Origin of the sequence: Treponema denticola (assembly GCF_024400535.1) — a bacterium.
Taxonomy (GTDB): Bacteria; Spirochaetota; Spirochaetia; order Treponematales; family Treponemataceae; genus Treponema_B; species Treponema_B denticola_C.
This window is the reverse complement of sequence record NZ_CP038800.1, coordinates 2,768,229-2,883,571: the sequence shown is the minus strand read 5'-3', so window position 1 is coordinate 2,883,571 and position 115,343 is coordinate 2,768,229. Positions and strand designations below refer to the sequence as shown.

Below are 115,343 nucleotides of genomic sequence, written 5' to 3'. Positions count from 1 at the left end.
ATGCTTGTAGATACGGGCGGCTTTAAACTTACAAGGAGCGGCGATAAATTTGAAGATACAATAGATGAACTTGTTATGGAAAAAACTATTTCCACTTTAAAAAAAGCCGACAGGATTTTGCTTCTTCTCGATGCAGGTCTTGCAACTGCGGAAGACGAAGAGTTTATTCAATTTTTACGGCCATATTTTAATAAGCTGGTTGTTGCCGTAAATAAGACTGAGGGCGGAAGACTCATGGCAGAGGCTTGCAACTATTACTCTTACGGCTTTAAATCCTTGACCTGCATAAGTGCCGAACACGGCGATAATATTTCGGATCTGGCTGAAGAGTTGACAGCCGGTCTTGATTTTAGCAATGTAGAAGAACTTGAAGAAGATGATACAATAAGAATTACGATTGTCGGTAAACCCAATACGGGGAAGTCAACATTGGCAAATTATCTTACAGGTTCTTCCGCTTCGATAATTTCAAATGTTGCAGGAACTACCCGCGATATTGTTGAGGGCGAATTTTCTTATAAAAATAAAAAATTTCTTATTCAGGATACTGCGGGAATAAGGCGCAAGGCAAAGGTCAACGAAGATATAGAATATTATTCCGTAGTGCGTGCAATTAAAAGCATGGACAATGCCGATATAGTTTTTCATCTGATAGATGTTCAAGAAGGCTTAACAGAACAGGATAAAAAAATTATAGTGCAGGCAACTAACCGCGGCCTCGGCGTTATCTTTGTTTTAAATAAATGGGATTTGATGGAGCAAACAAAAAAAGCTTTTAAGGATGAAGAAGAGCGCATAAAAGTTATGTTCGGCAAAATGGATTATGCTCCCGTACTTGCTATTTCGGCAAATGAGGGGACGGGAATCAAAGAGCTTTTAAACACAGCCGTCAAAATGTTTGAGCAGCTAAATAAAAAAATAGAAACCTCGGCTCTAAACATTGCCTTAAAAGATTGGCTTCAAGCTGCTCCTCCTCCGCAAGGCCGTCAAACAGCCTTTACCTTTAGGTACATTGTGCAGACAGGTTCTCGTCCGCCGGAATTTTTGTTATTTTCAAACAGGCCCGATTATGTAACCGAGTCTTATATGAGGTATATTCAAAATAAAATCAGAAGCGATTTAGGTTTTGAAATGATTCCCATCTTACTTAAAGTTAAGGGAAGCCGAAAACGCTGGGAAGAAAGGCTTTAGGAATGAGAGGTTTTTCGATAGGTGAAGTTGAAAAAATTACGGGGATAAAATCTCATACTTTAAGATATTGGGAAGAGAATGTCCCCATCTTGCAGCCTAAAAAAGATTTGGGCGGAAGGCGTATTTACAGCTCCCATGATTTGGGAATCATCTATCGGCTGGATTATTTAATAAATAAAAAAAAGTACACGGTTGAAGGAGCTGCTGCCGAAATAATAAATCAAAGTGCAGCCCAAGGCTCCCTTACGGCTAAAATATCCGAGCTTAGGGATCAGCTTTTAGATATTTACGGAATTATACGGGAAGAAAAAAATGACTGAACAAAATAAACCATTTTACGAAAAATTTGTAAAAAAGAATGAGGCAAAAATTCATCATCAAAAAAAGAAAGAAATTGATGAAGACTTGAATAAAGAAAAGAGGTCTGAAAAGAAAAACAATAGGGAAGAGTTTCCGGTAAAGATTGTAAAGACAAAAAATACCGGCAAAAATATTTTTAAAGAAAATGATGAAGATACAAAAGCTCTTTTAAATTCCTTTGATTTAATAATAAAAGATGCTCTAAAACTTTCTTCAAAACAAACTGCTTCGGTTCCAAAGGATATCCGCATCTTATTCCATGAGCTTACAAATGAAAGAGGCTCGCGAAAAGTAAATTACCTAAACAATCCCGTAAAATTAACGGCCTATATTTACCACTATATGTGGTGGAACTTGGTGCGTATTTCAAAATTGATAGGCAATCTTGATTTTGATTTAAAGGACGGAGACATAATTGCAGATTTCGGCTGCGGGCCCATGACCCTTATGTGTGCTTTTTGGATTGCCAAGCCTGAACTGCGTTCAAAAAAACTTCATTGGTATTGTGCCGATATTTCGGGGAAGGCTTTGGCGGCAGGAGAAGCTTTGGTTAATTCTCTTTTTGCCTTTACAAATCAAAAGGCCGGAATAAAGCAAGCATCTAATTGGAAGCTTACAAAGTTAAACGGCAGTTTCGGCCTTCCTTTAAAAGAAAAAGTAAACCTTTTTGTAAGTGCAAATATGTTTAACGAAATATTTTGGGATTCTTCAATTAAGATTGAAGGTGAAGCTGAAAGAGCTGCAAGAACCATTAGGCATTATATTCAAGAGAACGGAGCAGCCTTGATAATTGAGCCAGGCATTCCCCTTGCCGGCGAATTCGTTTCGGCCTTGCGAAAAAACTTTATCGAAAAAAAATATAAAATAATTTCTCCCTGCCCACATGCAGGAATTTGCCCTATCCCCGGAAAAAAAATGCCTGAACAAAAAAATATAAAATATCCTATAGCTTCGGATAAGTGGTGTCATTTTTCTTTTTATGCAGATGATGCTCCTCCAAAACTTGTTGAGCTTTCTGAAGCCGCAAGACTCGAAAAGACCAGAGCAAGCCTTTCTTTTATATATTGCAGAGAAGAAGAAAAGCCGGCTGAATTTGAAAATGAAAAAAAAGACTTCCTTGCACGCATAAGCTCCGAAATAATAAAGCTTGGCGATGGAAAGATCGGCCGTTATGCCTGTTCCGAGAAAGGCTTTTTACTCTTAACCGAAAAAAAAGGTTCAAGGTCAAAGCTTAAAGAATATGTAGACGGCTCTCTTATAAAAATTGAAAACGAAAAAATAAATCGATTCTTCCATGACAGAAAAACCGGTGCCTTGATTATAAGGGTATCTGCCGATTGATTCTTATATAGATTTGATTTTAAGATAAAAGGAGGGCTTATGAAGCGGAGGATGAACAATATTTTTTGTAGTGACGGAAGAGCCTTTCTGCTTGCTTTAGATCATGCAGCAATGATGCCGTCTCCGGATTTACATGATGCCGGCTGTGTGATATGTGAAGCAGTATCCGGAGGGGCTGATGGAGGTATCTCTTCATTACTAAAGCATATGGAGAGGCTGGATCTATTGTATTCGGCAGAAGATGTTGTAAGAGTTGGAGCTGATTCTATGCTATGTATGAGTTATCCGGGCTCTACGGATAATGAGCATAGCCTTAAATATCTTGCAAAACTTTGTGCAGATGGAGAAAAATTCGGAAGGATGATTCAATACAGTTCAATGCATCCGGATTCTCCCATTCTTATTAGTCCTCAAATGCTGCATAGAAGTGAGATTGTGTTAACGGGAGGAGCAATCAGTCCCGATGAAAAAAATTTTTATACTGCAAACAGATTATTATCTACAGGTATAATTAATTGTAAACCTTTGATTGCTAAAAAATTCCATTTTGAGGAAGCTCAAAAAGCTTTTGAAGCGTCTATTGTTCCGGGTACATTTCGTGTTATCATTAAAGATTAAAAATTTTATTTTTTATGAATATGTATCTGTGTTTTCGCCAAAAACAAAGAGGAAATAATGAGAATTAAGGATAAGTTACAAGCTATTACCAATGGAGAAAGCTGTGTTGCTGTCGGTTTTTTTGATGGACTTCATATTGGACACAGAGCCCTTATTGATAGACTCTGTAAATGCGGAAATCTAAGGCCTGTATTAATTAGCTTGTCCAATAATTCCAGACCTGTTATTTATACTGAAGAAGAAAAGTCCTATTTATTGCAAAAAAGCAAACTGGATACTATGTTCTCTCTATCTGAAGATACAATCAAAAATATGACGGCAGAGTCTTTTGCTCATGATGTGTTAAATAAGATGCTGAATACAAAAAACCTTGTAGCCGGAGAAAAAGCTTTGTTTGGGCTTGATCAGGTAGATGTAAATCATTTTCGTTCAATTGGAGAAAAATATGGGTTTACTGTGGAAACTGTTCCAATGGAATGTATCGACGGCATTGAAGTTGGTTCCAATACTATCAAACAAGCAATTCAAGCCGGTGATTTTTCTAAGTTATTCTCAATGCTTGGTGCACCTTATCTTATAAGCGGTACTGTAGTTCATGGAAAGGGTACCGGACATAAATTCGGTATACCTACGGCAAATCTTTCTGTTGCACCAAATAAACTTTTCCCGCCTCACGGGGTCTACGGCTCAATAAGCCGCTTTCAAGCTGAGAATCACTTTGGACTAACAAATATAGGTTTACGGCCATCCGATGATGATATTCCAATTCCAACTATTGAAACATTTTTATTGAATTTTGACCGCAATATATATGGACAAAAAATTTTTCTTGAATTATTGGTTTATATTAGAGGTATCCGGAAATTTAAAGGTGGTCTTGCAGAACTAAGACAGCAGATCGATAAAGACATTAAACAGATTAATAGTTATATTAAAGAACATCTCAAATAAATCCTCTTTTTGATTATGATAACCGGTTTGTATGCATATTGTCTATCATAAGGTCTTTTGCTATACTCTTCACTATGGCAAGACAGACTTACGGGACGACACCTTGGGGTGCATGGTTTTTGGAGATGCTAAGGGCCTATGATGATTCAGGCCGATTGTCCAGAGGAAAAACTTATGCAAACACAGGGAAGGTAAATTCTCTTGCGGTAAACGGGCAAACGGCGGGAGCAAAGGTAAAGGGGAACTATTCTCCTTGGTACCATGTGTATTTTAAATTCCCGCCCCTTTCAAAAACAAATGAAACCGCAATCCGCTCAATCTTAGAAAAACATCCGATTGAACTCGCGGGCCTTAGAGCGGGAATTATGAGCCCGGCCCTCATCGAAGCCTTAAAGAAAAAAAAGGTAAGGCTCATTCCTGCCCGCTGGAATTTAATCGAAAGGGACTGCACCTGCCCCGATTCGGGAGACCCTTGCAAGCACATGGCGGCCGTTCTTTTTTTACTTGCCAAAGAAATAGATCATGACCCGCGCCTCTTGTTTAAGCTTGCGGGCTTTGACATTGATTCTATAAATGTACCGGAAACCGAAGTCTTCGAAAAAGGCGGAACACAAAAACTTGGGCTCCTCCAAGAGCAACCCGTTCCGTTGAGTCTCCGTAAAAATGAAACCTTAAATGAGGCAGCAAACTTATCTTCAGGCTCATCAGTCAATGAGGCCGTTCATAATTCTTGTGAATTACAGAGCCCTTTAAAGTTTTCCCTTGGAGAATCCTATCTTCCGCTGATAACAAATATTCTTCCTCCTGAACCTAATTTTACATCAAGCGATTTTATAATCAAGCTGACGGAATTTTATCATAAGGCGGTTTTAAATTACGGACTCAACTTTTACAGTCAAGAAAAGCAAAACGAAAAACAAGAAGAAAAATCGGTAAACCCTTTTTTGTTTGCGAGGGTAAAAATAAATATCGACAATATCCGAAAACAAAAAAGAGCTTTCCCCCTTGAGCCTAAAAGCCCTCTAACGGTAAACATAAAATTAAACGAAACCCGCGAAATAAATCAAACCCTTTTACAAGCTCAAAATTTTTATAAAACAAGAAACAGCTTAAACGAGATGAGCCCCTCGGTTAAAATTCTTTTTTCTCTCTTTGCCCTTGCAGGAAAACTGATTCAAAGCTCTGCATTTATACCCGCCGTATTTACCGAAAACAAAAAGCTTTTTATCTTTTGGAAAAGTCTTTCGGCTTCTTCCGAAATAAAGGCCGACATTCTTAAATTTGCAGCTTCCCTCACAAAGGACTTTTTTCTTCCTGTTGAAAAATGGGGAAGGCTCTATTGTGCAGAACTTTTGCTTACAGCTCTTTTAACCGAATATGCGGCATCTTTAAAATTTTTTCCTAATAAATCCTATACTAAGGACAAAGAAATAGATAAGCTCTTTTTTTCAAATGAAGAAATCGATATAAGCGTTCCCGGCAAGCGGAATTTGGATACGGTAATTTATTCTTGGCTTTCGGTTTTAAATTACAGTAATTGCGGATATGAATACCGTTTAACTTTGGAGGCCTTAAAGGACGACGAATTCTTTTTGCTCTCCGCCCTTGTCCGCAAGGCTAAAGAAAAGCAAATAGAGGCAGGCGATGACTCCTTCGCTCTTGAAGCAGAGGCACCCTTTGCCGAATTAAATATTGCGGCAAAGAGGAGTAAAAACCCTGACGATATTTTGCGTTTTCCTGCAACCCTTTCAGCTTATTTACCTGTTCTTTCGATTCTTGCAATTAAAAAAAATGTGATGCTTTCGCGGGAAGAAACGGGACTTTTTTTACAAAAGTCGGCAAAGCTTTTACAGCGTTTCGGCATCGATATAGTTTTACCTAAAAGCCTAAAAAACGTTTTGACTCCCAAACCTGTCATAAGCGTAAAATCCGTAAAGGGAGCAGGAAACGTAGTTTCATTTTTAAACCTTGATGATGTTCTTTCTTATGACCGAGCCCTAATGTTGGGAGATACCCTAATAGATATAGAAGAATTTAAAAAGCTCTTTTTAAATAAATCGGGCTTGGTAAAATTTAACGATCAATTTCTTTTACTTGATCCCGAAGAAGTTGCCAAGATGTTAAAGGCCCTTGAAAAACCGGCAGATACAAAGGAGGTTTTACAAGCGGTTCTTTCGGGAAACGCAGTCTGTTCCAAACCCGCCTCAGAAATTATCAAGGGTATTTTCAGGCAAGAAGAGGTTCCCGTTCCTCAAAATCTAAATGCGGAATTAAGGCCTTATCAAGAACAGGGCTACCGCTGGCTTTATGCAAACATCAAAAGCGGCTTCGGCTGTCTTTTGGCCGACGACATGGGCTTGGGAAAAACCGTACAGATTATAAGTTTAATGCTTAGCTTTAAAAATTCAAAAGAAGCTGAAATGCCTTTTTTGGTTATAGCCTCTGCAAGCCTTCTTTCAAACTGGGAACATGAAATAGCAAAATTCGCTCCTTCTCTTAAAACCGCCGTTTATCATGGGGCAGGGCGTAAGTTCAATATCGAAGCCGATGTAATAATAAGCACATATCAAACTATGCAAAAAGATATAGAAAAATTAAAGGACAAAAAGGTTTTTTGCATTATTTTAGATGAAGCTCAGGCTATAAAAAATTCCGGAACAAAAAAGGCTCATGCCGTAAAGGCAATTCAGGCGAGGGGCAGAATTGCTCTTACAGGCACCCCGGTTGAAAACAACCTTGAAGACATGCGTTCCATATTCGACTTTTTTCTTCCCGGTTATTTAGGTACGGCCGACGAGTTTAGAAAAAAATGGCGTATTCCGATTGAACTTCATAATTCGGAAACCGAAGCGGATGATTTAAAAAAAATTACTTCACCTTTTTTGCTCCGCCGTCTAAAGACCGATCCCAAGGTTATCTCTGATTTGCCGGATAAGATAATTACAAATCAATATTGCAATCTGACACCTGAGCAGTTGGCAATTTATGAAAACCTTGTAGAAACGGAATTGCACAAGGTTATGGGAGCCGAAACTAAGATTGAGAGGCAGGTCTATGTTCTAAAACTTTTAACGGCCTTAAAACAGGTATGCAATCATCCGAGAGCCTATGATAAAGAAACTCCCGTCGAAATGAAATACTCAGGCAAGGCCGCTGTCCTCATCGAGCTTTTAAACGAAATAATTTCTTCGGGAGAAAAGGCAATTATTTTCAGCCAATATGTAGGCACCCTCGACATTTTAAAAAATATTATTCAAAAAGAATTGGGAACCGAACCTCTTTTACTCCACGGTCAAATGCCTGCCTCAAAAAGAAAAAAGGCTGTAGAGGTTTTTCAAACGGATCCTGCTTACCGCATCTTTTTAATTTCGCTTAAGGCGGGAGGTACCGGCCTTAACTTGACGGCAGCTAACAGGGTAATTCACTTTGACCTTTGGTATAATCCCGCAGTTGAAGATCAGGCCACAGACAGGGCTTTTAGAATAGGACAGACAAAAAACGTCTTCGTGCACCGCCTTATCTGCTCCGGTACCTTTGAAGAAAAAATTGACGAGATGATTCAAAAAAAGCGGGAAATAAGCGGCATGAGCATTTCTTCAGGTGAAACATGGATTTCAAAATTGAGCAATGAAGAGTTAGCCGGTCTTTTTAGGAAATAGCTAAGAACTGTAATAAGGCATGAGATTAATAATTGGATTCTGTATTTTGAAATAAGATATAACCGGCTGGATTAATTACAGAAATTAAATATATTTAATTTTTTTGTTTTACTTTTGCAATATATTATTTAAAAAAAATATTTATTTTAGCCTTCTCTTACTAGAAAAAAAAATGTAAATTAGTATAATTCCTGGTACATATCTTAACTGTATATTTTATAAGTATTCTATATTATAAATTGTAATCAAAAAAATAAAAACTTTAAGGAACTTTTTTATGTCAAATTTAAGAACCGGTCGAAAGATGACCCGTTTTTCAATTTTGAAAAAGATTGTTATTTTTTTCGGCACATTAATTTTAGTAGCTGGTTTTAGTATGGGAGCTGCGGCTCTTTATATTTCAAGGAGCGCTTTAAGTGGGAATATCGAAAAAGCTCTTATCATGAAGGCCGTAGATGCGGCTGAAATTATGGATTGGAGAGTTACATCCTTTGTTCAATTCCTAGAAGGCTTAGCCCGGATGCCTGTTTTGCGTGATGATTCTCTTTCTTATGTAGAAAAAACACAGAGCCTCCAGAAAGAAGCCGAGCTTCATCCCCACATTGAATTTTTTGGGGTCTGTGATTTAAACGGAATCCGCTATTCATCAAATGGAAAGTATGTGAATGTAAAGGAGAAAGATTGGTACAATATTGCAAAGAATGGAGTTCCGTTTGTAGCAGAACCTGCCATAAGCGATGAGACTCGTAATATGCAGATAATGGTTGCTGTACCTATTTTTGATAATAGTAAAAATGTTATCGGGGTTTTAAGTGTAGGAACAAATGCCTTTATTGTGTCGGATTTTATCGATGATATTGTTATTGGAAAAACAGGCGGATGCTATATTTTGGGCCGAAACGGGACTATAGTTGCACACAAGGATACCAATCTTGTGCTTTCTAAAACTAACCGAGCAAAGACCGTAACTAAGAATGAACATCTTAAAGAGATTGCCGATTTTGAGAGACAAGCTATAAATTCAAAGAAGCCTACAGTCGGGCGTTTTGTTTATGAAGATAAAAAATTGATAGCTTCATTTGCCCCTATGAAGACAACAGGTTGGACACTGATGATAAATGCTCCGATTAGAGAATTAATGGAAAGTATAGATACTTTAAAAACTGCAATGAGGTTTTTGGGAATTGTAACCCTTGTCATATCCATAGTAGCTGCCTCGATAATTGCCCTAGCTATTGTAAAACCTATTAAGGCTGTTGTTGAAGCTCTAAAAAATATTGCAGAAGGCGATGGGGATTTAACGGTTCAGCTTCCTGTGAAGGGAAATGATGAAATATCAGATTTATCCATATATTTTAATAATACTATAAATAAAATAGGAAATTCGGTGAAAGCTGTTGGAATGAGTACAAATACAATGCAGGAAACAGGAAACGATCTTGCTGCAAATATGACAGAAACAGCGACTGCGATACATCAGATAACTACAAATATTACCGGAGTAAAACATCAAGCTCTTAATCAGGCTGCCAGTGTAACCGAAACGGCAGCAACGATAGATCAAATTATAAAAACAATTCAGCAATTAAATAATGTTATAGAATCTCAGTCTGAAAGTGTGTCAAGGTCTTCTTCTGCGATAGAGCAAATGGTTATCAATATAAGCTCTATAACTCAAACTCTTAAAAAAACGGACGATGTTATTAAAAATCTTGCAGAAGCGACGGCTGATGGAAAAGATTCTTTGAGTGAGTCAAATACTACAACTCAAAGAATAGCTGAAGAATCAGGAGGCTTAATGGAAGCTTCAAGCATCATTCAGCATATAGCAAGTCAGACAAACCTGCTTGCAATGAATGCCGCAATCGAAGCTGCTCATGCAGGGGAAGCAGGCAAAGGTTTTGCTGTAGTGGCCGATGAAATTAGAAAACTGGCTGAAGAATCGAGTGCTCAAGGCAAAACAATCACATCAACACTTAAAATTTTGAGTAAAGAAATAGAAGCTTTATCTCTATCTTCAAAAATTGCGGAAGATAAGTTCGATATTATTTTTGGGCTGTCAGCTCAAGTAAAGCAAATGAGTAATAGTTTAATAACAGCGATGAGCGATCAGGAAACCGGCAGCAAGGAAGTACTTACCGCAATAAAAGATATTAATACGGTTACCGCTCAAGTTAATGACGGGTCTATGGAAATGCTCGAAGGCGGTAAAAATGTTGCCGCTGAAATGAGAAAGTTAGATGACCTAACCCGCATGATAACGGATAGTATGAATGAAATGGCTGCCGGAGCTTCTCAGATAAATGAGGCGACACAAGAGGTAAATGAAATCAGTCAAAAAAACAGTCAAAATATTAAAAGCCTTGTAGAGGAGGTAAGCAAATTTAAAGTTTAGATTTTGCAGCCTTTTAATAAATAGGCCTTCTGTAAAATTAGAAAAATGCCGGGCAGTTTTTATAAACTTACCCGGCTTCGCTTTATCCGGTATTACTGATTATTTGACAAACATTTTAATAAACCAAATAGTTGCCGGCTGATATATTATATCTACAAGGAAGGCTCCGACTATAGGAACAATCATCATAGCTTTTCGAGACATGCCGTATTTTTCGTTTATGGCTGTCATATTGACGATTGCAGAAGGGGTGGCACCAAGACCGTGTCCGCAAAGTCCTGAACACATAACGGCAGCATCATAATTGGAACCTAATGATCTAAAGACCACAAAGTAGGCTATAATAACCATAAATATAACTTGTGCGGTCAATATAAGTAAAACGCCTCCTATAAGACCTGAAAGTTCCCAAAGCCGTAAAGTCATAAGGGCAAGAGATAGGTAAAGGTTTAGCATAACCGTTCCGATTTTATCTACAAGGCCGAAGTTAAAGTTATAGAATTTTACCTTTTCGTTTATGTTTCTGACAATTACAGCAACAAACATTGCTCCGACATAGGATGGAAAACCTAAGTTTATGAGTTTTCCTATTTTTCCCGATATAAATGAACCTACAGCCATACAGATTAAAATTACAGTAACATTTTTGATTATATCAAGATCGGAAAGCTTTTCATTTGAGGCTGCATTAACTTCATTTACAGATGTGTCGAAATTTTCCGATTTGTCAGGTGTAAGTTTATTCTTTTCGATAAGACGGCGGCCTAAAGGACCTCCTATAATAACTGCACATATAAGACCGAATGTTGCCGTTGCAGCTCCAACCAAGGGGGCTATACTATAGCCCATTTCTGCAAAAGTTCCGCCGTAAGAAAGAGCGGCTCCATGCCCGCCTATCATCGAAATGGCACTTGCAAGCAATGCATAAGGCGCCTCCAAACCTATTAATTTCGATATTCCTATTCCCAAGGCATTTTGCAGGATTGAAATAACTCCGCAGATAAGCCAATACACTACCAATAGAATACCGCCTTTTTTAGGAGGGTAAAACTTGCCCCTAATCCCACTGTCGTAAAAAATGCCAGCATAAAGGTAGATTGAAAAAGGTTTTCAAACTGAAAACCGAATACTCCCGTATAATGGCCTATCCATGTAACAAACATAAATAAAAAGCCTCCTACGACCGGAGCAGGAATACAATACTTGTTTAGTATATTTACCTTTTTTTTGATAAAATACCCGATAAGTAAAAGAATTCCGGCAAGGGCAAGAGTCATAGTGGCATCCATGTTAATCTTCATTAACCCATTTACAAATTCAAACTTCATAAAGCTGCTCCTTTTAAATTTTTCTATCAGCTTGGATCTTACATAGAAAAATTTAGATATGTTATGATACTATAAGTCTAGCACATAATCCCGATTTGTCAATAGTTTTGATATTTAAATCAGCGGCAAGGATAATCTGTAAAATTTATAATATACCGGCCCGTTCTGCCATCCGGTTGATTTGATTACAACAGTACTGCTTTCAGCCGTTCAGAACTTTTTCGATAAAGCGTTGCAAAACGGGAATATGGCTTTGTTCAACATCTTTATTCGCATACAAAACTGTAACATTTCTATTTTTTAATTCGGCCTTGATTTTATCCGTAAAATCTTTTGTGCATGGATTTTGCACCAACTCTTTTGCGTACAGCTCCGAAAAAGTTTTGTAATCGATTTCGCCGCGGTGATAAGCTTGCCGCAGACTCGACGAAGGTGTAATTTCCTTTGCCCATTCACTGATGCAGGCCTTTTCTTTCGAAATTCCGCGCGGCCACAACCTGTCCGCCAAAATCCTAAACCCGTCGTCTTTTTCCGGCAGATCGTACACCCGTTTCCACATCAATTTTCCCATAATTCTCCCTTTATTGATACTTATTATACGGCTGTTCTTTCATAGCTGCAAGGGCTCCATCCCTAGATATCCCGATCCAAAAATGCTATAAGGGGCCTCTAAAAACATCAGTTTTTAGAGGGTTTCCTTAAATTTAATTTGCGATGTTTTTCATAAGTCATTGATACATAAGGACTTATGAAAAACTCGTCGGGCACCTCTATTCCGAAGGATGCGAAGCAAATCCAACAAGGTTTTTAGAGATGCCCTATACTCAAATCATTATGAAAAACTATCCTTTTACGGCAATCTTGGGGCAAGATGAAATGAAAGAAGCCTTGATTCTTAATTAAACGTTTTTTATCTTTTATGTTAATATTTTTAAGAGGCATAGAGGTAAAATAAATAAAATTTGTTTACCTCTATTGACAAATATTGAATAAAGATTTATTATTAAATTATAATTCAGTATTGGTAGAATAGAAAGGAGAACGTTTCGAGCGTGCGGGCGGTATGCAGGTATTAAAAGAAGAAGTCAAGGATAGAATTCTGACGGCTGCGGAAAAAATATTTTATGAACAAGATTATAGAAGCGCAAAGCTGACGAATATTGCAGAACAGGCTGATATTCCTGTTGCGCTTATTTACACCTACTTCAAAAACAAAGAAGGATTATTTGATGAAGTAGTTGCAGGTGTGTTGGATAACATCATTAAGATGATGGAAGATGAGGAAAAGATGGAAGCCGGGAGTCCCTATGAAAGATTTAATCGGGGCGGAGCGTCTCAACTTCCCAAACTGTTAAAGAGTAGAATAAAACTCATCATCTTGATCGACAAGAGTTCAGGAACGAAACATGAGAATGCAAAAGATATGTGGGTTAAACGATTGGAACAGCATATAAAAGACGGTTTAAAGAGATATTCAAAAACCAAGCACGATCCCATGCTTGCCCATATTTTGGCAAATAATTATGTGGAAAATCTAATGGAAATTGCACGGCACTATAAAAATGAAAAATGGGCAGAAGATATGCTCTTTGTTCTTAATAAGTGCTATTTTAATGGAGTTGAATCATTGTAGACTGTAATTACAGTAGTGAAGAGAATTTATTTTAGGAGCGCTCAACCGCTCCTCATTTTATCTGTCAATATTGAATAAATATTCAATATTATTCAGTTTTAAAGATAAACGAATATACATGCGCATTATAGATGTAGAGAGGAGTAGATATGACTGAAAAGGAATTGAGAAAACAGGTAACGGGTAAAACCTTTTTCTCCAATGTGCTGCTTGCGCTTAAAATAGTGTTTGACTTACTACCGCAGGTTTTATTGGTACTGGTGATAAGCAGCTTATTTTCGGGCAAAGCGGAAAGGGAATATTTTAAAATGATTGCCGTAGGCATTTTCATCTCGTTTATGCTGAAGGCGTGTTGTAATTATCTTGCCGTAAAGACAGCTCATGACAGGGCTTTTAGTACATTGACGGAATTACGGCTTGCCATAATTGAACACCTCAAAAAATTGAATTTAGGCTTTTTTAAAAAGCATACTACCGGCGAGCTTACAAGCATTGTTGAACACGATGTAGAACAGATTGAAATATATCTGGCGCACGGTCTTCCGGAAATTATGGCGGCAACACTTCTTCCTGTTCTGGTTTTTATTGCAATGCTTTTTATAGATTACCGGCTCGCATTAATAATGATTGCAGGGGTACCGCTCATGTTCCTTGTACAACAATTATCTGCAAAGACTATGCAAAAAAGATTTCAAATATATTTTGAACGAGAAATGCAGATGAGGGAAGACATGATGGAATATGTAAAAAACATTGCCGTCATAAAGGCCTTTGCAAAAGAAGAGTGTTTTAGCGGCAGGGCTTTGGATTCTGCACGCTCTTATGTGCAAGATGTAAAAAAGAGTATGGGTGCTGTTACGGGCCCAATGGTGCTTATAGATATTTTTATGGAAGCCGGAGCGGTATCGGTTATGATGTTAGGAAGTATACTGCTCTTACATAACAATATTTCTACCGCTCAGTTTATATTGTCCGTTATCTTATCTTCGGTATTTGTGTCGGCAATAAGTAAAACCGCAACGCTCCATCACTTTTCCATCGTGTTTACTGAAAAGCTCAAAAGCATAGCGGTGATTCTCTGTGCTCCTCTTGCAAAAGAAAAGATCAGCGAAAAACTGAAAACGGGAGATATAGAATGTAAGAACGTACATTTTAAGTATGAAAAAGACGGCTTTGCGTTAAAAGATATTACTGTACAGTGTAAAGAAAACAGTTTAAATGCACTTGTCGGGCCGAGCGGTTGCGGTAAAAGCACGCTTGCGAATCTTATCATGGGTTTTTGGGATGTTGATTCAGGCGTACTCACAATTTCGGGCAAAGATATTTCACGCTATGATACGGACAGCATTTCTGCTCTTATCGGAAGTGTTCAGCAGGAAGTAATTCTTTTTAATATGAGCATCTTTGAAAATATCGCGATCGGTAAGGCGGGCGCTTCCGAAGCGGAAGTGATAGAAGCCGCTCAAAAAGCACGATGTCATGATTTTATTTCCGCCCTGCCTCATGGCTATAACACAAAGGTAGGAGAGATGGGCGTAAAACTTTCGGGAGGAGAAAAACAAAGAATATCCATTGCCCGGATGATTCTTAAAAATGCCCCAATTCTTATTTTAGATGAAGCGATGGCTGCCGTAGACAGCGAAAATGAAAAACTTATAAACGCGGCGATCGAAGAATTAAGAAAAAACAAAACGGTTATCACGATTGCGCATCACCTGAACACCGTACAAAACGCGGACAAAATAATCGTTATGGATAAAGGCCGCATACTGGACTTTGGCACACATGAAGAATTGATTTTGCGATGCACCTTTTATAAAGAAATGGTCGAAGCCCAAAACAAAGTAGACAATTGGCGAGTGGGGTAATTTGTAATGGGTAATTAGGCCGGTATCAATTAGCAATTAAATAAGAACAGAAATGTTCGAAAGCGCGAGAATTCGACAGTTCCTAAATTTGATAATTTACTCACTGCCGAATTGAGGAGAAATTATGGCGAATAAACAAGTAGGAGCGGCGTATGCATTATGCAAACTACAAGCATAGGATAATCGGCTTGTAAAAATGTAATTCCACCACTTTGCTGATGATGCCGGTTTCCAAAGGCTGGCGAAGCCTTTGGCAGACGGAAAAGATAGGAGGGGTTTGGGGAGGAAAGAAAACCTGTTCTGTCGGGTTGTCTTTCCTCCCCAAAGGAGAATATATGTATAAAGAATTATTTGCATTTTTGAGTAAGCGGGGAAAAATCGATGTATGTATTTCTTCTCTGTTTTTTACCTTGTACGGATTGAGCTCCGTGGGAATGTTACTTACGGTGTTTTCGATTTTATTTAAGATTGCTGCCGGGACTGATGTGCAGGGACTCTATGCGGCTTTTGCAACACTGATAGGCTTGGTCATTTTTAAGGGGCTTTGCAATATGATTGCCGACTTAAAAAAGCACGGAGCCGGCTTTGATGTGGTGCAGCAAATACGGGAGCGGATGATTGTAAAGCTGAAGCTGTTTAGTTTGGGCTTTTATACGAATGAACGGCTGGGAGAATTAAATACAATTCTTCATAAAGATGTGGACAATATGTCCATGGTGGTCGGTCATATGTGGCCGCGGATGTTCGGCGATTTTCTCATTGCTCTTGCGGTATTTATAGGTCTTTGCTTTATCAACCTTAAAGCAGCCCTTGTTATGGCCGCGTCGATTCCGCTTTCGCTTGCCTATCTTTTTTACACAATTAAGGGAGCACAAAAAACGGAGCATAACAATAATTCCGCACTTGCCGATATGGTGAGTTTATTTGTCGAATATGTACGCGGTATTCCGGTGCTCAAAAGTTTTTCGCATAATAAAAGTCTGGATAATGAACTTTTTGAAAAGACAAAAAAATTCGGAGAAACAAGTAAGGCTGCGTCCCGTTTTAAGGCAAGACAGCTTTCGGTTTTTGCGTTTTTAATCGATGCAGGGTATTTTGTTCTTTTTATTTATTCTGGTCTTGCCGCATTACGCGGAAGCATCGATGTGCTCAGCTTTATGATTATCGCAGTCATTTCAAAAGAATTTTATAAACCTTTTGCAGCTATGGAAACGCACTATATGTATTATGTGTCTGCCGTAGACAGCTATCACCGCTTGGGAAAAATTCTTCATGCCGAAGTAATAGCCGATAAAACAGACGGAGTTACTCCTGCACAAAACGATATTGTTTTTAAAGATGTGAAGTTTTCTTATGAAGAAGATGAATTCAAAATGAATGGAGTAAGTTTTTCCGTTCCGGAAAAAACGATGACCGCGCTTGTAGGAGAATCGGGAAGCGGTAAGACGACGGTTACGAATTTGCTGTTGCGCTTTTACGATGTACAAGGCGGAAGTATTACACTCGGCAGTACCGATATTCGGGATATTCCCTACGATGAACTTTTAGATCGCATCAGTATTGTTATGCAAAATGTTCAGTTATTTGATAACACCATCGAAGAAAATATCCGAGTAGGTAAAAAAGGAGCAACAAAAGAAGAAATCATCGATGCCGCAAAAAAGGCAAGGATACATGATTTTATTATGAGCTTGCCGAAAGGCTATGAAACGGATATAGGCGAAAACGGAGGTCTCTTATCCGGCGGACAAAGACAGCGGATTTCCATTGCACGCGCCTTTTTAAAAGACGCTCCGATTTTAATCCTCGATGAGATGACCAGCAATGTCGATCCCGTAAATGAGTCTTTAATACAGGATGCCATTACAGAACTTGCAAAAAACAGAACGGTCATAGTGATCGCTCATCATTTAAGGACTATTCAAAAGGCAGATCAAATCCTTGTGTTTCAAAAAGGCTGTCTTATCGAAAAAGGAAAACACGATGAACTTTTGGAAAAGGACGCTTACTATGCGCGGCTTTGGAAAGCACAATACGGGAGCGGAATGTGATCTCGCTAAAAAATATTTCGTATAAAACAAGGTCGGGGCTTCTCATTCTCGACAATATAAACCTCGAAATAAAAAAAGGAGAATTTGTTGTCATTACCGGAAAAAGCGGAAGCGGGAAGAGCACACTCGGCTCTGTTATCAACGGCCTTATCTCGCATTACTATGACGGAGTATTAACGGGCGAAGCTTATCTAAACGGAAAAGATATACGCACTATGGAGCTTTCACAAATAGGCTGCATGGTAGGCTGTGTATTCCAAGACCCGCGAAGTCAGTTTTTTATGACCGATCCTTTTAGTGAAGCGGCATTCGGCTGCAGCAATATGCTTTTGAACAGGGAAGAAATACTGAAAAGGGTAGGCAACAGTTTGAAGCTGCTTGGAATAAATCATCTAAAAGAGAAGAGTATCTTTAAACTTTCAAGCGGTGAAAACCAAAAACTGGCTATCGCGTCATGTTATGCGATGTCGCCTGACATTTTTTTGTTCGATGAGCCTACAGCTAATCTGGATATTCATTCCATCTTTGATTTGGAAAACATATTACGGAGCTTAAAAGAAGAAGGAAAAACCATTATCGTTTTGGAGCATCGATTATTTTATCTTCCAGCCTTATGCAGCCGTATGCTCATTATGGATAAGGGAAGAATTACGGGCGAATACTCAAAAGACGAATTTTTTGAGCTGCAAAAAAACAATAAAAATATTCGACCCATATATTTGGAAAATCTCGATACGGTTCATTCTAAAAGTATTATCGATAAAACCACCCCATTGTTTGAAATAAAAAATATTTCATATTCACATTCAAAACAGGAAAAAACCGATGTGCTTAAAGACATATCAATAAGAGCTTATGAAAAAGAAGTTGTCGGCATTATCGGTGAAAATGGAGCGGGTAAAACAACTCTTGCTAAATTGTGTACAGGCTTATTAAAAGAAAAAAGCGGAAGCGTTTTGATTAAAGGAGAAAAGCGGAGCTATAAGAAAAGAGCGGGGAGTATGTATTTTGTCATGCAGGACTCCGACTTTCAACTTTTCGGTAATACCGTAGCGGATGAATTGGATATAGGAAAAAAAGGCGGCGGTTTGAACGGCACGGAAAAAGAAACCGTTTTATCGGATTTTGAAATTCTTGATTTAAAAGAACGGCATCCGCTTGCCCTCTCAAGAGGTCAAAAGCAAAGGCTTACCATTGCAGCGGCTTTTTGCAATAAATGTAAGATACTTTTTTTGGATGAACCGACAAGCGGTTTGGATAAACATTCTATGGATTTGGTTTCTAAAAGTATTCTCACTGAGGCAAAGGCAGGTAGGCTTATATTTGTAATATCGCATGATTATGAATTTTTACTGTCTGTCTGCAACAGAATTATTTATTTAAAAAGCGGAATGGTTCACGCTGATTTCAATTTAAATAATGATACCAAGAAAATGCTCTGGGAGCTTTTAAGTAAAAAGGAGGAAATGTGAAGTGAATACAAAAAGAAAAGCGGACCCGAGAACGGTACTCGGCATTGTATTTATTTTTATCTCGTTCGGTCTTGCCGTCAATAAGCCTCTCCCCTCACATGTTTTACTTATTATTTGTAATTTCTATTTATGGGATGTACGCGCTTATCGTGAATCCGTTTTATATAGCGGAATGTATAGTATCATTGCCGTGTCGATGTTTTATATTCATTATATTCTGAATTCGACAATTGCTCTCATGATTGTATCTTTAAGTTATTTTATTCAAAAATTCGTTATTGCGGTTATGATGATTATATTCTTAAAAAAGAAAACTTCCATGCCCTCTATTATATCGGCTATGCAGACGATGAAATTTCCAAACATAATAGCAATTCCCTTAATTGTTGTATTTAGGTATCTCCCGTCCTTAAAAGAAGATTACGGCTGTTTAAAAGACAGTTTAAAAATAAGAGGAATTTCTATTTCGGGCTTACGGTTTTTAATGCATCCCATTCGTTCTTTGGAACTTATAATTGTTCCGATTTTATTTAGAAGTCTTCGCATAGCTGAGGAACTTTCCACATCGGTTTTGCTGAGAGGAATTGAAAATTATAAAAACAGAACAAATATCTATCCGCTCAAATTTACGAAAACGGATTTTGTATACGGATTATGTACGGCTATTGCTGTGGGTGCGGTATCGTGCTTACAGTTTAGTAATATTTTTTAAGGAGAATGTCATGGAAACAAAGACAAACAAATTGAATACGCGGGATTTTATTTTTATCGGAATCTTCGCTGCGGTTGCACTATTAATTTTCTTTATTACGGGAGCACTCGCTGCATTAACGCTTTTCGGCACGATAGCCAATATCCCGATTACGCTGTTTTTTGTATCGATAGCATTTATGCTGGCGGCATCAAAGGTAAGAAAAACGGGCGTCTTTTTTATTATGGGGATAATTATCGTTTTACCGGGATTTATGGCGGCAAACGGAATAGGCGTCGGCCTTTCAATTATCGGCTGGTTCATTGCGGAGACTCTTGCGTCAACGATGAAGTACAAAGATAAAAAAGCAATCATACTGCCCTATGTGCTTGGCTCCACGTTGCAGACAGCCTTGTTCACCCTGCCTATGTATCTTTCGCATGGAGAATACTTTGTGCAAAGAAAGGAGATTTTACATTTAACGGATGAAGCTTTACAACAGTATTTGCACGTTGTAGGCTCATGGCAGATGTACGGTTCTATGATTGCATTGACGGTTATAACAAGTTTCGCGGGAGCGTGGCTTTCTATGCGGATATTAAAAAAGCATTTTGAAAAAGCGGGGATGGTATAGGGAAAATTGGCAATGGGTAATTATAAATTGAACTTATGAATCCTTTGCGTTTAAATTCTATAATATATAGACCCTTGAATAATAAACGAATTTAATATAGAATAAAAAAGCCATCATTATTAATTGGCAAAGCATTTTAAATTTTATATAAATTTTTTGGAGGCATTATGGCAAAAGTCGCTATAAAAGGAGCAAGCTACATCTTAGTTCATGCTCCCGATCTTCTTTTTCACAACGGTTCAACTCAAACAGGCACAAGGCTTGCAAACCCTGAGGATGAATATTTAAAGGCAATCCCCTCTCACTTACGCAGCTTTGAGGAGGCAGTAAACTATCCGCCTAACCAAGTCTATATCGGAAACATGACTCCAGAAGACTTGGAAAAACTCCCCGAACCTTGGTACAAGGACGCAAAAAAGGCCGAAAAAAAGGGTAAATTCGGCGAAATTATGACTCAGGCCGAGTTCTATATTTTAATGAAACATGCCGACGTTTTTGAGCTCATTTATTTCTCAAAGGAATTCACAGCCCAAGCTGCAAAACTCATCGAAAACCACCCGATGATGAAAACCCAAGACATTAAGCTTGGAGAAGGCCATGACATGGCAGAAATCCAAAAAATGGTTGATGCCCACACAGCAGAAGGTCTTTACGAACAGGGAAAACTCATCGGTTGTGTAAAGCAGGCTCACGATACGGACGAAAACTTAAGTGCCCACACCATGCTTGAAAACCTAGCCACAAAGGCTTCCGGTATTCTTTCCGCATGGCACATGGGAAAACTTGAAGGCATCGATATGAAAGATGTCGAATACATCATCGAATGTTCTGAAGAAGCCGCTGGCGATATTAACCAGAGAGGCGGCGGAAACATTGCAAAGGCAGTCGGAGAAAAATCGGGCTGTGTAAATGCAACCGGCTCAGACGTTCGAGGCTTCTGTGCAGCTCCCGTTCACGCAATTATCCATGGAGCAGCCCTTGTAGCAGCCGGTATCTTTAAAAACGTAATGGTCGTTTCGGGAGGCTCGGTACCCAAGCTCGGTATGAACGGAAAAGACCATGTAAAAAAAGACCTTCCCCTCTTTGAAGATATGATCGGAGGCTTTGCCGTTATGCTCAGTGCAGACGACGGAGTCAACCCCGTTATCAATACCGAAGTTGTAGGAAAGCACGTAATTTCTTCCGGCTCCGCCCCTCAGGCCGTTATGAGCGTATTGGTTTACGATCCTCTTAATGCCGCCGGTCTAAAGATGACCGACATCGAAAAATACTCGGCAGAGCTTCAAAACCACGAAATCACCGCTCCTGCAGGTGCCGGTAACGTACCCGAAGCAAACGTAAAGATGATTGCCGCTTTAAGCGTTATGAAAGGCCAGCTTGAAAAAACTCAAATTGCCGAATTCGTAAAAAAACACGGAGTTGTCGGCTTTGCTCCCACTCAGGGACATATCCCTTCAGGTGTTCCCTTTATCGGACATGCACGCCGCGATATGATGGCAGGAAAACTCAAAAATACAATGATAATCGGAAAGGGAAGTTTATTCCTCGGCCGTCTTACAAACCTCTTCGACGGCTTAAGCTTCTTAATTGAAGCCAATGACGGAAAAGGCTCCGCATCTGCCGGACAGGACACAGCCGGAATAAAGAAGATTGTTGCCGAAGCAATGAGAAACGTAGCCGAAAATATTCTCAAATCCCAAAACTAAGGAGATAAGAATATGGCAGATAAAAAACAAATTGCTGATTTATTTTTAGGACTTGCCGAAGGGCTTGAGGGCGGTTCCTTTGCCGGCCGATTCCCCGTCGGTTTAACCATTCCGGGAAGCGAGCACGGCGAAGCGGAACTTGTTTATGCCGCAGAGCTTGCCGCAAAAAGAAATCCCGATCTGGATGTAATCCTCATCGGAGGACCGGAAGCAAAAGGCTTAAAACATTTCCCCGCAGCAACTCTCGAAGATGCTCATAAAGAAATGGAACGCCTTTTTAAAGAAGGAACAATTAAGGCTTGTGTAACCATGCACTATAACTTCCCCTTGGGCGTAAGCACCGTAGGAAAGGTTGTAACCCCTGGAAAGGGCCGCGAGATGATTCTTGCCACCACTACGGGAACAACCGATGCAAACCGCTACAAGGCCATGCTTTTAAATGCTATCGGCGGTATTGCCGTTGCTAAGGCTTCCGGAATAGCCGAACCCACCGTAGGTCTTTTAAACATTGACGGTATCGCCGTTATTGAAAAGGCTCTAAACAAAATGAAGGAAAAGGGCTACAAGGTAAACTACACCGAATCTAACCGTGCAGACGGAGGTGTCCGCATGAGAGGAAACGACCTTTTGCAGGGAACTCCCGATGTAATGGTTTGCGATACCCTTACAGGAAACTTGCTGATTAAGCTCTTTTCTTCCTTTGTAACGGGCGGGAGCTATGAAGGCTCAGGATTCGGTTACGGACCCTGTATTGGTTCGGGCTATGATGATGTTGTCGGAATTATTTCGAGGGCATCGGGAGCTCCGGCCATAGCCAATGCCTTAAAATTCGTCGCCGACTGTGCAAAGAACAATGTTCACGGTATCTATGCAGAAGAACTTAAGGCCGCTAAAAAGGCGGGCTTGGATGAGCTTTTAGAAGATATGCCCGGAGCGAAGCCCGTTGCAGCAGCCGCTGCCGAAGAAGTAAAGGCTCCGCCTAAGAAAACCGTTGATGCCGGTATTCCCGGAATTGACGTTATCGAAATCGAAGATGCCTGCAAGGCTCTTTGGAAGGAAGGCATCTATGCCGAAACGGGAATGGGTTGTACCGGCCCGGTCATTATGGTAAGCGAAGAAGACTTACCCAAGGCAAGGGATGTACTCCACAAGGCCGACTATATTTAAAAATATCCGTTTTTAGAGATTCTCTTTAAACCGGTTAAAAACAAAAAAGGCGGGAGCTTTTAAAGCTTCCCGCCTTTCCTTTTAGATATGCTTTGAAACAAAGTTTACAAGGCTCTTTTTATCCATATAGCCTGTGTGCCTATCCACCTCTTTTCCGTCTTTTAAAACGATGAGGGTAGGAATTGACATAAACTTAAATTTTACTGCCAATTCACGTGCATTATCCACGTTAGACTGTGCAATCACAGCCTTATCGCCGAGTTCCGCCTCGGCAGCCTGCAGCTCAGGACTGAGCTGTACGCATCACGGTCACCACGGTGCCCAAAAGTCAATTAAAACGGGCTTGGCGGTTTTTACGGTTTCATCAAAATTAGCATTTGTAATATCCAATACTGCCATAATCATCTCCTTATAATCTTAGATTAGAAAAAATCTTTTTTCCCGATTAGTTACAATATACAATATTCTAAAATATAGGGCAAGACGGAAATTCGATTTATTTTAAGATATAAAATATTTATGTAAATATAAATGTCTCCTGTAAAAACTCCGTTTAATTTATTCTTTCGGTAGTTTCTCCGTCAAAAAAATGCAAAGCATCTAAATCAAATGTAAAGTTATGAATTTCATCCACAGCATATTTAAAATATCCTGGTTCGCTCATAATACAGTCGGTACCGTCGTCCAACTTTGTATATAAAAGCTGTTCTTTTCCGAGTACTTCAATTACATCTATTTTTGCATGGAAGGAATTTTTTTCATTTTCTCCTGCAATGAACCGTTCGGAGCGTATACCAAGGTATACTTTTTTGCCCTCATAAGCAGCAAGAACTTTTGCGTCAGCTTCTTTCGGGAATACTTCGATGACACCCGAAGCGGTTATAAAACGCCCATGTTCAATTTTGCCTTCAAAAATATTCATTGTGGGAGAGCCGATAAATTCGGCGGTAAAAATATTGGCAGGCTTATTGTAAAATTCTTCGGGTTTGCCCACTTGCTGAATCTTTCCTTTATTTAATAACACTATTTTTGTAGCCATTGTCATGGCTTCTGTTTGGTCATGCGTTACATAAATTGAGGTAGTGCCAAGTTGTTTATGCAGCCGAACCAATTCAACTCGCATGTGTTCGCGCAGCTTTGCGTCAAGATTTGAAAGCGGTTCATCCATTAAAAAAACGCCCGGACGTCTTACCATAGCGCGTCCTAAAGCTACCCGCTGCCTTTGTCCGCCTGAAATATCCGATGGCTTTGCATAAAGATTGTCGCTTATTTGTAAAATCTTTGCTGCCTCTAAAACCCGCTCATGGATAATTTCTTTTCTTTCTTTTTTCATTTTTAATGAAAAAGCCATATTATCATACACCGTCATGTGCGGATACAAGGCATAAGACTGAAAAACCATTGCAATATCCCTATCTTTCGGAGCAACTTTATTTACAATTTTTTCTCCGAAAATAAGTTCACCCTCCGTTATCGAATTCAGCCCCGCTATCATTCTCAATAATGTAGATTTTCCGCAGCCTGAAGGACCTAAAATCACACAGAATTCTTTATCATCAATTTCCAAATTGATATGTCTAATCGTAAAATTTTCTCTTCCTTCATATTTTTTGCCGATATCCTTTAAACTAACTTTCATACTATCTCCCCTTCATGTAATGTATAATTAATTATCATGTTTCTATCCTTTTACCGAACCGGAACTTAGCCCTGAAACCAGTTGATTTTGCAAACTGATAAACAAGATTATGATCGGTATTGCCGTTAATAAGCCGCCCGCCGCAAATGCCGGTGCGTTCATAGTTCTTGCGTCGTTTATAAGTGTAAATAAGCCTACGGTAAGCGTATAATCTTTTGAATTAGTAAGTAAAACTTTCGGTAACATGTAATCCATAAAAGGCCCGATAAACGACCAAAGTGCAATAATGGCAAGCATCGGACGCGCAATCGGCATAATGATCAGCCGATAAACCCCCATATTTGAGCATCCGTCTATTTTTGCAGCGTCGTCAAGCTCCCGCGAAATTGAATCTATATAGCCTTTTAGTATAAATGTGTTTCCTACGATTCCTCCTCCCGAATAAATTAAAACAAGCATTGCCTTTTTGGAAAAAAACGGAATTGCCGTAGAAATAATCGAATGGAGGGTATAAAACGCGGTAAGTCCCGCAAAAACCGGTATAATTTGGATAAGCATAATTCCCATAAGAATAGTTTTTTTGCCCGTAAATTTATACCGTGAATACGCATAACCGGTAAATGACACGATTAAAAGTGTCAGTAAGGCGGTTGCAATAGCTACAATAAGCGTATTTTTTACCCACATAAAAAAATAGGTCTCGGTAAAAAGATATTCAAAGTGCTTAAGCGAAAAACTGAACACCGATTGAAGTGAAATATTTTTCCCTTGATTTCCGTTAAACGCCGATACAACAATAATAGCCAGAGGCAAAATAATAAATAAAGCCCAGATGATCATAATCAGATAGGAAAGGGTAAGAAAAATTCTACCTCCGGTATTGAGAGGCTGCTTATCCGACAAATAAAGTTCATTTTGTTTTTTCATCTTTATTCTCCTTGTCTTAATCTTCTTTAAAAGCTTTTGTTCTTCTAAAATTCAAAAATGCAAATACCATAAGAACCAGCGAAATTCCTATCGTAATTGCAGCCCCTATCGCTTGATATTGATTTTCGATAGTTAATTTATAAATATAAGAAATCAATATATCCGAACTTCCTGCCAAATTTCCATATTTTGTCGGGTTAAAAGGCCCGCCCAAATTAAAAAGATATATAATTGAAAAGTTATTAAAATTAAAGGTATACTGCATTATTAAAAGCGGAGCGGTTTGATAAAGCACTAAAGGCACGGTAATTTTCATAGTACGCTGAAAGCCGGTTGCACCGTCTATTTCGGCAGCTTCATATAAATCTTTTGGAATGCCCTGCAAAACGCCCGTAGAAAGTAAAAAGATATATGCGGAACCGAGCCAGCTCTGTAAAAGAATAAGTGCTGTGCGGGTAAGATGCGGGTTATTTTTAATATCAATCGAAAGCCCAAACAGTTTTTCAAGCAATTCTGAAATAGGACCGCCGCGCGAAGCCATTATCGAAAAAAACATAATCGTTATAAACGCAGGCACCGCCCACGGTAAAATATAAATTGTTCTAAAAACTGATTTTCCTTTTATCCTTTCTTGATTGACAATAAGACTTAAAACAAAGCCTATAACAATCGAAAGCGTGGAGGCTCCCACCGTCCAAATAAGAGTCCATCCCAAAATAAGATAAAATGCTTTACCTGCAACGCCGTGTCCCGTTATCAGCGTTTTATAGTTTTGCAAACCTATCCATGAAAATTTATTTTGATGTACCGGATCCATATTTGTAAACGAAATAAAAACCGTCGTCAAAATCGGAACTATTACGATAAATACAATAACAATTAAAGCCGGAGCTGACACCAAATAAGGAAAGCCCTCCCGTTCAATGCTCCGTTTGCTTTCAAACCAAGTTTTCCGTCTTATGCCTTTTAAGGCATTTACTTCAACCTTCCGAACATCTTTAAAAGAAACAATATACAGCAAGACCGAAAAAAGAATTAAAATTAGAGCTATAATGCCTTCAATCATAAAAATAATTGATTTATCTATTTTTGTTCCGCCTTCGGCAAGTCCGATAAGCCCTGAAATTCCGGAACCTTGATAATTTGTATAGCCTAAAATATAGGGGAATGCAATGAGATAAATAAAAATTGAAAATAAAAAGAAAATACCGGCTTTTACATATTGTTTATTTAATAACTGTCCGAGACCGGGTAAAAAACAAGTAAAAACGGAAATTAAAGGAAACCGTTCCAATTCGATAGGCGTTTTTCTTCTTACATCGGCAATATCCGATTCTAAAACATTCAGTTTTGTTTTTATATCCATTTTAAGCCGATATGTAATATTTTTAATTTCTTCTTGTAAACTCACTTTGGGGTCGGTAAAAGATGCAGCAAGAACATCTTCTTTATATGCAGCTCTTTTAATTTTACATTCGGTTTTATAGGCTTTTTTTGAAATGGATTTGGATGTATATTTTTCCGATAGCGTTTTCAGCTCAGTTTTTAATTTTTCTTTACGCTCTGCAACGGTCAGCTCAATTGTTTTTTGAATAATTGTTCTTTCATCTTCATCAATGTCTGCTAGTTTTTCTTTTACTGTTTGGAGTTTCTTTTGAAGCAATGCTTTATGGGCAAGGATATCCGGTATATATCGTATTTCAAGTTCTGCAATTTTTGCTTCCAAAAAAGCGTCATAAGAAAGTTCCGCAAAATCTTTATAAAATTCTTTTTTTCGCTCCGCTTTAAAAAGCCGTAGATTTAAATAATCGGTTGCAGCATCTTCTCTATGAGAAGCCGAATATTGTTTTGTTTTCCGTCTTAATGTTTTTAAAAACTCTTTCCGTTTTACCTTAAAATCTTCAAGTTTAATATTGTATTCGTGTGAAGACTTTGCAGCTTTAAGTTCTTTGCGTTTTGCAGAATCGGCTTCCGCCAATTCTAACAGATATAGGTTTTTCCTAGGGTGAATATTACCTATACCGTCCGACAAAGTTTTTGAATAAGTCATTTTCACCTCCGGTTTTAAAGCTGCCGGACAATACTATGTCGGCAGCTTTTAGGATATTAGGAAACCTCTAAAATCTGACAGAAATTTTAGAGCTTACCATTACATTTTAAAGTTTGCCATCATTGCATCGAAAGAAGCCTTTAATTCTTTATATGCTTCCTCGGCATTTTTAGGATTAACACTGTTCCATGAAAGAACGGCATTTCTCCATGTATCCCAAACCTTTCCCCATTCCTTAAATAAAGGACGGGCAGGGGAAATTTTATAAGATTCTATTACTGCTCTAATAACAGCCTTTTCCGTATCTGGAAGATTTGAAGCGGCATATGTTTCGGCAGGAACATTTTCCAAAATCTTACCGGTCGCTTTAAAAAAGTCTACGGCATATTTCGGGTTTACGATTTCTTTTATCATCGCTTCGGCAAGTGCATATTTTTCTGCATCTTTTTCGATACGGGAATTAATAGCAAGTCCCCAGCCGCCTTTCCAATGTAAAATCGGTTTACCGTTTAATGTAATATGGCTTATAGGATAAATTACAAGATTTCCTTTTGTCTGTTCCAAAATACTTCCCGTATCCCACGGTCCGCCCAAACGGATAACGCCCTTATTTCCATTACTGAATTCTTTATCAATATAACCCCAACCGGCATCTGCATCAAAAAGCGGAGTTTTGTTTTCATAATTGAGCTTCCAATAATTGTATATAGTTTCAATTGCAGCTCTTTTTTCTGCCGGTAAGTCTTTAAATTCCATAACCATATCGGAAAAAAGTTCCGTTCCGTTTTTCTTTCCTAAGAATTCGATTGCAGCCGAATTTGCAGGAGCAACTCCGTACCATGCATCAAAAAGAGGCAATAAAACGGTTGCAGGATCTTTTTGATTTGCAAGTTCGAAGGGTTTGGTATAATCGGAACCTTGTGCTTTTGCATTTGCTGTATTTACAAAGGTAATGAGTGTTTCTATATTAAGGGGGAAAGCAAGATATTCGTTACCGATTTTTAAGTTTCCGCCAAGTCCTAAATCAAAATTCGACCAGCCGCCCAATTCGGAAGAAATTTTTTTGGAATCGATGGAAGCTAAAGCTTCATTCTCCGCAAGTCCGTAAAGTCTATCGGCAGGAATTGCAAATAAATCTGCTACATCCTTATTTGAAGCATCTGTGGCATCAAGCCTATCCAAATGGTCGAAAGCTCCTACTTCAATAAGTTTAATTTCCGTATTCGGATGAGTTTCTTCAACCCTTTTTACTGCTTCTTTGTAATACGGCATCCAGCCTTGTTCTGCTTGTACGGTTAATACTACTTTTTGCTTTTCGGTTTTACCTCCGCAAGAAACGGTGAACGATAAAGCAAAAAACAAACCGATAAAAAATAAACCGGCTACAAATACATTTTTTTTATGTTTCATAAAACTCTCCTTATAATAAAAAGTATATCATAAAATTTACGCTTAAACAAGAATAAATTTCAAAATTTTCATTGACTTTTTTTTCGATTGCTTGTATTATGAGACTGGACAGTAGTCATTTTTTAAGGAGCATACCGATGAATTGGATTTTGTATGTCATCCTTCCTGCTGTCTGTATAATTCTTGGATGGACGATTCGCTGGCTTTATGCCAGATTTCAACTATCTGCTTCTGAACAACGTGCAGAACGGATTTTACAGGAGGCAATAAAAGATGCTGAAGCTCAAAAGAAGGAATTCCTTCTTGAAGCAAAAGAGCAGCTGATTCGGGAACAAAAACAGCAGGAACGGGAAAATAGGGAGCGCAGGAGTGATCTCCAGCGTTTCGAACGCAGATTGGCACAAAAAGAGGAAGTCCTCGATAAACGTGTCGAAACTGTAGAAAAACAAGAAAAAGAGCTTATCAAGAGGGAAGCCGCACTTGATGAGAGGACTGAATTTTTAAGCGGCGAAGAAGAAAGATACAGGGAAGAGCTGGAAAGAATTTCCGGTTTGACCCAGCAGCAGGCAAAGGATTTGATTATCCGTGACTTGGAAACTGAAGCAAAGCATGATGCGGTTACTATTATAAATAAGATAGAACAAGAAGCTCAGCTGACGGCAGAAAAAAAAGCACAGGATATTCTGATTACGACGATCCAGCGTCTTGCAACGGAAACGGCGAGCGACATTACTGTCTCAACGGTCAGCTTGCCCAGCGATGAGATGAAAGGAAGGATTATCGGCCGCGAAGGCCGCAATATCCGAGCCTTGGAAACTCTTACCGGTGTAGACATAATAATCGACGATACCCCTGAAGCTGTTGTAGTATCTTGTTTCGACCCTGTGCGCAAAGAAATTGCGAGGGTTGCCTTGGAGAGATTGATTCTTGACGGCCGAATTCATCCGGCTCGTATTGAAGAAATTGTGCAAAAGGTAACCAGAGAAATTTCGCAAAAGGTTTATGAAGAAGGAGAAAAGGTTCTATTCGACCTCGGCATCCATAACATGAACCAAGAAGGCGTAAGGGCCTTGGGAAGGCTTTATTTTAGAACAAGCTATGGGCAAAACGTACTTCAGCATTCTAAAGAAGTAGCCATAATCGCAGGAATGATTGCAAGCGAAATCGGTGCAAATGTCGAAATCGCAAAACGCGGTGCCTTACTGCATGATATCGGAAAGGGAGCAGAAACCGATTCCGATAAAAACCATGCCGAAATAGGAATGGAGCTTGCAAAGAGGATCAATGAAGATCCGAGGGTTGTCAATGCCGTAGGAGCTCACCACAATGATATAGAGCCTACCTGCGTTGAATCGGTAATCGTACAGATTGCAGATGCAATTTCGGCTGCAAGACCGGGTGCAAGACGCGAAACTATGGATAACTATGTTAAGCGGCTTGAAAACCTTGAACAGCTGGCTGAAGGCTTTAGCGGAGTTGAAAAAGCTTACGCAATCCAAGCCGGAAGGGAATTACGGGTTGTTATCAACAACGAAAAGATTTCCGATGCCGATACCAAGATTTTGGCTCGGGACATTGCAAAAAAAATCGAAAACGATTTGCAGTACCCCGGAAGAATCCGCGTAACCCTTATACGCGAAACGCGTATCGTAGAATACGCCCGCTAGTTTTTATAAGCTTAAAAAAAACACCCTGTAGATATAAAATCTTACAGGGCGTTTTTTTATTTAAACTATCAGTAAATAAACTATTATTTTGTCTTTAGATACTCATTTATTGCAGCAGCGGCTTTTCGGCCTTCACCCATTGCAAGAATTACGGTAGCGGCACCTAAAACAATGTCGCCTCCTGCCCAAACTCCTTCGATTGAGGTTTTTTGGTTTTCGTCAACGACGATATTTCCTTTTTTGGTAACTTCCAAGCCATGACTTGTTTGAGACATAAGGGGGTTTGAGTCGTTTCCGAGGGCAACAATTACGGCATCTACCTTTATTTGGTGCTCTGTTCCGGGTTTTGCTACAGGCTTTCTTCTGCCTGACTCATCGGGTTCGCCCAATTCATAGTCTAAAACTTCTATTGCGCAAACCTTTCCTTCTTTATCTCCGATTATTTTTGTGGGGTTTTGAAGGAAGCAGAACTCTACGCCTTCTTCCTCGGCGTGGGCAACTTCTTCGATTCGGGCCGGCATTTCTGCACGGGTTCGGCGGTAAATACAGTAGACTTTTTTACAGCCAAGGCGGTAGCCCATTCTGGCAGCATCCATAGCAACGTTTCCGCCTCCGATTACGGCCAAGGTTTCAGCCTCATAAAGAGGGGTATCGGAGTGTGTTGCATCATAGGCTTTCATGAGGTTAGCCCTTGTCAAATACTCGTTTGCGCTAAAAACACCGATGAGGTTTTCGCCTTCAATTCCCATAAATTTGGGAAGACCGGCACCGGTTCCGATAAAGGCGGCATCATATCCGTCTTCTTTTAAAAGCTGCTCAAGAGTCTCGGTTCTTCCTACCAAGAAGTTGGTTTTGAATTCAACGCCCATCTTTTCGAGGTTTTCGACTTCCTTTGCAACGATTTCTTTCGGCAAGCGGAATTCGGGGATTCCGTAAACCATAACGCCGCCTGTTTTGTGAAAGGCTTCAAAGACGGTTACCGAGTGGCCTTCCCTGCGGACATCTGCTGCAACGGTCAAACCGGCAGGGCCTGAACCGATGATAGCAACTTTTTTTCCGGTTTCGGGAGCAACGGGCGGAATGGTAATCTTATTATTGTTTCTTTCCCAGTCGGCGACAAAGCGTTCAAGACGGCCGATGGCTACAGCCTGTTCCGTGGATTTGAGCATCTTACCTACAGTACAAAAAGCCTGGCACTGCTTTTCTTGTGGACAAACGCGTCCGCAAATTGCAGGTAAGAGGTTTGTTGTTTTTATAATATCGACAGCCTTTTTATAATCGCCTTTTTGGATTTCGGCAATAAATTCAGGAATCGGTATACCTACGGGGCAGCCTTTAACGCAGGGCTTGTTTTTGCAGTTTAAGCATCTTTCCGCCTCAATGCGGGCCTGTTCATCGGTGTAGCCCATGGCAACTTCATTCATCAATGAGGCTCTTTTATGGGGATCGAGGGTAGGCATTTCCTGAATAGGAATCTGAGCCCTTTCTTTAGGGGTTAAGGTTTTGCCCTTTAAATCGGCCCAAAGCTGTTTGGCCCGATCTGAAAGCTCTTCATGGGTTACGTGTTTATGACATTCTTTATTTATATTTTCCATATTTTTCCGCTCCTTAATTAAAAATACCGGACTTGCACTTATGCCTATCCTGATCTTCGCGTCCGCGGAAGGCCTTCATTCTCATCATCATATTATCAAAGTCAACCTTGTGGGCGTCGAATTCGGGGCCGTCAACACATACGAACTTGATTTGATTGTCTACGGTTACACGGCAGCCGCCGCACATTCCCGTACCGTCAATCATAATCGTGTTAAGTGAAACCGTTGTTTTTATTCCGAATGGACGGGTGGTTTCGGCACAGAATTTCATCATTATGGGCGGGCCGATTGCAAAGACTTCGTCGGGAGGCGTTTGACTTTCACAGAGCTCTTTTAAGGGTACGGTTACAAGGGCCTTTCTTCCATAAGAACCGTCATCGGTTGTAATGATGAGCTCATCGGCAATAGCTTTCATTTCATCTTCAAAAACGATTAAGTCCTTGTTCCTTGCTCCGATGATAACTATGAGTTTGTTTCCTGCTTCTTTAAAAGCTTGGGCTATAGGGTACATGGGGGCAACACCAATACCTCCGCAGACACAGGCAACCGTTCCGCACTTTGTGATGTGGGAGGGGCGTCCAAGAGGGCCTAAAATTGCAGCGATAGAATCACCTACATTTTTGTTGCAAAGTTTGATGGTTGTGGCTCCTACGGCCTGAATAACGAGGGCAATCCAGCCTTCTTCGGCGTTCGCATCGGCAATCGTGAGGGGAACTCTTTCGCCGAAGTTGGTATCTATTTGAACGATTACAAACTGCCCCGGATGCCTGTTTTTTGCGATTTCCGGTGCTTCAACGCGCAAATAAAAAACCTCAGGCGAATATTGCCGTTTTTCAAGTATTTTGTGCATAATCATACTCCTTAAGGTTTATAATCTATAAAAAAATAATGATTTAAGATGTTAGACAAGTCTTCAAATCAATGACAACCTTAACAGGTTATTATATCAAAATTCAAAAAATCTTGCAACAGGCGGATTCTTTTGAATTTTATAGAACAGACTAATTAAGTCTAAATATTTAGATATTAGATAGTTAAAAACCTTTTTTTACTTGACTAGGAACAAAAATAGTATTATCTTTAAATTATCATATAAATATAAGGCGGAAAATATTATGAATGAAAAAATTACAAAAGCTTTAAACGAACAGATAAATAAGGAAATGGAATCGGCTTATCTTTATCTTGGAATGGCAGTACATTTTGAAGCAGAGGCTCTTTTAGGCTTTGCTCATTGGATGAAGGAACAAGCTAAGGAAGAAATGGAACATGCCTTAAAAATATACAGGTACTTATTTGAAATAGGCTCAAAGCCGATTTTAGGTGCGATAAAAGCTCAAAGCACAGAATACGGAAAACCGATCGATGTAATAAAAAAAGTCTTAGAGCATGAAAAATTTGTAACGGCTTCAATTACAAGCCTTTATGAACTGGCTCTTGCTGAAAAAGATTATAAAACCCAAGCCTTCTTAACATGGTTTATTAATGAGCAGGTTGAAGAAGAAGCCAATGTTACGGCTATCTTGGATAAATTTAAGTATATTGATAACAATGCCAGTCTGATGATCTTAGACAAAGAACTTGCGGCGAGAACTTAAATTTTAAAAATTGGAAACCGGCCCCTTATGGCCGGTTTTTTATTTTATCAATGCTTGAATTTCTTATTTTTTCGGTTTATAATCCATTTTTATAATAGGACTGCTGATGATTAAATTTAATATGGAAATTGACGGATTTTGCGGCTCACTTTTTTTACCTGAAAAGGCCTTTTCAAAAACAAAGGCTCTTATTTTTGTAGGGAACCTTGAAGAAGAGTATTTATCTGCAAAGATAATGGCAGAGCTTTTCTCAAAAAACGGTATCAACTCATTGGCTCTAGCTTATTTCGGTGAAAAGGGAACCGTTCGAGAGCCGGCCCATATACCTTTAGAATATGTTGAAAAAGCCTTAGATAAGTTAAACAGGATGGGTTTTTCTAAGGTAGGTATTTGGGGATTTGCTGAGGGTGCCGTTTATGCTCTTACAGCCGCTTCCTTCTTTAACTTATCTTGTGTAATTGCAGTTTCGCCTTCTCACCATGTTTTACCTGCATACAGCCGGGCAGGTTCGGTTTTTAAGCAAAGATTTATGAGCGGATCCTTTTTAAGTTTAGGAGGTAAAGATTTAGCCTGTTTATCAGCTCCTAAAATAAACCGAATTAAGCTTTTGTTTCAAATGATTTTTACCAAAAAAGAAGAAACCGCTGATATTTTCCGTGAAGAAATGATTAAGGCCTCAGCCGATTCTATTATTCCTGTAGAAAAAATTCACGGTAATATTTTAATTATGAGCTCCGATGAAGATAGAATATGGCCCTCAAAGTTCTCAGGCGAGCAGATTATGGATAGACTTTCTTCTAATTATTTTAAGTACAAAAAAGAACATATCATATATCACTTCAGCAGTCACTATCTTCTTCCATTTAACCTTGCCGGTGTTAGATTAAAGCACAGGCTAAAGTATTTTAAGATAGAGCGTAAATATAGCAAACAATGTAACCGCACCCGTATAGATGCTTTTAATAAAACTCTCGACTGGCTAAAAAAATGGTAAAAAGAGATGTGGTCAAAGGCTAGGGTATAACTAACAAGGTTTCGAGGCGTACAGCCGGCGGAGCTTCGAAGCTAAGACACTTACCTTTCTCTCAAGGTATCATTCTTTTTTAGAAAAATTAAAAGAAAAGCACATTGATCCGAAACGGTAGATTTTCAGTCCGGAGCCTTCGGCTTTCTCCGGTTTGTCTAAAACACTACATTACCTATGTTTCAAGCTCAACACAGTGTCCTGTTTTTAGATAGAAGATAAATGTCTTAACCTCGATGGGCTTATCAGAATTTTCTTTAAGATTTTCCGATTCGGTTTTTGCAAGATCGAAGGCGGCTTTTTTATAAATCTTCAGCTGAGTTAGGTGTGCATCGGGGTTTTCTATTTCGTCGGTTTTATAATCTACAACATAGACTATTCCGTCTTTTTTAAACAGTAAGTCTATCTGCCCGCTTACAATTTGTCCTTCATAATCCGTTAAAAAACCGTATTCGCTTTTTAATTTTTCGGCCTCTTTTGCTAGAGCATACATATCCGAATTAAAGAAATTATCTGCCCAAGCATAAATCTTTTTTCTTTCAACTTCGGAATGACCTTTCGGATAGATAAATTCCTTATTTAAAAGACGGGCTTCTATTAGGGAGTGGGTAAGAGTTCCCAGCTCGGCAGCCGTAAATTCTTTTTGTTCATCTCTATCTTCAAAAGAATCAGGCAGCTTATCTTTTTCGGAAGTTAAAGAATACAAATAACCTTCTCTTGATTTTTTATTTACCTCATGAGCAAGACCTGTAGCGGTTGTTATTCTTTTTTCCGCAAGATTAAATTCTTTTACCTTAGAAGAGGCAAAAAGTTTTTCAAAATTTATTCTTTCGCATTTTTGCTTTTTGGAATTGTTAAATAACGCCTCTCTTTCAAGAGGTAAGAATTCATTAAAAACAATATCTTCATGCTCATCGGGAAGAGCAGGCAAAAGCAACTCAAAAAAGCTTATAGTCTTATCCGAAAGTGTAAGCAAGGTTTTTATTTCTTCAAGGCTTCTCGAATCTGAAGATGAACAATCGTTATCTTCATTTTGTAAATGATTATATACACCGCTTATAATTAAATAGGATTCGGCTCTTGTAGCTGCAACATAAAGAAGCCGTTTCGTTTCGGCAATAAGTTTTGCATTAGCCTTATCACGCAAGGATTCAAAAATCAGATTGCCAGCTTTCGCAGACAAGTCCGGAGCCTTGGGAGAATACAAAACAGGCCCCATATCTTCATTATAAAAAACGAGTCCCTCTTTTTTTTCAGGGATACCCCTATTCCCGCAGTCGGGAACTATAACAATAGGGAATTCCAAACCCTTGCTTTTATGCACAGTTAAAAATTGAACAGAGTCTTTTTCATCATCTAAGGGAACCTCCATATCATCAAGCCTTTCATTATCTTCAATATGAGATGAAAGCAAATCAATAAATTGAGAAAAAGTTAATCCGTTTATATCGGCTTGGCAGGCGAGCTCAAAAAGGTAATCATATAAATCCATATAGTGATGATTTTCTTCATTGCTCAATAAAAAATATCTATAAGCTTCTTCATACCAAAGATATGTGACCGACTCGGCACAACTCATAGTTACAACATTTTTATTCAAGCGAGCAAATAAATCGCAAGCCCGCAAATAGGCATCCTTATTTTTTCCGCTTAATTTTTCCGCTAAAGAAATATCGAAGGCTTTTGTAAAATTTAAAAGTAAAACTGCAAAGGCATCATCATCTATATTTACAAAAGGCGAATGTAAAACTTGAGCATAAGTTTTTTTATCGGAAGGATAGGCTATAATTTTAAGCATAGCATAAATATCATTTATAGGTGCATCATTAAATAAACCTCTCTGCTGCACACTCCTATAAGGAATACCAAAATTGCGGAAAACTCTCTCGTATGTACTTTGCTTTGTAGAAGCTCTAAGCAAGACGGCAAAGTCGCTCCATGAACAAGCTCTTGCAGATTTACCGTCCCTAACTTTAAAACCTTGATTATGCAATTCTAAAATTCTTTTTGCAAGATAAAAGGCTTCCGTTTCTACAGGACTAAGAAACCGGCTTAAATCTTCCAATACATTAAATCTTTTTTTATCAAAAAACATTATTTCAATTTTCGGTTCAACGCCTTTTACGGGAGCTCTAGTTTCAGTCGGCACATATTCCGCCTCATATGGAGGAACAAATCCGTTTTTTTCTAAGGGCTTATTTATCTCGGAATAAAAAACTTTGGAGAATATTGTATTAAATAAATTTATAAGAGAAGGCTCCGTGCGGTAATTTATCAAAAGCCTTGTAGCGGCAAGTCTTTCTTTATCCGAAATATCGTCCGCAAGTTTTCGGAATACGGAAACATCAGCCCCTCTAAAAGCATAAATCGACTGCTTCTCATCTCCGACAAAAAAAAGTTTATTGGGACAAAGCTCCTGAGGACCGGGAACGGATTTTTCGGAGCGTTCAAATTTTTCTGCAATTAAAAAAAGTAAATCTCTTTGCAGACTATTGTTATCTTGAAATTCATCTATCATAATAATGTCTGCATTCTTTTTATAAAAGTTTCTTAAGTCCACATCATTTATCAAAACATCCACAGCAAGTTGTGACACATCCGAAAAAGTTAAAAGACCTCGCTGTTTTTTTTCATATATATATTCTTTTTGAAGTTCTTCAAGCATATCAAAAAAAGGAGCCAAGAACTCACGCGAGTACTCAAAATTATAAATACACACAAGTTTTTCATATATGACTTTTAATTTTTCTTTTATTTCTTTTACGGTATCATTTCCTCTACCTTTTGCTGTTTTAGAAATTTTGTCGACAGTAGGAAGCAGCTTAATAAAGGCTTCATCTTTTGCCGATTCTGGAAAATGAGGAAGGGTAGAAAACTCGCTAATAGCTTCTTCCGTAAAATTTTTAGAAGGATCGTTTTCTTTTATAAATTCAAAAACATCAAAACATTCAGCTAGAGTTTTTCTTTCTTCATCATCATGATATTTTATTTGAGCTTCCAAACTTTTTTTAAAATCGATTGGTTTTGAAATCAAAACATAATTACTTAATAATTTTACAAAAAGGCCCGACACAAAATCATCTATTCCGTTATCACCCAAAAAAAACTGCATCGTTTTATCCGAGCGCATTTTCAAAAAGAAATCCAAGCCTATGCGGTAAGCCAGCTTTTCCGATTCGGTATTATCAATGGTAAAATCGGGAGAAATACCTAAGTTTCTACATGCATCTCTTGCTATTCTATTGCAAAAAGAATCTATCGTCGAAATTTTTGCAAGATGAAATTTTTCGATAGCGTTTTTTGCATTAGGATGATCTATTTTTTTTAACTCGGTATAAATTCTTTTGTGCATTTCGGCTGCGGCTTTTTCGGTAAATGTTAGAGCTATTATTTTTTCTACGCTGACACCCTTTTCAACAACAAAATAAACATAGCGCGCAGCCAAAACTTTCGTTTTTCCGGAACCGGCTCCCGCAGCAATTACGGAATTTTTTTCAACGCTTACCGCATTTTTTTGATTTTCATTTAAGCTATCCATTATATTTTTTATATAATCATTCATCTTAATCTTATCTCCAATAAAATTTACTTAACCGAATAAGCTGTTCTGCAAATATGTTTAAACCCGCATGTACTGCATGTTTCAAATGAAACGGTAGAAGGTTTTGTAAAATCTTGGGTTTTCATAAGCTCTGCAAATTTTTCTGCTTCATTAATAAATGCATCGATTGAAGATTGAAAATCTTCACGGGTTCTTTCAGATCCGCTCCGTGTAACAGGAATAGCTTCATTATCGTTTACAACCTTGTTTATTTTTTGCTGCACAAAACTTAAAAACCATGCATGTTCTATAGTTTCAAAATTTTTCTTTTCTTTTGTTGAATCCTTTTTTAATTTGGATTCAGCCAAGAAGATATACATTGGTATCTGAAAATCTGTCAATTCTATTTCTTCCGCACTTGAATTTTTTTTACCGTAGGAAGAATAAGCCGGCATATTATTTGTTTTATAATCTATAATTACTCCGCTCCTCTCATCCTGCGGAAAAGAAGCCCTGTCTATTTTACCCCGATATAAAATGCCGTCATTTTCCATTTCTATCCATTCTTCTACCCACTTAGGCGCATATCCGTCCAAAAGCGAAGCATCGCTTTCTAAAACAAAATTGACGGCTTCCTGAACCCTCTTTTTTAAGGATTGAATAAAGGGCTTTGCCAAAGCACCTCTAAAATCAATGGATTTTTCTGCAAGGTCATCGAATATTAAAGAAGCTCTTTCAATATAATTATCTAAGTTTTTAGAATTAAAATATTTATCCGTTGAACCTATCTCTTTATAAAGAATTTCCAAAACATTGTGCGAAAGGTTGCCGATATTTCTGGCATCAAAGATACCTGCATCATAGTTTTCCGAAAAGACGGAAAGAACTTTTTCTAAAAACCATAAAACGGGACACTCGGTAAATATTTTTAAATCGGTTTGACTTAATTTAAGAGAACCTTCCTTAAATAAATTTTCTTCCATATATGAATTTAATTCTTCGCTAATCTTATCGTATGAATTTTGCAAATAAGAAAAATCTTTTTTCCTCTTTAATGTTGAAAATGTTGAGACTGCATTTTTTTGAATCTTATATATTGCAGAAGTTTTCTCTGAAGCCTCTTCTTTCTTTAAGAGATAATCGAATAAAAACGAATCATAGGATTTTAATTCTTCTATTTTTTTATTTACCCGTTCAGCATTTTTAATTTCTTCATCTTCAGAAATTTCAAAAAGATTATTTATAATCAAATACGAATTAAAATTATGAGGACTAAAACTAAAAACGGTATTTGGAGATTCTGTATAGGCTTCAAAAAAATAAGGCGATGCATCGGTTTCAAAAACACCCAAGGCTTCTCTTTTATCCTTACGCAAAAAAGAAAGTTTATTATAAATAATATTTGTATGGTCTTGACTGCAATTTAAAACAAAATGATAGCTAAAAGGAGTTGCGGCGGCAACTCTGTAAGGAAAAATACTTACGGCAAGCCCTGTATTTTGAGGAACATAGATAGCCTTATCCAATTCCGAAATAAAAAACTTAAACCTGTCACAGGGCATGTAGGCTTCAAACTTATCTTCCAAATATAAAAGTTCTTGAAGACAAGAAATACAGCGGCCCAAGATTGCATTATCTTTTTCGGAAAAAAGATTTTCATCTATCAATTCATTTCTAAATAAAAAATAATTTTTTTGTAAATCTGTAAAAGTTTTAGATTCGCAAATTCTATTTACGGCATAATAAAAATTATAAAACCAATCTCTCGCTTTTTCCTTTTGCTCAACTTCAATTTCATCTCTTTCATAATTTATTTTAAAAGATTCAATCCAAATATTTTTATAAACAGTATCTTCTTTATTTTCTTTCCACGATACTGCACAATTATTTTTTACTCCGTAATCTATTAAAGCTTCAGCTCCTTCCCTATCCTTCCAAGGGATGTGCTTATTTAAAACAATCGGTTTTATAAATTCAAAAGCAAAATTATTTTGCACACAATCATAAATAAGGGAAAAAAGTTTACCGGCTTGTTCAAGTCCCAACTTAAAGCCCGAACGGAATTCTGCAGGAATCCCTCTAAGATAAAATTCTCTTTTTATATAAGCCGCATAGTTTTCAATATCAGGAACACTTACGGCAATCTCATCCGCTCTCACTCCTTCACTGAGAAGTTTTTCGATTTGTAAAACGGTATTTTTTAATTCGCTTCTGGAATTTTTATAAACATCAATTAAGTTTTCTTTTTGATTAAATTTAGGACATGGAATATAGCTGATTTCTTCCTGCTGCCTTAAAAGCTCCGCATGTTCACCAAAATCTTCCATCAATTCGGGATAAATAATAATATATTTTTTTTGATATGAATAAAATTCGGAAGAAACCCAAGAAGGTTCAAACAAAGAATTCTTTTTTAAAAAATCGGTATACTCATTCTTTAAAACAATATAGTCCCTCATTTCATCATCGTTTGAAAAATCAGAACTTTTATCGGCATAGCGTTTTTCAAAGTGATCAAGCTGGGGTAAAATCCCTGCAATCCATTCGGAAAATACGGCACCAGTTTCGGCATAGTCTTCCGGAATAAGAAATTTAAACAGCGGTTTTCCGTCTTTTGCCTTTTCCGAATTAAGACGGCTTATATATTGGGCAAAAATTCTGCGCACCGTATTTGATACGGGACTTAAAGAAGCCGCCTGAGAGACAAGACAAGATTCTTTAAAGCCGTCCCACGACATATAATTTTCAGAAGGAATGGTTCCCAATCCGGTAATACTAAGCGATTTTTGAAACCACAGCCTTGAAGCAATCCTCGAAGGAAATACAAAAACGTTTTTTAAATCCCGTCCATAAGTCTTTAGTGTTTGTTCTATTAAGTTCATATCAAACGTGATTATATCATAAAATGTAAAAATTATTAAGAGCTTATTTTTTTCTTAAATTAAGAATACTTTAATTAAGAATTTTTATGCCCTTTCCAAAAAACAAAATTTATAGTACTATAAAAATATGAAAATAATTATAGTTGGCGGCGGTGTTACCGGAACGGAATTAGCCCGCAGGCTTATAAGAAAAAAACATGATGTTGTTTTGATAGAACGAGATGAAGACACAGCACGCCATGCAGCTAATAGGCTGGACTGTATGGTAGTACAGGCAGCAGGAAACGATACTCAAATCCTCTTGGATGCCGGAATAAAAAAGGCCGAAGCCATGATAGCCGTAACCGACTCGGATGAACTCAATATGATAATCTGCGGCATCGCGGATAGCCTCGCCCCACAAGTTATAAAAATAGCAAGAGTCCGTAATGAAGACTATGTAAAGGCCCTAAACTTTTCGGAAGAAAGAACTCTGGGTATAAACGCTCTGGTTTATCCCGATGAAGAAGCGGCCCTCGCTGTGATTCAAGCTATCGAACACGGAGCCGTCAGCGACATTCTATCCTTTGAAAATTCAAACTATGAACTTTCCCGATTTAATGTTTGTGAAAAAAGCACTCTGGACGGCCTTGCCGTTTTTGATATCAGAAAATATGTTGACATACCCTTCATTGTTGTAAGTGTTGAGCAAAACGGAAAAAATAGAATTCCGTCAGGCGACACTATTTTAACGGCAGGAACACGGGTTTCAATTTTAACAAAGCCTGAGCATATAAAAAAATTTTATGAGTTGTCAGGATTCGAAACTCAAGAATTTAAAAAAATTGCTTTGGTAGGAATGGGCCGAATAGGAAAAAGCGTCGCAGAATACCTGCTTAGAAATTCAAAAGGAAAATCATTTCTGTCAAAACTTTTACCTATCAATCTAAATCAAAAATGGAAGATTTCCATTATCGAGACCAATGATAAAAAGGCAAAGGAAGTCGCTGCAGAATTCCCCGAAGCTTCTATCTATAAAGCTGATGTTACAGACGAATCCTTTGTAGACGAAATAGGCCTTGACTCATTTGACTTGGTAATATGCACAACACCGAACTATGAATTTAATATGATTGCCTGTGCATACTTAAAAACCCTTGGTGTTTATAAAACGATATCTCTCGTTCAAAGTGCCGTACTTGAAAATGTTGCATATAAGATCGGTGTCGATGTCGCAGTTTCTTTTAAAGATGTAGTCGTAGACTCTATAATGAGCCATCTTGTAAGCGAAAACGTAACAAGCGTTCATACAATGGGTGACGGTAAACTTGAAATAATAGAACTGCAAGTCTCCGAAAAAAGCCCTGTTCTCGGACAAAAACTAAAAGATATATCTCAGCATGGAGTCTATCTTGTTCTTCTTGTTACTGATGAAAACGGAGAACAGATTCCTACCGGAGATACGGAGGTCAAGGCCGGGTATAAAATTGTATTTATAGTAAAATCTTCGCGAAGCGACGAAATTATAAAAATGTTCGGAGGTAATTAGATTTTAAATGAAAGCCTTACAATATGTCCGAATAATTTTTATGATTCTTGCAATAATTTCCATAAGCTTCATCATTCCGATTGGAACAGCCCTCTATCAAAACGAAGCTTACTTGATTCCGTCTTTTTTAATTCCTACAGCCTTTGTCTTTGCTGTTGCAGCAGTTTTTTTCTTTTTTTTGAGAAACAAAAAAGTCAGACTTTCGGTTTCGGGCGGTATAATATTGGTTGCAGCCGCATGGATAGCTGCGGGTATTTTAGGAGCAATACCATTATGTATTTCAGGCGTAATACCCAACTTTGCAGATGCCGTCTTTGAATCCGTGTCCGGTTTTACAACAACGGGAGCAACGATTCTTACCAATGTCGAAGCCTGCCCCATGACAATGCATGTATGGAGAACCCAGATGCACTGGCTTGGAGGAATGGGAATCGTAGCCCTCACCGTTGCCCTTTTTCCTCTTTTAGGAGTAGGAGGTTTTCAGCTCATCAAAAGTGAAACTACCGGCCCCGACAAGGGAAAGGTAACGGCAAAGATAACCCACACGGCAAAAGCTCTTTGGTTTATATATCTTGGAATGACTATAGTTCAGATAATCCTCTTAATGCTTGCCGGCCTTCCATTCCTCGAAGCCCTCTGCCACACCTTTGCCTCTTTGGGAACAGGAGGCTTTTCTACAAGAAATGCAAGCGTTGGAGCCTTCAATTCTCCGTCGGTTGAAATTATTTGTGCTGTCTTTATGATTTTGGCAGGTGTAAACTTCAGCCTTTATTTTCACCTGTTTACCGGCCATCCGGAAGAATTTTTCCATAATTCGGAACTTAAAGCCTATCTTAAAATAGTATTTGTATCAACCGTTTTAATTGCTATTTCTATCTATCCAATTTACGGAATCGGAGGAGGTTTAAGACAAAGTTTTTTCCAAGTTGCCTCAGTAATAACGACTACAGGCTTTTCAACGGCCGACTATAACGCATGGCCCGAATTCGCAAAAATGGTGTTATTTTTCTTGATGTTTGTCGGAGGATGCTCAGGCTCAACGGCAGGAAGCATCAAGGTAATCCGCTGGCTAATCCTGCAAAAGCAGGCCGGAATGGAAGCAAAACGCCTTTTAAGCCCCCATGGCGTTTTCGGTATTCAGCTTAATAACCGTCCGGGAAGAAAGGACATAGTTTACAGCGTTGCAGGTTTTATGTTTTGCTACTTCCTCTTAACTCTTATTACAGCATTGGTTGCAGCCGCCGACGGAGCTGATCTATTGAGCGGATTTACGGCTTCTCTTGCTCTTATCGGAAACATAGGCCCCGGTTTTGGAAGCGTCGGCCCTGTCGGAAACTTTGCATTTTTTTCATCTCCTGTAAAAATTTTCTTTTCTTTTATAATGCTTGCAGGGCGGTTGGAATTATACACAATGATAATTTATTTTATGCCTGCATTTTGGAAAAGATAACTAGTAGACGGCAATTATTTCCGGAATACGCCATACCGAATCATATTTAGTTATACCTGAATACTCTTCCCAAGCGCTATAAAAAGCATAGTTTCTTTCTTTAGAGACCATTGTACTGTTTGAGGTCATAGGAGGCTGAATATTTAATCCCCGTGAAAAAGTTATTCTAAAGGCATCTAAATTCCCGAAATACCAGCTTTCTCTTTGCGATACACCCATATCAAAGGGAATCGCTTTTGCCATCCCCAAATCAACAGGAATCCAGCCAAAGCCTTCCAGATAAAATTCAGACCACCAATGCAGATAGCAGGTCTGAGCAACATCTACCAAAACGCCGGCTATAGGTTGTGCAGGCAGGCCTGCAGCTCTTGCAATAGCCGCAAATAAAATTGCTATATCGTAAGTATCTGCCTTTTTTTCGGTTAAAGCCTTTACCGGAGAATCCCCCGAGTTCAATATTGAAGACGGAATTATTTCAACATTTTTTAATAAATAATTATATATGCGTCTAGCCTTATTATATGGATTCTTTTCACTTTGAACAATTTCGGCGGCTGTTTTTTGAATTACAGGGTCATTGGATGGAATAAATCCTGTAGCGATAGCATAATTGTCATAGATTTCTTTATTTTGTTGAGAGTTGATTCGGACATTTACAGGATTAACCTTTGTGTTTACCTCATAAGTGTTTAAACCGTATTCTTGCCTTATGTGAATTTTTGTCGAGTCCTTTATATTTTCATATTGATGAATAGCAACTCCCTGATAATCGGCAACAAAAGGCGGAGGCGTGATTGATAAAATTTTAACATCCCTCTGAGAATAAGAAGCGGCAGGAATTGGGACTTTTATAAAAAGAGAATTCTTTTCTGAGGCGGATATATTCGAAATGTCTACCTCAGCAGCAAGAGCAAAATTCTTTTTGTTGGAATAAGTCTTTGTTCCAACCTTATTCTTTATTCTAAAAGGAACAGGATTACTTGCTCCTGCAGAGGTTAGAACCAGCAGCATACCTGAATCTGCACCGTCAGGCACCCTTACATGAAGCTCGTCATTTGACCAAAAAACAAAATCGAAATCATAGTCTGAACATCTGGCCGCTTCAACATCCTGTTTTTGCTCAATCTGTTGGATCATCGCCGGATTAAAATCCGATACAAACAGAACCTGTGAAGACCCTCTTGTTTCTCCAAAATTTTCGCCTGAAATTTTTATAATACTGCCGATTTCGGCAAGATCTTTATTTATGGAAATAATTGACGGAGTGCCGCCTGAAGCTGTTTTATCTCTTATAACCGGAATAGAAGAAACAGAGGCCATAAAGGTAGGCGCCGATTTTTTATTTTGTACCACTACATATAATAGACCGCCTTTTTGGTATTCAGGATATTTAAAGCTTATTTTTGTGTCAGTCCAAATATCACAATTTTCAGCCTGAATAATGGAGTCTCCGATTTCAATCCATGAAGAATCTATCTCATTCCCAAAATTTTCACCTTTTATAACTATATTGTTACCGGCTTCCGCAATAGGAGGTGTTATTTCTATTATCGAGGGATATTTAGCAGTTAAAGACGTTAGATACAAAATAAGAGCTGCAAAGAAACCGAATAAAATAAGAAAAACAGTAAATCTAAAAATAAAAACCTTTTTAAATAAATAAGAAAATCTATTGCCCATTTTTTACAGAAGTTGCAGTTACAGTCGATTTATTATTTAGAAATATAGAATCAGACTTTATATCTACTCCTAAAACATTGTTTAGTTCAAAATCAGAATCTTTTGGGGGTAAATAAAAATTCATATAGTCACAAAGATTTATTTCTTTATTTGTAGAAACATTCTTTTTTATCCCAAAAATATTTGCAACGTTTAATGAAAATTTTTTTTCTGTTTTAGAAGGTTGAGAAATAGGCATAACTGTTTTAAATCCTAAATCCGCATTATCTGAAGCGTTCAAAGTTTTGCTTGTGCTAAGCATAACCATAGGAGTACAAACAAAAAGTAATATTGCAGCGGCAGCTAGAGCGGGTATAGGAATTTTTACAGACTTATACATCCAGCTAGCTGCTTTTTTTTGATTGTTTTCCATCCTCTGAATACATTCTTTCCTTTTGGCATATAACTTTAAAAAAGAACCGTTAAGATCCAGCTCAGGCTGCGATGCTTGTGATAAGTTTAAACTTATGCTCCTATAAAATTCCACAATAAGCTTGCATTTTTCACAAGATTTCAGATGGTCTTCAATTTTTTCTTTCCATGGGGACTCTAATTCTCCATCAACATAGGCCGAATATAAATCTTTATCAGGGCATGTAGACATCACTTTCTCCTATATACTTTGATAATTGTTCACGAGCTCTAAAAACTCGAACCTTAACATTACCTTCGCTTATCCCAAGAATGCTCCCTATCTCCTTGTAGTTCAAACTGCCGTATTCTTTAAGCTGTAAAACAGCCCTTAAATTCTTAGGCAATTTTTCAAGAGCTGCTTGAACGGAATTTATAGACTCTTGTTTTAATACTATCTCCTCTCCAGTATCGACCTTACGAGAGTCTTCCTTTAGAGCTTTAGCATAAGCTTTTCGTTCCCGTCCGCACCTTTTTACATAATTAAGCGATGCATTCCGTGTAACCCTAATAAGCCAGTACTTAGCATCATCCATTGACGGAAAGTCCATTTTTTTCTCTGTCATTTTTATTAAAGAATCATGACAGATATCTTCAGCTACGTCCCCTTCTCTGACTATATTGTAGGCTACTTTATAAATAACAGGCATAAGGGCCTCGTAGATTGCTCTAAAGTCTTCATCTGATGTTGCCCTCAAAATACCTTTCCCTTTAAACATTCCGAACTCCAAGACGTTACAGTTTTATTAAAAAATCATAAAACTTATAATTTTTTCCATGTTGTTTTACCGGCCTGATCTTCTAGGATAATACCCATACCCTTTAGTTTATCCCTAATTTCATCAGCCAACTTATAATTTTTGTCAAGTTTTGCCGAAGCTCTCTCCTCTATTAATCTAAGAATTTCGGATTCATCGATTTCAATAGAACCTTTATCTTTTAGCGTATTAAGGGATTCTTCTATCAATTTAATGCCTAAAATCGAATCCATAGCGGCAAGGACCGTTAATACATCCTTTTGCGGAATGTTTTTTCCTTTTATCAAAAGCTGCAGCTCCGATAAGGCCTTGGGTGTAGATAAATCATCTTCCATAGCGGCAATAAAATTATCAAAGCAGCTGAGAGCTTTTTCATTTTTTATTATGTCTTTTGCACTTTTAAGGTTAAGGTTTTCAGTCAAGGATACATATTTCCTTATTTCGGCATCCGATAATCCATCCAACCATTTTGCAACTCTGTTATTTAAGTTTTTTCGGCCGTTTTTTGCCGTTTCCATAGCTTCCCATGAAAAGGTAAGCTGACTTCGGTAATGCCCGCCCAAGAGCAAGAAACGGTAGTCAAGGGCTGAAAAACCCTTATTGATAACATCTTCTAAAATGATAAAAGACCCGGAAGATTTAGACATCTTGCCCTTATTCATAACGAGGAATTCGTTATGAAGCCAATAGTTTACCCATTTTTTTCCCGTAGCTCCTTCGGATTGGGCTATTTCATTGGTATGGTGTACCCTTATATGGTCTATACCGCCCTTGTGAATATCGATTTGTTCTCCCAGATACTTCATACTCATGGCAGAGCACTCGATATGCCAGCCGGGATAGCCCCGTCCCCAAGGCGAATCCCAGATAAGGGCCTGATTTTCAAACTTGCTCTTTGTAAACCAAAGAACAAAATCATGAGGATTGCGTTTATTTTTATCTATTTCGATACGGGCTCCGGCCTTAAGGTCTTCAAGGTTTATATTTGCCAACTCTCCGTATTTAGGAAAGGTAGAAATATCATAGTAAAGGTTTCCGCCCGCCATGTAGGTGTGCCCGTTTGCTTCTATTCTTTTTATAAGCTCTATCATTTCATTTATGTGCTCTGTAGCCTTGCAGACAATACCGGGTCTTTCGATATTCAGCCTTTCGGTATCGTTAAAAAAGGCCTTTGTATAAAATTCTGCAATTTCAAGCACCGATTTTCCGCGTTCTTCAGCAGATTTTACCATCTTATCTTCGCCCGAATCTTCGTCATCGGTTAGATGCCCGACATCGGTTATATTCATAACATGGGTAACATCATAACCTAAAAATCTTAAAGTCTTAACAAGAATATCCTGAAAAACGTAGGTGCGTAAGTTTCCTATATGTGCATAGTCATATACGGTAGGCCCGCAGCCGTAAACTCCAGCCTTGCCTTCATGAATAGGAACAAATTCTTCTTTTTTATTACCCAAGGTATTATGTAATTTTAAGCTCATACATCTTACTCCTTCTATATATCTTGTTACCTAATACATAATAGTATATACTAAAATCAAATGAATAATTTATTTAGTATACTTCATAATACCCCTTTATTTCAAGAGGGAACTATAGAATTCGATAAGGCCATAAAGCCTCTTACAGCATACAAGATTGGGGGTCCTGCAGACGCTCTTTTTTATCCTAAAAATGAAGACCATTTAAAAGAAGCCTTAATTTTTTTAAGCAAAAATAAGATTCCGGCCTCATTAATGGGCGGCGGAACAAACGTTCTTGTCTCAGATAAGGGGGTTCGAGGTGTTTTAATAAGCCTAAAAAACTTAAACAAGATAGAAGTCATAGGTGAATCTAAGGACAAGGTTTTTGTAAGAGCCGGATCTGGAGTCCTCACCGATAATCTTACAAAATGGGCTGTAGAAAAAGCTTTTTCAGGTCTGGAGTGTTTTGGAGGTCTCCCCGGAAGTGTAGGGGGGGCTGTATTTATGAATGCACGCTGTTATGATGTTTCAATCTCGGATAGATTAAAATCCGTAAAATATATCTTAGCCGATGATGACAGAACGGAATTTACAGAATATGAATACAATCCTTCCGATTGGGATTATAAGGTTTCGCCCTTTCAACAAAATCCGGTAAGTACCGAGATTACAAAAGATAGAAAAATAGTGCTTTCTGCCGTATTTACATTAACCCATGGAATAAAAGAAGAAATTGCTGCAAAAACCGAGGAAAAAGTTCAAGATAGAATTTTAAAGGGGCATTTTAAGGCTCCTTCTGCCGGAAGTACATTTAAAAATAATAGAGCCTTTGGACAGCCCAGCGGCAAGCTGATAGAGGATGCGGGATTAAAAGGCCTTTGTGAAGGAGGTGCTCAGGTGGCTCCTTGGCATGGGAATTTTGTAATTAACCGAGATGAAGCCTCCGCTTCAGACGTAAAAACTTTGATAGAAAAGGTTCAAAAAACTGTTAAAGATAAGACTGGTTTTTTCCTTGAGACGGAAGTTATTTTTTCAGGCGATTGGAATTAGATTTTTTAGAGATTACCGCAATAAAACGTAAGAAATTGCAAATATTTCTGTAAAATTACACAAAAATATATAAAATTCTTTTAAATTCGCTTGACTTCTTTTTTCTTTTAATGTATATTAGATATATCAAGAGCAGGTAACACTGCCGAATATCTTTAAGGAGAGAAAAAGATGAAAACATTATTTAAACTGATTAAGTCAAACAGAAAAAGCGGAAACCCTCAAAGATCTGAATTACTTACACCGCAAGAAAAAATTCAAGAGCAGACCCTTGTTTGGAAAGCTCATGTAGGGATCAACTACTTTACAATCTAATTTTGTAAATACTTTGAGGCCATAAAATCTTTATTTAAAGATTTATCCATAAAACTGAAGACCCGCAGAAGCGGGTCTTTTTTAGTGGTTACAATATTCAATATACATAAGATAAGTCAAATTGAACTGATAAGAATATTTTTGTAATTCTATATACCGCCCCTAAGCCCTTTTTCCATCCACATTATTTGTTTTTTAAAGTGCATTATAAATGTCTGAGGTTCCCAGTTTTCCACAAAGGACCTTGATATGAGGCTATGAACGATGGCTTTGGTAAACTCTATGAGCTCTTTTATATCTTCATGTGAAGACAGGGAAGGCAGACTCTCTTTTAAATTTGAAAAATAGTTTTCTTCCATCTCAGAAACTTTTTCAATTTGAAGGTTATTTTTGCGGTATTCAAGCCAAGCTTTATCTAAATCGGGTGTCCAATAAAGAAAGCGGTTATGATATAGATTTCTCTTGGATTTTTTATAAAGCTCCTTTGCTAAAATTTCTCCATATCGTAAAAGGGCATTAAAAAAATCGTAATCCATTTCCTTTAAAGCTTCTTGAAAAAGGGCGTGAACATCCATATTTTCGGAGCTTAAAATCGTAAAAAAACATTCTTCTAAACTTTCAAAATATTGATAAAAACTTCCTCTGGCTATGCTAAGGGTTTTTACAATATCTGAAACGCTTGCTTGAAAAAGAGGCTTTTCTTCAAATTCTTTTTTGCAGGTTTCGAGGATTCGTTTTTGTTTTTCTTGCGGCAAATTTAAAAATGTTTTTTTCGGCATCTTATAATGTATCAAGTTTAATATAAAAAAAGTATTTATGCAAGGCAAAAAAACTGATTTCCATCGGTGTAAACAGGAAAAAAATCAATAGCTTTATAATCGAGATCAAAAAGAATCTCTAGCCAATTTTTATAATTTATGCTATCATTCTCCTATGGCACATTGTATAGCTCCGGAAGCGGAAAAAATTTTGGATAAAGAATTTAAGGTTCTTGATAAGGGCTTTATCAGATTGGTAGACTACATGGGAACTGATGCCCGCATAGTGCAGTCAGCCCGTGTTTCTTATGGGGAAGGTACTAAAACCGTCCGTGAAGATGCAGGCTTGATAGATTATCTTTTGCGGAATAAGCACACCTCTCCTTTTGAACAAGTGGTTTTTACCTTTCATGTAAAGCTTCCCATTTTTGTAGCCCGTCAGTGGATCAGGCATAGGACTGCCCGCTTAAACGAAATTTCGGGACGGTATTCTATCTTAAAGCCTGAGTTTTATGTACCCGCCGGAAACGATATAGCTTTGCAAAGCAGCGACAATAAGCAGGGCAGAATGAATGAGGCCGTTCCTCAAGACCTTCAAAATGAAGTTATAAATTCTTTACAAAAACAACAAGAAGAAATTTATGCAGGCTACTCTAAATTGCTTGATAAAAATATTGCAAGAGAGCTTGCCAGAATAAACCTTCCCCTTTCCACTTATACCGAATGGTATTGGCAAATAGACTTGCATAATCTTTTTCATTTTTTGCGGCTGCGTATGGATGCTCATGCGCAAAAAGAAATTAGAGACTATGCCGAAGTGATGTTCGAGATTTGTAAAACCGTAACCCCCCTTGCCTGTGCTTCTTTTGAGCGGCATGAAAAAAACGGCGTAAACTTTTCGGCAGAAGAACTTGAAGCTATACGCAATTTAATAGCCGGAAAAGACAGCGGCTTAAAAGGAAAAGAGCTTGAACGCTTTAACGAAAAACTTAAAAGCGGAAGACAAATCTAAAACGCAAGGAACAGCAAAATGAGAAAGCGAGATTATTTTGTCGTTACGGCTTTCGCTTTAAGCCTTATACTTTTATTTTTACAGCAATTTTATCCCGAAAATACACCCGGAATTATTATCCATACAATAGATATTTTAATTCTTCTATTCGTTATTTCAGAAACTTTTTTTGCAGTCCGTAAGGAAAAGTATATACGCAAATATTTTCAAAATAATTTTGTAGATTTTTTAGCCGTACTTATTTTTGCCTTAACTTTTATTATCTTTAAAATACAAATAGGTTTTAAAAATATTTCTGAAGAGCTAAGTATTGTTTTTGATATTTTTAAAAATATCTTTTTGTTTGGAAAAATAATTAGATTGATAAGCAAGCGGGCAGGATTAACTGCAAAAATTATTTCAAACCCTGCCCGTACTTTGATTATTTCATTTTTTATGGTAATAATCATCGGCAGTTTTTTACTTATGCTTCCTGCAGCATCTGCAAAAGGCTCTCCCTTAAATTTTTTAACGGCACTTTTTACGTCTGCTTCCGCCGTATGTGTTACAGGATTAAGTGTTATAGATATTTCTTCCGAACTTACCATAGTCGGAAAATTTATTCTGATTGTTTTAATTCAAGTCGGAGGACTAGGCATAATGGTTTTTTCATTTTTCGGAATGCTTGCCTTCCGAAAAAAAATGACGGTCAGTGAAAAGCTCACAATTTCTTACATGGTCAGTGAAGATGACATGTCAAACCTTTTTAAAACATTAAGAGTAATTGTTTTATCTACATTCTTTATAGAGGCCCTAAGTGCTGTATTTTTATTTATAGGGTTTTCACGCATTTTAGGCTTCAATCTTAAAACCCTAGGCTTTGCATTATTTCATGCAATATCCGCATTCTGTAATGCGGGCTTTGCTCTTTTTTCAAACAATTTGGAATCTTTTACCTCCGATATTATTATCAGTTTAACAATAGGCTTTACCATAATTTTAGGCGGAATAAGTTTTGCAGTTATTTATGATGTTTTAGCTAAGGTTAGGACAGATATAAAAAATACATTTTTAAAGAAAAAAAAGACAGATTATTTAATTTCGGTAAATACAAAAATGATTTTAAGCCTTACGGTTTTTATTCTTTTTATTTCTTTTGCTCTTTTTTATTTACTTGAGCATCGCAATACTATGAAAGAGATGTCTTTGGGAACTCAATACCTTGCAAGTTTTTTTCAAGCTATAACATTGCGTACCGCAGGTTTTTCTACGGTTTCCTTCCTTAATTTAACAAATGCAACCTTGCTTTTTATGATATTTATAATGTTCATGGGAGGAGCTGCAGGAAGTACAGCCGGAGGAATAAAGCTGAACACAATTGCAGTGGTCTTTGCTTTTTTTAAATCTTTTTTAAAAAATCAAAAAACGGTTGTAATTAAAAATGTTTCGGTGCCTGAAGAACAAGTAAAAAAAGCTTTTTTAATTTTCGGTTTCGGACTTGCGGCAATTTCAGTTGGAATTTTTTTATTAACAATTACCGAAAGCCTTCCTTTTTTAGCATTATTGTTTGAAACCGTTTCGGCCTTTGCAACAGTAGGTCTTTCTACAGGAATAACGGCAGCTCTTTCACCGGCCGGTAAAATAGTAATAATAATCTTAATGTTTATCGGAAGGGTAGGCCCCTTAACTTTTTTAACTGCGGCCGGTAAAAACCAAAAAAATGATGATATAGAATATCCTTATGGAAATATAGCAATAGGATAATGGGAGAAAAATATATGGAAACAAATAAAAACTTTGCAGTCATAGGTTTGGGAGAATTCGGTTCAAGAATTTGTGAAGTTCTTGTAGACGGAGGTGCTTCAGTAGTCGCTTTTGATCATGACATTCAAGCCGTCGAAAGAATAAAAAAAATCGTTCCGGCAGCAATGCTTGTAGAAACTACAAATGAAGAAGCTCTTTTAAAAGCCCCATTAGATGATGTGGAAGTCGCCATAGTCGCCATAGGCAATAATATAGAAGCAAGCGTTTTAACTACAACTCTTTTAAAGCAAAGGGATATTCCCTATGTTTTAGCGCGTGCCGTTTCACCTCTCCATGCAACCGTTTTAAGAAGGGTTGGAGCAAACGAAGTTTTAAATATCGAAATATCGGCTGCAACAAGAATTGCGAGGCGGCTTATTTCTCCCGATGTAATGGATTCAATCGCCGTTACAAAAGATTTTTCAATAAAAGAAATAATCTTGCCTAAATTCTTTATCGGAAAAACGGTCGCAGCTCTTGCTCTAAAAGAAAAATTCAATATTACTTTGATTGCTCTTGTTAGAATGGATTTGGATATAGATTCTGTCGGCAACCCAGTCAAGCAGGAAGCTATGCACTATCCTGAAGATGATTTTGAGTTGAGAGAAGGCGATAAACTTTTTTTGATAGGCTCAAATATAAAGCTTGAAGAATTTAGAAATATGTAACGGAGCAAATATGATTTTTATTGAAAAAAAACTATTGTTTATAAGCTTAGCTGTCTCATTTGTTTTTATGATAATAACAGCTTTTTGGGCATATAGTGTAGGTATGAAAATCCCTCTTAAAGGCGATTCCGAACTTGTTTTATTTTTGGGCTTTATATTTTCAGGTTTGCAGCTAATTATAATTATCAATATCATAATAGGTGCAATAAAAAGGAAAAAAGATTTTTTTACTTTAATGGAAACCATAAAAGCCGGAGGAATCTTATCTGAAAAAAAAGTTGCAAGATTAGGTTCTGCAGGTTTTTTTTTACAAGACGCTCTTAGCGTATCCAATACGATCACTGCACAAAAGAGCTTAAAAATTGCAAGTCTTAACGGCTTGATTAAAAGTTTAGTTGACATGATAGATATTCCTGTAGCAATAGTCAACCTCAATGGAGAAATCGTAGAAGTCTCTCAAAAAATTAAAGCCGAAATAGATTATAACAAAGATTTAAATATAGCAGATATTATTCCTCAAATAGATATTCGAGAAGCCTTTAAAGCTGCCTCCATAAGTCATCTTCCCGTAGAGCAAGGAGACAATGTTTTAATCCCCGTTTTTTCAACTATAGGCGATATAGCATACTTTTTGATTGATACTTCCAAACAGGGAGCCTTATCAAAATTTATCAATAACTTTATACCGCCTAAAAAAGAAGAGGTTTCCAAACAAACAAAAAAAGGATTTTTTAAAATTTTAGGAAACTCAAAAAAAAATTAGGTTCTTGTATTGACATAAACTTTATAAAATCATGACAAATTATAAATTTTATGTTAGAATAAATTTGTATGCATAATTTTAAGGAGTACTATTAAGATGTATTTTTTTATAAATGATTACAGCGAGGGGTGTCACCCTAAAATTCTTCAAGCATTGACGGAAACAAATGAAGAGCAAACTGTCGGTTACGGCTGCGATAAATATTGTGAAGAAGCGGCAGACCTTATCTTAAAAGAACTGGATGCGCCTCAAAGCAATGTGTATTTTTTTTCAGGCGGAACTCAGACTAACCTCACTATGATAGCCTCCGTATTAAGACCGCATCAGGGAGTTATCGCTGCTGATACAGGGCATATAAATGTACATGAGTCGGGGGCTATCGAAGCTTGCGGACACAAGGTTCTTACCATTGAATCGGCAAACGGAAAAATAACGGCGGAGCAGGCCGAAGTTCTTATAAAAGCTCACTATGATGATCCCACAGCCGAGCACATGGTTCAGCCTGGAATGATTTATATTTCAAACCCTACAGAACTCGGTACCATTTATTCAAAAAAAGAATTACAGGATTTAAAACTGACTGCTCAAAAATATTCCGTACCCCTCTATGTTGACGGTGCCCGTCTAGGGACAGCCCTTACGGCTGACAATAACGATTTAAGCCTTGCAGACATGGCAAGATATACGGATGCCTTTTATATAGGCGGAACAAAGATGGGAGCTCTTTTCGGGGAAGCTCTTATCATCAACAATCCTGCTCTTCAAAAGGACTTTAGATACATTCAAAACCAAAAAGGCGGGCTTTTTGCAAAGGGTAGACTTTTAGGCCTTCAGTTTAAAACTCTTTTTACGGATAAGCTTTACTTCGAAATAGGAAAAACAATGAATGAAACGGCAAAGCTGATCCGCAAAGGTTTTTCCGATAGGGGCTTTTCTTTTTTTATAGAAAGCGAAACAAATCAGAGCTTCCCGATAATAGAAACCAGCCTTTTATCCAAAATAGAAAAAGAATTTAAATGCGAATTTTGGACAAAGGTTTCAGAAAACCAAACAGCCGTGCGCTTTTGCACATCTTGGGCGACAACAAAAGAGGCTGTAAAAAACTTGTTTGAATTTTTGGATGAAATATCCTCACAAACTAATTAAAACAAAAAAAGCTCCTTCCCAAAAGGAAAGAGCTTTTTTATTTCGGTTAAAGCTATGTTTTTCCGAAACCTATTCAATCTTAGAATAGATTGTTTTTAAAATTTCGGTTTTCAGCTTTTCGCCTTCTTCAAGCATCTTATTACACTCAGTTCTTGTTTTTTCGCAGAGGGGGGCATCATCGATTCCGCCTAGATTTATCTTAACATTTAAGATAGCGCCTTCCAAACCGGAGCGGGCATTAAGGGCTGCAACGCCGATATCGGAGGCAGCATTTTTGTTTCCGTGAATGGCAATAATGGGTAAAAAGCGAAGTACATCCAAACAGGTCTTAGCTGTTTCAAGCGGAACCTGCATAGCTACAACGGTAGCATCGGACATAGCCTTGCTGCGCTTTGCCTTTTGCTCATCGGTGTTCTTGGGCAACTTTAGGGCTTCCATAAAGGCATTAAAGGCCTGAGTGTCTTCATCAATAATTTCAACCAAGCGTTTTTGTGCCTTTTCTAATTTCGGAAGCTGAGCCTTAAATTCTTCTTGAGTTTTTTCATCGAGGGAAGCAAAAGCTTTTTTTCCTGTAGTCAGGCGGATAACCATCTCTCCCAATGCAGAGGCGAGCGAGCCTGCCAATGCAGAAACTGAGCCTCCTCCGGGAGCCGGTGAATCGCTTGCTGTTTCTGCAACAAAATCATTTACAGTCATCTTTACTAATTCCATAAAATATCTCCTATTATTCAAATTATTTTTGTTTGGTCAATTCAAATATCATAATTAATTATTATAAACTATCCGGCTGTTTTCGGCAACAAGCCTTCCCTTTTTCCAAACTTGATAAGCGGAATTTACGCCGAAGTGATAAACAAGGTAATCTATGTTGGGGGCATCAAAGATAACAAGGTCGGCCTGTTTTCCTTCTTCAATGCTGCCTATAGTTTTTTCACGATCTATCGCATAAGCTGCATTGATTGTAACGCCTCGTAAAATTTGTGCAGGCAAAAGCTTCATCTTATAACAGGCTGCCCACATAGCCATTTGCAGGTTTTCTGTCGGGCTGCTTCCGGGGTTGTAATCGGTTGCAAGGGCAACCCTTACGCCTTCTTCAATCATCTTTTTTGCAGGTGCATAAATGGGTGACATCAAAAAGAAGGAAGTCGCAGGGAGAAGAACGGCAACAGTTCCGGATTTTGCAAGAGCCGTAATGCCCTCATCGGATATAGCCATCAAGTGTTCGGCTGAGTGAGCATTCATCTTTGCTGCAAGTTCCGCTCCCTTTAAAGGAATAATTTCATCGGCATGAAGTTTCAGCTTAAAACCTAAGCCGGCAGCGGCCTTCATTATTCTTTCGGTTTCTTCTACGGAAAAAATCTTGTCTTCACAAAAGGCATCGGAGAATTCTGCCAAGCCGCGTTTTTTAACCTCGGGCATAACCTCTTCTATCATAAACTTGATATAGCCTTCTTTGTTGTCCCTAAATTCGGGCGGAGTTGCATGAGCACCCATATAGGTTGAAACAATATCGATTGGGTGGTTTTTATTCAGATAAGAATTTATTTCAAGACATTTAATTTCGGTTTCCATGTCGAGGCCGTAACCGCTTTTCGATTCGGCAGTGGTTGTACCGTGAATAAGCATTCGGTCAAGGCTAGTCAAAGCTTTTTGCGTCAACTCTTCTTTTGAAGCTGATCTGGTAGCTCTTACAGTGCTGAAAATACCGCCGCCGCTTGCATGAATTTCAAGATAAGTTTTTCCTGCAAGTTTCATTGCAAGCTCATGCTCGCGTGAACCGCCGTGCACCAAGTGGGTGTGAGCATCGATAAGCCCTGCCGTAATAGTCTTTCCCCGTGCATCTATTATTTTTTCGGCTTGGTTTTTTAAACTTTCGGGAACTTCTCCCTTACCCACTTTTTGGATTAGACCGTCTTCTACAACGATGTAGCCGGCGAAGGCCTTATCAAAATCTTCTCCTTTTTTTTCGGTAGAAGAAAAAATACTGTTGCTTATAAATAAAATCATTTTGAATCCTCCATAAAAAATAAAATTAGTTTATAAAATATCTTAAAATATCTTTTAGATTTAAATTTACGGCATTGGTTATAAATTTAAAAATATCGTCTGCTTGTATTTTATTTAATGTAGTAAAAAAGGTGAGCGGATTTTTTAATTCATTGATGTTATTTAAACCTGCAGCTTCAAGAGAATAATCGGCAAGACCGCCGTAATTTTCGAATTTCCAATCTTCCGTCATACTAAAAAGAGCTCTACCCTTTTTATCGAAAAAGACGGAATAATTTTTTTTATCGTTAGGATTATATTTGTTTTTTATATTTCCGTTCCATTTTAGCGGGAAGCAATCGGCATCAAAACCTGCTTCCTTTACTTTTTCACGGATAGCCCTCTCTATTCCATCAGAAACAACTATTATCTGGAACTGGTCTTTTAGGCCCTCATTTTCTGCCGTTTTTTTATAATAGCCGGCTGCCTTTTTATATGCAGCCGATTTTAAGGCATCGCTGTCATCCGCAAAAATCAGCCATGTTACGGTATAACCCCTTAAATCTTCATCCTTTATTTGCTTAACTACTTCCTTGTTTTCTTGGATCAGAGAGTCTAAAAGCTCACATCCGGTAAAAATAAACACAAGGAATATCATAAAAAGAATTGATATGATTTTTTTCATATTACCTCCATAAGAGCGGGATAAAGATATCATTAAAAAAGATGTTTTTCAATAGGGCTTTTGCAAATATGCGGGCAATCGGTTGTAAGAGCCTCACACCATTTTTGCATACAGATACCGAAGGCAACGCTTACATTTATCGAGGCCTTTATGCCGTACATGGGAATGCTTATTATTCTTCCATCTGCTTTTTTGATAGCTTCAGGGCTTACTCCCAATTCTTCAGAACCTATGACGACAATTCCTTTTTTGGGGAAATCGAACTCTGAAATATCTGTTCCGCCCGTTTCAAGTACCATTAAAGGAAGATTGGGAAGACTCTCAAGGTCGGCCCTTTCCCATGCTAAATATTCGGTACATCCCATAGCTGTTCTTTTAGCCTTGGGATTATCTGGGGAAACACAATCATGAGACAAAAAACCTTTTTCGACCCCAAAAGATTCCGCAGTTCTAAATATGGAGCCTATGTTAAAAGGTGTTCTTATATCTTCTGCATAGACATAGACATCCTTAAAAAATCTTCTTCTAAAATTTGAAATTTCGTCAGCTCCGGACTTAGGTAAAATTAAGTCCCACTCTGAAGGAGCTATATCAAGAGTTTTATATAGTTCATATCGGGTAAAATTTATGATATTCCGTTTTTGATCTTCTTCCGGATTTTCAATCCAGGCTTGAATCTTTTTTGCAGCATCTGAGTTTAAGTCATCTAAAATAACTTTTAATAAAGACTTCAGATAAAAAATATCTAAAAATTCATCGGGCTTGTTTTGTACAAAAGCATTTTCTGCCGATTCTAAAATTTTGACTATCTTGCGGCATCTTTGTTTTTGAGGCAGGTTGTACAGCTTAAATATTTCCGGCATTTTTAATCTTAAAAGGCTTGTTTGATGATTTCAAAAATATCATGATTTGCCATTGGTCTCGGATTATAATTCATAAAGCTCAGACGGGCAGCGTCTTCAGCAACAGGTACAAGGGATTCAATTGTTAAATCTATGTCTTTTAATCTTATCGGCAAGTTAGCTTCAGCAAGCCGTCTCCTTATTTCTTCAACGCCCCGCTTTGAGACCTCAGCTGCATCTCCGCCTTCAATCATAGTTTCACCCAACATCCTTGCCACTGCAACGGTCTTTGTAAGATTTGAAGAGATAGCATCTTCGATTACATGAGGAAGCAATATCGTTGCTATAAGCTGGCTTGCGATTCTGTATTTCCCTCCGGCCGCAAGAGCTATTGCAGTTCCAAGTCCGGGTGCAGAGGCTGCAATTCCTATAGCAGACATACAGGCTGCTTGAGCTACAAGTTCTTCCCTTGGTATACCGATAAGCTTTTCATGACTCGGATCCGAAGCAATTAAAAAGAATTCTACAGCTTTGCCTAAGATTGTTTCCGATAAAAAACTTACTTTGGTAGAAATATAGGCTTCAAAGGTCGCTCCTAAGCCTGCGAAAATCATTGCCGTCATGGCATTAGGTGCTAGGCCTGCATAAGTATTTGAATCGAATATGACAAGATCACAAAGATTTTCTTTTATTTTTAAAATATTTACCGTTCTGCTTCTTGAATCTATAATAAAGCTGGATGATCCGAATAAAAAAGGATCGTTGCATGTAGTTGGAATTTGAATAAGGGGCAATGATTCGGCAGTGATCGGCTCGCCTTCAATATACCTATAGATGGATTTATCTTCATTGTATAAGGCTGCTATTGCACGCCCTATGGCGCAAGCTGTCATATCCCCGCAGGCTATCACTCCTCTAATATGAGCTCCTCTGGCTAGAGAGAGAGCCCTTTCTACAACCTCGGAGTCGGCAGTTTGCTCGAAGCCGTTAAAACCAAAAAGGGATATTCCTTTTTCTTCAAGGGATTTTTTTATTTTGTCAACAAGTCCCATATCTTCAAAAAAAGGATCTGCAATAAACATAAAGTGATTTCCGAATTTTACGGCTTCTTCACCGATGCGGGCAAGAGAATAATTACCCAAAATTACTTTTGATGAAAGTTTAAAAACAAAATCCGCCATTTTTCAAACTCCTCTACAAGATAAATTCACTGTATTATACCTTAAATTTATTAACTTCAATAGACAGCCGGCTGATACTGTTTTAATTTTTTTGAGAAATATTGCTTACTTCTTTACTTGAATTATTTATCTCGGAAGCAGCTGCCGCCATTTCATTCATACTGTTGTTAATATTTCTGGTAAGTTCATCAAGCTTTTGCATTTCTTCGGAGACCTTAATCCCTCCAGAAAGCATTTCAATAGACCGGGTCTTTACTTCACCGGTTATTTCATTTATATTTTTTATAGCCTGTAAGACTTCATTACTTCCGTTTTCTTGTTCTTTCATAGCTGCTACCATCAGCTCTTCTTGCTGTGAAATTTGATTTACCAATTCGTATACTGTAATGAAGGATTTTTCGGCTGCTGCACCTACGACTGAGAGTTTTTCTATAATCTGAGTAGATTTTTTCATAACCTCGCCTATTTGCTTGCCCTGCATATTTGACTCTTCCGATAGCTTTCTGATTTCATCGGCTACAACTGCAAAGCCTTTTCCGCTTTCACCTGCATGAGCGGCTTCAATTGCGGCATTCATAGCTAAAAGATTTGTCTGACTTGCAATGTTTTGAATAATCTCGCTAGTTTCCATAAGAGATTCTGACAGAGATGCTATTTGAGCAACGACATCATTTGCCGACCTTGCTCCGATTTTACCGTCTTTTGTTTGCTCATATACGGTTTTTATTAAGCTATTGTTTTTTTCAAGGTTTTTTGTAACCGAAGCAATATTTGCTACCATTTGCTCAACAGCTGCAGAGGATTGTTCAATGCTTGAAGCCTGCACCTCAATGTCGCTGTCCAATTCGCCGAGCCTGCTGATAACCTGTTCAATTGTTGCAGATGTCTCGGTTACACTGTCACTTTGATTGACTGTTTTGTTTTTTACCGATTCTATATTCTGGGTAATTTGGTGTATGGCACTAGCTCTTTCCGATATATTTTGTGCAAGAGCTTCACCGACCTCATTCATTTCTTGTGAGCTTATTAAAACCGTCTTTATCATATAGCTTATTTTTGAAATTGTTTCGGCAAAATAGCCTGTTAATTTTCCAATTTCATTGTTCTCTGTTGGAGGGAGCGTAACCCGTAAGTCCCCTTCAGATACGCTTTTAAGAGCAGCGATAACCTTATTAACAGGCCTTATGATAAAGAGTCTTGTAAATATTATGATTGTTACAACAAATAAAATAAATATAAAAAGTAGAACAGCTGCCGTCTTTATAAAGAAGTCTGTTTGACTTGCTTGAATTGATTCAATCGAATATAAAAACTTTGCGTATCCTATTATATTTCCTGAAAAATCATACATGGGATAATAAGCGGCTGCATTAGCTCCGTTAATTTTTATAAGATTTTCTTTGTTCCCTAATTCTTCCATGATTGCAGCAGAATTTTCGGAATTATCGTTTTCAAAATTGGAACACATTATTTTATAAGTATTGTCTAAAGTTCGGGCATAGATGCTTATACTTAAACCGCCTTCCAATACTTCTCGAGAACAGTTATTAATAAAATCTTGTATAAATTCTTTATTAATATCGCCGCCATATTCTACCGAGCCTATGTGTTTGTTGTTTTGATCGAAAAGAGGTTTTACAACTCTAAAGCCTAGGTCGCTTACTCCTACTTCAAGACCGCTTATGTCTTTTTTTTCAGAATTTGCTTTTAAAATTGTTTTTCTAAAATCTGAAAGATCGTCATTGAATTTTTTAAGGTTGTGAACACGTAAGAATGAAATTGCAGGAGGTATATGAAAGTGGAATTGTTTAGCTTTATAGTTTTTTTTCATTTCATCAAACAGGGGTAGGGTAAGTTCGGTAAGAGCTTTCCTGTCTCTTTCTGCAAAAGCCTTTATTATTTCCTCATCTTTAGAAATATTATTCAATAGTATCTTACCCATAAGTTCATAGGTGTTTAATTCATGGTTGAAAGCTGAGTGTTTTATGTCTGCCATCATTTTTACTTGATTTGCAGAGAATTTTTTAAGACTTCGCCAATCCTTGTAAGCAATGATTAGATATTGGGCTAAAAGCAATACAACAGTAAAAAATAAAAGTTTAGTTCCTATCGAATGGAACCTCTTATTCGACTGATAAGAAATTTGAGCTGAGGTACCTTTTGTTTCTGACATAAAAACACTCCTTTAGATAATAGTACTATAATATAAATTCTTATAAATATCAATAATTTCTAAAATATTACTTTTGTTTTCTTGCCTCAATTTTTACAGGGTCATAAAAGCCTTCTTTCCAGTTGAAGCGTGAAGTATCTTCGAGAAAAATTCCCTTCCTGCATGAGTTTACAATGTGTCTGTACTCACTGCGTTCGATTTCCGTGTGAGAAAAATCAAGAAGGAATTTATCAAAGCCTTTTTTTTCCAAAGAGCCGATGCGGTCGGTTATCGAAAAAGGTTTTTCCGGCAGCACAAATGAAGCAGACGGTGTTGAAAAAGTCTTGAAGGCCTCTCCTTGTTTATCGGAAAAATATAAAAAATCATAAGTTTTTGGAAGCGTAAATCTCATCCTAAAGAGGGCTGGATAGGCAAAAACCGGAATTAAAACCTGTTTTCTCATGCCGGGAGCATAAACCTCTTCAAGGTTTTTTTGAGAGTTTTCGATTGGGGATATAAACTTTAAAATATTATTTTCTTGGAGCCATTTTACTGCCCAGCGGTTAAAGCTGTAAAGATAGGGGCCTGCAACAAGGTTTAAATTTTTATTTTTCAGCATTGTAATATGAGCAGGATTATTGATTACAAATTGAGTATACCCTTTTTCGATGAGGTTCATAAGATAGAGTTCAAGCTCATCGCTTTCGGCTTGCCCCATAAAAGGGTCAAGTGAAATAAAGATTTCCCGTTTTGAGAAAGGAAGAGGTTTGCTGTTTTTTGCCGTACCGGCTAGGGCTTCTCTAGTATCTTCATTTAGGTTTATAATGACCCGCATGGGTTTGTCGGAAAGAATGGTGTGGAGACTGTTTACAGAAGATACTTGGACATAGAAGCCGTCAGGAAAAATATCGATATTGGATTTACTCAAAATTTTTTTAGCCCGCTTGTCGTCCTGTTTGTTTTTTGCTCCTGCCTTTACATCCTCATTACCGGAAGCATTCCCTTCGGGATAGAGTTTAAGTTCGGGAAGCTTGTCGTCTCCGGGCCTTTTTCTAAAAGGACTCAAAGTTTTGGGCAGCACCGGAGTATAACGCTTACTCATACTTTTAGTTTGCAAAAGGTAAACGCTGTCACCTATTCCGAAATCGGCAGGGACCTGAATCCATACTTTTTCGGCCGAACCTGATTTTTTTGAAGAGGCTTTTTCAATCCTTATATCTTGAATTTTCCAGCTTTCTCTTCCGCGGTCATCCTTTGTATGAAGCCGAATCGAATCCCCGAAATCGGGAGTATAGGAGCCGCCCTTTAAAAGCACATAGTGAACCTTGCGCATGGGCTCTTCTTTTGTTTTCCCTTCAACTTCTTTAATCTTAAATTGGGCGGTTTTGTCTATCGTTCCTAAAAAAATACCGGTGCCGCCCGCCTGATTCGGGTTTAATATTTCCTCAGCCTTTGCCGAAACAAATAAAAAGCTCGTCTTTTTTCTGGCAAAGTCTCCGGCTAGAATGCGGCGGCCTGTTTCGACAGCTTCCTTTTTATTCTTTTCCCAGTTGTCGATTACATGGCGGTAGGCTGAAACTACCGTTCCTACATATTCTGCACTCTTCATTCTTCCTTCAATTTTAAAGGAGGAAACTCCCGCTTTTATAAGGTCGGGAACATAATCGATAAGCTGCAAGTCATGGGGAGAAAAATAATAGCCGTCTTTGTCGCCTTGAGGTGTGTGGGCCGTGTAAAGTCTTCGGCAGGCTTGGGCACACATTCCTCGGTTCGCCGATTTTCCTCCAAGGTAGGAAGAAAACATACAAAGCCCCGATTGGCAGACGCAGAGGGCTCCGTGCACAAAAACCTCAAGCTCGCAGGAGGTATTTAAGTTGACCGCTTCGATTTCTTTTAATGAAAGCTCTCTCGCTAAAACGACTCTTGATATTCCGAATCGGCTTAAAGCATTTGCAGCCTTGGCCGAGGCTATATTCATCTGGGTTGAGGCGTGAAGCTTTAATTTTGGAAAGTGTGTTTTAGCCATTTGAACTATGCCCAAATCTTGAACGATGATGCCGTCGGGAGAAACGGAGTCAAGGTATTTTAAAAAGCGGTACATTTTTTCGGTTTCTTCTTCGGTTAAAACCGTATTAACGGTAACATAGACCTTTTTATTCCGCTTGTGAAGGCTGTCTACGGCTGCCTCAAATTGGCTCCATGCAAAATTGGAGGAACGCATTCGCGCATTAAAAGTTTTTAAGCCTAAATATACGGCATCGGCTCCTTCGTTTACGGCAGCATCAAGGGCCTCAGTATTCCCTGCCGGAGCTAAAAGTTCTATGTTCATGTTTATACCTCTAGCTCCATTGTATCATATTTGATAAAAAAAATCAGGTAGGAAAGAAAAGCTATACCGAGACCATTGCTCTAATCTTATTTGTATCGGCTCTTAATTTTTTTATGGCTCTCAGCTGGGTTTGACGGATGGATTCAGCCGAGATTGAATATTTTTTTCCTAAGACGGCAAAGGTGGCTGATGTCATAGTGCCGTCAAGGCCGTATCTGTTTCTTAAAACATCTTTTTCGCGGTCATTAAGTATTTCCAAACACTTATTTAATTTTTCTTTGAATTCATTATCTATAAACTCTTCTTCCGGGTTATAGGTATTACATGGAATAAAATCATACAGGTTTGCCGATCTTTCGTTATCAACCGGATCGTCTAAACTGCATATATCTGTATAATTAAACGATTTTATCTGAGCGATAATATCTACTTTTTCTTTCATTATTTCTGCAAGCTGGCTATAAGAAGGTGAAATTCCGTATTTTATTCTATAATTTTCTTCTTCTTTGTGTACTTGCCGAATTAAGGCTTCTTTTCTTACAGGGAGTTTTATAACTTTGTCGGAAGAATTTAAGTATCTTATAAAAGATTGTTTTATCCACCAAGCTGCATAGCTTGAAAAACGGACTTTAAATGATTTTGAAAATTTAGAGGCCGCTTTCATTAGTCCCATATTGCCTTCTTGAATGAGCTCTAAAATTTGGTTTTCATTTGAGCTGAACTTTTTAGCCATTTTTATTACAAGCCTCAAATTTGATGTAATAAGAGTCTCTACTGCCTCTGCATTGCCTTTTTTTACCTCATCGGCTAATTCTGCTTCTTGCTCGGCTGATAAAAGAGGATATTGTTTGCTATCTTTAATGTATTGTAAAAGCAGATTCTCCGTCATAAGTATTACCTCATAAATTAGCAAGCAAAAAGTGTGCTAAGATACAAGGTTTTTTAGCCGATAATAATGGAGTTATTAAAACTTATAGACGCTTCAGATCAAAAATCATAATTTTTAGTAAGATACTGTATATTTTTGTATACATTAATATGTATACTTATGTATAATGCCGTCTGCACCAAGGGCACTAAAACTTTAATTCTCTTTTTGATCGATGATTTTTTTGGAATAAATAAGAGCTGAAAGAGAAAATTTTCCTCCTCCTTCCGGAAGGTCCGCCGCAAACTGAGGGCGGGATAGACCTGAAAGTTTCGGTTCTACTCTTTCCCAAAGCTCTAAGGCCTCTTTTAAGGGAACACGGAAATGGGAGGTTCCGGCTGCAGGATCCAGCTGAAAAAGATAGCCCGGTTTTATGCCCATGCAGGTAAGCTTATGAAAAAGCTTAACCAAAGTTTTTTCATTATCGTTTACACCTTTTAGAAGAACCGTTTGACTTTGAATGGGTATACCGGCTTCAATGCAGGCATTTAAGGCATTTGTTTGCTCTCTTCCAAGCTCCGCAGGATGGTTTATATGAGGAATGAGCCATAGTGGTTTTGTTTTTTTTAGCAGGTTCAAAAGGTCTTCCGTAAAAAGTTCGGGTGCAAAAATAGGGGCTCGGGTACAAAGCCTTATCAAAAGGTCATCTTTTACGGCTCTTAGTTTTTTTAATACCCTTTCCAGCTTTTTAAAACCTCCGCTTAAAGGATCTCCGCCTGAGACAAGGATTTCCGTAACTTGAGGCATCTTTTTGATGTAGTCCGTAACTTCCTTTAATTCTTTCTCTCCGATGAAATCTTGAGATCGGGCAGTGAGGCCTCGCCTAAAGCAATAACGGCAATATGAAAGGCACTTCCCTGTCGTTATAAGAAGCACCCTGTTTTCGTATTGATGAACAAGATAGGGGGTGATACAGTATTTTTGCTCGCCGAGAGGGTCGGCTGTTTCGTAAGAGCATACGGTTTTTTCGCAGGCTGAAGGCTCAACTTGGAGGCGGAGGGCCTTTGAGTCTTCGGGTTCTGATTCTTCTATCAGTTTTTGAAAAGCGGAGGAAATTAAGACGGGCTGCTCAAAATCTGCTGTTTCAGCGGCCGAAAATTCCCTCCAGTTTTTTTTGCTCATATTTTAAGTGTTTGGTCTTTAAATATTTTTGACACCGAACATCATAGCTGCCATAACCTTTGCATCGCTTACGATATTCTTTATAAAAGCATATTCGTTGGGCTGATGGCAGCTGTCATCAAGGGAGCTCCAAACAACGGCATTAAAGCCCTTAGAGCGCAGACAGGCAGCGACCGTTCCGCCTCCTATTCCTATTGTAGAGGTTTCAATTCCTTTTACCTTTTTTACGGCAGATGAAAGAAGGCTTACAATCTTCGCATCCTTAGGTGTTGCAGGGGAAGCCTCAGGTTCATCATATTCAAACTTGACACCCACTCCGTACTTTTTTTCAACCTCTGAAGCTCTCTTTTGCATTTCTTTTAAGACTTCATTTACATCGTAAGAAGGAAGAATCCGGCAGTCTACATAAAAAACATCATCTCCCGGAATTGTGTTTACGTTCGGTACATTGGCTTCTTTTTTAGTCGGCTGAAAGGTTGAATAATTAGGCGAAAATAAATCGTCTTTTTTGTTAAAATGATTTTCCAAGCCGTTTAAGCTGAGGGCAAGGTCGCAGGCTGCAACAAAGGCGTTTTTACCCGTGTTCGGCATTGAAGCATGGGTTTGGACTCCCTTTGTGATAACCTTGAGCCAAAGGCTGGTTTTTTCGGCTATTTCTATAGTTTCTCCCTTAGGGTCGCCTCCATCGGGTACAAGAATCAAATCGTCATTTGTAAAAAGATTGTGCTTATTGAGGAGGTAAATTATACCGTATTGGGAGCCGACTTCTTCATCGGCAACAAATAAAAGCTTAATAGTATGTTCAGGGGTGATTCCCAATTTGATAAAAGCCAAGGCTGCAAAAACCGAAGAAACAAGGCCCTGCTGGTTGTCTTCAACTCCTCGGCCTATAAGTTTTCCGTCCTTTTCAATTACAGTCCAAGGATCGCTTTCCCATTTGGATATGTCGCCCGGAGGAACTACATCCAGATGGCTCATAATCCAGAGCCTTTCCTTATCGTTTTTTCCGGGAATGGTAACAATCAGATTAGGGCGTATTTTTGAAGAAACCCTCTCATCAGGGGCATCTAAGCGTTCAAAATTGCTAAAACCCGCTTCTTTTAAGTATTTTTCCAGGGCTTCACATTTTTTTAATTCTCCGTCCCCATCGGATTCCGGAGCCATAGCTGGAATGGAGGTTAAAAGCCTTTCCAATCCTATAATATCTTCTGTTTTGGATTCAATAAAATCGGTAATTTTTTTAAAGGTACTCATGTGCCTATTCTATCAAAAAAGGTGTAAAAATACAATCGGAAAAATAATTAATAAGTATTTTAGGTAGGTAGGTTGACAATTCGACTTTTTCAAAATATACTATAAATGTATACTGTGTTTATTTTCAGTACACAAAGGTATGAGAGGTTAAAACTTGTTACAGCTATCGTTTTTGAATTTTAAAAAAGGCTCATATATTCTTATAGAGGGAAAGTCGGATACCGATCATTTTTATATTATACAAAGCGGAAAGGTGCAGGTTGCAAAAGAGGATGAGGTTGTAGTTGAGGAAGGCGGTAATGTCCTTGGCCCGGGTGATTTTTTAGGTGTTGTTTCCTGTATGTCGGGTCACAATCAAATTGAAACCGCGATAGCCTTAACCGATGCTCTTTTAATTTCCGTTCCCTATGATCAGTTCCCCCACTTAATAGAAAAAAATACCTCTGTTGCAATGAAGATTATCTATTCTTTTCCAAAAAAGATGCGTTATTTGGATGAGGCCCTAACCCGTATTACCTTAAAAAGGAATGTTGTAACGAGTATATCGCACCTTTTTACAATAGGCGAATATTATTTGAGGATGTCAAAGTTTGATTTAGCCCTCTATGCATATTATCATTATTTGAAGGCTCAGCCCAAGGGTGAATTTGCCGATGCGGCTCAAAAAAGAGTTATGGCTATTAAGGCGATGGGGGTAAAGCTTCCTATGGAAGTGCTTGAACCTCCTACAAATCAAATGATAAGGCTCTATGACAAAGAGCATATGGTTTTTTGTGAGTGCCAATCCGGAACCGAGCTCTATATTATTCAAAAAGGCCATGTAAAAATAACAAAGATTTTGGATAATAATGAAGTGCTTTTAGCTGTCTTAAAAGAGGGCGATATGTTCGGCGAAATGGCCCTTTTGGAAAATAAACCCCGATCTGCCAGTGCAATCGTTACCGACGAAGGATGTCAGCTTTTAGCTGTAAACCGGCAAAACTTTAACCAAATGGTTGCTACTCAGCCCCAGCTGATTGCCCGTCTTACAACTACCTTTGCAGATAGAATTTGGGCAATGTACAAGCAGCTTGCAAATACCCTTATAAAAGACCATGTCGAAAAAATGTATGATATGCTTGCTATTCAGCTTGAAAAATCCAGAATTAAACCCGTAAAGGGTAAGTATCATACCTTTAACTTCGGTCCTGTCGAGCTGGCAAATATGTGCGGTATACCTAAAGAGGAAGTATCCGAAGCAGTTACAAGATTTTTAAAGCAGCCCATAGTAAGATGTGACGGATCTAAAATTTCCATAACGGACGAGCTGGAGCTTTCAAAGCAGGCCGCCTACTTTAAGAAGATGCAGGAAATTGAAAAATCCCGTATGAATGCCCGTGCAAAGAGCGGCGGATATTGGTAGAACGGAAGCACATTATGAAAAAATTGTTTTTTTGTATAGTCTTTATTTTGATAGGCTTTGCTTTTTCCGAAGATACAGAGTCCGCTAAGGAAATTCTTAAAAAAACTGAAACCGAAAAAAAAGAAGAGAATCCTGAGTTTGCCGAACTTCCTGCAGGGTATCGAGAAATAAGCCTCGGAATGAATATGGATGCCGTTAAAGAAGCTCTTTTAAAAGATTCCATATTCGGGTATCGGGGAGAAAGGGATATCTCGCTTTTACCCGGAAAAAACCGAAGCCTTATTGAAACAAATGGTTCAAGTAATATTAAAAGGGCTTGGTTTCAGTTTTATGAAGACAATCTATATATTATAATTATCCAGATGGATACCGACAGAATAGATTATTATTCGATGTATTCTGCCCTGACTTCAAAATACGGCGAGCCATTAAGTATAGACCCAAAAAGGGCTATTTGGAAAAACGAAAACATCTCAATGATTTTAGAGCGCCCTCTGGCAATAAAATATATTGACTTAAAAGTATTTAATGAGCTTTTGGAAAAAAGTCAAACCGATAAGGCTTATAGTGATGTTTTAAGAGAGGAATTTATAAATGATTTTTAAAAAGGGCTTAATCTTAGTTTTTATGCTTTGTTTTTTTGCTTCGTGTTCTTCTCAAAATAAAATGGAAACTGAAGATATTTTTATAGAAAAAATCTCAAATGAAGAGACAGAAGAAACAAATGAAGAAGCAAAAACCGAAGAATCCGTTAAGAAAAATATCGAAAAAATAAGTGTGGAACTTGCAATTACGCCTGCTCAGCAACAAAGAGGCTTTATGGAGCGGAAGCTTATCCCTGAAGGCACAGGAATGATTTTTTTATATAAGGAAGATACTAAGTTAAGATTTTGGATGAAGAATACGCCTCACCCTCTTTCAATTGCTTTTATTGACAGCTCCGGTATAATTAAAGAAATATACGATATGACGCCTTATAGTCTGGAAACAGTTGAAAGTACTTATTCAGTACGCTATGCTCTTGAAGTTCCACAAGGAATGTTTAAAAGAATGGATATAAAAGAAGGCGATAAATTGACGCAGGAAACGATTTATCTTTTGAAGAGAAAGATTAAATAATTCATTGAACGGGAGTTAGGAGGTTATTATGAAAAAAACGGACTTTTCCATTTCTACATTAGGAGAATGTAAAATACAGTCTCCTATTATGCTATCGGAAACACACGGAGATCTGATTGCAAACTATGTTACCGATAACGAATTTATAAGGTATAATTTGGATGCCTCCTTGGGTGAAACCGGAGAGCCTCTAACCCACGCCGACCTTATCGAAAAGGCCGGCCCCCGCCAAAAAATATATTTTAGTCCCAACTATGTACATGCTGCAATTGCTACCTGCGGAGGGTTATGCCCCGGCATAAATGACGTTATAAGGGCTATAGTCCGCTGTCTTTGGACACGGTACGGTGTCCGCCGAATCAGCGGAATAAAATTCGGGTATAAGGGATTTATTTCCGAATATGGGTTTTCTCCCATTCCTTTAACTCCTGAAGCAGTAAACGGAATCCATAAAACGGGAGGCTCTTTTTTGGGCACTTCGCGAGGCGGAGGTACAAGGGTAACCGAAATAGTAGACGGAATCGAGCAGATGAATATCAATATGGTGTTTTTTATCGGCGGTGACGGTACGCAAAAAGGCGCCCTCGAAGTTTCAAAAGAAATTGAAAGACGTAAATTAAAAATTTCGGTAATAGGTATTCCCAAAACCATAGATAATGACCTTTCTTTTATACAAAAATCTTTCGGATTCGATACGGCTATTGCAAAGGCTACTGAATCGGTGGCGGCAGCCAATATGGAGGCCAGTTCGCAAATCAACGGTATAGGCTTGGTAAAGCTCATGGGAAGGGAGTCAGGCTTTATCGCAACCCATACGGCCATTGCCTGCCATGAGGCTCACTTTGTTCTTATACCCGAAGTCCGCTTTGAATTGGGCGGTGAAAACGGCTTTTTAAAGCTTTTAGAAAAAAAGCTTATTGAAAACGGTTATGCCCTCATCGTTGCAGCCGAAGGAGCCGGTCAGCATTTAATGAATATTGAAGAAGGAACGGATGCTTCAGGAAATAAAAAACTTGCGGATATAGGTTTGTTTTTAAAGAAAGAAATAACCGATTATTTTGAAAAGATAGGTATGCACATAAACCTAAAATACATAGATCCCAGTTATCAGATTCGCTCTTCAATTGCTGCCCCTATAGACTCGGTTTATTGCGAGCGCTTAGGAAACAATGCGGTTCATGCTGCTATGGCAGGGAAGACTCGAACCCTTATCGGGCTTGTCAACAATAAATTTGTTCACCTGCCGATTGAACAAATAGTCTCGGAAAGAAAATATGTCAACCCTGAAAGCTCCTTATGGCGGGATGCTTTAGATGCTACGGGTCAGCCCACGACAATGATGTAAATAAAAAAGCCTTGAAAAGCTGAAGTTTTTCGAGGCTTTCTTATTCTTTTTTTATAAAAAGCTGCATTAACATTATAAAATCGTAGATTCTTTTATAGGCTTCAACCAGCCATTCTCTTACAGGTCTTTCCGAATGCTGCTCAATTTCTTTCCAGTTTTGGATTAATTCGCGTCGGGGCCTGTCATAATCGGCAATGATTGTCTTAAAGTTGTTGCCTATGACTATTATATGTTTTAATGAAATGTTTATAAGTTTAAGAGCGGTTTCGTTTACATCGTTTAAAAGCTTTGCCGCTTGCCGTCCGGCTTCCTTTTCTCTTTCCATTCTGGAAAGAAGAGTCCTAAATTTTACTCCTATGTCCGATGCTTCTGAAAGTTTTTCATCAAATTCTACGGTTTTGGATGCAACCTGGATAATAGCATGAAAACTGTTTGAAAAGTCTGCTGTAGTGCCTGCAAAGCTGCCCCAATTTCCTCTTACTAAAAACAGATCACAAAGAGTTCTGATATCCGCTTTTACATATTCCATTAAAAAAGATTTTAAGTAGCTCATTTCTTCAGCATAAATATATCCCGGCAAGCCTCTTTTTGAAAAGGCCTTGTTTGCATCAATGGTATAGTTTTTCATTCCGGAAATAACTTGGCTTCCGAAAATTCTGCTTATTAAAACCGCAACCTTTGAAGATTTTTGTTCTTCTATGAGCTTGTTTATAACATTTTGTGTATTTGTTTTAATTTGAGAAACATAGGTGTCCATTACTTTTTCGGTAAAGGGAGTGGTTTCAACCGTATAAATTATATCCTCGGTAATGTGCTGGATTATATATTCGAGAGCCCGTGAACGGCGGAGGTCGTTTAAGGAAGCTAAAAGCTTCTTCCATTGGCCTGCATGAACAGGCTGAATGTTTTTATAAGTTTTTATTATGTCAAATATTATATTCCAATCCGCATCAATGCTAAGCTGATAAAAAACGGCTGCAAAATCCTTTAAATCCTCTGCAATATACTCTCCTCTGATTGTTTGAAAATTGGGTGTATAGTTAAAGTTATTCTCGATAAAGCTTGAATCGAATTTGCGGAGTAAAAAATAATAATCGAAAAGTACAAAGTGAATAAAGGCCTCAAGATGTTGGTAAATTAAATCTATCTTTTGTGTTTGATTGGAATCAAGTTCTCCTATAAATGTCTTTAGTTCTTTCTTAATAGTTTCTGCAAGTGACTCGGCATTTGTATCTTTAGACCGGCTTATAATTGCTTCTTCAGAAAGGTTTTCAAGCAATTTTTTTTGTTTATCGGAAAGAGCGTTTTCTACGGTAATATTTTTTAAAACCTTTGAAGAAGCGGCTCCGGCTAAAAGAGGCCGTGCAGAACCGACAACCTTGTATATACCGTAAAAAAATTGCGCTGCTTGAGGCAGGACTTCTTGAGAGTTCGATTTATACCATTTGCCGTATCTCGTTTTTCCTATTTGCTTTGAAATATCCTTCAATTTCCGCTTTTTTATAGCTTCAGGGCTCTCAGAAGACATAAATAAACCTATTATTTTTTGGAAAAAACTCTCTTTTTTATGGGCCATGATAGTAATATGTGTTAAATCTTCTAATTTGTCAACAGGGTGATAAGCTCTTCTATGAAGCTTTTCATTACACAGAATAAGCAGGATAAAAAATAATGGCCTGTGCAGGGCTTTGCATAGGCCATTACTTATAGCTTTTTAACCTATTAGTCCTCGTCGCTTTCCATTAAAAGCTTTATGACAGCTTTTTCGTTTGCAGCTCTTAAAAGTTCTTCCCGTTTTTCTGCACTCTTGAATAATAGGCTTATCTGTGCAAGAAATTGTAAATGCGGGCCTGTCTTATCGAGAGGCGATAGTGTCATAATAAAAATACGGGCAGGTTCTTGATCCAAAGAGTCAAAGTCTACGGGATTATCTGCAATACCTATACAGGCAACAAGATCGCTTACAGAATCTGTCTTTCCATGCGGAATAGCTATACCGTGCTTCATACCTGTGGACATCTTACGCTCCCTATCCAAAACGCAAGCCTTGGTTGCGAGCTTGTCCTTTACTTTTCCGGCTTTTACAAGCGTATCAAGTAACTCATCAATAATAGCTTCTTTTGTAGTCCCTTTTAAGTGCAGATTAATGGTTTCAGGAGTTATAACATCCTTTAAATCTACAGAATCGGGTTTTAATGCATCTTTAAATTCCATGCATACATTCTAAGCCTCTTTTGAGTAAAAGTCAAGTTTTTTTTAGTTTTTTTTCAAATTTCTTTTTAATTACAAGATAAAAACTTTTATCCGAAACGGTTGAAGAATGAATAATAAGAATAAATATCCGGGTTAACTTGAGTTTGCCATTATTTTATGCTATAATCTAAGGGAAAATATCGGAGGCAAAACAATGAGACGATTTAATTATTATGAAATCAAAAATCAAAAGTGGGATTCCTCTACCCTTGGTCTGATTGCTGCAATATATAAAGAAGCCGGAAAACAGGAAATGTACTTAAAACAGCGCCCGGAAGAATTAGAGAAACTGGTCGAGATTGCAAAGATACAAAGCACAGAGGCATCGAATGCAATTGAAGGTATTGTAACAACAAGTACCCGTATCAAACAGTTGGTAAAAGAGAAAACAACACCTAAAAATCGTGATGAGCAAGAAATTGCGGGTTACCGTGATGTATTAAATATAATTCACGAGAGTTTTGATGCGATTCCTCTTTCCCGAAATTATATTCTGCAGCTCCATAAGATTCTGTATAGTCATATGAACAATCCAATGGCAGGCAGAATAAAAAGTGTACAGAATTATATCACTGTTACATACTCGGATAATCATGCGGAAACATTATTTACGCCGCTTGCTCCCTTTGAGACACCGGAGGCATTGGATAAAATTTGTGAAGAATATAACCGAGTAATTGGAAATATGGAAGTGGAGCCCTTAATAGCAATTCCTGTTTTTATTCATGATTTTCTCTGCATACATCCTTTTAACGATGGGAACGGAAGAATGAGCCGTCTGCTGACAACTCTTCTGTTATACAGAAACGGCTTTTATGTAGGAAAATATATCTCTTTGGAAGCAAAAATTGCAAAAAACAAGGATTTATATTATGACGCACTTGGCAGGTCTCAGATTGGTTGGCATGAAGGCGAAGAAGATGTTGTTCCTTTTATCAAGTACTTGCTTGGAACGGTTCTTGCGGCCTATAGAGATTTTGCAGACCGCTTTGCTTTAGTAGAAATAAAACTTCCTGCTCTTGAAACTGTAAGGCGTGCCGCTCTAAATAAGATTGGCCGATTTACTAAGCAGGATATCCGTGAGCTTTGTCCTTCACTGAGTATAAGTTCTATCGAGGGAGGGCTCAGAAAATTAGTATCAGCCGGCGAATTGAAAAAAGAAGGCTCCGGAAAAAACATTTGCTATTATAGATTAAAGTAATTCCCATAAATTTTTAAATATTCCCTTAAAAATATAGAGAAAATAAGGGTAATGGTTTATTGATAAGGTTAAGAATCTCCCATTTTGACAAGCAGCAAAAAGGAGAAGCCGCTAAAAGTTTTTATATGTTTTTCCGATAAAAAAGATATGAATTCGCCCGATTTTTTTTATGTTATAAAAAATGTTTTACTTTCCCCCATAGTGATCGGTGTAACCATTGTTTGCGGTCTTATTTTAAGTTTTATTTTTTATGTAATGAGCTATAAGAAAAAACCGAGTCGGTTTGCTGTAAAAAAGAAACCGCCCATGCCTGTAAAGGAAAAGACGCCTCCTCCGGAAGAAGAAACAGAAGGCGAGGAAGGGGAAGTTCAATAAGTTTTTCCCAAGTTTTTTAATCTCTATGAGTATCCTGTTATTCAAAACTGGATGAGAAATAGAAATACATTGGAATTTATAGGATTATGGGAAGCTCTTAATAACGAAAATTTTAACCGTGTGCAATTCGACTCGTTTAGAAATGAATCAGGACTTAACAGATTTACTATGACTCCGCAAAAGTGGATAGATTCAATCCAGAGCCTGTCAGAAAACTTTCTTATAAAACCCGCAAATATCATTATAAAGCCTTAATATTTCGGCCTTATCTTCTATAAAATAACGGTGAACATCGGGGATTGTTTTAAAAAAGGTTTCTTGACGCTTGGCGTAGTGTTTGGTATTTCGTTTTATAAGGGCCGAGATTTCCTCCAAGTCCGATTCCGGTTTTAAACGCTTATTTTCATCAAAAAATTCCCTGTAGCCTATGGCTTTAAGTCCGGGGCTTTCGCTTGTATAGCCCATCTCATAAAGCTTTTTTACTTCATCATATAGGCCCTCGGCAAACATAGCATCGCCCCTCTTTTCGATTCTTTCGTATAAGAGAGAGCGGGTTCTTTCGATGCTTAAGATAAAAAACTCGTATTCTTCTCTTGGATTTTCGGGGAGGGCAAAAGAGCTTAAAGGCTTCCCTGAAGCAGCAAAAACTTCGTGAGCCCTTATTATTCTGTATTCATCATGAACATGGAGCCTCTTTGCCGTCTCGGGGTCTATTTTTTTTAGCTCTTCTAAAAGAACGCCGGCCCCTTCTTCCTTTGCCCGTTTTTGAAAATGCTCACGGATTTTAGGGTCGGCTGTGGGCGTAACGGGGAGGCCGTATAGAAAATTCTTTAAGAAAAAAGCCGTCCCTCCCATCAAGACCGGAAGTTTTCCCCGCTTATATATTTCGGGACAAAGTTTATCTGCTTCTTTTACAAAATCGGCTGCCGAAAATTCTTCGGAAGGCTCTTTTATAGCGATTAAATGATGTGGTAGGTCTTCTAATTCTTCTTTGGAAGGAGAAGCCGAACCGATATGCAGGTGTTTATACACCTGAACCGAGTCGGCGCTTATAATTTCGGCACAAGCTGAAAGAGCCGAAATTCCGCCCTCTTTTGAGAAATCTTTTGAATGTTTATAAGAAAATATTTCGGAAGCTAAGCTTGTCTTTCCCGAAGCCGTCGCTCGGAAAAAAATCAATACGGGAACCACGCAAACTTTTGAAGCAGAAATTTTAGTTGAATTCGGGATGACGCTCTATCTGATAGTTTACTTCACCGGTAAAAATTTGCTTTGCTCCGGCTGAAACAACCTTGTCTCCGCTTTTTTCGGCATTAGGCTCTTGGATTTTAGCCAGCTGATAGGCCCTTCTTGTCGATGCGCATGTAATCTCGTAAATATTGTCATCAAACTCGATGAGTTCTTCTAATGGAAATATCATAGACTCATTCTACTATTATTTAAGAAAAAAGTCAATATTTTCACTTTACAAAGGAGATAAAATAACTTATAGTAATTTTAGGAGGTTTTGCAAAATGATAGAGCTTAAAGGCATTGTGAAAGGACATACTATTGTTTTAGAAAAATCGGAGCTCAAAAACTGCGAGGGAAGAGAGGTCCTTATCCGAGTTTTAGATTATCCCCATTCTTGCAGCAATGTAAATAAAATAGACTTAAATTCGTTTGTAATTCCTACATTGAGAGGAAAAGCCGCAGATAAATATTTAGATGAATTGCGAAAAAATGATAGAATTTAATAGAGTTTTTATAGATACGGCTCCTTTTATATATTATCTTGAGAAAAATCCTGAATACTTTGGCAGCGCAAGAGACTTCTTTAGTTTATGATTGTGATTTATTTTTGACCAATGATCGGCAGTTATCTCAGTTTAAAGAAATAAACTGCCGAGTATTATAATAGATTTATAGACGTTTATTGACATTATAAAGATTTCTATATTTTACGTTTCCTGAAACGAATTTACCCGCACCGTCCATAGCCCCATAAAATTTTAAAAAAAATGCAAATTTTATGTAACTTTTTTGCAAGTTTGCTTGACAACTGTATTTTGGTATGTTATAATCGTCTCAAACAAATAACAAGGAGGAATTTTTTATGAAAAAAATTCTGTCAATTTTGATGATTTTGGCTCTTGTGGGCGGAGTTGCTTTTGCCCAGCTTACACCTGAAGTTACAGCAAGTGCCTCTGTAAACTGGGGTATTGATTTAGGTGCAGGAAAGGGTGGACAAATTCAGCATGGTTTTGAAAACCTTTTTTCAGCTACTGTTGATATTCCTTTATACAAAGGCAAGTTAAATTCAAAAACTGAAGGCGATGTTCACATGAATTTTGATATTGGTCTGAATTTACTTTATCAGTTCGATGATGCAATATCAAATAGTAAATCTCCGCATAAATCTGATAACTCAGATATGAAGTTTTCTCTTGCTGAAGATGTATTAAGTGATCTTGCTGCATCTATTCATTTTTTTGGCGGTTATATGAATGTTTATGGACGACCCGATTTTTCAACTAATTTTGCTGAGATCTGGGCTCCTATTCGTGATTTCTATTCAAACTATTTCGGAGCAAGACCTCAAACAAAAGGAGACATTACAGGTTTTGGGACAAAACTCGGCTATGCAAGCGATGACCTTGCAGGAACAGGGCTTAAACTCAATGCCGGTTTAAAATTCGCTTCAAATGACTCATGGAAAGCTAAAGTTGCCAAAAAAGCTGGATCAGCAGAATTTGAGGAAGTAGACCTTAAAGCAACTGAGGAAGTAAAAAAGGGAGAGATTTATTATGCAATAGCTGCTGCTATTTATGGAGCTGATGGTTCTGTAGTAGGGGTAAATACTACAGTTCCCCATCCTGCGTTTACCGGAGCTGATTTTGTTGTTGCAGCTGATACAACTGTTGGTGCTGCTGCAGGTAAGTATGTCAGAAAAAATGTAACACCCGAGGTTCCTGAAAGTGAAACTTCAGATATTCAGGGTAAATATGCTATCGGCTTTGATTTAAGCTTAGGTTACGATAAATGGGTAACTTTCGACTTCGGTATCAATGCTACATTTAATCCCGTAAAAGATTTCGGTGAAGCTGGCGTTAAAGCTGCTGAAAAATCAAACAAGGACAAGGCTTATCTAGGTACAGGATTTAAACTCGGTTCAAAACCTGTTGACGGTCTTGCTTTAAACTTTGGAATGGATGCTTTGATGAATGTCGGTAAGGATTCAAAACCCGCTTTTGATATTGTTTTTGATGCTTCCTATAAGTGGGTAAAAGCCGGTGTTTACTACGGTAATGAATTATCCAAGTATGCCGGAAAGAAAAACAGTAAAGCTATCGGTGATATGGCTGTGATGTTGGCTTTTAAATCTGCTGCTTCCGGTAGTACAAATTTAGTTGAGAATTTGGCATTCGGTGTTGATTTCAGACTTAACCATCTTTTAAGCGACATTGATACAGCGAAAAAGGCTATTCTTCCTATGGGCATAAGTGCTTGGGTAAATTACAAATATGCTATTACGGATTCAATGTGGATCAAGCCCTATGCTAACTTCTGGGCAGAAAGCAACTGCGTGCATAAAGATACAACCAATACAGACAAGTTCTTTGGTGTTGCTTATAAAGTTGGTACCGTATTTGCTCCAATGGAAAAAGTTGAGATAGAAGCTTCTTGGTCTCAAGGAAAACTTAACTGGAATAAATATGAGGGTTATAAACAAAAAGATCTTAAGGGAAAGGATCATAGTATGCTTAAAGCCCCCGCTTTTGATGCACACAACGGTACTTTTGTAATCGGTGTTAAAGTTAAATACTAATCTCTATACCTAGTATAGTTTAAAACCCGCCGTAAGGCGGGTTTTTTTGTTTATGGATAATTTTGCATTAACTTCTAAACATTGAATAATACCTCATCTTATGTTATAATACTCAAGGAGGCTAAAAATGGACTTTGATTTATCAAGAAAGATACCGATAGGGGTACAGAGTTTTGAAAAGATGAGGAATGATAAATATCTATATGTAGATAAAACTAAATATGTGTATAATCTTGTACGTACTTCTTCTCCATATTTTTTAAGCCGACCCCGGCGGTTTGGAAAGAGCCTCTTTCTTTCGACACTAAAAGCCTATTTTTTAGGTCAGAAGGAGCTATTTAAGGGCTTGTACCTTGAAAAAGCCGAAGAAAAAAGAGCCGAAATAGAAAAAAACGAAGCTTGGGTAGAATATCCTGTTTTGTATATGGATTTTAACATAGGCCGGTATGATGAACCGCATTCTTTAAAAACTCATTTAAACATAGTTCTAAGTCAATTCGAAGAAAGATATGGTGCTAATAAACAAGAAGAAGAACCTGCGCAACGTTTTGCAGGTATAGTGCAGCGTGCTTATGAAAAAACCGGTAAACAGGTGGTTATTCTTGTAGACGAGTACGATAAGCCCCTTTTACAAACGATGGGTGTAAACGAAGCTCTAAACGAAGAATTCCGCAATACCCTCAAAGCCTTTTATTCAGTAACAAAAACATGCGACCAATATATCCGCTTTGCTTTTTTGACGGGAGTTACAAAATTCAGTAAGGTCAGCATCTTCAGCGACTTAAATAATTTGCAAGACATAAGTATGCTAAATGACTATGCCGAAATATGCGGATTGACTCAAGCCGAGATAGAAAAAACCTTTAAGCCTGAAATAGAAAGACTGGCGAAGAACACCAAAAACAGCTATGATAAAATGCTTGAAGAACTAAAAAAGCGTTATGACGGCTATAAGTTCAGTGTTTTAGGAGAATCTGTCTATAACCCATTTAGTATATTAAACACTTTCAACTCCGGTGAATTAAAAAATTATTGGTTTGCAACAGGAACCCCGACTTTTTTGGTAAATTATCTAAAAGATGCATATTATAATGTACCTGATTTAGATGGAAATGTAGAGCTTGATGAATCCATGCTTAATGAGTATAGGGCCGATACAAAAAATCCTATACCTATACTTTTTCAATCAGGCTATTTAACGATAAAGGAATACATTGAAGAAGGTAACATGTACCGCTTAGGCTTCCCTAATGATGAAGTAAGATACGGCTTTTTAAAGAATCTATTCCCTGCCTATTCTTCTCTTAGACCTGATGAAACGGGAGTTTCAATCTGGAAGTTTGTAGAGGATATCCGAGCCGGAAATGTAGATGAGTTTATGGAAAGGATGCAGGCGATAATAGCCGGAGTTCCTTATGATAATTTGCCTAAAGATAAGCTAAACTTAAGAGAGCAAAACTATCAGACGGCCGTGTATTTAATCTTTAAGTTGATGGGGCAATTTGTGCAGACTGAAATACACTGTGCAAAGGGAAGAGCCGACTGTATAGTGCATACTAAAGATTCAATATACATCTTTGAGTTTAAGCTGATGAGTGCAGGTACAGCAGATGATGCGATAGTCCAGATAAAGGAGAAGGGCTATGCTTCTCAATTTAAGGCAGAGGGCAAAAAGATAATCCTCATAGGTTCAAGCTTTGATGAAGAGATGAGGACTATCGGGGACTGGAAAACGGAAAAATTATAGGAGGCTAAGAATGGACTTTGATTTTTCGAGAAAGATACCGATAGGGGTACAGAGTTTTGAGGTAATGCGTAACGATAAATTTCTCTATGTCGATAAAACTCCCTTTTTATTTAAGCTTGTGCACTCCAATCGGGTATACTTTTTAAGCCGCCCTCGACGATTTGGAAAGAGCCTTTTTCTCTCAACTCTTAAAAACTACTTTTTAGGTCAGAAGGAGCTATTTAAGGGTTTGTACATAGAAAAGGCCGAAGAAAAAAGAGCCGAAATAGAAAAAAACGAAGCTTGGGTAGAATATCCTGTCCTCTACTTGGATTTTAATGTGGGCAGATATGACTTGGAAGGAGCTCTGGCGGAAAGTCTAGACTATTTTTTAAAAAAGCAAGAAAAAATCTATGGGCTAAAGAATGAAGGAGATTCTTTTGGAAAGCGTTTTCAGTCACTTATAGAAGCCGCCTACAATAAAACCGGCCGGCAAGTAGTCATCCTTGTAGACGAGTACGATAAACCCCTTTTACAAACGATGGGTGTAAATGAGGCTCTAAACGAAGAATACCGCAACACCCTCAAAGCCTTTTATTCGGTGATAAAAACTTGCGACCAATATATCCGCTTTGCCTTTTTGACGGGAGTTACAAAGTTCAGTAAGGTAAGCATCTTCAGCGACTTAAATAATCTGCAAGATATAAGTATGATAACAGAGTACAGCGATATTTGCGGTATTACTGCAGAAGAGTTAAAACTTAACTTTGAACCCGAAATAAAAAGTTTGGGCGAAAGAAAAAAGAAAAATTTTGAAGAAATCTTATTGGAATTAAAAAAGAAATATGACGGCTATGTATTTGCAAAAGAAGGAAGGAGCGTATACAATCCTTTCAGTGTTTTAAGTGCTTTTTCTGCAAAGGACTTAGGCAATTATTGGTTTTCCACAGGTACGCCTACTTTCTTGGTAAATTATCTAAAAGATGCATATTACAATATTCCCGACTTAGATGGAAATGTAGAATTAAATGAAGCGGGGATAGAATTATATAGGGCTGATGCAAAAGATCCCTTACCTATACTTTTTCAATCTGGCTATTTAACGATAAAGGAATACATTGAAGAAGGTAACATGTACCGCTTAGGCTTCCCTAATGATGAAGTAAGATACGGCTTTTTAGAAAACCTTGTACCTGTCTATTCTTCTCTTAGACCTTATGAAACGGCCTCATCAGTGTGGAAGTTTGTTGAGGATATCCGAGCCGGAAATGTGGATGAGTTTATGGAAAGGATGCAGGTGATAATAGCGGGAGTTCCTTATGATAATTTGCCCAAAGATAAACTCAAATTAAGAGAACAAAACTATCAGACGGCCGTTTACTTAATCTTTAAGCTGATGGGGCAATTTGTGCAGACTGAAATACACTGTGCAAAGGGAAGAGCCGACTGTATAGTTCACACTAAAGATTCAATATACATCTTTGAGTTTAAGCTGATGAGTGCGGGAAGTGCCGATGATGCGATAGCCCAGATAAAGGAGAAGGGCTATGCTTCTCAATTTAAGGCAGAGGGCAAAAAGATAATCCTCGTAGGTTCAAGCTTTGATGAAGAGATGAGGACTATCGGGGACTGGAAGACGGAAAAATTATAGGAGGCTAAAAATGGACTTTGATTTATCAAGAAAGATACCGATAGGGATCCAAAGTTTTGAAGATCTGCGCAGAAAAAATTTTTTATATGTAGATAAAAGCTTATATGTTTTTAAGTTAGCCAATTTAGGAAAAGTATATTTTTTAAGCCGACCCCGGCGGTTTGGAAAGAGCCTCTTTCTTTCGACACTAAAAGCCTATTTTTTAGGTCAGAAAGAGCTATTTAAGGGCTTGTACATTGAAAAAGCCGAAGAAAAAAGAGCCGAAATAGAAAAGACGGAGGCATGGGCAGAATATCCTGTTTTGTATATGGATTTTAACATAGGCCGGTATGATGAACCGCATTCTTTAAAAACTCATTTAAACATAGTTCTAAGTCAATTCGAAGAAAGATATGGTGCTAATAAACAAGAAGAAGAACCTGCGCAACGTTTTGCAGGTATAGTGCAGCGTGCTTATGAAAAAACCGGTAAACAGGTGGTTATTCTTGTAGACGAGTACGATAAGCCCCTTTTACAAACGATGGGTGTAAACGAAGCTCTAAACGAAGAATTCCGCAATACCCTCAAAGCCTTTTATTCAGTAACAAAAACATGCGACCAATATATCCGCTTTGCTTTTTTGACGGGAGTTACAAAATTCAGTAAGGTCAGCATCTTCAGCGACTTAAATAATTTGCAAGACATAAGTATGCTAAATGACTATGCCGAAATATGCGGATTGACTCAAGCCGAGATAGAAAAAACCTTTAAGCCTGAAATAGAAAGACTGGCGAAGAACACCAAAAACAGCTATGATAAAATGCTTGAAGAACTAAAAAAGCGTTATGACGGCTATAAGTTCAGTGTTTTAGGAGAATCTGTCTATAACCCATTTAGTATATTAAACACTTTCAACTCCGGTGAATTAAAAAATTATTGGTTTGCAACAGGAACCCCGACTTTTTTGGTAAATTATCTAAAAGATGCATATTATAATGTACCTGATTTAGATGGAAATGTAGAGCTTGATGAATCCATGCTTAATGAGTATAGGGCCGATACAAAAAATCCTATACCTATACTTTTTCAATCAGGCTATTTAACGATAAAGGAATACATTGAAGAAGGTAACATGTACCGCTTAGGCTTCCCTAATGATGAAGTAAGATACGGCTTTTTAAAGAATCTATTCCCTGCCTATTCTTCTCTTAGACCTGATGAAACGGGAGTTTCAATCTGGAAGTTTGTAGAGGATATCCGAGCCGGAAATGTAGATGAGTTTATGGAAAGGATGCAGGCGATAATAGCCGGAGTTCCTTATGATAATTTGCCTAAAGATAAGCTAAACTTAAGAGAGCAAAACTATCAGACGGCCGTGTATTTAATCTTTAAGTTGATGGGGCAATTTGTGCAGACTGAAATACACTGTGCAAAGGGAAGAGCTGATTGTATAGTGCATACTAAAGATTCTATCTATATCTTTGAGTTTAAGCTGATGAGTGCAGGAAGTGCCTATGATGCTATAGCCCAGATAAAAGAGAAGGGCTATGCTTCTCAATTTAAGGCAGAGGGCAAAAAGATAATGCTAGTAGGCTCAAGCTTTGATGAAGCGATGAGGACTATCGGGGAATGGAAAATGGAAGAACTTTAAAAGATAAGGCTCTTTTTAACTTGAATTCTAATTGGTTTCAGTAGTCGTCTTGAAAAATATATCACTTTCGTTTATAATTACAAAGAATCCTAAGTCATTACGGAGGGGATTATGACTACAGGTACTATAGTTACTTTAATGCGTGAAGGCATAGGAATTATCCTAATGCTTTCAGCTCCGATTTTACTTGCAGCTCTTTTGGTCGGCTTAATCGTTGCTATCTTTCAGGCTACTACTTCTATTCAAGAACAAACTCTTACATTTGTACCGAAAATTTTAACCATATTAGGGATGCTTGCTCTTTTAGCAACATGGATGTTTACCGTATTGAGAGAATATCTTGTTTCGCTACTAAATTTAATTCCGCAGTTAGTAAGATAGGTTTTTAGTGCATGCAGCCATTTGATTTTATTTTAAATAAGGAGCCTATATTTTTACTCGCAGCGGTGCGTATTTTTGCAATACTCATGACTTCCCCTCTTATGTCGATGAGAAATGTTTCAAAAATTGCAAAGGTCGCTCTTGCGGGTTTAACTGCATTTATGGTAACGCCATATGCCTATCCGGAATTTACCGGTTTAAAAGTTTTTACGCTTGAATATGTTCTGTTTTTATTGGGCGAAGGGCTTATAGGTGTTTTAACGGGTTTTTTTATAAGTATTCTGTTTTCTACTTTCAGCACGGCAGGGCAATTTTTTTCATTCCAGATGGGCTTCGGAGCCTCAGGTGTTTTTGATGCCTTAGCCCAAGTTGAAAATCCTCTCGTGGGTCAATATTTTAATTTTATAGCGGTACTTATTTTTTTAAGGATAAACGGTTTTCAGCGTATTTTTTTAGGCGGGGTAATGAAAAGCATAGAGCATGTAAACTGTTTTATGTTTTTAAAAAAGCAGGAAGTTCTTTCGACATATCTTTTAAATGCTGTCGGAACACTTTTTTTAAATGCAATGGTAATAGCTCTGCCCGTAATGGGAACCCTTATTTTAATCCACATAACAATGGGGCTTTTAACAAAGGCAGCCCCGCAAATGAACTTATTATCCGAAGGTTTTCCGATTACAATTTTAACAGCCTTTTTTATTCTTGCATTAGCTCTGCCGTTTTTTATCAATACATTCGAAATTATTTTAGAAAACGGGCTTTCAGACTTTTGGCGGCTTTTAGACCGTTTGGGAGGGGCTTAATTGAAGTCAGAAAAATACGCCCTTCTTTATAAAAAATATTTTTCACAAGAAGATATTCTTTTCAATAAAACCATAGGTTTACAGTGGTTTGCTGCCGAAGACGAGGGAAGGACAGAAGATCCTACCGAGTATAAAATAAGGAAGGCTCGGGAAGAGGGGCGTGTTGCCAAAAGCCAGGACCTAAATGCCGCAGCAGTGGTTTTGCTTCCGGTAATTGCGCTCATTATAATGGGACCCTATATATTAAAATCATTAACTCAGCTCATCGCTTTCTTTTTTGAACGCTGTACAACGGAACAGGTTATAAACGGGGCATGGTTTATGGTTTTTATTAGGTACTTTTTTAAGACGGTTTTCCCCATAACGGGGGCAGCTTTAATTTCGGGAGTTTTAGGGAATATAATCCAAAATAAAGGATTTTTATTTTCTACAAAACCGATACAGCCTGATTTTAAAAGAATTACTCCTAATTTTGCCCGCTTTTTTAAACGGGCTCTCTTTTCTGCAGAGGGACTTTTTAATTTGGCAAAATCTCTTTTTAAAGTCGTAATTATAGGTTTTATAGGCTATCTTGTTATAAGAAATAATATGGAAAAGCTTATAGCTACGCTGCAAGTAAATTTTGCTAACTCCATATTTTTTATAGCAAAAACTGGAGCAAAAATTTTAGCCTATTCGGCAATTGCTTTAGTTCTTTTAAGTATCCCCGATTATTTTTTCCAAAAAAGACAATTTACCGAATCCCTTAAAATGTCAAAAACCGAATTAACTGATGAGTACAAGGAATTGGAAGGAGACCCGATGATAAAGGCTCAAATAAACAGGCAGATGCAGGCAATCTTGCAAAAAAGCGGTATAAAAAATGTTCCGGATGCGGATGTAGTTATCACAAACCCGACCCACTATGCCGTAGCCCTCCAATGGAAACCCGGGGTAATGCCTGCTCCTATGGTTATATCCAAGGGCACCGATGCAACAGCTCAAAACATAAAACGGATTGCCCGCGAGCATGATATCCCGACTATAGAAAATGTTCCATTAGCCCGGGCTCTCTATGCAAATGTTGACTTAGGTCAAGTTGTTCCGAATGAATATTATCAATCGCTTTCTATTATATTTTTAAAAATTTATTCTATGAAAGATAAACAAGCTCTCAAAAGAAAAATGGAGGTAACCCGATAAATGGCCGAAAACAGAATGTTTAAAGAAGTACCGAATGCCTTGGTAGCTATAGGAGCTATTATGGTAATATTTGTAATTGTTATTCCTCTGCCTACAGCTCTTTTAGACTTTTTTATGGCACTGAATCTTATATTCAGCTTGATAATACTGCTAATAGTCTTATTTATAGATAAACCTACGGAGTTTACGGTTTTCCCATCATTGCTTTTAGTCTCCACAATATTCGGTCTAGCCTTAAACGTTGCATCCACAAGGCTTATTTTGACATATGGAGAAAAATTTGACGGAAAAATGATAGAGGCTTTTAGCAAGTTCGTCATAGGTTCTTCAGGAAATCAAGGTTTGGTCATAGGTTTTGTAATCTTTATTATTTTGATAGCTGTTCAAGCTTTTGTAATCACAAAGGGAGCTACAAGAATTGCTGAGGTTGCAGCCCGTTTTGCCTTAGACTTTATGAATACCAGAAGCATGTCTATAGAGGCAGAATACAATGCAGGTATTATCACGGATGCCGAAGCTCGAAAGAAAAAAGAAGACTTGCAAAGATCTACAGACTTTTACGGAGCTATGGACGGAGCGAGTAAATTCGTTTCAGGAAACGTAAAAATAGGAATCTTTATAACGATTATAAATATTGTAGCAGGCATAATTATAGGGGTGTGGAGAGAAGAAGGATTCATTAACGCATTGCAGATGTACACAAGGTTTACCATAGGTGACGGCCTTTTAGCCCAGCTTCCTTCTCTTTTTATATCGGTTGCAACAGGTCTTGTGGTAACCCGCTCAGCTTCAACAGGCTCTTTCGGAAAAGATATCACTGACCAATTTTCACGCAATTCGACTGTTTATTACATAGCTGCTATTACCTTGACTGTAATGGCAATTTTACCCGGTTTTCCGTCAATAATCTTAATACTCATTGCATTAAGCCTCGCCTTTTTAGGCTGGCGCTTGCAGACAACTCAGGTTACGCGGACTCAAAGAGAAAAAGCGGCTAAAGAAGCTCAGGCTGCTTCGGAACAAGCTGCAAAGACTGAAAGCGATGATACTAAGGCTGTTATGCCCTTAGACGATATATCGCTTCAATTCGGATACGGGCTGATTCCCCTTGTAGATGAAAAAAAGGGAGCAGAGCTTTTATCCCGAATTAAACGCATAAGAAAAGAAGTAGCTCTTGAAACAGGGCTTGTCATGCCGGTTATCCGCATTGTAGATGCCATGAACCTATCTCCTGATGAGTATTGTATCACAATACAGGGTGCTGAAGTTGCCCGCTCCAAGATAAGGATGGGAGCATATCTGGCAGTAAATCCGGGAAATGTTCAAGATGAAATACCCGGCGAACCCACATTAGATCCGGCATTCGGCCTTCCTGCAATTTGGATTTCGGAATCAAATCAAGCTGCAGCTGAAAGGGCCGGATATACGGTTATTGATCCCCCTTCAATCATAGCCACCCATCTGACCCATATTATCAAGACACATGCCGATGACATTCTTTCAAGGCAAATGGTAAGCAATATGCTGGAATCGGTTAAAAAGGTAAATCCGATTGTTGTAGAAGAAATACAAAGCAACCAAAACATAACTCTGGGCGACTTACAGACAGTATTAAAATGCCTTCTCCGTGAAAATGTTTCTATAAGGAATACACCGGCCATTCTTGAAACAATATCAGATTATAGGCGCATAACGGGAGATATGTATATAATTGCCGAAAAAGTCAGACAGAGGCTTGGCAGACAAATTGTTCAGCAATATCTGGGAGAAGACAAGGCCTTGAGAGCTTTTATGGTAGACTCCGCCTTTTTCCAAACCGTTTTAGCAAGCCGTATAGATACCCTGACCGGCCCTCAGCCTGCAATAGACACTGAATCGAAAAAAGCTTGGCTTAGGGCTGTCCAAAATGCATACAATAATTTTAATGCTCAGTTTATGGGTGTTGCAGTCATCCTTGTTCCCGAAGAAGGCCGCCTTTTGATAAAGCGCCTCCTTGAATATGAAATGCCCATGGTTCCGGTCTTATCCGTTCCTGAGATTCCAAAAGATATTTCGGTTATAGGCATGGGAACCATTACGCCTTAGATGCGGTTATCCCGACAGAAGCTGCAAGTTTATTCTCTTTTTAACTGCTGGAAAAATATCCTTAAACTTAGTATATTGAGATGAGAGGTTTAGATGAAGACTATAAAATATATTTTACTTGCAGCAATTGTGCTGTTTTTTTTCGGCTGTGGGAATGATAAAAAAGCTGAAGATTTGCAAAGTGTTACAGCGTCCTTGGGGGCAGAACCTGCTATTTTAGATGCCGCAAGGGCATCGGATAGATATTCCTTCATAGTATTGGATTATATAAATGAAAATCTTACGGATATTTTAACGGAAGAGGACGGAACGAGGAAAATTCTTCCGGCTATTGCAGAATCTTGGACACATAACGCCGATTATACGGAATGGACTTTTAAGCTGCGAGATGCCTTTTGGTCAGATGGTGTTCAAATAAAAGCTGATGATTTTGTTTATAGTATACGCCGTATAATAAATGCGGAGTCGGCATCTCCTATGGCTATGTATTATGACTATATTAGAAATGCCCAAGACATCTTAAAAGGGAAAAAGCCCTATTCGGAAATAGGTATAAAGGCTATAGACGGCAAAACTCTTCAAATAACAACTGAAAACCCCGTAAAAAATCTTGACGAATTTGCGGCAAAAATTCCTCCGCAAAGGGAAGATATCATAAAAAAATTTGATTTAGGATATGGAAGTGATGCAGAAAAGATTATATCAAGCGGAGCCTTTAAGGTAAAAAGCTGGGTGCACAACAGCAAGATAGAGCTTGTAAAAAACGATAAATTTTGGAATGCCGAAAATGTTAAACTGAAAGCTCTTACCTTTAAAATTATAAACGAAGAAAACGCCGCTCTAGGAGAGCTTTTAAACGGCGGTATCGATATAGCAAATGCTTATTCCATAAGCTGGATAAACAAATTAAAAGCCGAAAAAAGCTTTACGGAAATAACCGGTGTTGACAGCAGGGTTCAATATATCTTTATGAACCAAAAAGACAAACTTTTTTCCAACAAAAAAATCCGTCAAGCCCTTTCGGCAAGCCTTGACCGCAAAGAGATTTGCACTGATCTTTTCGATGATATATATAAGCCTGCCTACGGCTTTGTTTCAATAGCAGCCGAATTGGAGGGTAGAAATTTCCGCTCGCTTGCAGGCGATCCGATTAAACAGCTTATAAAACAAGTAGGTGATCCGAAAGCTCACTTTATTGAAGGCTTAAAAGAAGCCGGTTTCGGGGATGACCCTTCAAAAATCACCGTTTCAATAATGTTTCCCTCAAATGAAAGCTCTAGGTTTAATGAATATCTTCAAAACCGCCTTTCAACTGTTTTAGGTATAAATGTAGAGCTGGATAAACTTGAGGGTACAGTCTTTAAAAAGAAAAATAAGACCCTTGATTATCAAGTCGGTTTTAAGTCATGGGGGGGCGGAATAGATACGCCTGCCCGCTATTTGGATCTATTTTTACCGGGGAATAAGATTGTTCCAATAGGTTGGGAAAATGCGGAGTATACGGCCTTGGTCCAAAGAGCAAAAAAAAGCTCTGATTTTAATGAGCAGCTTGAATGTTTTAAAAGGGCTGAAGAAATTTTATTGATTGAAGAGTGCGGAATAGCCCCCTATGCAAATCAAACCTATAATATCTTTATGCAAAAAAGGCTAAAAGGGGTTAAACAGTTTTATCCGGGAACTTATAACCTAAAATATGCATTTATTAAAGGCGAAAAATAGAATACAAATTTTTGAGCATAGGAATGTATATTAGTTTTTCATTTATGTCAATACTCAATTGACTAAAACCTCTTTTTTTTGTACAATGATATATTGAGGACATTATGAGTGAAAGACCCGTACAGAGCGACTTGAATAATGCATTGAATATCCTCAAGCAAGGCGACCTAAAAAGAACCTATTCAGAGCTTGAAAATTTGTTAAAGGATGACTTGGAAAATGCAGAAATCGAGTATACCCTCAAGGGTGTCCGTTTTTGGGAAGAAAAGTTAGAAAGAGCAAAGAAAGCCTCAACTCCTCTTGAAAGAGCTGAGTTGATGATTTCTCAGTGGAAGTCCTTTTTAGCCTATATCCGCCGTCAGGGTCAAGAAAAAGAGTCGATCATATATGCCTTAAAATGTGCTGTTTTTACGATTGCTTTGGATTTTTATGCAGATCTCTTTAAGGAAGAATCTGAGCTGCCTGATGCCGAACCATACCGTAAAATAGGGCTTTGCTATAAGGTTCTCGGTAACTATGAAAGAGCTCTTGATTTTTTAAAATATGCAGCCGAGATAGATAAGAATTCGGGAACTATTTTAGCCGATTTAGCCGATTGCTATGCCCTATACGGAGAAATAAAATTTGCAAAAGCTTTTTTCCGTGAGGCTTTTTTTATCGACCCCGCAGCTATTGAGCTGCAATTTATGGAGTCTGAAATTATTCATAGGTTAATTCAGAGAGTTCAAAGCTGCGGGTACAATATCGAAGAAACTGCCTACTGGATACCGGTTTACGGCGTTCTCGATGGAGTTTTTAATGTAAGGCGCGAGCTTAGGGCTTTTGAAGTCGGGCAATTAAAACAGAAGATATTTTTAATGGAAAATGAGGTACAAGCTGAATCTCAAAATCGTAAAAACGGCCTTGTGCCCCGTTTGATAAACTATTATTTTTGGCTGATTGACCATTATGTAAATGTCAATGAAAACAAGTCAAAAATAGATGACCTGCTTTTAAGAATAAAAGTATTGGACCAAAATATATATAATAGCTATATGAGATAGCAAATTTTTGGAGGATTTATGTCTGACACGCAAAAACAATTGATAGAGATGCTCAATGAAGAAAAGTGGACAAGAGCAGCTATAGGTAATTACACAACAAAGAACTTTGAAGATCTATATAAATTAGTATCTACAGCAAAAAAAGAAAATGTTGTGGATGAAATAAAAGAAATATGTGACGAGCATCTGTCTCACACAAAAAACAGTATAATTGCGCTTTATATATCCAGCATAATATCTCTTTCAAATCAGCTTTTGGACGATTCGAATGTAGTAAGTCTAATCGAAATATTTACCGATAATCACAGGACACAAATCGTTGAATATCTTTGTAAAAAGGTACTCGAGTATGGAGAATCCAAATTCGCTCTCCGAACCCTTGCCGAATGTTATAAGGCTTCTGGAAATGACGCTATTTATGATATTTGGGAGCGCTTAGTTAAGGTTGATTATGATGAGGCCGAAATTGCAAAACTTTTGGCAGAAAAATATGAAAAAGACGGGAATGTAGAAAAATCTGTAGAATATTATAAGAAATCCTTATACCGCTTTATAAACCGTAAGCAGATAAACGGTGTAAAAGAAATTTGGTCAAAACTGGTATCTCTTATTCCTGATGAAATAGATTTTTTCTTCCGAATACAGGCTAAAATTGCCAGCGTCATAGATAACAGCCGCAATTCAATATTGATGCAGGATATTTACCAATATTACCGCCAAAACGAAAATTGGGACATATCGATTGATATCTTAAAGCTTATACTTTCATATGATGACAAAGACAGCTGGGCGCGTGAAGAAATTACCGAGTGTTTTAAAAATAAGTATAAAGATCACAGTCAGCTCGATGAATGTATTAAAGTATCGGACTTAAATAGACCCTGGCGGCCGGTATTTGATGCTATTGCCGATTTTGAAAAACATATTTCTTTTGATACGGGCTCTTTTGTATTCCACCGTACATGGGGTGTGGGGCGTATTGCATCAATAAAGGACGATGACCTTGTAATAGATTTTGCAAAAAAACGCGGTCATAGTATGAGTCTTAAAATGGGAATTACAGCTTTGCAGACCTTGGATAGGGAGCATATATGGGTATTAAAGTCCACAATCAATAAAGATACTCTTGCAAAGAAAATAAAGGGAGATCCTGAGTGGGCCTTAAAGATCATAATTAAGAGCTTTGATAATAACTGCGATATGAAAAGGATAAAGCAGGAAATAGTTCCGTCCTTGTTGACAACCGGCGAATGGACAAGCTGGAATACTAAAGCTCGTAAGATTTTAAAAGAAAATCCTATGTTCGGTATAAATTCCGACAATATAGACTTTTACACCGTGCGCGAACGCCCGATTTCTCCTGAAGAAAAAATCTCGAACGAATTTAAGGCTCAAAAGAACTTTTTTGCCCGAATCGAGCTTCTTAATGCTTATGACACATCCGAAGCTTGTGATGATGAATCCGACACCTTCCGCGAAATGCTTGATTATTTTGAAGGCTTCTTAAAAGCTTTTAGTCAGGTAAATGAGCAGATTATTTGTGCCTACATCCTTGTCAAAGAATTTATCGCCGATACACAGCTTATTTCGGCAGCAAAGCAATATAACTTTGCAGAGTTATACAGCCGAATTGAAGATCCTATGGAAGTTTATTCTCAAATAAAGGATAAGGTTTCGATAAAAGGACAAAGTCTCCGCCAAAAATTTTTAAAATATATCAAAAATTTAATTCCTAATTGGGAAAAAGAATATATAAAACTGTTTCCGACAGTTCTGTCTGCCGAAATTTTGAATTCTTTGATAGAGGCCGGCTCGACAGATGATGTAAAAGACTTGGTAAAAGACTGCTTTGAAAACTACCGAATTTATAAAAGCGCCGTTATTTGGTTCTTTAAAAATGTTCAGGGCGAGGAATGGTTTAAGGAGCTGGATATAAGCTTGGAACAGCAGTTAATTGTTCTTATACATATTTTGGATATTACCTACAGAGAAATCGCTTCAAGAAGAAATACAACGGAGAATCGTAAGATTAACCATCAGGTGCATACGATTTTATTCGGAAAAGACGATCTTTTACAAAATTTTATCATAGAAAGCGATGAAGATACAATCACAAGGCTTTATACCCTTATAGGAGATATTAAAGACCTTGATCCGATGATTAAGATGAGTATTCGTGCTAAAATTGTTGAAAAGCATAAGGATTTTAAATTCTTTGATATCGAAGAAAAGAGCGTTACAGTCCACGGCCTGATTGTTACAGCCAAGATGCTTGATCTTAAAAACAAGGAGCTCATCGAAATTAGGGATGTTAAGATTCCCCAAAATGCGAAGGACATCGGTTTTGCTCTTTCTCTTGGCGACTTGCGTGAAAATGCAGAGTACAAGGCTGCAAAGGAAGAACAAACCCGCTTAGGAAATGCCTTGACCAGATTACAGGATGAGCTTGATAGAGCTCAGATTTTTGATCCTACGACTGCCACTGCAAAGAAGGTTTACTTCGGCAGCAAGGTAAAAATCCTAAATAATTTGACAAATGAAGAAGAAGAGTATACAATTTTAGGACCGTGGGAATCGGATCCTGCAAACGGTATAATTTCTTATATGTCTCCTTTGGGAAAAGGATTGTTTAACCATAAGAAAGGAGAAGATGTCGAATTTGAAGTAAACGATGAAAAAAGGAGCTATAAGATTATAGATATCGCTATTGCAGATTTAAAATAACAAATGGAGGGGCTTGCAAGGGTTTTTAATAAGCTTGCAAGCCCCTTAACTGCATTCTTAAGGAGGATGAAAATGTTTAAACGAATTTTATTGTGCTTACTTTTGTTTGTGCTCATTATACCTGCCTTTGCACAAAGTACCGCTCAAAAAAATGCCGAAATTGTAATACTGATGGATACATCAGGTACGATCTTGCCCTACTATGAAGATATCAATAACAGAGTGTTAGCTGAAATTAATAATAAATTCGTAAGAAAGGGCGATACGGTACATGTTTTGTCATTTAATGCAGATGCCCGCTATGAGATGTCTCAAAAAATAAACAGCGAAGCCGATATGTCTCGAGTCGTTTCAAGATTTTTACTTCTTTATCAGCTGGGCAAAAACTCTGATTTTTTAACAGGTCTTCAATATGCAAGACAATATGTTTCAAATTTACCCGAAAAAGAAGAACGGATACTTATAATTATTTCTGACGGAATTTTTAATCCTCCGGCATCAAGTCAATATAAAAATTATACCGATGATCAAATAAAGAATGAAATAGGTCTTCTTGCAGGGAGCATCCGAAAAAAAGGATGGAAAGTTTATTATGTTAAACTTCCTTATCCTGCCGATGCGGTAATCCGTAATTTGGATGGAGAAGAATTTTATAATGCAGGAAACGGACAGGCCGGAACATCGGTATCGGGAAGTTCCAGTCAAGCCGGCGGTATATCAGGTTCTTCCGGTACCGATAAAGGAAGTACCGGTTCAAGTTCGACAAGCGGAAGCCAGACCGGTTCAGCTTCTCAAGGAAGTGCTCAGGGCGGCTCATCAGGCAGCTCAGCTTCTCAAGGAATCGGTCAGAGCAGTACATCAGGTAGTGCAGGTTCTCAAGGAGCCGGCCAGAGCGGTACATCCGGCAGTTCAGGTTCTTCTTCCGGTTCAGGAAGTTCTCAGGGGACTCTTACCGATGTTTCAAAAGCCTTTAAAGATGCTTCAGGTGCTGCAGGAAGCGAGCTTTCCAAAGATAAAAATGAAGGATTTACCATTACGGACAATGCAGAAAACTTGCCATTGGTAAATTTTCCTGAAGGGGGGCTTGAAGCCCGCGGAAACAAGCTTGATTTTTCATTTGAAGTAATTAATAATTCCGAAGAAGATATTGAACTTCATTTAACTCATATAGTTATTGATAATGGATTAAGTACTGATACCATACCGGTCAATTCACAAAACACAAAGATAAAATCAAATGATAAGACTTTGATAGGTGCTTCTGCTCTTTTGCCGTCTGCCTATAAAGAGGGTAATTATAATCTGATTATGCGCTTAGAATTTGCAGAAGGAAAAAGAGTATTACCCCAAGTTGTCGAAACATCCTTGGCTGTATTCCCGACAACTTTCCAAAAGCTAAAAGAATCGAACGGCGTCTGGTTAATTCTCCTTGGAATTCTTTTATTGCTTCTAATAATATTCCTAATTATATTCTTTATAAGGAGAAGAGGTTCAGGCTCTTCCAAAGATAATATAGGCTATACCGGATCTGCTTCTCAGATTAATTATGATGAAGAAGATAAGAGATATCCTCACAAGCTTTCAGAGGATGATGATCATGCAGCCCGCTTAGGTTCTTTTACTACTACTTCTTCTTCTTATAATAATAATTCTACCGATTATTCTGAAAATGGAAAATTTGCCGGAACCGGAACTTCTATGTACTCTGCCGATAATTTGGACAGAGTCGCTTCCCAAAGGCAAGATGATGAAGTTTTACGTAAGCGTGTTTTAGCCGCCTCATTTGCAGCTAAGGAACCTAGGGGTACGTATATGTCTCCCGCCAACTTCTTTGAAACAATTGAAATAAAACGTAATAAATCCGGTATGACTGAAATCTATGTTTTAAACCAAAATAGAAACATAGGAAGGCGCAATATTCATATTATGAAACCCGGAACCAGCTTGACTTTGGGCGGCGGCAAAACCGATAACTTCTTAATATTTTTAGTTCCTTTCCCTGCACGTTTGGCTCAAGTTAGATATGACGGGCAAGATTATCATTTGGCTATTCTTAAACCTAAGTATTTTCCGTATGAAAAATCAAATATTGTAAATAATTGTATCGGTAAAACCGTTACCATTGTTTCGGATAAGGGCTATCATGTTTACTTTACATTTAGGGAGTATGAGAATCCTACCGAAAAATTAAATAATATTTTAACATCGATTAAGTACGAGTAAGGTTTGAGTTTATAAGAAAAGCCCATAATCTTTATAGATTACGGGCTTTTTATTTTAGTGTTTTTTTAAAGATGTTTTTATTCCGTTTTTAGCAATTCTGCAATTTCGGGCCTTTTCCAGCGTTGGGCTACCTGATAAGCCGTTTCTCCTGCGGTGTTCTTTGCATAAATATCTATCTCAGGAATAGCCAGTAAATCTTTTACCGTTTTTAAGTCTGCAAATTTAGCTGCATAATGAAGGAGTCCGTCGCCGAGGGTATCGGTCTTTTTTAATACGAATTCTGCGGCTATGGGAACAAGCTCTGTGTGGGTTGTAAAAATTTCGGCTATGGCGGATAGGCCCTGGTTGTTTATGACAAAGGGATCTGCTCCTGCAGCTAAAAGAGTTCTTACATTTTCTTTTTGATTTTTTTGTGCTGCAAGCAAAATAGCCGTTTCACCGTTTTTGTTCCGTTTATCTATTGGGTATTCTTTTTTGATAATTTTTTGTAAGATGTCTGAGCTTACATTTTCTTTTACCGCTATATGTAATGGAGTATCTCCATCCGTATCCGTTAAAAATTTATCATTTCCTAGAACGAGGTTTATTATTTCAAGGCCTTTATTTAGGGCTAACACAAATGGGGTTTTCCCATATACATCCTTAGCCAGAGGATTTCCTCCGGCCTTCCTTATAAGGCTTATACTTTCTTTTGAGATTTCTACAGCTTCATGCAGGGCTGTTCTTCCATACATATCTTGCTGAACGGGAGATGCACCATTGTTCAGTAATAATGCGATAGCCTCGGTCTTGTTTGTAAGAACTGCTTCCGATAAGGGTGCCCGCCCTGTTTCATCGGCTGCATTAATGTCAACATTAGCTTTTAAGAAAATATTGATAAAGTTTATGTTTCCTTGCTTTGCAGCTTCATGTAATACTGTTTTACCTGCAAGATTTTTTGCATTTAAAAGCTTTGTATATTCAGGAGCGGTTTGAGTTAAGAGAAAGTCGGCAGATTTATAGGCTGACCATCTGACCGCTGAGTGAAGTACGGTATTGCCTAAAAAATCTCTTGCATCTATATCGGCTTTTTTAAGCTTATCTTTTGTGAGTAATATTGTTAGGGCATCGGGACTATCCGCCTTTATTGCATTAAAAATAGGTGTTTCGTTATTTGCATTCCTTGCATCCAGGTCTGCTCCTTTTTCAATTAGATAAAGCATCATTGGGATGATTTGCCATTCAGCTGCGAGGTGAAGCGGGCTATTCCCTGCTCCGTCCTTGGCAATCAGTGTATTGGAATTTATCATCCAGTCTTCTCTGCCTTCTCTTAGTGTCATGGCAAATTTTAATGGGCTTTCTCCATTTAGGTTTGAATAAAATATATCCGCATTATTTGCAAGTAATATTTCTCCTGCTTCACGGTAATTTTTTTCGGCTGCAATATGGAGAGGTGTGTTACCCATTTTATCTCTGGTATTGATTAAGGCTTTTTTTTCTACAAGGTAGTAAATAATGTCGCCGGATGCATTATGGCTTATAGCTAAATGAAGAGGTGTAGATCCGTTTGAATCCCTCTCCATACTGTTTTTTTCGCTGACTACATGCTCTATCATCGGTAAGCCCATGCCTAGTGCACGGACAAAAGCCGAATCACCGGATTTATCCTCTGCGTGAATATCGGCTCCATTTTTTATTAAAAAATCTACTTGTTGGGTCTGGTTTCTTTCAATGGCCAAGATGAGGGGAGTCTGGCCTTTTTTATTTCTTTCATTTATGTCTGCTCCCGCCTTTATCAGCTGTTCAAAAATATCCTCACTCATGCCCAGTCTGGCAGCGATATGAAGAGGTGTTTCACCATAGTTGTCTTTAATGCCTGGATTCGCTCCTGCTGCTATAAGTTCACTAAAAAGTTTTGAGCGGGATGCCTCAGGTATTACCAGATGAAGAGCTGTGTTTCCTGAAGAATTGCGGGTATTTGGATCCGCCCCCGATTTTAAAAGGAGGATAGCCGCTTCTATATTTCCGTTATAAACGGCTTCCTGCATTGCGGTTGAGCTTGAAATATCTTTTACATCTATGGGGACTCCGTTTTTAATTAAAAATTTTAGAAAACCGGTGTATCCTTTACGGGCAAATATATGTAATAGGGTTTCTCCGTCACTGAACCTCATGGAATAATTTCTAGCTATAACAGCGGTTTCAAATTCCGCAAACTCTTTACCCATGGGCTGTATGCCGGCAAGAAGGAGTTTATCGGCTATTTCAACGGCTTCTTCCGAATCATGGCTTTTATATGCTATTCCTAGGGGGCTTAGACCTTCTGCGTTGTATTTTGTTTCAGGCCTTTCTATTTCCAATATTTGTTCTACAAGGGCTGTATCGAGGGCCTTTACAGCCAGATGTAAGGCTGTGTTTTTATTTACATCTTTTTGTTTGATAGTCTGCGCCGTTAAAATTAAATTTGTAATATTGTTTTTGCAGGTATAGTTAAAAGCATTTTCTCCTTCGCTGTCATCGGAGAATATGTTTGCATTGTATTCGATAAGAACTTTGACCGCATCATAACATTCATTTTGTAATCCGGCTAAAAGAGGAGTCCTTTCAAGTGCATCTTTTGCTTCAATGTCTGCTTCCATACTGATTAAAAAACGCACAATAATGGGATTATTTTTAAGAACGGCAATATGTAGAAGACTGTTACCTTCTTCATCTTTCATATTTACTGCACTATGGTTAAACCTGTCTTTTAATTCTTCGTATTTTCCTGCGTTTATAAGATCTATCAGCGTTTCTTCTTTTACAGGAGCCGTTTTACATGATGTAAAAATTGCTGCAATAAAAATTGCAAGTATAAATAGTTTTTTTGTTGTGAGAATAATATTTTGCATAAGCTTATAGCCTCCCCGATTTAATATCGGCTTTAATCAAATTCCCTTTAGAGCGGGTTTAAAAGAGGAAAATTTTACTTATTCTGAATTGCAGCCTTGATAAAATCCCTAAACAGAGGATGGGGCTTGTTGGGCCTTGAGGCAAATTCGGGATGGAATTGAACGGCGACAAACCAAGGGTGGCTTTTTAGCTCAACGATTTCCACTAAATTGCGTTCAGGATTAAGCCCTGAAAAAATCATATCCGAATTATCGAATTTTTCCCTGTACAGGTTGTTGAACTCGTATCTGTGGCGGTGTCTTTCTTGGATTTCGTGGGATTTATAGGCTTTTTCTGCAAGGGAGCCTTCGGCTATCATACATCGGTATAGGCCTAGGCGGAGGGTACCGCCGATTTTTACGTCTTTTTGATCGGGCATTAGGTCTATGACGGGATTTTTAGCATTTTTATCGAATTCGGAAGAATTGGCTTCTTCGATGTGCAGGGCGTTTAAGGCATATTCGATGGCCGCTATCTGCATACCTAAGCAGATTCCGAAATACGGAATTTTATTTTCGCGGGCAAATTGAGCCGTTAAAAGCATTCCGTTGATGCCCCTGTCACCGAAACCTCCCGGCACTATAATTCCGTCTGCATCCTTTAAAAAGGCAGCAGCATCTTCCTTAGTTTCTATTTTTTTGGAGTCAATCCAAAGAAGTTTGATTGAGGTTTTATGATAAATACCGGCTGCCGTTAGAGCTTCGGCAACGCTGAGATAGGCATCGGGAAGCTCTACATATTTTCCTACAAGAGCGATGGTTATTTCTTTTTCAGGCTTATAGTAGGTTTGCACCATTTTTTTCCATTCTTCCAGATTAGGCTCTTTATTTTCAATATTGAAAAGCTTACACAAAACCTTTCCAAGGCCTGCTTCTTCCAGCATAAGAGGAACTTCGTAAATAGATTTTGCAGTTAAGTTTTCGATTATTGCATCTTGAGGAATGTTAGAAAAAAGGCTTAGTTTTTCTCGAGTCGATTTTGAGAGGCGTTTTTCGCTTCGGCAAATTAGAATGTCCGGCTGGATACCGAAACTTAAAAGCTCTTTTACGCTGTGCTGCATCGGTTTCGTTTTGATTTCACCGCATTCTTTTAGATAGGGTAAAAGGCCTAAGTGAACGAACATGCAGTTTTCTTTTCCGACAGTGTAGCGGATTTGGCGGATGGCTTCGATAAAGGGGAGGGCTTCTATATCTCCCACGGTGCCGCCTATTTCGGAAATAACAAAGTCGGCTCCTGTTTGTTCGGCCGTTCCTAGAATTCGGGACTGGATCTCGTCGGTAACATGGGGAACAACTTGGACGGTGCCGCCGTTATAGCCTCCGGCTCTTTCTCTGTCCAAGATGGCTAGATAGACTTTTCCGGCCGAGGTACTGTTAAATTTATGCAGGGGAACATCGGTAAATCTTTCGTAGTGGCCAAGGTCTAGGTCGGTTTCGCCCCCCGTCTTCCGTAACAAAGACTTCACCGTGCTGGTAGGGGTTCATTGTACCCGGATCTACGTTTAAGTACGGATCGAATTTTTGATTGACTACGGAATATCCGCGGCTTTTTAAAAGCATTCCTATAGAAGCTGCCGTTAGGCCCTTGCCTAAAGATGAAACAACTCCGCCTGTTATAAAGATAAACTTAGATTTCATAATTTTCCCCCGACCAAAAAAAAACGGCTGAGCCGTTTTTAGGCTTCCAACCGTGCTTTAGTATAGCTTATTTTTGACTTATCCGCAAGTGGGCGGTTAGAATTTAATTATACGAACTGCAATTTAGCAGGTAAAATTTGTGAGTCTATCTAGGTTACAGCTTTTCAATTTCGGACTCGGGAAGACCGGTTATTTCTTTAATTAAAGATATATCAAAGTTTTTTTAGCTTCATAAGTTTAGCTGTTTCTATTGATTTTTGCTTTAGGCCTTCAGAAAAACCTTTATATCTAGCGTCCATCTCAAAAGTAGACATCAATCTATATTCTTGTCTTGCTTGCTCATTTTGTTTTACTGTTTGTATCATTTCTTCTATCCTCCTTGTAAATTCACTCTTTGTTTTACCTGTTTTAAGGTATTCTAAAAATTCCTTTAATTCTTTGTTTTCAGTGTCTTTAAAGGCCTCTGCATTTATTATAACCTCTAAAAGAGGAAGGGACAACCCCCCGTTCAGAGCGGTGGTTTTTCCCTTCCCCTTTAACCCCATCTCTTTTCCTCGCGCTGCCAAAGGACTTGCAGTCCTTTGGAATCCCGCATTGTTAAATCTTCAAATCTTTTTACCATTTTTTTCTCCCTCCTATTAATTTGCTATTCCCCCTCCCCATTATATTTATAGGATTTATTTGAAAAAAATAGTAAGTTAGAAAAAGATTTTTGTAATCAATGCAGTTCAAGTTATTTGCCATTCTCTTAAAAATCTGTTATAATCCTTAAAGATAATTTAATAGGCGGTAAAGTTTGGAACACGGCGGGGTTTTGTCCTATAAAAAAAAGGACGAAGTTTTAATTGATTTTAGCAGTAATATAAATCCTCTGACGGCACCTAAGAGCTTAAAAAAGGCCTTAAGTGCATCTTTTAATAATCTCTTGGTTTATCCCGATATCCGTTACCGCTCGCTAAAAAAGATAACTGCTCAATATTTAAAATGCAGGCCTGAAAATATTGTTTTGGGGAACGGGGCTGTAGAAATAATCGATAATTTTTGTTCAATGTTTAAGAGAGTTGTTTTATGCACGCCTTGTTTTTCGGAATACGGATTAAGGGCTCTTGCTCATAATAAACCGGTTTTAGAGCTTCCTTATGTTTCTGATTTTTTGCCCGATATTGCCGGTCTTGAAAAAAAACTGAGGGCGGGCGATCTTCTCATATTGGGGAATCCGAATAATCCCACAGGCTTAAGAATAGAAAAAACGGCTCTTTTACAAATTTATTCTCTTGTACAAAAAACAGCTGCTTTTTTGCTTTTAGATGAGGCTTTTTACGAGTTTTGTCCGCCTGATTATGACAGCATAGCTCTTTTTAAAAAAGACGGCTATAAAAATATCTGTATAATAAGGGCTGCAACCAAATTTTTCGGCCTTCCGGGGATACGTCTAGGCTATGCCTGTACCTCAACCGATACGGCTGCCGCTCTTTCTAAAATCGAGATGGCATGGCACATAAACGCCTTTGCAGAAGCTGCCGCTCCTGTAATCTTTTTTGATGAGGATTTTATAGAAAAAAGCAAGGCCTATATTCAAAAAGAAAGAGCTTTTTTGCTTGAAAATATCGAAAAATACGGAACAAGCGGGGAGATAAAGTTCCAAACCTATAAAAGTCATTGCAATTTTATTCTTCTTAAAGTTTTAAATGCAAAAGATGAAGATGCTTTAAAGTTTTTGGAAAAAAGAGGAATTTTAATCAGAACTTGCAGCAGTTTTAAAACCCTCGGAGACAATCATATCAGGATTGCCGTCCGCTCTCATAAGGATAATTGTAAATTTGTTAAGGCTCTTAGCTCTAAAATGTCTTAAAATAAACATCTTGTGTCTGTATTGTAAAATTTATAAAAATGTTTTATAATGGCTTCGGGTGGTGTTAAAAATTGTATGGAAACATTTGTCGAAGAAGCTTCAACATATGAAAAGTGTATTCAAAAAATTCAAGAAAAGTACGGGCCGAATATAATGATTACCCGCCGCGAGGTAAAAAGAAATGAAGGCTTCTTTAGTTTTCTTAACAAGGAGACAATAAGGGTAAGTTTTAATATCCAAAATGAGTCCTTTATTCCAAAATTCTCCGGTGATAATGAAGAAAAACCTGCTCAGTCAAAACCCAAATCAGTAAAAAGCTATTCGCCTATAAATATTGAAGAAGAGCGCCTAAAGATAATAAAACTGGCTGCCTCCCAGTCTGAAGAAATGGCTGAAAAGATGACGCCTTATATAGAAAAATTTGAAAATCAAACATCTTCCCCTTCAAAAAGCAATATTGAATCTACCGAGCTTAAAAAACTGGCAGATACCGTTGAGCGCCTTGCTGAACAGATAAAACAAAAGACGGAATCTTCACAAGAACATGAAAATATCCTAAAAATTGCAGCTATTTTGGAAGAAAATGATTTTACCGCTAAATATATCCGCTCCATAAAAGGCAAAATAGCGGCAAATTTGAGTTTAGCCGAATTAAATGATTTTGATCTTGTACAAAAAAGAGTTTTAGAATGGATTGCTTCATCCATTACGGTAAAAAAAGAAGATTTAGGCAAAGAGCATAAAATCCTTGCTCTGGTAGGCCCTACAGGCATAGGTAAAACAACAACATTGGCTAAACTTGCCGCATATTATGTTTTGGCTGTTTCAAAGCTTGAGGAGCGTCCTCTTGATGTAAGAGTGATAACTCTTGACCAATATAGGATTGGAGCCGCGTTTCAAATAAAAAAATATTGTGAGCATATGGGAATTCCTCTTCTTATTGCAAACGATCCCCTTGATTTTCATAAATATCTCGACCTATATAAGGATTCTGCCGATATTATATGTATAGACACGACGGGGCGAAGTCCAACCGACCAAGAAAAGATTCTTGAAATGAGAAAGTATTTTGAAAAGATAGAACCGGGACAGGTTGAAACTCATCTTGTTGTAAGTGCCGTAACAAAGCCTGCCGATATATGCGCGATTATAAAGCAATATTCGGTTTTTGATTTTTCGAGCCTTATAATAACAAAGCTTGATGAAACGATGCATGTGGGCAGTATTATAAGTGTCTTGGATGAATTTAAAATTCCTGTAATGTATATAACAGAGGGGCAGACGGTTCCGCGTGATTTTTTCAGAGCCTCAAAAATAGCTTTTTTGAGGAAACTTACAGGGTTTTCGTTGGATTATATCAATTCAAATTTCAATGATGAAATTTCTATAATATGGAGTTAAGATGACGGATCAAGCAGAAGACTTAAAAACATTGATGAAAAATAAAAATAACGGTAATAAGGACTTATCAGACCTCCCTCCCAAAAGGAAAACAAGGATTATTGCCGTAACCAGCGGAAAGGGAGGGGTAGGTAAAACAAATATTTCCACAAATATGGGCATTGCTTATGCAAAAATGGGGAAAAAAGTCATTGTAATTGATGCCGACCTCGGGCTTGCAAATGTGAATGTTATGATGAATATAATTCCTAAATATAATCTTTACCATGTAATAAAAAAGCAAAAGCGTATGTCTGACATCATAATAGATACTGAATATGGGATAAAGCTTATTGCAGGAGCCTCAGGATTTTCAAAAATTGCAAACATGGAGGAAGCCGAAAGGTCCGACTTTATAAAAGAATTATACACTCTTGCTGAGGCAGATATAATAATAATAGACACAAGCGCAGGAGTTTCAAAGAATGTATTGGGTTTTGTTGCTGCTGCAGATGAGGTTGTCATTGTAACTACATCAGAGCCGACAGCAATAACCGATGCCTATGGAATTATAAAAATAATTGCTACAGAGGTGGATAACTACGATCTAAACCTAAAAATGGTAGTCAATCGGGTAAATTCAGCTCTTGAAGGAAAAAAAATAGCTGAACGCTTAATTCAAATTGCAGCACAGTTTTTAAACTTAAAAGTTGAATATCTGGGCTTTATATACAATGATATAAGCGTTGAACAAGCTGTTTTGAGGCAAAAACCTTTTTTTATATATTCTCCTAAAAGTAAAGCTTCCGGTTGTCTGCGGCACATAGTTGCAAAACTTGAAAAAACGGATTATAATGAATATTCAGGCTTTTCCGGTTTTCTACAAAAACTTTTTGGACGGAAATGGGACTAGTAGGGCTTTTGTTAAATTTAAAGATAGGAGGTTCAGCGATTGAAGCTAAAATTTAAAATTCCCATTATATGTGCTGTTGCAGCGCTGGCTCTTTCTTTTATATTGGGTTTGATAAGCGGAGTCCGCTTTTCATCTATACTTATCCGTTCTTTTATCATATCGTTAATAAGCGGGGGCTTTGTTTTGGGAGCTCAGATTCTTTTAGAACATTTTGTTCCCGACTTGTTTCAACCTCTTGTTGTTCAAGAAACCGAAAAACAAAAAAGCGGTAAAAATCTAAATATAAGCATAGATGAGCCTATAGAGGTTTCGTACAGTGATGATGAAGAAAGGCTTAATGAAGGGGAACCGATTTCTAAGTATGATATGCTTCAAGAAACTTCCGGAGCAGAAGAAGATAAAGATTTTGATTTAGAGCAATCAGAAATTATAGATGATGAACCGGGTACTCAATCCGGCTTAAGCGATAAAGATGATGTTCCTATCGATGAAGATTTTCCGGATGTGAATACAAAAGCGGTAAATACAAAAAAAGAAGGAAAAGAACCTGTAAAAGAATTGGAAGAACTTCCTGATCTTCAAGCATTTATACCGGAGGATGAACTTAATCAAGATAATGATCAGATGGACTTTACTGAAAGGGGAACCGGTGCTTTTGATGTTTCAACCGACATAGCCGGTTCCGGAATGGATACGAATACCATGGTCAGCGCTATTCGTACTGTGCTTAAAAGGGATTCCTAAATTATTTAATAAATATAAAAGGTGTGGGAAATGACAAATACGGATTATGAAAATATACCTGAAGAGGAACTTTGGGAAAAATACAAAAAAAACTCAGACCCTAAAATTAGAGAATATTTTATTTTGAAGTATGCTCCATTGGTAAAATATGTTGCCGGAAAGGTAGGAATAGGAATGCCTACCAATGTAGAATTTGATGATTTAGTCGGTTATGGAGTTTTAGGGCTTTTAGATGCTATCGAAAAATATGATCTTAATAAAAATGTAAAATTTAATACTTATGCCGTAAATAGAATTAGGGGCGCAATCTTCGATGAGCTTAGATCTATAGATTGGGTACCTAGATCCGTGCGTCAAAAAAGCCGTGAAATAGAAGAGACGATTGCAGATCTGGAAGCCCGTTTAGGACGGTCCGCTTCCAATGAAGAAATAGCTGCTGCGATGGGGCTGGATATTGAAGAGTATAATTCTCTTTTATTAAAAATATCTGCAACCAGTGTCGTTTCTTTGACCGATTTGAGATTTTCCAATGATGATGCGGAAGAGTTTTCTGTGGGAGATATAATTGAGGCTCCTCCTTCTTTAAACCCTGATGTAATTGTAGAGCGTGAGGATGTAAAGAGGGTTATAATTGATGCTATCAAGGAGCTGCCTGAAAGAGAGCAAAAGGTGCTGATTATGTATTATTATGAAGATATGACTCTTAGGGAAATAGGTGAGGTTCTACATGTAACGGAATCCCGTGTATCTCAAATACATACCAGTGCAAATGTAAAATTAAAGGTAAAACTTTCAAATGTAACCAAGGGTATAAAATAGGGGGAATTATGATTAGGCTTAGTCAAATACAGGAAAAAATGTCTGAAATGCATGAATTGGATTCAGGCCGTTTTTTTGTTGATATAAGCGGAGAAACCCTAGATGAAGCTCTTGCAAATGCTGCAATTCAATTAGGTATGCCTGTTTCGTCAATAGATTACGAGATATTGCAAAAGGGTGCTTCCGGTTTTTTTGCAATAGTCCCTAAAGAATGGAAAATAAGAGCTTACGAGACGGTAAAAACAAAGAAATTTAAAGATATTGAAGAAACAAGTGTTGAGTCTGAAGATATTGCGGAGGACGGAGTTGTTATTGATAAAGACGGAATGGGCTATGTATTCTGTGCGGCTGACGGTGTATATCTAAAAATAACAGCCCCATCGGGTTCAGGCCGCTCTTTTACTATAAAAGAAGCTCGCGATAAATTTAAGGATAGGGCTCTCCCAATTCCGGATGATGATGTTCTTGCTCCCATAGTCGATGAAAAAAGCGGTGAATATGTGAGAGTTGCACCTTATAAACGGATCCCGGGCAATGACGCTGCAATGGTTGTCAATATAAGCGATGACGAAATGAAGGCTTACCTCTATGTAACTCCGCCGACAGCAGGAGGCGTTGACCTTTCGGCAGATACGATTATCGCCTTTTTGAAGAATAACAGGATAATAGTCGGAATAAATGAAGAGAGGGTTAAACAATTCCAAGACTCTCCCGTTTATCGTGAAGACTATCTGGTGGCAGAAGGCATAACCCCTCAAAACGGTGCCGATGCAAAGATTATTTATAATTTTGAGGTTGATAATACTCAAGTCCGCTTACAGGAAACCCGCTCCGGACAAATCAATTTTAAAGAATTAAATCTAATCCAAAATGTTGTCGAAGGACAGCCTGTAGCTCAAAAAGTTCCCGCTCAAAGAGGAAAGGCAGGAAAAACCGTTACGGGAAAATACCTTGAAGCAATGAACGGAAAAGATATAGCAATGCCTATGGGCAAGAATACAAAACTTGCAGCCGACGGTCTTACTATTGTTGCAGAAGTAAACGGTCAAGTCCTATTAGTAAAAAATAAGATTACAGTACAAGAAATTTATGTAGTTGAGGGCGATGTTTCAATCAGAACAGGAAATATTACATTCTTGGGTTCGGTCTTTGTAAACGGAAACGTAGATGACGGCTTTGTTATAAAGGCTTCGGGAAATATAGAAGTTAAGGGCTCGGTCGGCAGGGCGGAGCTTGATACCGAGGGAGACATAGTTGTAAGTCAGGGTATTATGGGTAAAGAAGGTGGTGTAATAAGGGCCGGAAAATCTATCTGGTCTAAATTTATTCAAAACACCGATGTTGTTGAAGCCGGAGACATGGTAATTGTTTCGGACGGTATTATAAAATCGAATGTAATGGCTAACCGTAAAATTATATGCCGCGGAAAGAAAGCCGATATAATAAGCGGCAATCTAAGTGCTTCCGAATCTATATCGGCAAGGAATTTAGGAAGTGTTTCAGGCGGAAACGATCTTATGTTAAGTGTGGGATTTGACCCGAAAAGCAAGGAGCGCTTAAACTTCTTGCTTCAAAAACAGGAAATGGATCAAAAAAGCTTGGAGGATTTAAAGCTTAATTTAATGAGCCTTGAAGAGCTTAAATCCAAGCGCGGAGAACTTCCAAAAGATAAAGAAGAAAATTATAACAAGATGAACGAGTATAAATATACTCTTCAAACCGATATCCACGAAGTACAAAAAGAGATTACCCAAATAAGGGAGTATTTAAATACACTAAAAAATCAGGGACGGGTTTCCGCTTCCGGCCATGTATATCCGGGAGTACGCATAGTTATACGGGACACCACCGAGGATGTAAGAATGGATTGTAAGGCAACTACATTCTATCTTGATAAGGGAATTGTGCGTTACGGAAAATATCAAGAAGAAAACGAAGAGGATGCTAAGAAGGTTCCAAGTGGCTATTCAACCAATTGATCTACAGACCCTATATGCTCAAATGGCTAAGGTCGGCAAACAACAGGGTGCCGAACAGCAGCTTGCTTCTATGGTAAAAGAAGAGCAACAGCAGCAAAATAAAATAGATGCACAAAAAAAGCTAAGTTCCGTGCAGGTTGTAGATTCCGATAGTAATAAAAAGCTTAGAATCAATAAGGACGGCAAGTCTCCCGAAGAAGAAAATCAGGGAGGAGAAAATGGTAAAAATCAAAAATCTTCCGGCACTGATGAAAAGTTGAATATTGAAGAATATATAAAAGACCCCTCTTTGGGACAAAGGGTGGATATTTCAGGATGATGACGGTTATTGCAATTATTCTATTGATATTAAATATTTTTTTAATACTCTTTTTTTATTTTAAATTTAAAAATCAATTTTCGGATAGAGCTTCGATAAATAACATAAAAAATGAAACACAAAAATTGGTGGCACAGATTGCATTTCAAACCGATCAGTCCGTTACGATAATGGAAGACAAGATTAAAGAAGTTAATATGCTTATATCCGAATTGGATAAAAGAATTTTACTTTCCGGCAAGGAAGAAGAAAAAAGGAGTGCTGCAGATAGGGTTTATCAAAGTCTTTCGGAAGCAGCCGCTATTCAGCCTATATCTTCCTTTGATAAAAATCTTATGACAAAAAATGAAAATATTTCACCTAAAAATAATAAGCTTAATGATACTCAGGATGTAGAAAAAGAAGAACCTATTAAGATATACACAAAACAAATCCTCTCATCAAAACCCAATGCCGGTATAGTATCGGAGGTTTCTTTTAAGGACCAAATCATTGAAATGGCTAAAAAAGGCCTTTCAATAGAGCTGATAGCTGAAAAAGTACCCCTTCCCACAGGAGAAATAGAGCTTATAATTTCGATGAATACCTAATTATCTAAAGGCTTTTCCTTTATTTTATTGCGTCTTTTTTTGATGATAATTACCGCAACAGCTATAATTATAAGTATAAATATCCAAAGATAAAGGATTCCGATAATTATATCGCTAAAAAGACCTATTCCTTCCTTTACGGCATTGAGGGCCTTGGTAAAGAAAGACGGCCTTGCTATACTGCTATTGATAATTTGGTACATTGAAATATTTAAGGTGCTGTAATTTACGGATTTTTGTAAATAACGTAAACGGCCTTCAATAGCTTCAATATCGGAGCGTAAATCTTGAATTTGGTTTTGCACTTCTAAAATGTCTTTTACCGTTTTTGCTTGGCTTAGAATTTTTAAATAAGTTTGTTCGGTTTCTTTTTTTACCTTTAACCGGGCAAGGCTGTCTACAAATTCTTCCGTAACATCTTCAACCGTAATGTTTTTATTATCAAGTTTTTTAATACCTGCTGTAATTTCGTTTAAAAGATTATCAAAATTTTCTTTTGGTATTCTAATACTGATTGTCTGCCTAATATTAGAATGAAAATGCTGTTCATCTTCTTGACTTATATAGGCTTGATATTTTGTTACAAGGTTTTCGATTGTTTCCCTTGTTTTTTTTATATCATCAGTTTCAAATTCTATAAAACCTGTTTTTATAAGTTTTCTTTCGATATTGCCGTTATCTAAGCTTGCAGTATTTACATCGTCAGATTCTTTTTTGTCTTCCTTAAAGGCTGAATCGGATGATGAGCTTTTGGATTCGGCCATGTAACTTTCAGATCGGGCACTTTTGCCGGCTTCAAAAGCGGTTTTTTTCCCTCCGCAAGAAAGAAAAAGATTTAGTACCAGACTTAAACATAAAAAAATAAAGGCCTTTTTTTTCATCTTATTTATCCCCTATCGGCAAAAAGTTTAACATAATTTATTTTATTTTACAATGGGAGCTGTTAAGGCTTTACGTCAAATGTTGAGCTTCGCAAAGGATAATTAAGGAATGTCTTAATGATTGGGACTCATCAGAGGTTATAGGGAATGGTAACAACCAACGGTTTTGTATTCGAAATTTCTTTTTTCAAATTTTACTATTTATTACAAACAATTTCTATAATAATTATGAAAGGGGAAAAATGTTTCTTCCTTAAAAAAATTATTAACGAGGCTTAATTATGAACAAACTATTTAAAATAACCCTCCGCAACGACTATGCTTTTAAAAGAGTATTCGGAGTTGAAGAAAACAAAGATGTCTTACAGGACTTGCTCGAGTGTATCTTAGACATTCCGCCTGAAACCATCGCAGGTTTGGAGCTTCTCGATAAGGAGTTTCGCAAGGAGCTTTTAAGTGAAAAGCTAGGTATTTTGGATATTAAATTAAGACTAAAAGACGGAGCCTTTGTCGATATTGAGATTCAAAACAGTTGGCATTTTGATTTTCCTGAAAGAACCCTATATTATTGGTCTAAAATGTACAACGAAAACATAAAACAAGGTCAAGACTATTGTAAAATCTTTAGCCGACTGCTATTATAATAATGGTAATACGCCTTAATATATCAAAAGTTAAGAAGGGGTTTCCAAAGGGAGCTCCCTTTGGCAGACGGGAACAACCAGCATAGCTTCGAGGTAAAGATAGGAGGGGTTATAGGGGAGGAAAGGTACAGCCAGCGCAGCTTCAAGGCAAACCTGTTCTGTCGGGTTGTCTTTCCTCTCCTAATTGATAATCCGGAGGTGAGAGAAGTGTTAGCAGAAAATTCAGAGATAATGAAAAAAGCAAATGCCGCTATTTCTGTAATGGAAATGAGTCCTAAAGATAAATGGCTATATGATTCCCGTATGAAATACGAGCATGACAGGGCTTCATGTATAAATGAAGGTTATCGACAAGGCATTGAAGTAGGTATATTGCAGGGCGAAATAAAAGGAAGACAAAAAGGTATTAGCCAAGGCTTTGCCGACGGTTCTTACAAAAAAGCCCTTGAAACGGCAAAACTTATGCGTACGCATAACTACCCTATAACCGAAATTTGTACAATGACCGGTCTCACCAAAGAAGAAGTGGAAAACATTTGAAACCACAGCCTTTCTGATTCAGTACTGAAATGACTTTTGCAAATAGGCGGAGCAGATAGCCGCATATTTTCAAAAGAACCTTGCGTTTTAAACTTTTTAATGTTATACTTAACTTATGGCTATGGACTTTTTTTTTCAAGAAATGGAATTTCACATTAACGGAGATGTCCGCAAAAAGTGTAATTTAAAGTCGACTCTTTTTTCTTCATGCGGAAATGTAATATTTGAAAATATTTCCGAAGTTCATAATTTTGTTTTTAATTTTAATTCCCTTGTAAAGGAAGGCCTTTTTGGAGAAGGTCAAGCTCATTTAAAAGCAGGCGAATTAAATGCAATGGGAATTTTAGATGAAGTTCTTCATTATGTTTTAAGGCTTTACCGTCAAAATGTTGATGCCGATTTTTTTGTTAAAGGATATGAATTTATCGAAGAAGAATTTAAAAACAAAAGTCTTCATAGTCTTGATTTTTTATTAAAAGAGTTTTGTAAGGATTTTCCCCCAAAGGATGTTTACACGGATAAGCTCTCAGTGGATGAGTGGTTTGAATCAAATGACAGCTCATCAAATGTACCCAATAAAGTGCTGGCCTTTGAAGAGTTTATTTTACTCTGTCTTGCAAATAGAAATCCTGCAAATGCACAGTTTGAGGTTTTATTTAATGATTCAAATTTAAAAACAATAGATTCCTACGGTATTTTTTGGGACACGGTAAAAAGATGGTCAAAAAAGAATAAGCCCATAGGAAGCCGATTAGGAAAAGAACAAAGCGGCCTTGATATTCTTTCTTTTTTGGAAGAACCTATGAACCGCTGCCCCGACAGTATTTTAGGCCAGCTTAATTATGTAAAAGAAAACTGGAGCCGCTTTACTCAAAATCTTTTGCTTAAACTCTTGGGTGCCGAGGACTTAATAAGGGAAGAAGAAAAGGCCGGCTGGGCACCGCCTCAAGGGGGAAGCTTTGATGTTCCGGTCTACACCTTTGAAAATCTGTTAAAAGAATACGAGGCCTTTACTCCCGATAAAAATTGGATGCCCAATTTGGTTTTAATAGCAAAAAGCACCTTGGTTTGGCTGGATCAGTTAAGTAAAAAATATTCAGCCCCGATTACGCGTCTTGATCAAATCCCCGATGAGGAGCTTAAATTTTTTGCTGATGCGGGAATTACCGGGCTTTGGTTAATCGGCGTTTGGCAGCGTTCCGAGGCCAGCCGCCGTATTAAAGAAATTTGCGGAAATCCTGATGCGGCCGCAAGTGCCTACAGTATCTATGACTATGACATTGCAGAAGAATTAGGCGGCTGGCCGGCTCTGGCTAATTTACGGGAAAGAGCTTGGAAATTCGGAATCAGAATGGCGGCCGACATGGTTCCCAATCATACGGGACTTGATTCCAAATGGATTATGGAAGACCCGAATCTATTTTTGCAGACAAGGGATAAGCCTTTTCCTGCCTATAATTACGATACTGAAAACCTTTCCAGGGACGGAAGAACAAGCGTTTATCTTGAAAACGGTTACTATTCAAAGACGGACTGTGCCGTGGTTTTTAAGCGTGTCGATAACTATTCCGGGGATGTACGCTATATTTATCATGGGAATGACGGCACCGGCCTCCCGTGGAACGATACGGCTCAAATAGACTTTTTAAACAGTGAAGCCCGCGAAAAAGTTATTCAAAAAATTCTCCATGTTGCAAGGAATTTTCCCATAATACGCTTTGATGCCGCCATGGTTCTCGCTAAAAAACATATCCGCCGCCTCTGGTATCCGGCTCCCGGTTCGGGCGGAGACATTGCAAGCCGATCCCGCTATGCTCTTTCTATTGAAGAATTTGAAAAGAGAATCCCCGAAGAATTCTGGAGGGAGGTTGTAGACCGCTGTGCAAAAGAAGCCCCCGATACCCTCTTACTTGCCGAAGCCTTTTGGATGATGGAAGGCTATTTTGTCCGCACCCTTGGAATGCACCGCGTATATAATTCCGCCTTTATGAATATGCTCAAAAAAGAAGAAAACGCAAAATACAGGGAAACCATAAAAAATACCCTCGAATTCGATCCTGAGGTATTAAGGCGTTATGTCAATTTTATGAATAACCCCGATGAAGAAACTGCCGTAGCTCAATTCGGGGACGGAGATAAATACTTCGGTGTCTGCACGATGATGTCGGCTATGCCCGGGCTTCCTATGTTCGGGCACGGTCAGCTAGAAGGCTTTACCGAAAAGTACGGTATGGAATATAGAAGAGCTTATAAGGATGAGGCTGTAAACTCCGGCTTGCTTGAAAGACATAAAAAGGAAATTTTTCCTCTTTTAAAAAAACGCTATATTTTTTCTAATGTTGAAAAATTTAGGCTCTTTGATTTTTGGAATGAAGGAAGCGTAAACGAAAATGTTTTTGTTTGGTCAAATTTTTTTAACGGAGAGCGCTCGTTGATTTTTTACAATAATGCCTATGAAAGAGCCTCGGGCTGGATTAAGCTTTCAGCGGCCTTTGCCGTAAAAAGCGCACAAGATCAAAAAGAATTAAGGCAGGAAAATCTTATGGACTCTCTTAATTTAAATTCGGGAGAGGACTATTTTACGGTGTTTTATGAGCAGCGTTCTTCCTTATTCTTTTTAAGAAAAAATTCCGAGCTTGCCGAAAAAGGCTTTTTTGCAGCTTTGGACGGTTATCAATGCCAAGTATTTTTAAACATCCGTGAGATTAAGGATGATGACGGCTATTATAGGGTCCTTTATCAAAAAGCGGAAGGACGGGGTT

The 115,343-nt window shown here is 37.9% G+C and carries 85 protein-coding genes and 5 pseudogenes (2 of these 90 cut by a window edge); 56 read left to right on the top strand and 34 right to left on the bottom strand.

Annotation, left to right across the window (positions count from 1 at the left end):
• From der to E4N78_RS13505, 7 genes are all read left to right on the top strand, one after another.
• A protein-coding gene (der, locus tag E4N78_RS13535; RefSeq protein ID WP_255811055.1) for a ribosome biogenesis GTPase Der crosses the window boundary here: on the top strand, positions 1-1,191 show its 3' portion. The gene continues 240 nt to the left of window position 1, outside the view; the window shows 1,191 of its 1,431 coding nt (coding positions 241-1,431); its start codon lies off the left edge, out of view; it ends in the stop codon at positions 1,189-1,191.
• Between the two features lie 2 nt (positions 1,192-1,193).
• Positions 1,194-1,511 carry a MerR family transcriptional regulator gene (locus tag E4N78_RS13530; RefSeq protein WP_255811054.1) on the top strand — a complete coding sequence of 106 codons (318 nt, stop codon included), beginning with the start codon at positions 1,194-1,196 and terminating at the stop codon, positions 1,509-1,511.
• The gene (locus tag E4N78_RS13525) at positions 1,504-2,892 is read left to right on the top strand and encodes a small ribosomal subunit Rsm22 family protein (protein ID WP_255811053.1); all 1,389 of its coding nucleotides are present in this window, start codon (positions 1,504-1,506) and stop codon (positions 2,890-2,892) included. Before E4N78_RS13530 ends, E4N78_RS13525 begins: the two co-directional genes overlap by 8 nt.
• Positions 2,893-2,931: 39 nt before the next feature.
• Positions 2,932-3,510, top strand: coding sequence for a hypothetical protein (locus E4N78_RS13520; RefSeq protein ID WP_255811052.1), 579 nt, complete (start codon positions 2,932-2,934; stop codon positions 3,508-3,510).
• Between the two features lie 57 nt (positions 3,511-3,567).
• Entirely contained in the window at positions 3,568-4,461 is an 894-nt protein-coding gene (locus tag E4N78_RS13515) for a riboflavin kinase (protein ID WP_255811051.1), read from the top strand.
• Positions 4,462-4,535: 74 nt separating this feature from the next.
• Entirely contained in the window at positions 4,536-8,120 is a 3,585-nt protein-coding gene (locus tag E4N78_RS13510; protein WP_255811050.1) for a DEAD/DEAH box helicase, read from the top strand.
• A 277-nt stretch (positions 8,121-8,397) separates the two neighbouring features.
• On the top strand, positions 8,398-10,515 hold the full coding sequence (locus tag E4N78_RS13505) for a methyl-accepting chemotaxis protein (protein WP_255811049.1): 2,118 nt from the start codon (positions 8,398-8,400) through the stop codon (positions 10,513-10,515).
• A 99-nt stretch (positions 10,516-10,614) separates the two neighbouring features.
• Here the strand turns inward: E4N78_RS13505 and gltS are convergent.
• Together gltS and E4N78_RS13495 are read right to left on the bottom strand one after the other, a co-directional pair.
• A pseudogene (gltS, locus tag E4N78_RS13500) lies at positions 10,615-11,792 on the bottom strand (sodium/glutamate symporter).
• Between the two features lie 253 nt (positions 11,793-12,045).
• A complete protein-coding gene (locus tag E4N78_RS13495; RefSeq protein ID WP_255811048.1) occupies positions 12,046-12,414 on the bottom strand; it encodes a DUF488 domain-containing protein in 369 nt (122 codons plus the stop codon).
• 492 nt (positions 12,415-12,906) lie between these two features.
• On the opposite strand from E4N78_RS13495, the gene E4N78_RS13490 reads away from it, so the two are divergent.
• The 8 genes from E4N78_RS13490 (at position 12,907) to grdD (ending at position 23,065) form a co-directional block, all read left to right on the top strand.
• Positions 12,907-13,476, top strand: a complete 570-nt coding sequence (locus E4N78_RS13490) for a TetR/AcrR family transcriptional regulator (protein ID WP_255811047.1) — start codon at positions 12,907-12,909, stop codon at positions 13,474-13,476.
• Positions 13,477-13,625: 149 nt separating this feature from the next.
• On the top strand, positions 13,626-15,344 hold the full coding sequence (locus tag E4N78_RS13485; protein WP_255811046.1) for an ABC transporter ATP-binding protein: 1,719 nt from the start codon (positions 13,626-13,628) through the stop codon (positions 15,342-15,344).
• 335 nt (positions 15,345-15,679) lie between these two features.
• Complete coding sequence (locus E4N78_RS13480) at positions 15,680-17,395, top strand: ABC transporter ATP-binding protein (RefSeq protein ID WP_255811045.1); 1,716 nt, start codon at positions 15,680-15,682, stop codon at positions 17,393-17,395.
• Positions 17,392-18,867: an ABC transporter ATP-binding protein gene (locus tag E4N78_RS13475; RefSeq protein ID WP_255811044.1), complete on the top strand. Its 1,476-nt coding sequence runs from the start codon at positions 17,392-17,394 to the stop codon at positions 18,865-18,867. The genes E4N78_RS13480 and E4N78_RS13475 overlap by 4 nt, the downstream gene beginning before the upstream one ends.
• 1 nt (position 18,868) lies before the next feature.
• Positions 18,869-19,579 carry an energy-coupling factor transporter transmembrane component T family protein gene (locus tag E4N78_RS13470; protein WP_255811043.1) on the top strand — a complete coding sequence of 237 codons (711 nt, stop codon included), beginning with the start codon at positions 18,869-18,871 and terminating at the stop codon, positions 19,577-19,579.
• A gap of 10 nt (positions 19,580-19,589) precedes the next feature.
• A complete protein-coding gene (locus tag E4N78_RS13465) occupies positions 19,590-20,192 on the top strand; it encodes an MptD family putative ECF transporter S component (RefSeq protein WP_255811042.1) in 603 nt (200 codons plus the stop codon).
• Between the two features lie 167 nt (positions 20,193-20,359).
• Complete coding sequence (gene grdC, locus E4N78_RS13460) at positions 20,360-21,898, top strand: glycine/sarcosine/betaine reductase complex component C subunit beta (RefSeq protein WP_255811041.1); 1,539 nt, start codon at positions 20,360-20,362, stop codon at positions 21,896-21,898.
• Positions 21,899-21,910: 12 nt separating this feature from the next.
• Positions 21,911-23,065: a glycine/sarcosine/betaine reductase complex component C subunit alpha gene (gene grdD, locus E4N78_RS13455; RefSeq protein ID WP_002673026.1), complete on the top strand. Its 1,155-nt coding sequence runs from the start codon at positions 21,911-21,913 to the stop codon at positions 23,063-23,065.
• Positions 23,066-23,146: 81 nt separating this feature from the next.
• On the opposite strand, the pseudogene trxA reads toward grdD, so the two are convergent.
• From trxA to E4N78_RS13430, 5 genes and pseudogenes are all read right to left on the bottom strand, one after another.
• A pseudogene (gene trxA / locus E4N78_RS13450) lies at positions 23,147-23,470 on the bottom strand (thioredoxin).
• Between the two features lie 148 nt (positions 23,471-23,618).
• The gene (locus E4N78_RS13445; RefSeq protein WP_010694050.1) at positions 23,619-24,704 is read right to left on the bottom strand and encodes an ABC transporter ATP-binding protein; all 1,086 of its coding nucleotides are present in this window, start codon (positions 24,702-24,704) and stop codon (positions 23,619-23,621) included.
• A gap of 42 nt (positions 24,705-24,746) precedes the next feature.
• The gene (locus tag E4N78_RS13440; protein WP_255811040.1) at positions 24,747-25,631 is read right to left on the bottom strand and encodes a sugar ABC transporter permease; all 885 of its coding nucleotides are present in this window, start codon (positions 25,629-25,631) and stop codon (positions 24,747-24,749) included.
• 16 nt (positions 25,632-25,647) lie between these two features.
• Complete coding sequence (locus E4N78_RS13435) at positions 25,648-27,681, bottom strand: ABC transporter permease subunit (protein ID WP_255811039.1); 2,034 nt, start codon at positions 27,679-27,681, stop codon at positions 25,648-25,650.
• Between the two features lie 99 nt (positions 27,682-27,780).
• A complete protein-coding gene (locus E4N78_RS13430; protein ID WP_255811038.1) occupies positions 27,781-29,091 on the bottom strand; it encodes a sugar ABC transporter substrate-binding protein in 1,311 nt (436 codons plus the stop codon).
• Between the two features lie 137 nt (positions 29,092-29,228).
• Here E4N78_RS13430 and rny point away from each other — a divergent pair, with 137 nt between their 5' ends.
• Positions 29,229-30,758 carry a ribonuclease Y gene (gene rny / locus E4N78_RS13425; RefSeq protein WP_255811037.1) on the top strand — a complete coding sequence of 510 codons (1,530 nt, stop codon included), beginning with the start codon at positions 29,229-29,231 and terminating at the stop codon, positions 30,756-30,758.
• A gap of 83 nt (positions 30,759-30,841) precedes the next feature.
• Here rny and gltA read toward each other — a convergent pair whose 3' ends face one another.
• Positions 30,842-32,353, bottom strand: a complete 1,512-nt coding sequence (gene gltA / locus E4N78_RS13420; protein WP_255811036.1) for an NADPH-dependent glutamate synthase — start codon at positions 32,351-32,353, stop codon at positions 30,842-30,844.
• Positions 32,354-32,366: 13 nt separating this feature from the next.
• Positions 32,367-33,203 carry a sulfide/dihydroorotate dehydrogenase-like FAD/NAD-binding protein gene (locus tag E4N78_RS13415; RefSeq protein ID WP_002666100.1) on the bottom strand — a complete coding sequence of 279 codons (837 nt, stop codon included), beginning with the start codon at positions 33,201-33,203 and terminating at the stop codon, positions 32,367-32,369.
• A gap of 265 nt (positions 33,204-33,468) precedes the next feature.
• On the opposite strand from E4N78_RS13415, the gene E4N78_RS13410 reads away from it, so the two are divergent.
• Together E4N78_RS13410 and E4N78_RS13405 are read left to right on the top strand one after the other, a co-directional pair.
• Positions 33,469-33,951, top strand: a complete 483-nt coding sequence (locus E4N78_RS13410) for a ferritin (RefSeq protein ID WP_255811035.1) — start codon at positions 33,469-33,471, stop codon at positions 33,949-33,951.
• 106 nt (positions 33,952-34,057) lie between these two features.
• A complete protein-coding gene (locus E4N78_RS13405; protein WP_255811034.1) occupies positions 34,058-34,945 on the top strand; it encodes an acyl-CoA thioester hydrolase/BAAT C-terminal domain-containing protein in 888 nt (295 codons plus the stop codon).
• A gap of 205 nt (positions 34,946-35,150) precedes the next feature.
• Here E4N78_RS13405 and E4N78_RS13400 read toward each other — a convergent pair whose 3' ends face one another.
• The gene (locus tag E4N78_RS13400) at positions 35,151-38,537 is read right to left on the bottom strand and encodes a UvrD-helicase domain-containing protein (RefSeq protein ID WP_255811033.1); all 3,387 of its coding nucleotides are present in this window, start codon (positions 38,535-38,537) and stop codon (positions 35,151-35,153) included.
• A 23-nt stretch (positions 38,538-38,560) separates the two neighbouring features.
• On the bottom strand, positions 38,561-41,398 hold the full coding sequence (locus E4N78_RS13395) for a PD-(D/E)XK nuclease family protein (protein ID WP_255811032.1): 2,838 nt from the start codon (positions 41,396-41,398) through the stop codon (positions 38,561-38,563).
• A gap of 127 nt (positions 41,399-41,525) precedes the next feature.
• Between E4N78_RS13395 and trkA the strand changes: the two genes are divergently transcribed.
• Together trkA and E4N78_RS13385 are read left to right on the top strand one after the other, a co-directional pair.
• A complete protein-coding gene (gene trkA, locus E4N78_RS13390) occupies positions 41,526-42,926 on the top strand; it encodes a Trk system potassium transporter TrkA (protein ID WP_255811031.1) in 1,401 nt (466 codons plus the stop codon).
• Between the two features lie 7 nt (positions 42,927-42,933).
• Positions 42,934-44,376 carry a TrkH family potassium uptake protein gene (locus tag E4N78_RS13385; protein ID WP_255811030.1) on the top strand — a complete coding sequence of 481 codons (1,443 nt, stop codon included), beginning with the start codon at positions 42,934-42,936 and terminating at the stop codon, positions 44,374-44,376.
• On the opposite strand, the gene E4N78_RS13380 is transcribed toward E4N78_RS13385, so the two are convergent.
• The 4 genes from E4N78_RS13380 to E4N78_RS13365 are packed head-to-tail and all read right to left on the bottom strand — an operon-like array spanning position 44,377 to position 48,748.
• Positions 44,377-46,056 (bottom strand): transglutaminase domain-containing protein, encoded by a 1,680-nt coding sequence (locus E4N78_RS13380; protein ID WP_255811029.1) that lies wholly within the window; start codon positions 46,054-46,056, stop codon positions 44,377-44,379.
• Positions 46,046-46,699 carry an anti-sigma factor family protein gene (locus tag E4N78_RS13375; protein WP_255811028.1) on the bottom strand — a complete coding sequence of 218 codons (654 nt, stop codon included), beginning with the start codon at positions 46,697-46,699 and terminating at the stop codon, positions 46,046-46,048. Before E4N78_RS13375 ends, E4N78_RS13380 begins: the two co-directional genes overlap by 11 nt.
• Entirely contained in the window at positions 46,683-47,225 is a 543-nt protein-coding gene (locus tag E4N78_RS13370) for an RNA polymerase sigma factor (protein WP_255811027.1), read from the bottom strand. The genes E4N78_RS13375 and E4N78_RS13370 overlap by 17 nt, the downstream gene beginning before the upstream one ends.
• Positions 47,226-47,269: 44 nt before the next feature.
• Positions 47,270-48,748 carry a cysteine--tRNA ligase gene (locus E4N78_RS13365; RefSeq protein WP_255811026.1) on the bottom strand — a complete coding sequence of 493 codons (1,479 nt, stop codon included), beginning with the start codon at positions 48,746-48,748 and terminating at the stop codon, positions 47,270-47,272.
• A gap of 60 nt (positions 48,749-48,808) precedes the next feature.
• On the opposite strand from E4N78_RS13365, the gene murB reads away from it, so the two are divergent.
• Positions 48,809-49,780: a UDP-N-acetylmuramate dehydrogenase gene (murB, locus tag E4N78_RS13360; protein WP_255811025.1), complete on the top strand. Its 972-nt coding sequence runs from the start codon at positions 48,809-48,811 to the stop codon at positions 49,778-49,780.
• Between the two features lie 171 nt (positions 49,781-49,951).
• Positions 49,952-50,095, top strand: a complete 144-nt coding sequence (locus E4N78_RS13355; RefSeq protein WP_255811024.1) for a hypothetical protein — start codon at positions 49,952-49,954, stop codon at positions 50,093-50,095.
• 149 nt (positions 50,096-50,244) lie between these two features.
• Here E4N78_RS13355 and E4N78_RS13350 read toward each other — a convergent pair whose 3' ends face one another.
• Positions 50,245-50,874 (bottom strand): TetR/AcrR family transcriptional regulator, encoded by a 630-nt coding sequence (locus tag E4N78_RS13350; RefSeq protein WP_255811023.1) that lies wholly within the window; start codon positions 50,872-50,874, stop codon positions 50,245-50,247.
• 154 nt (positions 50,875-51,028) lie between these two features.
• Here E4N78_RS13350 and thyX point away from each other — a divergent pair, with 154 nt between their 5' ends.
• From thyX to E4N78_RS13325, 5 genes are all read left to right on the top strand, one after another.
• The gene (thyX, locus tag E4N78_RS13345) at positions 51,029-51,865 is read left to right on the top strand and encodes an FAD-dependent thymidylate synthase (protein ID WP_255811022.1); all 837 of its coding nucleotides are present in this window, start codon (positions 51,029-51,031) and stop codon (positions 51,863-51,865) included.
• Between the two features lie 18 nt (positions 51,866-51,883).
• Positions 51,884-53,608 carry a TrkH family potassium uptake protein gene (locus E4N78_RS13340; RefSeq protein ID WP_255811021.1) on the top strand — a complete coding sequence of 575 codons (1,725 nt, stop codon included), beginning with the start codon at positions 51,884-51,886 and terminating at the stop codon, positions 53,606-53,608.
• Positions 53,609-53,622: 14 nt separating this feature from the next.
• Positions 53,623-54,315, top strand: coding sequence for a potassium channel family protein (locus tag E4N78_RS13335; RefSeq protein ID WP_255811020.1), 693 nt, complete (start codon positions 53,623-53,625; stop codon positions 54,313-54,315).
• Between the two features lie 10 nt (positions 54,316-54,325).
• The gene (locus tag E4N78_RS13330; RefSeq protein WP_255811019.1) at positions 54,326-55,078 is read left to right on the top strand and encodes a hypothetical protein; all 753 of its coding nucleotides are present in this window, start codon (positions 54,326-54,328) and stop codon (positions 55,076-55,078) included.
• Between the two features lie 96 nt (positions 55,079-55,174).
• On the top strand, positions 55,175-56,224 hold the full coding sequence (locus E4N78_RS13325; protein WP_255811018.1) for a threonine aldolase family protein: 1,050 nt from the start codon (positions 55,175-55,177) through the stop codon (positions 56,222-56,224).
• A gap of 69 nt (positions 56,225-56,293) precedes the next feature.
• On the opposite strand, the gene E4N78_RS13320 is transcribed toward E4N78_RS13325, so the two are convergent.
• The 10 genes from E4N78_RS13320 to E4N78_RS13275 all read right to left on the bottom strand — a co-directional run bounded on the left by E4N78_RS13320 (position 56,294) and on the right by E4N78_RS13275 (position 68,703).
• A complete protein-coding gene (locus tag E4N78_RS13320) occupies positions 56,294-56,935 on the bottom strand; it encodes a cyclodeaminase/cyclohydrolase family protein (RefSeq protein ID WP_255811017.1) in 642 nt (213 codons plus the stop codon).
• A 54-nt stretch (positions 56,936-56,989) separates the two neighbouring features.
• Positions 56,990-58,231: an imidazolonepropionase gene (gene hutI, locus E4N78_RS13315; protein ID WP_255811016.1), complete on the bottom strand. Its 1,242-nt coding sequence runs from the start codon at positions 58,229-58,231 to the stop codon at positions 56,990-56,992.
• A 25-nt stretch (positions 58,232-58,256) separates the two neighbouring features.
• Entirely contained in the window at positions 58,257-58,895 is a 639-nt protein-coding gene (locus E4N78_RS13310; RefSeq protein WP_255811015.1) for a hypothetical protein, read from the bottom strand.
• Between the two features lie 32 nt (positions 58,896-58,927).
• Positions 58,928-59,758: a TrmH family RNA methyltransferase gene (locus E4N78_RS13305; RefSeq protein ID WP_255811014.1), complete on the bottom strand. Its 831-nt coding sequence runs from the start codon at positions 59,756-59,758 to the stop codon at positions 58,928-58,930.
• Between the two features lie 8 nt (positions 59,759-59,766).
• A complete protein-coding gene (locus E4N78_RS13300) occupies positions 59,767-60,918 on the bottom strand; it encodes an iron-containing alcohol dehydrogenase (RefSeq protein ID WP_255811013.1) in 1,152 nt (383 codons plus the stop codon).
• An 82-nt stretch (positions 60,919-61,000) separates the two neighbouring features.
• The gene (locus E4N78_RS13295; protein WP_255811012.1) at positions 61,001-63,091 is read right to left on the bottom strand and encodes a methyl-accepting chemotaxis protein; all 2,091 of its coding nucleotides are present in this window, start codon (positions 63,089-63,091) and stop codon (positions 61,001-61,003) included.
• A 67-nt stretch (positions 63,092-63,158) separates the two neighbouring features.
• Complete coding sequence (locus tag E4N78_RS13290) at positions 63,159-65,399, bottom strand: peptidase U32 family protein (RefSeq protein ID WP_255811011.1); 2,241 nt, start codon at positions 65,397-65,399, stop codon at positions 63,159-63,161.
• A 61-nt stretch (positions 65,400-65,460) separates the two neighbouring features.
• Positions 65,461-66,288, bottom strand: a complete 828-nt coding sequence (locus E4N78_RS13285; RefSeq protein ID WP_255811010.1) for a sigma-70 family RNA polymerase sigma factor — start codon at positions 66,286-66,288, stop codon at positions 65,461-65,463.
• A gap of 195 nt (positions 66,289-66,483) precedes the next feature.
• Positions 66,484-67,449, bottom strand: coding sequence for a KamA family radical SAM protein (locus E4N78_RS13280; protein WP_255811009.1), 966 nt, complete (start codon positions 67,447-67,449; stop codon positions 66,484-66,486).
• 18 nt (positions 67,450-67,467) lie between these two features.
• Positions 67,468-68,703: a M20 family metallo-hydrolase gene (locus E4N78_RS13275; protein WP_255811008.1), complete on the bottom strand. Its 1,236-nt coding sequence runs from the start codon at positions 68,701-68,703 to the stop codon at positions 67,468-67,470.
• A gap of 154 nt (positions 68,704-68,857) precedes the next feature.
• Here E4N78_RS13275 and E4N78_RS13270 point away from each other — a divergent pair, with 154 nt between their 5' ends.
• Genes E4N78_RS13270 through E4N78_RS13255 form a run of 4 tightly spaced genes read left to right on the top strand, consistent with a single transcriptional unit; the run spans position 68,858 to position 72,569 of the window.
• The gene (locus E4N78_RS13270; protein ID WP_255811007.1) at positions 68,858-70,105 is read left to right on the top strand and encodes a Crp/Fnr family transcriptional regulator; all 1,248 of its coding nucleotides are present in this window, start codon (positions 68,858-68,860) and stop codon (positions 70,103-70,105) included.
• 14 nt (positions 70,106-70,119) lie between these two features.
• Complete coding sequence (locus E4N78_RS13265) at positions 70,120-70,710, top strand: hypothetical protein (protein ID WP_255811006.1); 591 nt, start codon at positions 70,120-70,122, stop codon at positions 70,708-70,710.
• Complete coding sequence (locus E4N78_RS13260) at positions 70,700-71,224, top strand: DUF192 domain-containing protein (RefSeq protein ID WP_255811005.1); 525 nt, start codon at positions 70,700-70,702, stop codon at positions 71,222-71,224. Before E4N78_RS13265 ends, E4N78_RS13260 begins: the two co-directional genes overlap by 11 nt.
• 28 nt (positions 71,225-71,252) lie before the next feature.
• Positions 71,253-72,569 (top strand): ATP-dependent 6-phosphofructokinase, encoded by a 1,317-nt coding sequence (locus E4N78_RS13255; protein ID WP_255811004.1) that lies wholly within the window; start codon positions 71,253-71,255, stop codon positions 72,567-72,569.
• 40 nt (positions 72,570-72,609) lie between these two features.
• Here the strand turns inward: E4N78_RS13255 and E4N78_RS13250 are convergent, their stop codons facing one another.
• Positions 72,610-74,097, bottom strand: a complete 1,488-nt coding sequence (locus E4N78_RS13250; RefSeq protein WP_370645041.1) for a DUF5312 family protein — start codon at positions 74,095-74,097, stop codon at positions 72,610-72,612.
• 194 nt (positions 74,098-74,291) lie between these two features.
• The gene (locus E4N78_RS13245) at positions 74,292-74,783 is read right to left on the bottom strand and encodes a PTS sugar transporter subunit IIA (RefSeq protein WP_255811002.1); all 492 of its coding nucleotides are present in this window, start codon (positions 74,781-74,783) and stop codon (positions 74,292-74,294) included.
• Positions 74,784-74,976: 193 nt separating this feature from the next.
• Here E4N78_RS13245 and E4N78_RS13240 point away from each other — a divergent pair, with 193 nt between their 5' ends.
• Positions 74,977-76,023: a Fic family protein gene (locus E4N78_RS13240; RefSeq protein WP_255811001.1), complete on the top strand. Its 1,047-nt coding sequence runs from the start codon at positions 74,977-74,979 to the stop codon at positions 76,021-76,023.
• Positions 76,024-76,170: 147 nt separating this feature from the next.
• A complete protein-coding gene (locus E4N78_RS13235) occupies positions 76,171-76,398 on the top strand; it encodes a hypothetical protein (protein WP_255811000.1) in 228 nt (75 codons plus the stop codon).
• Positions 76,399-76,605: 207 nt separating this feature from the next.
• On the opposite strand, the gene miaA is transcribed toward E4N78_RS13235, so the two are convergent.
• Positions 76,606-77,589, bottom strand: coding sequence for a tRNA (adenosine(37)-N6)-dimethylallyltransferase MiaA (miaA, locus tag E4N78_RS13230; protein ID WP_370644965.1), 984 nt, complete (start codon positions 77,587-77,589; stop codon positions 76,606-76,608).
• A gap of 22 nt (positions 77,590-77,611) precedes the next feature.
• Positions 77,612-77,818, bottom strand: a complete 207-nt coding sequence (locus tag E4N78_RS13225) for a DNA-directed RNA polymerase subunit omega (RefSeq protein ID WP_010694339.1) — start codon at positions 77,816-77,818, stop codon at positions 77,612-77,614.
• Between the two features lie 94 nt (positions 77,819-77,912).
• Between E4N78_RS13225 and E4N78_RS13220 the strand changes: the two genes are divergently transcribed.
• The 13 genes from E4N78_RS13220 to E4N78_RS13160 all read left to right on the top strand — a co-directional run bounded on the left by E4N78_RS13220 (position 77,913) and on the right by E4N78_RS13160 (position 97,373).
• Entirely contained in the window at positions 77,913-78,134 is a 222-nt protein-coding gene (locus E4N78_RS13220) for a hypothetical protein (RefSeq protein WP_255810998.1), read from the top strand.
• Positions 78,135-78,493: 359 nt separating this feature from the next.
• Entirely contained in the window at positions 78,494-80,206 is a 1,713-nt protein-coding gene (msp, locus tag E4N78_RS13215) for a major outer sheath protein Msp (RefSeq protein WP_255810997.1), read from the top strand.
• Between the two features lie 127 nt (positions 80,207-80,333).
• Positions 80,334-81,953: an ATP-binding protein gene (locus E4N78_RS13210; RefSeq protein WP_255810996.1), complete on the top strand. Its 1,620-nt coding sequence runs from the start codon at positions 80,334-80,336 to the stop codon at positions 81,951-81,953.
• A gap of 10 nt (positions 81,954-81,963) precedes the next feature.
• Complete coding sequence (locus tag E4N78_RS13205; RefSeq protein WP_255810995.1) at positions 81,964-83,583, top strand: ATP-binding protein; 1,620 nt, start codon at positions 81,964-81,966, stop codon at positions 83,581-83,583.
• 10 nt (positions 83,584-83,593) lie between these two features.
• The gene (locus E4N78_RS13200) at positions 83,594-85,213 is read left to right on the top strand and encodes an ATP-binding protein (protein WP_255810994.1); all 1,620 of its coding nucleotides are present in this window, start codon (positions 83,594-83,596) and stop codon (positions 85,211-85,213) included.
• A 111-nt stretch (positions 85,214-85,324) separates the two neighbouring features.
• Positions 85,325-85,594, top strand: coding sequence for a flagellar biosynthesis protein FliQ (gene fliQ, locus E4N78_RS13195; RefSeq protein ID WP_255810993.1), 270 nt, complete (start codon positions 85,325-85,327; stop codon positions 85,592-85,594).
• A gap of 11 nt (positions 85,595-85,605) precedes the next feature.
• A complete protein-coding gene (fliR, locus tag E4N78_RS13190) occupies positions 85,606-86,397 on the top strand; it encodes a flagellar biosynthetic protein FliR (protein WP_255810992.1) in 792 nt (263 codons plus the stop codon).
• Positions 86,398-87,579: a flagellar biosynthesis protein FlhB gene (gene flhB, locus E4N78_RS13185; protein WP_255810991.1), complete on the top strand. Its 1,182-nt coding sequence runs from the start codon at positions 86,398-86,400 to the stop codon at positions 87,577-87,579.
• Complete coding sequence (gene flhA, locus E4N78_RS13180; protein ID WP_255810990.1) at positions 87,580-89,664, top strand: flagellar biosynthesis protein FlhA; 2,085 nt, start codon at positions 87,580-87,582, stop codon at positions 89,662-89,664.
• 93 nt (positions 89,665-89,757) lie between these two features.
• Positions 89,758-91,383: a peptide ABC transporter substrate-binding protein gene (locus E4N78_RS13175; RefSeq protein WP_255810989.1), complete on the top strand. Its 1,626-nt coding sequence runs from the start codon at positions 89,758-89,760 to the stop codon at positions 91,381-91,383.
• Positions 91,384-91,487: 104 nt separating this feature from the next.
• A complete protein-coding gene (locus tag E4N78_RS13170; RefSeq protein WP_255810988.1) occupies positions 91,488-92,426 on the top strand; it encodes a tetratricopeptide repeat protein in 939 nt (312 codons plus the stop codon).
• A gap of 18 nt (positions 92,427-92,444) precedes the next feature.
• The gene (gene greA, locus E4N78_RS13165; protein ID WP_255810987.1) at positions 92,445-95,150 is read left to right on the top strand and encodes a transcription elongation factor GreA; all 2,706 of its coding nucleotides are present in this window, start codon (positions 92,445-92,447) and stop codon (positions 95,148-95,150) included.
• 72 nt (positions 95,151-95,222) lie between these two features.
• Positions 95,223-97,373, top strand: a complete 2,151-nt coding sequence (locus E4N78_RS13160; protein WP_255810986.1) for a vWA domain-containing protein — start codon at positions 95,223-95,225, stop codon at positions 97,371-97,373.
• A gap of 77 nt (positions 97,374-97,450) precedes the next feature.
• On the opposite strand, the gene E4N78_RS13155 is transcribed toward E4N78_RS13160, so the two are convergent.
• From E4N78_RS13155 to E4N78_RS13145, 3 genes and pseudogenes are all read right to left on the bottom strand, one after another.
• The gene (locus E4N78_RS13155; RefSeq protein ID WP_255810985.1) at positions 97,451-100,243 is read right to left on the bottom strand and encodes an ankyrin repeat domain-containing protein; all 2,793 of its coding nucleotides are present in this window, start codon (positions 100,241-100,243) and stop codon (positions 97,451-97,453) included.
• A 74-nt stretch (positions 100,244-100,317) separates the two neighbouring features.
• Positions 100,318-101,920, bottom strand: a pseudogene (locus E4N78_RS13150) (CTP synthase).
• Positions 101,921-102,074: 154 nt separating this feature from the next.
• Positions 102,075-102,402: pseudogene (locus E4N78_RS13145) on the bottom strand (hypothetical protein); the annotation flags it as partial.
• Between the two features lie 314 nt (positions 102,403-102,716).
• On the opposite strand from E4N78_RS13145, the gene E4N78_RS13140 reads away from it, so the two are divergent.
• The 8 genes from E4N78_RS13140 (at position 102,717) to E4N78_RS13105 (ending at position 110,516) form a co-directional block, all read left to right on the top strand.
• Positions 102,717-103,772 carry a pyridoxal phosphate-dependent aminotransferase gene (locus tag E4N78_RS13140; RefSeq protein ID WP_255810984.1) on the top strand — a complete coding sequence of 352 codons (1,056 nt, stop codon included), beginning with the start codon at positions 102,717-102,719 and terminating at the stop codon, positions 103,770-103,772.
• 75 nt (positions 103,773-103,847) lie between these two features.
• The gene (gene flhF / locus E4N78_RS13135; protein WP_255810983.1) at positions 103,848-105,173 is read left to right on the top strand and encodes a flagellar biosynthesis GTPase FlhF; all 1,326 of its coding nucleotides are present in this window, start codon (positions 103,848-103,850) and stop codon (positions 105,171-105,173) included.
• Position 105,174: 1 nt separating this feature from the next.
• Complete coding sequence (locus E4N78_RS13130) at positions 105,175-106,065, top strand: MinD/ParA family protein (protein WP_255810982.1); 891 nt, start codon at positions 105,175-105,177, stop codon at positions 106,063-106,065.
• Between the two features lie 39 nt (positions 106,066-106,104).
• On the top strand, positions 106,105-106,809 hold the full coding sequence (locus E4N78_RS13125; RefSeq protein WP_255810981.1) for a hypothetical protein: 705 nt from the start codon (positions 106,105-106,107) through the stop codon (positions 106,807-106,809).
• Between the two features lie 30 nt (positions 106,810-106,839).
• Complete coding sequence (whiG, locus tag E4N78_RS13120; RefSeq protein WP_255810980.1) at positions 106,840-107,628, top strand: RNA polymerase sigma factor WhiG; 789 nt, start codon at positions 106,840-106,842, stop codon at positions 107,626-107,628.
• An 8-nt stretch (positions 107,629-107,636) separates the two neighbouring features.
• Positions 107,637-109,607, top strand: coding sequence for a FapA family protein (locus tag E4N78_RS13115; RefSeq protein ID WP_255810979.1), 1,971 nt, complete (start codon positions 107,637-107,639; stop codon positions 109,605-109,607).
• A complete protein-coding gene (locus E4N78_RS13110; RefSeq protein WP_255810978.1) occupies positions 109,588-109,926 on the top strand; it encodes a hypothetical protein in 339 nt (112 codons plus the stop codon). The genes E4N78_RS13115 and E4N78_RS13110 overlap by 20 nt, the downstream gene beginning before the upstream one ends.
• Complete coding sequence (locus E4N78_RS13105; protein ID WP_255810977.1) at positions 109,923-110,516, top strand: hypothetical protein; 594 nt, start codon at positions 109,923-109,925, stop codon at positions 110,514-110,516. Before E4N78_RS13110 ends, E4N78_RS13105 begins: the two co-directional genes overlap by 4 nt.
• Here E4N78_RS13105 and E4N78_RS13100 read toward each other — a convergent pair.
• A complete protein-coding gene (locus E4N78_RS13100; protein WP_255810976.1) occupies positions 110,513-111,397 on the bottom strand; it encodes a DUF4349 domain-containing protein in 885 nt (294 codons plus the stop codon). The genes E4N78_RS13105 and E4N78_RS13100 overlap by 4 nt on opposite strands.
• Before the next feature lie 281 nt (positions 111,398-111,678).
• On the opposite strand from E4N78_RS13100, the pseudogene E4N78_RS13095 reads away from it, so the two are divergent.
• Both E4N78_RS13095 and E4N78_RS13090 read left to right on the top strand, forming a co-directional pair.
• A pseudogene (locus tag E4N78_RS13095) lies at positions 111,679-112,581 on the top strand (Rpn family recombination-promoting nuclease/putative transposase).
• 115 nt (positions 112,582-112,696) lie between these two features.
• Positions 112,697-115,343: the 5' portion of an alpha-amylase family glycosyl hydrolase gene (locus E4N78_RS13090; protein ID WP_255810975.1), read on the top strand. Its footprint extends 959 nt past the window's final position; only the first 2,647 of its 3,606 coding nucleotides appear in the window; its start codon is at positions 112,697-112,699; its stop codon lies beyond the right edge, outside the window.

What these genes read in the sequence shown, in the direction of transcription:
- E4N78_RS13530 (WP_255811054.1), top strand. Translation starts at nt 1,194, where the DNA reads ATGAGAGGTTTTTCGATAGGTGAAGTTGAAAAAATTACGGGGATAAAA.
- E4N78_RS13525 (WP_255811053.1), top strand. Translation starts at nt 1,504, where the DNA reads ATGACTGAACAAAATAAACCATTTTACGAAAAATTTGTAAAAAAGAAT.
- E4N78_RS13520 (WP_255811052.1), top strand. Translation starts at nt 2,932, where the DNA reads ATGAAGCGGAGGATGAACAATATTTTTTGTAGTGACGGAAGAGCCTTT.
- E4N78_RS13515 (WP_255811051.1), top strand. Translation starts at nt 3,568, where the DNA reads ATGAGAATTAAGGATAAGTTACAAGCTATTACCAATGGAGAAAGCTGT.
- E4N78_RS13510 (WP_255811050.1), top strand. Translation starts at nt 4,536, where the DNA reads ATGGCAAGACAGACTTACGGGACGACACCTTGGGGTGCATGGTTTTTG.
- E4N78_RS13505 (WP_255811049.1), top strand. Translation starts at nt 8,398, where the DNA reads ATGTCAAATTTAAGAACCGGTCGAAAGATGACCCGTTTTTCAATTTTG.
- E4N78_RS13495 (WP_255811048.1), bottom strand. Translation starts at nt 12,414, where the DNA reads ATGGGAAAATTGATGTGGAAACGGGTGTACGATCTGCCGGAAAAAGAC.
- E4N78_RS13490 (WP_255811047.1), top strand. Translation starts at nt 12,907, where the DNA reads ATGCAGGTATTAAAAGAAGAAGTCAAGGATAGAATTCTGACGGCTGCG.
- E4N78_RS13485 (WP_255811046.1), top strand. Translation starts at nt 13,626, where the DNA reads ATGACTGAAAAGGAATTGAGAAAACAGGTAACGGGTAAAACCTTTTTC.
- E4N78_RS13480 (WP_255811045.1), top strand. Translation starts at nt 15,680, where the DNA reads ATGTATAAAGAATTATTTGCATTTTTGAGTAAGCGGGGAAAAATCGAT.
- E4N78_RS13465 (WP_255811042.1), top strand. Translation starts at nt 19,590, where the DNA reads ATGGAAACAAAGACAAACAAATTGAATACGCGGGATTTTATTTTTATC.
- grdC (WP_255811041.1), top strand. Translation starts at nt 20,360, where the DNA reads ATGGCAAAAGTCGCTATAAAAGGAGCAAGCTACATCTTAGTTCATGCT.
- grdD (WP_002673026.1), top strand. Translation starts at nt 21,911, where the DNA reads ATGGCAGATAAAAAACAAATTGCTGATTTATTTTTAGGACTTGCCGAA.
- E4N78_RS13445 (WP_010694050.1), bottom strand. Translation starts at nt 24,704, where the DNA reads ATGAAAGTTAGTTTAAAGGATATCGGCAAAAAATATGAAGGAAGAGAA.
- E4N78_RS13440 (WP_255811040.1), bottom strand. Translation starts at nt 25,631, where the DNA reads ATGAAAAAACAAAATGAACTTTATTTGTCGGATAAGCAGCCTCTCAAT.
- E4N78_RS13435 (WP_255811039.1), bottom strand. Translation starts at nt 27,681, where the DNA reads ATGACTTATTCAAAAACTTTGTCGGACGGTATAGGTAATATTCACCCT.
- E4N78_RS13430 (WP_255811038.1), bottom strand. Translation starts at nt 29,091, where the DNA reads ATGAAACATAAAAAAAATGTATTTGTAGCCGGTTTATTTTTTATCGGT.
- rny (WP_255811037.1), top strand. Translation starts at nt 29,229, where the DNA reads ATGAATTGGATTTTGTATGTCATCCTTCCTGCTGTCTGTATAATTCTT.
- gltA (WP_255811036.1), bottom strand. Translation starts at nt 32,353, where the DNA reads ATGGAAAATATAAATAAAGAATGTCATAAACACGTAACCCATGAAGAG.
- E4N78_RS13415 (WP_002666100.1), bottom strand. Translation starts at nt 33,203, where the DNA reads ATGCACAAAATACTTGAAAAACGGCAATATTCGCCTGAGGTTTTTTAT.
- E4N78_RS13410 (WP_255811035.1), top strand. Translation starts at nt 33,469, where the DNA reads ATGAATGAAAAAATTACAAAAGCTTTAAACGAACAGATAAATAAGGAA.
- E4N78_RS13405 (WP_255811034.1), top strand. Translation starts at nt 34,058, where the DNA reads ATGATTAAATTTAATATGGAAATTGACGGATTTTGCGGCTCACTTTTT.
- E4N78_RS13400 (WP_255811033.1), bottom strand. Translation starts at nt 38,537, where the DNA reads ATGAATGATTATATAAAAAATATAATGGATAGCTTAAATGAAAATCAA.
- E4N78_RS13395 (WP_255811032.1), bottom strand. Translation starts at nt 41,398, where the DNA reads ATGAACTTAATAGAACAAACACTAAAGACTTATGGACGGGATTTAAAA.
- trkA (WP_255811031.1), top strand. Translation starts at nt 41,526, where the DNA reads ATGAAAATAATTATAGTTGGCGGCGGTGTTACCGGAACGGAATTAGCC.
- E4N78_RS13385 (WP_255811030.1), top strand. Translation starts at nt 42,934, where the DNA reads ATGAAAGCCTTACAATATGTCCGAATAATTTTTATGATTCTTGCAATA.
- E4N78_RS13380 (WP_255811029.1), bottom strand. Translation starts at nt 46,056, where the DNA reads ATGGGCAATAGATTTTCTTATTTATTTAAAAAGGTTTTTATTTTTAGA.
- E4N78_RS13375 (WP_255811028.1), bottom strand. Translation starts at nt 46,699, where the DNA reads ATGTCTACATGCCCTGATAAAGATTTATATTCGGCCTATGTTGATGGA.
- E4N78_RS13370 (WP_255811027.1), bottom strand. Translation starts at nt 47,225, where the DNA reads ATGTTTAAAGGGAAAGGTATTTTGAGGGCAACATCAGATGAAGACTTT.
- E4N78_RS13365 (WP_255811026.1), bottom strand. Translation starts at nt 48,748, where the DNA reads ATGAGCTTAAAATTACATAATACCTTGGGTAATAAAAAAGAAGAATTT.
- murB (WP_255811025.1), top strand. Translation starts at nt 48,809, where the DNA reads ATGAATAATTTATTTAGTATACTTCATAATACCCCTTTATTTCAAGAG.
- E4N78_RS13355 (WP_255811024.1), top strand. Translation starts at nt 49,952, where the DNA reads ATGAAAACATTATTTAAACTGATTAAGTCAAACAGAAAAAGCGGAAAC.
- E4N78_RS13350 (WP_255811023.1), bottom strand. Translation starts at nt 50,874, where the DNA reads ATGCCGAAAAAAACATTTTTAAATTTGCCGCAAGAAAAACAAAAACGA.
- thyX (WP_255811022.1), top strand. Translation starts at nt 51,029, where the DNA reads ATGGCACATTGTATAGCTCCGGAAGCGGAAAAAATTTTGGATAAAGAA.
- E4N78_RS13340 (WP_255811021.1), top strand. Translation starts at nt 51,884, where the DNA reads ATGAGAAAGCGAGATTATTTTGTCGTTACGGCTTTCGCTTTAAGCCTT.
- E4N78_RS13335 (WP_255811020.1), top strand. Translation starts at nt 53,623, where the DNA reads ATGGAAACAAATAAAAACTTTGCAGTCATAGGTTTGGGAGAATTCGGT.
- E4N78_RS13330 (WP_255811019.1), top strand. Translation starts at nt 54,326, where the DNA reads ATGATTTTTATTGAAAAAAAACTATTGTTTATAAGCTTAGCTGTCTCA.
- E4N78_RS13325 (WP_255811018.1), top strand. Translation starts at nt 55,175, where the DNA reads ATGTATTTTTTTATAAATGATTACAGCGAGGGGTGTCACCCTAAAATT.
- E4N78_RS13320 (WP_255811017.1), bottom strand. Translation starts at nt 56,935, where the DNA reads ATGGAATTAGTAAAGATGACTGTAAATGATTTTGTTGCAGAAACAGCA.
- hutI (WP_255811016.1), bottom strand. Translation starts at nt 58,231, where the DNA reads ATGATTTTATTTATAAGCAACAGTATTTTTTCTTCTACCGAAAAAAAA.
- E4N78_RS13310 (WP_255811015.1), bottom strand. Translation starts at nt 58,895, where the DNA reads ATGAAAAAAATCATATCAATTCTTTTTATGATATTCCTTGTGTTTATT.
- E4N78_RS13305 (WP_255811014.1), bottom strand. Translation starts at nt 59,758, where the DNA reads ATGCCGGAAATATTTAAGCTGTACAACCTGCCTCAAAAACAAAGATGC.
- E4N78_RS13300 (WP_255811013.1), bottom strand. Translation starts at nt 60,918, where the DNA reads ATGGCGGATTTTGTTTTTAAACTTTCATCAAAAGTAATTTTGGGTAAT.
- E4N78_RS13295 (WP_255811012.1), bottom strand. Translation starts at nt 63,091, where the DNA reads ATGTCAGAAACAAAAGGTACCTCAGCTCAAATTTCTTATCAGTCGAAT.
- E4N78_RS13290 (WP_255811011.1), bottom strand. Translation starts at nt 65,399, where the DNA reads ATGAACATAGAACTTTTAGCTCCGGCAGGGAATACTGAGGCCCTTGAT.
- E4N78_RS13285 (WP_255811010.1), bottom strand. Translation starts at nt 66,288, where the DNA reads ATGACGGAGAATCTGCTTTTACAATACATTAAAGATAGCAAACAATAT.
- E4N78_RS13280 (WP_255811009.1), bottom strand. Translation starts at nt 67,449, where the DNA reads ATGAGCAAAAAAAACTGGAGGGAATTTTCGGCCGCTGAAACAGCAGAT.
- E4N78_RS13275 (WP_255811008.1), bottom strand. Translation starts at nt 68,703, where the DNA reads ATGAGTACCTTTAAAAAAATTACCGATTTTATTGAATCCAAAACAGAA.
- E4N78_RS13265 (WP_255811006.1), top strand. Translation starts at nt 70,120, where the DNA reads ATGAAAAAATTGTTTTTTTGTATAGTCTTTATTTTGATAGGCTTTGCT.
- E4N78_RS13260 (WP_255811005.1), top strand. Translation starts at nt 70,700, where the DNA reads ATGATTTTTAAAAAGGGCTTAATCTTAGTTTTTATGCTTTGTTTTTTT.
- E4N78_RS13255 (WP_255811004.1), top strand. Translation starts at nt 71,253, where the DNA reads ATGAAAAAAACGGACTTTTCCATTTCTACATTAGGAGAATGTAAAATA.
- E4N78_RS13250 (WP_370645041.1), bottom strand. Translation starts at nt 74,097, where the DNA reads ATGTCTTCTGAGAGCCCTGAAGCTATAAAAAAGCGGAAATTGAAGGAT.
- E4N78_RS13245 (WP_255811002.1), bottom strand. Translation starts at nt 74,783, where the DNA reads ATGGAATTTAAAGATGCATTAAAACCCGATTCTGTAGATTTAAAGGAT.
- E4N78_RS13240 (WP_255811001.1), top strand. Translation starts at nt 74,977, where the DNA reads ATGAGACGATTTAATTATTATGAAATCAAAAATCAAAAGTGGGATTCC.
- E4N78_RS13235 (WP_255811000.1), top strand. Translation starts at nt 76,171, where the DNA reads ATGAATTCGCCCGATTTTTTTTATGTTATAAAAAATGTTTTACTTTCC.
- E4N78_RS13225 (WP_010694339.1), bottom strand. Translation starts at nt 77,818, where the DNA reads ATGATATTTCCATTAGAAGAACTCATCGAGTTTGATGACAATATTTAC.
- E4N78_RS13220 (WP_255810998.1), top strand. Translation starts at nt 77,913, where the DNA reads ATGATAGAGCTTAAAGGCATTGTGAAAGGACATACTATTGTTTTAGAA.
- msp (WP_255810997.1), top strand. Translation starts at nt 78,494, where the DNA reads ATGAAAAAAATTCTGTCAATTTTGATGATTTTGGCTCTTGTGGGCGGA.
- E4N78_RS13210 (WP_255810996.1), top strand. Translation starts at nt 80,334, where the DNA reads ATGGACTTTGATTTATCAAGAAAGATACCGATAGGGGTACAGAGTTTT.
- E4N78_RS13205 (WP_255810995.1), top strand. Translation starts at nt 81,964, where the DNA reads ATGGACTTTGATTTTTCGAGAAAGATACCGATAGGGGTACAGAGTTTT.
- E4N78_RS13200 (WP_255810994.1), top strand. Translation starts at nt 83,594, where the DNA reads ATGGACTTTGATTTATCAAGAAAGATACCGATAGGGATCCAAAGTTTT.
- fliQ (WP_255810993.1), top strand. Translation starts at nt 85,325, where the DNA reads ATGACTACAGGTACTATAGTTACTTTAATGCGTGAAGGCATAGGAATT.
- fliR (WP_255810992.1), top strand. Translation starts at nt 85,606, where the DNA reads ATGCAGCCATTTGATTTTATTTTAAATAAGGAGCCTATATTTTTACTC.
- flhA (WP_255810990.1), top strand. Translation starts at nt 87,580, where the DNA reads ATGGCCGAAAACAGAATGTTTAAAGAAGTACCGAATGCCTTGGTAGCT.
- E4N78_RS13175 (WP_255810989.1), top strand. Translation starts at nt 89,758, where the DNA reads ATGAAGACTATAAAATATATTTTACTTGCAGCAATTGTGCTGTTTTTT.
- E4N78_RS13170 (WP_255810988.1), top strand. Translation starts at nt 91,488, where the DNA reads ATGAGTGAAAGACCCGTACAGAGCGACTTGAATAATGCATTGAATATC.
- greA (WP_255810987.1), top strand. Translation starts at nt 92,445, where the DNA reads ATGTCTGACACGCAAAAACAATTGATAGAGATGCTCAATGAAGAAAAG.
- E4N78_RS13160 (WP_255810986.1), top strand. Translation starts at nt 95,223, where the DNA reads ATGTTTAAACGAATTTTATTGTGCTTACTTTTGTTTGTGCTCATTATA.
- E4N78_RS13155 (WP_255810985.1), bottom strand. Translation starts at nt 100,243, where the DNA reads ATGCAAAATATTATTCTCACAACAAAAAAACTATTTATACTTGCAATT.
- flhF (WP_255810983.1), top strand. Translation starts at nt 103,848, where the DNA reads ATGGAAACATTTGTCGAAGAAGCTTCAACATATGAAAAGTGTATTCAA.
- E4N78_RS13130 (WP_255810982.1), top strand. Translation starts at nt 105,175, where the DNA reads ATGACGGATCAAGCAGAAGACTTAAAAACATTGATGAAAAATAAAAAT.
- whiG (WP_255810980.1), top strand. Translation starts at nt 106,840, where the DNA reads ATGACAAATACGGATTATGAAAATATACCTGAAGAGGAACTTTGGGAA.
- E4N78_RS13115 (WP_255810979.1), top strand. Translation starts at nt 107,637, where the DNA reads ATGATTAGGCTTAGTCAAATACAGGAAAAAATGTCTGAAATGCATGAA.
- E4N78_RS13105 (WP_255810977.1), top strand. Translation starts at nt 109,923, where the DNA reads ATGATGACGGTTATTGCAATTATTCTATTGATATTAAATATTTTTTTA.
- E4N78_RS13100 (WP_255810976.1), bottom strand. Translation starts at nt 111,397, where the DNA reads ATGAAAAAAAAGGCCTTTATTTTTTTATGTTTAAGTCTGGTACTAAAT.